83 protein-coding genes, 2 tRNA genes, 3 rRNA genes and 3 pseudogenes (1 of these 91 only partly in view) are annotated in these 115,343 nt (G+C 36.5%); 39 read left to right on the top strand and 52 right to left on the bottom strand.

All coding sequences use genetic code 11. From position 1 onward, the window contains the following. Positions 1-377 precede the first annotated feature (377 nt). The 16 genes and pseudogenes from ABTV69_RS17895 to ABTV69_RS17970 all read right to left on the bottom strand — a co-directional run bounded on the left by ABTV69_RS17895 (position 378) and on the right by ABTV69_RS17970 (position 15,669). Complete coding sequence (locus ABTV69_RS17895; RefSeq protein WP_433831188.1) at positions 378-1,460, bottom strand: hypothetical protein; 1,083 nt, start codon at positions 1,458-1,460, stop codon at positions 378-380. Positions 1,461-1,530: 70 nt separating this feature from the next. Then, positions 1,531-2,301, bottom strand: a complete 771-nt coding sequence (locus ABTV69_RS17900; protein ID WP_433831190.1) for a DUF2490 domain-containing protein — start codon at positions 2,299-2,301, stop codon at positions 1,531-1,533. Positions 2,302-2,310: 9 nt separating this feature from the next. Further along, on the bottom strand, positions 2,311-2,922 hold the full coding sequence (locus ABTV69_RS17905) for a carbonic anhydrase family protein (RefSeq protein ID WP_433831192.1): 612 nt from the start codon (positions 2,920-2,922) through the stop codon (positions 2,311-2,313). Positions 2,923-3,517: 595 nt separating this feature from the next. Continuing rightward, positions 3,518-3,627: ribosomal RNA gene (rrf, locus tag ABTV69_RS17910) — 5S ribosomal RNA — on the bottom strand. 152 nt (positions 3,628-3,779) lie between these two features. Then, positions 3,780-6,662 (bottom strand): 23S ribosomal RNA (locus ABTV69_RS17915). Positions 6,663-6,792: 130 nt separating this feature from the next. Beyond that, positions 6,793-6,866 (bottom strand) — tRNA-Ala (locus ABTV69_RS17920). A gap of 87 nt (positions 6,867-6,953) precedes the next feature. Beyond that, a tRNA-Ile gene (locus ABTV69_RS17925) sits at positions 6,954-7,027 on the bottom strand. Positions 7,028-7,153: 126 nt separating this feature from the next. Continuing rightward, positions 7,154-8,667: ribosomal RNA gene (locus ABTV69_RS17930) — 16S ribosomal RNA — on the bottom strand. The 16S, 23S and 5S rRNA genes sit together here with 2 tRNA genes alongside, the layout of an rRNA operon. A gap of 593 nt (positions 8,668-9,260) precedes the next feature. Next, positions 9,261-9,641 carry a putative quinol monooxygenase gene (locus ABTV69_RS17935; RefSeq protein WP_433831194.1) on the bottom strand — a complete coding sequence of 127 codons (381 nt, stop codon included), beginning with the start codon at positions 9,639-9,641 and terminating at the stop codon, positions 9,261-9,263. 43 nt (positions 9,642-9,684) lie between these two features. Then, positions 9,685-10,317 (bottom strand): nitroreductase family protein, encoded by a 633-nt coding sequence (locus ABTV69_RS17940; protein ID WP_433831196.1) that lies wholly within the window; start codon positions 10,315-10,317, stop codon positions 9,685-9,687. A 16-nt stretch (positions 10,318-10,333) separates the two neighbouring features. Beyond that, entirely contained in the window at positions 10,334-10,777 is a 444-nt protein-coding gene (locus ABTV69_RS17945) for a nuclear transport factor 2 family protein (protein ID WP_433831198.1), read from the bottom strand. 249 nt (positions 10,778-11,026) lie between these two features. Continuing rightward, positions 11,027-11,692, bottom strand: coding sequence for an ankyrin repeat domain-containing protein (locus tag ABTV69_RS17950; protein ID WP_433831200.1), 666 nt, complete (start codon positions 11,690-11,692; stop codon positions 11,027-11,029). 15 nt (positions 11,693-11,707) lie between these two features. Beyond that, positions 11,708-13,034 (bottom strand): annotated as a pseudogene (locus tag ABTV69_RS17955) (amidohydrolase). Between the two features lie 144 nt (positions 13,035-13,178). Further along, positions 13,179-13,976 (bottom strand): SDR family NAD(P)-dependent oxidoreductase, encoded by a 798-nt coding sequence (locus ABTV69_RS17960; RefSeq protein ID WP_433831202.1) that lies wholly within the window; start codon positions 13,974-13,976, stop codon positions 13,179-13,181. Between the two features lie 19 nt (positions 13,977-13,995). Beyond that, positions 13,996-14,802 carry an AraC family transcriptional regulator gene (locus tag ABTV69_RS17965; RefSeq protein ID WP_433831204.1) on the bottom strand — a complete coding sequence of 269 codons (807 nt, stop codon included), beginning with the start codon at positions 14,800-14,802 and terminating at the stop codon, positions 13,996-13,998. Positions 14,803-15,012: 210 nt separating this feature from the next. Next, positions 15,013-15,669 (bottom strand): outer membrane beta-barrel protein, encoded by a 657-nt coding sequence (locus ABTV69_RS17970; RefSeq protein ID WP_433831206.1) that lies wholly within the window; start codon positions 15,667-15,669, stop codon positions 15,013-15,015. 809 nt (positions 15,670-16,478) lie between these two features. On the opposite strand from ABTV69_RS17970, the gene ABTV69_RS17975 reads away from it, so the two are divergent. Continuing rightward, positions 16,479-17,765 (top strand): hypothetical protein, encoded by a 1,287-nt coding sequence (locus tag ABTV69_RS17975; protein WP_433831208.1) that lies wholly within the window; start codon positions 16,479-16,481, stop codon positions 17,763-17,765. 228 nt (positions 17,766-17,993) lie between these two features. Further along, positions 17,994-18,299, top strand: coding sequence for a hypothetical protein (locus tag ABTV69_RS17980; protein ID WP_433831210.1), 306 nt, complete (start codon positions 17,994-17,996; stop codon positions 18,297-18,299). 43 nt (positions 18,300-18,342) lie between these two features. Here the strand turns inward: ABTV69_RS17980 and ABTV69_RS17985 are convergent, their stop codons facing one another. Continuing rightward, the gene (locus ABTV69_RS17985) at positions 18,343-18,930 is read right to left on the bottom strand and encodes an MEDS domain-containing protein (protein ID WP_433831212.1); all 588 of its coding nucleotides are present in this window, start codon (positions 18,928-18,930) and stop codon (positions 18,343-18,345) included. A gap of 198 nt (positions 18,931-19,128) precedes the next feature. Further along, a complete protein-coding gene (locus ABTV69_RS17990; RefSeq protein ID WP_433831214.1) occupies positions 19,129-21,465 on the bottom strand; it encodes a TonB-dependent siderophore receptor in 2,337 nt (778 codons plus the stop codon). A gap of 421 nt (positions 21,466-21,886) precedes the next feature. On the opposite strand from ABTV69_RS17990, the gene ABTV69_RS17995 reads away from it, so the two are divergent. Further along, positions 21,887-26,272 carry a hybrid sensor histidine kinase/response regulator transcription factor gene (locus ABTV69_RS17995; protein WP_433831216.1) on the top strand — a complete coding sequence of 1,462 codons (4,386 nt, stop codon included), beginning with the start codon at positions 21,887-21,889 and terminating at the stop codon, positions 26,270-26,272. 246 nt (positions 26,273-26,518) lie between these two features. Here the strand turns inward: ABTV69_RS17995 and ABTV69_RS18000 are convergent, their stop codons facing one another. The 11 genes from ABTV69_RS18000 to ABTV69_RS18050 form a co-directional block, all read right to left on the bottom strand. After that, positions 26,519-28,156, bottom strand: coding sequence for a glycoside hydrolase family 43 protein (locus tag ABTV69_RS18000; protein WP_433831218.1), 1,638 nt, complete (start codon positions 28,154-28,156; stop codon positions 26,519-26,521). Positions 28,157-28,185: 29 nt separating this feature from the next. Next, complete coding sequence (locus ABTV69_RS18005) at positions 28,186-29,418, bottom strand: glycoside hydrolase family 88/105 protein (RefSeq protein ID WP_433831220.1); 1,233 nt, start codon at positions 29,416-29,418, stop codon at positions 28,186-28,188. A gap of 185 nt (positions 29,419-29,603) precedes the next feature. Beyond that, positions 29,604-32,069 (bottom strand): glycosyl hydrolase family 95 catalytic domain-containing protein, encoded by a 2,466-nt coding sequence (locus ABTV69_RS18010; RefSeq protein WP_433831222.1) that lies wholly within the window; start codon positions 32,067-32,069, stop codon positions 29,604-29,606. A gap of 117 nt (positions 32,070-32,186) precedes the next feature. Next, a complete protein-coding gene (locus ABTV69_RS18015) occupies positions 32,187-33,656 on the bottom strand; it encodes a pectate lyase (RefSeq protein WP_433831224.1) in 1,470 nt (489 codons plus the stop codon). A gap of 92 nt (positions 33,657-33,748) precedes the next feature. Next, entirely contained in the window at positions 33,749-35,338 is a 1,590-nt protein-coding gene (locus ABTV69_RS18020) for a hypothetical protein (RefSeq protein WP_433831226.1), read from the bottom strand. A 25-nt stretch (positions 35,339-35,363) separates the two neighbouring features. Beyond that, complete coding sequence (locus tag ABTV69_RS18025) at positions 35,364-37,385, bottom strand: RagB/SusD family nutrient uptake outer membrane protein (protein ID WP_433831228.1); 2,022 nt, start codon at positions 37,383-37,385, stop codon at positions 35,364-35,366. A gap of 12 nt (positions 37,386-37,397) precedes the next feature. Further along, positions 37,398-40,766: a SusC/RagA family TonB-linked outer membrane protein gene (locus tag ABTV69_RS18030; protein ID WP_433831230.1), complete on the bottom strand. Its 3,369-nt coding sequence runs from the start codon at positions 40,764-40,766 to the stop codon at positions 37,398-37,400. Between the two features lie 408 nt (positions 40,767-41,174). Next, positions 41,175-43,721, bottom strand: coding sequence for a glycoside hydrolase family 95 protein (locus ABTV69_RS18035; RefSeq protein ID WP_433831232.1), 2,547 nt, complete (start codon positions 43,719-43,721; stop codon positions 41,175-41,177). A gap of 6 nt (positions 43,722-43,727) precedes the next feature. After that, positions 43,728-44,777, bottom strand: coding sequence for a pectinesterase family protein (locus ABTV69_RS18040; protein ID WP_433831234.1), 1,050 nt, complete (start codon positions 44,775-44,777; stop codon positions 43,728-43,730). A 73-nt stretch (positions 44,778-44,850) separates the two neighbouring features. Continuing rightward, the gene (locus ABTV69_RS18045) at positions 44,851-45,771 is read right to left on the bottom strand and encodes an alpha/beta hydrolase (protein ID WP_433831236.1); all 921 of its coding nucleotides are present in this window, start codon (positions 45,769-45,771) and stop codon (positions 44,851-44,853) included. A 51-nt stretch (positions 45,772-45,822) separates the two neighbouring features. Then, positions 45,823-46,794 carry a pectinesterase family protein gene (locus ABTV69_RS18050; protein WP_433831238.1) on the bottom strand — a complete coding sequence of 324 codons (972 nt, stop codon included), beginning with the start codon at positions 46,792-46,794 and terminating at the stop codon, positions 45,823-45,825. Between the two features lie 295 nt (positions 46,795-47,089). Between ABTV69_RS18050 and ABTV69_RS18055 the strand changes: the two genes are divergently transcribed. Continuing rightward, positions 47,090-47,644 carry a TetR/AcrR family transcriptional regulator gene (locus tag ABTV69_RS18055; protein ID WP_433831240.1) on the top strand — a complete coding sequence of 185 codons (555 nt, stop codon included), beginning with the start codon at positions 47,090-47,092 and terminating at the stop codon, positions 47,642-47,644. A 6-nt stretch (positions 47,645-47,650) separates the two neighbouring features. Beyond that, a complete protein-coding gene (locus ABTV69_RS18060) occupies positions 47,651-48,052 on the top strand; it encodes an acyl-CoA thioesterase (RefSeq protein WP_433831242.1) in 402 nt (133 codons plus the stop codon). A gap of 93 nt (positions 48,053-48,145) precedes the next feature. Here ABTV69_RS18060 and ABTV69_RS18065 read toward each other — a convergent pair whose 3' ends face one another. From ABTV69_RS18065 to ABTV69_RS18075, 3 genes are all read right to left on the bottom strand, one after another. After that, positions 48,146-48,868 carry an SDR family NAD(P)-dependent oxidoreductase gene (locus tag ABTV69_RS18065; RefSeq protein WP_433831244.1) on the bottom strand — a complete coding sequence of 241 codons (723 nt, stop codon included), beginning with the start codon at positions 48,866-48,868 and terminating at the stop codon, positions 48,146-48,148. A gap of 40 nt (positions 48,869-48,908) precedes the next feature. Continuing rightward, positions 48,909-49,793: a helix-turn-helix domain-containing protein gene (locus ABTV69_RS18070; RefSeq protein WP_433831246.1), complete on the bottom strand. Its 885-nt coding sequence runs from the start codon at positions 49,791-49,793 to the stop codon at positions 48,909-48,911. 186 nt (positions 49,794-49,979) lie between these two features. Next, positions 49,980-50,726: a LytR/AlgR family response regulator transcription factor gene (locus tag ABTV69_RS18075; protein ID WP_433831248.1), complete on the bottom strand. Its 747-nt coding sequence runs from the start codon at positions 50,724-50,726 to the stop codon at positions 49,980-49,982. A gap of 1,036 nt (positions 50,727-51,762) precedes the next feature. Here ABTV69_RS18075 and ABTV69_RS18080 point away from each other — a divergent pair. From ABTV69_RS18080 to ABTV69_RS18150, 15 genes are all read left to right on the top strand, one after another. Then, positions 51,763-52,359 (top strand): hypothetical protein, encoded by a 597-nt coding sequence (locus ABTV69_RS18080; RefSeq protein ID WP_433831250.1) that lies wholly within the window; start codon positions 51,763-51,765, stop codon positions 52,357-52,359. Positions 52,360-52,386: 27 nt separating this feature from the next. After that, positions 52,387-53,091: a DUF2589 domain-containing protein gene (locus ABTV69_RS18085; RefSeq protein ID WP_433831252.1), complete on the top strand. Its 705-nt coding sequence runs from the start codon at positions 52,387-52,389 to the stop codon at positions 53,089-53,091. A 24-nt stretch (positions 53,092-53,115) separates the two neighbouring features. Beyond that, the gene (locus ABTV69_RS18090; protein WP_274250739.1) at positions 53,116-53,397 is read left to right on the top strand and encodes a hypothetical protein; all 282 of its coding nucleotides are present in this window, start codon (positions 53,116-53,118) and stop codon (positions 53,395-53,397) included. Positions 53,398-53,416: 19 nt separating this feature from the next. Then, the gene (locus ABTV69_RS18095) at positions 53,417-53,872 is read left to right on the top strand and encodes a DUF2589 domain-containing protein (RefSeq protein WP_433831254.1); all 456 of its coding nucleotides are present in this window, start codon (positions 53,417-53,419) and stop codon (positions 53,870-53,872) included. A gap of 236 nt (positions 53,873-54,108) precedes the next feature. Then, positions 54,109-54,321, top strand: coding sequence for a hypothetical protein (locus tag ABTV69_RS18100; protein ID WP_433831256.1), 213 nt, complete (start codon positions 54,109-54,111; stop codon positions 54,319-54,321). A 21-nt stretch (positions 54,322-54,342) separates the two neighbouring features. Continuing rightward, positions 54,343-55,584 carry a TolC family protein gene (locus tag ABTV69_RS18105; RefSeq protein ID WP_433831257.1) on the top strand — a complete coding sequence of 414 codons (1,242 nt, stop codon included), beginning with the start codon at positions 54,343-54,345 and terminating at the stop codon, positions 55,582-55,584. Between the two features lie 16 nt (positions 55,585-55,600). Continuing rightward, positions 55,601-56,419 carry a hypothetical protein gene (locus ABTV69_RS18110; protein WP_433831259.1) on the top strand — a complete coding sequence of 273 codons (819 nt, stop codon included), beginning with the start codon at positions 55,601-55,603 and terminating at the stop codon, positions 56,417-56,419. A 38-nt stretch (positions 56,420-56,457) separates the two neighbouring features. Then, positions 56,458-57,528: a hypothetical protein gene (locus tag ABTV69_RS18115; protein WP_433831261.1), complete on the top strand. Its 1,071-nt coding sequence runs from the start codon at positions 56,458-56,460 to the stop codon at positions 57,526-57,528. Positions 57,529-57,604: 76 nt separating this feature from the next. After that, positions 57,605-58,879 (top strand): glutamate decarboxylase, encoded by a 1,275-nt coding sequence (locus tag ABTV69_RS18120; RefSeq protein ID WP_433831263.1) that lies wholly within the window; start codon positions 57,605-57,607, stop codon positions 58,877-58,879. Between the two features lie 3 nt (positions 58,880-58,882). Beyond that, on the top strand, positions 58,883-59,908 hold the full coding sequence (locus ABTV69_RS18125) for a hypothetical protein (protein ID WP_433831265.1): 1,026 nt from the start codon (positions 58,883-58,885) through the stop codon (positions 59,906-59,908). Between the two features lie 450 nt (positions 59,909-60,358). After that, positions 60,359-62,347 carry an ATP-binding protein gene (locus ABTV69_RS18130; protein WP_433831267.1) on the top strand — a complete coding sequence of 663 codons (1,989 nt, stop codon included), beginning with the start codon at positions 60,359-60,361 and terminating at the stop codon, positions 62,345-62,347. 178 nt (positions 62,348-62,525) lie between these two features. Further along, positions 62,526-63,230, top strand: coding sequence for an SDR family oxidoreductase (locus ABTV69_RS18135; RefSeq protein ID WP_433831269.1), 705 nt, complete (start codon positions 62,526-62,528; stop codon positions 63,228-63,230). 277 nt (positions 63,231-63,507) lie between these two features. Continuing rightward, positions 63,508-63,705 (top strand): hypothetical protein, encoded by a 198-nt coding sequence (locus tag ABTV69_RS18140; RefSeq protein ID WP_433831271.1) that lies wholly within the window; start codon positions 63,508-63,510, stop codon positions 63,703-63,705. 281 nt (positions 63,706-63,986) lie between these two features. After that, complete coding sequence (locus tag ABTV69_RS18145) at positions 63,987-64,436, top strand: response regulator (protein ID WP_433831273.1); 450 nt, start codon at positions 63,987-63,989, stop codon at positions 64,434-64,436. An 18-nt stretch (positions 64,437-64,454) separates the two neighbouring features. Then, positions 64,455-65,951, top strand: coding sequence for an ATP-binding protein (locus ABTV69_RS18150; RefSeq protein ID WP_433831275.1), 1,497 nt, complete (start codon positions 64,455-64,457; stop codon positions 65,949-65,951). Positions 65,952-66,033: 82 nt separating this feature from the next. On the opposite strand, the gene ABTV69_RS18155 is transcribed toward ABTV69_RS18150, so the two are convergent. The 5 genes from ABTV69_RS18155 to ABTV69_RS18175 all read right to left on the bottom strand — a co-directional run bounded on the left by ABTV69_RS18155 (position 66,034) and on the right by ABTV69_RS18175 (position 72,407). Further along, positions 66,034-66,474: a response regulator gene (locus tag ABTV69_RS18155; RefSeq protein ID WP_433831276.1), complete on the bottom strand. Its 441-nt coding sequence runs from the start codon at positions 66,472-66,474 to the stop codon at positions 66,034-66,036. Positions 66,475-66,776: 302 nt separating this feature from the next. Beyond that, a complete protein-coding gene (locus tag ABTV69_RS18160) occupies positions 66,777-67,163 on the bottom strand; it encodes a response regulator (protein ID WP_433831278.1) in 387 nt (128 codons plus the stop codon). Between the two features lie 91 nt (positions 67,164-67,254). Then, positions 67,255-67,557 (bottom strand): hypothetical protein, encoded by a 303-nt coding sequence (locus ABTV69_RS18165; protein WP_433831280.1) that lies wholly within the window; start codon positions 67,555-67,557, stop codon positions 67,255-67,257. Positions 67,558-67,871: 314 nt separating this feature from the next. Beyond that, positions 67,872-68,063: a cold-shock protein gene (locus ABTV69_RS18170; RefSeq protein WP_433831282.1), complete on the bottom strand. Its 192-nt coding sequence runs from the start codon at positions 68,061-68,063 to the stop codon at positions 67,872-67,874. A 318-nt stretch (positions 68,064-68,381) separates the two neighbouring features. Beyond that, positions 68,382-72,407 carry a PAS domain S-box protein gene (locus ABTV69_RS18175; RefSeq protein ID WP_433831284.1) on the bottom strand — a complete coding sequence of 1,342 codons (4,026 nt, stop codon included), beginning with the start codon at positions 72,405-72,407 and terminating at the stop codon, positions 68,382-68,384. Between the two features lie 697 nt (positions 72,408-73,104). Between ABTV69_RS18175 and ABTV69_RS18180 the strand changes: the two genes are divergently transcribed. Continuing rightward, positions 73,105-73,860, top strand: a complete 756-nt coding sequence (locus ABTV69_RS18180; protein ID WP_433831286.1) for a T9SS sorting signal type C domain-containing protein — start codon at positions 73,105-73,107, stop codon at positions 73,858-73,860. Positions 73,861-74,141: 281 nt separating this feature from the next. Here ABTV69_RS18180 and ABTV69_RS18185 read toward each other — a convergent pair whose 3' ends face one another. Continuing rightward, positions 74,142-74,570, bottom strand: coding sequence for a DUF2141 domain-containing protein (locus ABTV69_RS18185; RefSeq protein ID WP_433831288.1), 429 nt, complete (start codon positions 74,568-74,570; stop codon positions 74,142-74,144). A 50-nt stretch (positions 74,571-74,620) separates the two neighbouring features. After that, entirely contained in the window at positions 74,621-75,649 is a 1,029-nt protein-coding gene (locus ABTV69_RS18190) for an NAD-dependent epimerase/dehydratase family protein (protein WP_433831290.1), read from the bottom strand. 198 nt (positions 75,650-75,847) lie between these two features. On the opposite strand from ABTV69_RS18190, the gene ABTV69_RS18195 reads away from it, so the two are divergent. From ABTV69_RS18195 to ABTV69_RS18220, 6 genes are all read left to right on the top strand, one after another. Further along, the gene (locus ABTV69_RS18195; protein WP_433831292.1) at positions 75,848-76,399 is read left to right on the top strand and encodes a TetR/AcrR family transcriptional regulator; all 552 of its coding nucleotides are present in this window, start codon (positions 75,848-75,850) and stop codon (positions 76,397-76,399) included. Positions 76,400-76,605: 206 nt separating this feature from the next. Then, positions 76,606-78,318 (top strand): FAD/NAD(P)-binding protein, encoded by a 1,713-nt coding sequence (locus ABTV69_RS18200; RefSeq protein ID WP_433831294.1) that lies wholly within the window; start codon positions 76,606-76,608, stop codon positions 78,316-78,318. Positions 78,319-78,802: 484 nt separating this feature from the next. Beyond that, entirely contained in the window at positions 78,803-80,197 is a 1,395-nt protein-coding gene (locus tag ABTV69_RS18205) for an IS3 family transposase (RefSeq protein WP_433831296.1), read from the top strand. Between the two features lie 40 nt (positions 80,198-80,237). After that, complete coding sequence (locus ABTV69_RS18210) at positions 80,238-80,837, top strand: IS3 family transposase (RefSeq protein WP_433831298.1); 600 nt, start codon at positions 80,238-80,240, stop codon at positions 80,835-80,837. A gap of 371 nt (positions 80,838-81,208) precedes the next feature. Next, a complete protein-coding gene (locus tag ABTV69_RS18215) occupies positions 81,209-82,399 on the top strand; it encodes an IS3 family transposase (protein ID WP_433831300.1) in 1,191 nt (396 codons plus the stop codon). Between the two features lie 41 nt (positions 82,400-82,440). Continuing rightward, positions 82,441-82,980, top strand: coding sequence for an IS3 family transposase (locus tag ABTV69_RS18220; protein ID WP_433831302.1), 540 nt, complete (start codon positions 82,441-82,443; stop codon positions 82,978-82,980). Positions 82,981-83,601: 621 nt separating this feature from the next. Here ABTV69_RS18220 and ABTV69_RS18225 read toward each other — a convergent pair. The 11 genes and pseudogenes from ABTV69_RS18225 to ABTV69_RS18275 form a co-directional block, all read right to left on the bottom strand. Further along, positions 83,602-83,763: a hypothetical protein gene (locus ABTV69_RS18225; protein ID WP_433831304.1), complete on the bottom strand. Its 162-nt coding sequence runs from the start codon at positions 83,761-83,763 to the stop codon at positions 83,602-83,604. A gap of 306 nt (positions 83,764-84,069) precedes the next feature. Continuing rightward, a complete protein-coding gene (locus tag ABTV69_RS18230; protein ID WP_433831306.1) occupies positions 84,070-85,092 on the bottom strand; it encodes a PDDEXK nuclease domain-containing protein in 1,023 nt (340 codons plus the stop codon). Positions 85,093-85,919: 827 nt separating this feature from the next. Next, positions 85,920-86,249 carry a helix-turn-helix domain-containing protein gene (locus ABTV69_RS18235; protein WP_433831308.1) on the bottom strand — a complete coding sequence of 110 codons (330 nt, stop codon included), beginning with the start codon at positions 86,247-86,249 and terminating at the stop codon, positions 85,920-85,922. 236 nt (positions 86,250-86,485) lie between these two features. Then, the gene (locus tag ABTV69_RS18240) at positions 86,486-86,782 is read right to left on the bottom strand and encodes a hypothetical protein (RefSeq protein ID WP_433831310.1); all 297 of its coding nucleotides are present in this window, start codon (positions 86,780-86,782) and stop codon (positions 86,486-86,488) included. A gap of 5 nt (positions 86,783-86,787) precedes the next feature. Continuing rightward, the gene (locus ABTV69_RS18245; protein ID WP_433831312.1) at positions 86,788-87,936 is read right to left on the bottom strand and encodes a hypothetical protein; all 1,149 of its coding nucleotides are present in this window, start codon (positions 87,934-87,936) and stop codon (positions 86,788-86,790) included. 15 nt (positions 87,937-87,951) lie between these two features. Further along, entirely contained in the window at positions 87,952-88,818 is an 867-nt protein-coding gene (traN, locus tag ABTV69_RS18250) for a conjugative transposon protein TraN (RefSeq protein ID WP_433831313.1), read from the bottom strand. 11 nt (positions 88,819-88,829) lie between these two features. After that, positions 88,830-90,119 (bottom strand): conjugative transposon protein TraM, encoded by a 1,290-nt coding sequence (gene traM, locus ABTV69_RS18255; protein ID WP_433831315.1) that lies wholly within the window; start codon positions 90,117-90,119, stop codon positions 88,830-88,832. A 262-nt stretch (positions 90,120-90,381) separates the two neighbouring features. After that, a complete protein-coding gene (traK, locus tag ABTV69_RS18260; protein WP_433831317.1) occupies positions 90,382-90,990 on the bottom strand; it encodes a conjugative transposon protein TraK in 609 nt (202 codons plus the stop codon). Between the two features lie 24 nt (positions 90,991-91,014). After that, positions 91,015-91,320 (bottom strand): annotated as a pseudogene (locus tag ABTV69_RS18265) (conjugative transposon protein TraJ); the annotation flags it as partial. Next, on the bottom strand, positions 91,311-92,249 hold the full coding sequence (locus tag ABTV69_RS18270) for a MauE/DoxX family redox-associated membrane protein (RefSeq protein ID WP_433831319.1): 939 nt from the start codon (positions 92,247-92,249) through the stop codon (positions 91,311-91,313). The pseudogene ABTV69_RS18265 and the gene ABTV69_RS18270, both read right to left, overlap by 10 nt. A 219-nt stretch (positions 92,250-92,468) precedes the next feature. Beyond that, complete coding sequence (locus ABTV69_RS18275) at positions 92,469-92,759, bottom strand: hypothetical protein (RefSeq protein ID WP_433831321.1); 291 nt, start codon at positions 92,757-92,759, stop codon at positions 92,469-92,471. Positions 92,760-93,159: 400 nt separating this feature from the next. Between ABTV69_RS18275 and ABTV69_RS18280 the strand changes: the two genes are divergently transcribed. From ABTV69_RS18280 to ABTV69_RS18325, 10 genes are all read left to right on the top strand, one after another. Then, on the top strand, positions 93,160-93,552 hold the full coding sequence (locus ABTV69_RS18280; RefSeq protein ID WP_433831323.1) for a plasmid mobilization protein: 393 nt from the start codon (positions 93,160-93,162) through the stop codon (positions 93,550-93,552). Continuing rightward, positions 93,537-94,781 carry a relaxase/mobilization nuclease domain-containing protein gene (locus tag ABTV69_RS18285; RefSeq protein ID WP_433831325.1) on the top strand — a complete coding sequence of 415 codons (1,245 nt, stop codon included), beginning with the start codon at positions 93,537-93,539 and terminating at the stop codon, positions 94,779-94,781. Before ABTV69_RS18280 ends, ABTV69_RS18285 begins: the two co-directional genes overlap by 16 nt. An 18-nt stretch (positions 94,782-94,799) precedes the next feature. After that, entirely contained in the window at positions 94,800-96,788 is a 1,989-nt protein-coding gene (mobC, locus tag ABTV69_RS18290; protein WP_433831327.1) for a conjugal transfer protein MobC, read from the top strand. 592 nt (positions 96,789-97,380) lie between these two features. Continuing rightward, positions 97,381-99,825, top strand: coding sequence for a hypothetical protein (locus ABTV69_RS18295; RefSeq protein WP_433831329.1), 2,445 nt, complete (start codon positions 97,381-97,383; stop codon positions 99,823-99,825). After that, positions 99,815-103,891: a hypothetical protein gene (locus ABTV69_RS18300; RefSeq protein ID WP_433831331.1), complete on the top strand. Its 4,077-nt coding sequence runs from the start codon at positions 99,815-99,817 to the stop codon at positions 103,889-103,891. The genes ABTV69_RS18295 and ABTV69_RS18300 overlap by 11 nt, the downstream gene beginning before the upstream one ends. Continuing rightward, the gene (locus ABTV69_RS18305) at positions 103,869-105,143 is read left to right on the top strand and encodes a hypothetical protein (protein ID WP_433831333.1); all 1,275 of its coding nucleotides are present in this window, start codon (positions 103,869-103,871) and stop codon (positions 105,141-105,143) included. Before ABTV69_RS18300 ends, ABTV69_RS18305 begins: the two co-directional genes overlap by 23 nt. Positions 105,144-105,213: 70 nt before the next feature. Then, on the top strand, positions 105,214-105,591 hold the full coding sequence (locus ABTV69_RS18310) for a hypothetical protein (protein WP_433831335.1): 378 nt from the start codon (positions 105,214-105,216) through the stop codon (positions 105,589-105,591). Positions 105,592-105,863: 272 nt separating this feature from the next. After that, positions 105,864-106,634 carry a hypothetical protein gene (locus tag ABTV69_RS18315; RefSeq protein WP_433831337.1) on the top strand — a complete coding sequence of 257 codons (771 nt, stop codon included), beginning with the start codon at positions 105,864-105,866 and terminating at the stop codon, positions 106,632-106,634. After that, on the top strand, positions 106,615-108,900 hold the full coding sequence (locus tag ABTV69_RS18320; protein WP_433831339.1) for a DEAD/DEAH box helicase: 2,286 nt from the start codon (positions 106,615-106,617) through the stop codon (positions 108,898-108,900). The genes ABTV69_RS18315 and ABTV69_RS18320 overlap by 20 nt, the downstream gene beginning before the upstream one ends. 721 nt (positions 108,901-109,621) lie before the next feature. After that, positions 109,622-109,852 (top strand): DUF6965 family protein, encoded by a 231-nt coding sequence (locus ABTV69_RS18325; RefSeq protein ID WP_433831341.1) that lies wholly within the window; start codon positions 109,622-109,624, stop codon positions 109,850-109,852. A gap of 39 nt (positions 109,853-109,891) precedes the next feature. On the opposite strand, the gene ABTV69_RS18330 is transcribed toward ABTV69_RS18325, so the two are convergent. Then, the gene (locus tag ABTV69_RS18330) at positions 109,892-110,032 is read right to left on the bottom strand and encodes a hypothetical protein (protein WP_433831343.1); all 141 of its coding nucleotides are present in this window, start codon (positions 110,030-110,032) and stop codon (positions 109,892-109,894) included. 299 nt (positions 110,033-110,331) lie between these two features. Further along, the gene (locus tag ABTV69_RS18335; RefSeq protein ID WP_433831345.1) at positions 110,332-110,778 is read right to left on the bottom strand and encodes a response regulator; all 447 of its coding nucleotides are present in this window, start codon (positions 110,776-110,778) and stop codon (positions 110,332-110,334) included. 441 nt (positions 110,779-111,219) lie between these two features. Between ABTV69_RS18335 and dinB the strand changes: the two genes are divergently transcribed. Both dinB and ABTV69_RS18345 read left to right on the top strand, forming a co-directional pair. Continuing rightward, complete coding sequence (gene dinB / locus ABTV69_RS18340) at positions 111,220-112,401, top strand: DNA polymerase IV (RefSeq protein WP_433831347.1); 1,182 nt, start codon at positions 111,220-111,222, stop codon at positions 112,399-112,401. Positions 112,402-112,404: 3 nt separating this feature from the next. Continuing rightward, positions 112,405-115,343: pseudogene (locus ABTV69_RS18345) on the top strand (DNA polymerase III subunit alpha); it runs 118 nt beyond the window's last position.

The raw sequence follows: 115,343 nt of genomic DNA on the forward strand, positions 1-115,343 counted from the left end.
TAAATTACAGCTTTAAAATTATCGAAAAAATAAAAAGGGGTTTAATTCAAAATAGGGTAAAAAAAACTTATTTTGAAAAAATAATACTATTAAAACAAAAACAAACAGCTAATTTTGTGTTATTTCAAGCTCGGAAAACAAAATTTTAACTTTAAAAGAAGCCGAATAAACAATCGGTTGCCTATTTTAATCTAATTTTCCTTTCCTTACTTTATTGCAACGCATTTTTAAAAAGAAGAATAATATCTTAGAAATATCTTTTTTTCCATTTTTAAAGATAATCACACCTTTACTATTAAAAAGAAATAGAGATTCCATAAAAAAGCCCGAGAATTTATACTCTCAGGCTCTATTTAGTGTTAAATAATAAAACTAACTTAATACCTTACTTTCAAAGCTATTTTTCCTAAATCATTTAATTCTTCCTGTCTGGTATAAATGACTCTTCCGCCTTGAGAGGTAACTTTCCAAGAGATAAAGCTAATAATATCTTTTTCTATATCAGGAAGATTTAAATCATCAGTAATAAGCAATTTCTCTTGATCTAATTTTACTGCAGGTTGAGAATAATCTTGATTTACAACCAAAAGCTCTCCCCTACCATTTATAGCCGCCTGGTAAATTTCCTGCAAATCAGTAATTACACCTCCTGCGCCTACAGCATCTTGAACCTCCGCTATAGCTTTAGTGCGATTTTCAAAAAGCAATTCTTTCACTTCTTTCCAAGCAGCCTCGCTTAATTGATGTGGTTTAGATTCGTTGTAATTCAAATCTACATGCGTTTTATAAATCTCCGGCAGATCAGCAACTTGCTTCAAAAGATCAAAATTACTACGTGTTGCTGCTACTACCACTTCTTGCTTATTTTGCTTTACAGCCTTGATAAGAGCTTTATCCACTTTATTAAAGTACTCTCTCAACATATTATCTCCTTGTTTTGCATCACTTGCTTTATCGGCATGTGTTATATAATGTGGTGTTTTAGCAAAAGGAAAATCTTCATTTCTAACTTCTCCTACGATATTTTCTGTCACTGCCTCATAAAGCTGCACTCCCCCAGCCGATAAGACAAGAATAAAATACTCTTCCATCCTATTTGACGCTTTAATTAGAGGACGAATCATAAAATGATCTCCTAGATACACTTCATTCTCTTGAACATTCCAAATACTTCTAATAACTTCCTCTGTATTTTCAGAAATAAAAATATGAAGACTTTCTAAATTAGCATTTATATCAATTTCATCTGTTATTCGAGAAAGCTTATCCAATAATTCAGCTCCAGGACGTTTACCATGCTTTTCAATCACTAATTCTTCAGCATCTTTAATAAATTTCTTAAGAAGAATTCGATCTTGTTCATTGTCCGGATGTGTACGATGCGTATTAAATGAAATTGTAATACATGGATTACCATTTTCCTCCCCAAGCTTTTTTAACTTTTGTGCAATATTCTCCATACTATTTAATCATTGATTATTAAAAATTATCGTTTTTTTATAATATTCTTACGTGAAATAAAAAAGAAAACTAAAGCCTCAAATACGCGGCTAATTGAATAATATTGTTGTTTACATTGACATTCCTGCCGTTTATATATTGATACATATAACCAACTTCTAAATCAAATTTTGGATTAAAACGCCATCCCAAAGAGGTATAGGCTCTATTCTGATCAAAAAATCCTCCATTGGTTAATGTTGGTGCGTTATCAAGATTTACAAAAAGTTCATCTTGCAGTGACACAAAAGCGCCATCGGTAAAATTTTCGGTTTGTTGTAATGGAAAGATGGTTCGCAGAAAATAACGTAAACGTAGAGAAAACTCAGAACCGTCATTTACCAATGATCCATTTTTCAAATAAGATTTACCAATAAATCGCTCTTCCAATCTAATACGATGCTGTAATGAAGTAAAATGACCACCTTTAAATCTTTGATTATAAATAAACTGCTCCCATATACGATGTTCAGGCACCATATCAGAAACCATTTCTACAACACGCCGATTTCCTACATAAGCATACCCTATGGTTAATACAATATTTTTAGAAGCATGATAATTTAATCCTGGGCGTATTATAAAGCTTTGCACGTGCTCCAATTCATCGGTACTCCTCAATTGTCCATCAAAATGAATACTAAACTTCTCATTCAGTTTATAAGAAGCAAAAACGGCTCCCCACCCCGTAAAAGTGTTGTCGGTCTGAGCAGAAACAAAAAAACTGCAGAAAAACAGGAACACTAGAAGCTTTCCTTTTCTTCCAAAATCAAATATAAAAACATCAAAAAAGTACCTCATATAAACTATTTACAAAAATTCAACTTGACCAGTATGAAGATCATAATATCCTCCGATTATTCTTATCTCTCCTTTATCCTGCATCTCTTTAAGTATCGAACTTTTAGCTTTGATAGTTTCGATAGTATGCAATACATTTTCCTTTGCTACTGCTTCTACATATGCTGCATCTTTTGAAGATTTTTCCCCTTTAAAGTCCTTTACTCGGGCAATAGCTGGCTTAATGTTAGCGAGCATAGGTGTAATATTCCCCAATTGAACATTGTCTATTGCCCCTTTAACAGCACCACACGACTCATGACCTAGTACAAGTATAACTTTTGCCCCCGAAACTTTACAGCCAAATTCAAGACTTCCCAAAATATCCGTATTAGAGAAATTTCCAGCCACTCTTGCAACAAATATATCTCCGATACCACGATCAAAGACATCCTCAACAGGAATACGACTATCAAGACATGACAGCACTACTGCTTTAGGAAACTGTCCTTCAATAGCATTTCGCACCATGGAAGAATGGTCGCGCAAGGTAAGATCGTTGTTAATAAAACGCTTATTGCCATCCTTAAGAGTAGTAATCACCAAATCTGGCGTAAGTGCATTCTGTTCAGCTGCACTCAAAACCTTTTCACGAAGCACAGGCTGATTTGCTAACGGCTTACTTACAGCACCATTTTCTAATTGTGCTGTGTCGGTTTTAGCAGTCTTCTCTTTGCAAGAAAATAAAGCAAGTCACAAAGCCAAGCACAGTAATTCATTTCTCATAGTAAGTGTTTTAGTATTAATATTTACTAATTTAGCAAATAAGAGGGCATCAAAAAACAACTTAAATATTAAATACCAATAACTTACAAAAATAAACTGTTTATTAAACTTTTGAAAAAAAACAAAAACCTTAATTGTCTATTTCTAATTTAGTTTAGACAATCTAAAGCAAGTTTAAATTGAATGTTTCAAATATTCTATACAAAAAAGAGCTAAAATGCCCTTACAAACATCTAGCTCTATCTTCTATCTTCTATCTTCTATCTTCTATCTTCTATCTTCTATCTTCTATCTTTTATCTTTTATCTTTTATCTTTTATCCAAGCTGGGTTTCCATCCGGAAAACAGAAAAGCCCATCCGATTTCCTATTTTTTTCAAATCCGGATTGGAAGTTTCCAAAACCGGCATAAAACAGAAAACCCCGTCCGATTCGGACAGGGTTTTTCAAAAGAAAGGCGACGACATACTCTCCCACATAACTGCAGTACCATCTGCGCAGGCGGGCTTAACTTCTCTGTTCGGGATGGGAAGAGGTGAGCCCCGCCGCAATAACCACCTTAAGAAGTTATAATTGCTTTGGGCAATCTTTTTAATTGTTAATTATAAATTATTAATTATCAATCAAACAATATTTTAACATACTGGGATAAAGAAACATAAAAGCTTTTTTTTAGAAAGTTCTCTCCTCCCGATTGCTCGGGAGGAAAAGGGTGTGCATAAGCTTACGGATTATTAGTACTACTCGACTATGACATTACTGCCTTTACATCTGTAGCCTATCAACGTGGTCATCTTCCACGATCCTTAAAAGAAATCTCATCTTGTGGTGGGTTTCGCGCTTATATGCTTTCAGCGCTTATCCCTTCCAAACGTAGCTACTCTGCGGTGCCCCTGGCGGGACAACAGATACACTAGAGGTTTGTCCAATTCGGTCCTCTCGTACTAGAATCAGATCCACTCAAATTTCTAACGCCCGCAGTAGATAGAGACCGAACTGTCTCACGACGTTCTGAACCCAGCTCGCGTGCCACTTTAATGGGCGAACAGCCCAACCCTTGGGACCTTCTCCAGCCCCAGGATGTGACGAGCCGACATCGAGGTGCCAAACCCCCCCGTCGATATGAGCTCTTGGGGGAGATCAGCCTGTTATCCCCGGCGTACCTTTTATCCTTTGAGCGATGGCCCTTCCATGCGGAACCACCGGATCACTATGCTCTACTTTCGTACCTGATCGACCTGTATGTCTCTCAGTCAAGCTCCCTTATGCCATTGCACTCTACGCACGGTTACCAAGCGTGCTGAGGGAACCTTTAGAAGCCTCCGTTACTCTTTTGGAGGCGACCACCCCAGTCAAACTACCCACCAAGCACTGTCCCCCACATCGCGGGGTTAGGCCTCAGATAAACAAAGGGTTGTATTTCAACAATGACTCCAAAGCGCCTGGCGACGCCCCTTCACAGTCTCCAACCTATCCTACACATCATTTATCCAAGGTCAATACTAAGCTATAGTAAAGGTGCACAGGGTCTTTTCGTCCCACTGCGGGTAAACGGCATCTTCACCGTTACTACAATTTCACCGAGCTCATGGCTGAGACAGTGTCCAGATCGTTACACCATTCGTGCAGGTCGGAACTTACCCGACAAGGAATTTCGCTACCTTAGGACCGTTATAGTTACGGCCGCCGTTTACTGGGGCTTCAATTCAATGCTTCTCCGAAGATAACATCTCCTCTTAACCTTCCAGCACCGGGCAGGTGTCAGGCCCTATACTTCATCTTGCGATTTTGCAGAGCCCTGTGTTTTTGATAAACAGTCGCCTGGACCTCTTCACTGCGGCCCCGATTGCTCGGGGCGACCTTTCTCCCGAAGTTACAGGTCTATTTTGCCTAATTCCTTAGCCATGAATCTCTCGAGCACCTTAGGATTCTCTCCTCAACTACCTGTGTCGGTTTACGGTACTGGTTCTTACTGCCTGAAGTTTAGAGGTTTTTCTTGGAAGCCCTTAGGCGCACTATCTCTTTGTCCGAAGACTCCGAGTACTATCGTATTTCCCCAAAAGATGTGGATTTGCCTGCATCTCTTATAGGTAGGTACTTCAACGAACTATTCCGTCAGTTCGCGGCGCTTTCATCACTCCGTCACCCCATCACAGCAATAAGAAGTACGGGAATATTAACCCGTTGGCCATCGACTGTCCCTTTCGGGTTCGCCTTAGGTCCAGACTAACCCACAGCTGATTAGCATAGCTGTGGAAACCTTAGTTTTTCGGTGTGCGGGTTTCTCGCCCGCATTATCGTTACTTATGCCTACATTTTCTTTTCTGACCGGTCCAGCATACCTTACGATACACCTTCTGCCCTGTCAGAATGCTCCCCTACCACTTTGCATCACTGCAAAATCCATAGCTTCGGTAATATGCTTATGCCCGATTATTATCCATGCTCGTCCGCTCGACTAGTGAGCTGTTACGCACTCTTTAAATGAATGGCTGCTTCCAAGCCAACATCCTAGCTGTCTGGGCAGACAAACCTCGTTCTTTCAACTTAGCATATATTTGGGGACCTTAGCTGATGGTCTGGGTTCTTTCCCTCTCGGACTTGGACCTTAGCACCCAAGCCCTCACTGCTGGGAAACATTATATAGCATTCGGAGTTTGTCAGGAATTGGTAGGCGGTGAAGCCCCCGCATCCAATCAGTAGCTCTACCTCTATATAACTATCCTCAGCGCTGCACCTAAATGCATTTCGGGGAGTACGAGCTATTTCCGAGTTTGATTGGCCTTTCACCCCTACCCACAGGTCATCCGAAGACTTTTCAACGTCAACCGGTTCGGTCCTCCACTGTGTGTTACCACAGCTTCAACCTGCCCATGGGTAGATCACACGGTTTCGCGTCTAACACTACTGACTAAAGCGCCCTATTCAGACTCGCTTTCGCTGCGGATCCATGGCTTAACCACTTATCCTTGCCAGCAGCGTTAACTCGTAGGCTCATTATGCAAAAGGCACGCCGTCACCCCACGAAAGGGCTCCGACCGCTTGTAAGCGCATGGTTTCAGGATCTATTTCACTCCGTTATTCACGGTTCTTTTCACCTTTCCCTCACGGTACTGGTTCACTATCGGTCTCTCAGGAGTATTTAGCCTTAGCGGATGGTCCCGCCGAATTCAGACAGGGTTTCACGTGCCCCGCCCTACTCAGGATACCGCTATCCATTACGCTCGTTGCCCATACGGGGCTGTCACCCTCTATGGCGCTCCTTTCCAGAAGCTTCCGGTTCCTTGCGCATGAAATATCGCGGTCCTACAACCCCAGCAAGGCCGTAACAATGCTGGTTTGGGCTAATCCGCGTTCGCTCGCCACTACTTACGGAATCACTTTTGTTTTCTTCTCCTCCGCCTACTTAGATGTTTCAGTTCAGCGGGTTTGCCCACCTATCGGTGTGCTATATCTTCAATATAGCGGGTTGCCCCATTCGGATACCTGCGGATCGATCGGTGTGTGCCCGTCCCCGCAGCTTTTCGCAGCTTATCACGTCCTTCATCGCCTCTGAGAGCCTAGGCATTCCCCATGCGCCCTTATTTTGCTTATTGCACCAAATCATAATTTAATATGATCCGTTTTGTTTTGTTTTCCTTATGCTTTCGCTTAAGAAAAACGCTTTCTACTTTCTTATTATTTTCTTATCCCAATATGTCAATGAACTTTAAAGCTTACGCTTCCGTGGAGAATAACGGAGTCGAACCGTTGACCTCCTGCGTGCAAGGCAGGCGCTCTAGCCAGCTGAGCTAATCCCCCATTTTTTTTAAAATTCCAAATTTTTAAATTCCAAATTCCAAAAAATAAGGATTATAACCTCTAGAATTTCCTGAATCAGGTTTTTAGTAGTCCCGGGCAGACTCGAACTGCCGACCCCTACATTATCAGTGTAGTACTCTAACCAGCTGAGCTACGAGACTCTGTCTTCTTGATTCCTTATCATTTTTTTTTAAATTAACAGCAAGAGCAATACAATTTCGGGATTCCGAACCTCTGTCGGCATCTTATTTCCCAAGCGTGCCCAACGGCTAACACTCGGGCTCTAGAAAGGAGGTGTTCCAGCCGCACCTTCCGGTACGGCTACCTTGTTACGACTTAGCCCTAGTTACCAGTTTTACCCTAGGCAGCTCCTTGCGGTCACCGACTTCAGGCACCCCCAGCTTCCATGGCTTGACGGGCGGTGTGTACAAGGCCCGGGAACGTATTCACCGGATCATGGCTGATATCCGATTACTAGCGATTCCAGCTTCACGGAGTCGAGTTGCAGACTCCGATCCGAACTGTGACCGGCTTTATAGATTCGCTCCCCCTCGCGGGGTGGCTGCTCTCTGTACCGGCCATTGTAGCACGTGTGTAGCCCAAGGCGTAAGGGCCGTGATGATTTGACGTCATCCCCACCTTCCTCACAGTTTGCACTGGCAGTCTTGTTAGAGTTCCCGACACTACTCGCTGGCAACTAACAACAGGGGTTGCGCTCGTTATAGGACTTAACCTGACACCTCACGGCACGAGCTGACGACAACCATGCAGCACCTTGTAAACTGTCTTGCGAAAGATCTGTTTCCAAATCGGTCAGTCTGCATTTAAGCCTTGGTAAGGTTCCTCGCGTATCATCGAATTAAACCACATGCTCCACCGCTTGTGCGGGCCCCCGTCAATTCCTTTGAGTTTCAAACTTGCGTTCGTACTCCCCAGGTGGGATACTTATCACTTTCGCTTAGCCACTGAACTTGCGCCCAACAGCTAGTATCCATCGTTTACGGCGTGGACTACCAGGGTATCTAATCCTGTTCGCTACCCACGCTTTCGTCCATCAGCGTCAATCCACCGGTAGCAACCTGCCTTCGCAATTGGTATTCCATGTAATCTCTAAGCATTTCACCGCTACACTACATATTCTAGTTGCTTCCCAGTAATTCAAGTCCTGCAGTATCAATGGCCGTTCCACCGTTGAGCGATGGGCTTTCACCACTGACTTACAAGACCGCCTACGGACCCTTTAAACCCAATGATTCCGGATAACGCTTGGATCCTCCGTATTACCGCGGCTGCTGGCACGGAGTTAGCCGATCCTTATTCTTACGGTACCGTCAAGCTCCCTCACGAGGGAGTGTTTCTTCCCGTACAAAAGCAGTTTACAATCCATAGGACCGTCATCCTGCACGCGGCATGGCTGGTTCAGGCTTGCGCCCATTGACCAATATTCCTCACTGCTGCCTCCCGTAGGAGTCTGGTCCGTGTCTCAGTACCAGTGTGGGGGATCTCCCTCTCAGGACCCCTACCCATCGTCGCCTTGGTAAGCCGTTACCTTACCAACTAGCTAATGGGACGCATGCTCATCTTTCACCGTTGTGACTTTAATTGGAAAAGGATGCCCTTACCCAATGCTATGAGGCATTAATCCAAATTTCTCTGGGCTATTCCTCTGTGAAAGGCAGATTGCATACGCGTTACGCACCCGTGCGCCGGTCTCAGGTTCCGAAGAACCCTACCCCTCGACTTGCATGTGTTAAGCCTGCCGCTAGCGTTCATCCTGAGCCAGGATCAAACTCTTCATCGTATATTTTAATATTATATATTCGACGCCTTCTATCGGTTCTTTTTCGAATCTCTCGATTCTACTGCTCTTATTTCTTTTGTCCCGCTGTTAAGCGGGACGGCTGTCAATTCAATATATCTACGAACGTGTCTTTTATTCCTTCATCGCTTGTTTCTCAAAGCGGGTGCAAAACTAAAAATTCTTTTTGTTTCCTGCAAGCAAAACCTGAAAAATTTTGAAACTTTTTTTTCGTCTCATTTCTTCCGTTTTTCTCTCAGTATTTTTAGGAACGTTTTTCGCTGTTGCGGGTGCAAAAGTAGAACCTTTATTTAGATTTTCAAGCTTCTTCAACGAGTTTTTTTCAATCTTTTTCCAATCTTTTTCATAACTCATTGATAACATTAAATTTAAATTTTAAAACTTTTACAAAAAAACAAAGACTTTTCTTACTTTAACATACTTTTTAGTAAAAATGTCCTATTATGAAACATTGAAAACATTCTTTCTTCCGCAAAAACTTAAAGTTAATTATCGCAATAACTCCATTTTTATTACAAGATAATGCTCAAAAAGGCAATCCCGTTGTTTTTCTCTTTCGAAAATCTATTCTCAGATTATGAAACTTTTCCTCTTGGGTCGTCAATATGCATTTTCAATATGTCATAACGCACTCCTTCTCTATCCAATATTCTCACTTCCCTCACCACTGTACTTAATGCAGTTAAAAATGTTTCCGAATTTTCGTGACGCTCATATGCTTCTTGATCTCTCCATCCTTCCAAAAGATGAAAAGTATTCCCATCTCTCAAATCCTGTGAGAAGGCATAATAAATACAACCTTCCAATTTATTCGCAGCAATCATTTCAGGAATAACTGCATCTATAAAAATCTGCCTATCCTCTGGATGAACTTTATAATAAGCACTCACAGTTATTTCCGTCGTTTGTGTTTTGTCGTGACTTGTAGAAGTTCCTACTTCAATATTATTTTTCATTTCGGTTCATTTTTAATTATTAAATCAATTTCGAAACATCATCTTATATATATGTGACAAAATCTTCAAAAGGTTTACGCACTTTTTCATTCTTAAGATTCCAATCGTTTTCTATATCTCGATACCCTACAGCTAAAAGCATGGAGCTCCTAAGGCCTTTAGAAGGTAAATCGAAGAACGCATCCAAACTGGCAGCATCAAAACCTTCCATTGGTGTTGTGTCAATTCCTTGCGACGCCGCAGCAATAATAGACATACCTAAAGCTATATGAGCCTGTTTTGCGGCGTGATGAAAATTCTCTTCAATACTTTTATTTCCGAAAAACTGTTTGGCAAAATTCCTCTGTCTCTCATAAGAAGTGGAGTCAGTATTTCGCTTAGCAATTAAATGATCAAAAACTTTATCGATTCTTTCCTCTGTATATTGATCCCAAACTGCGAAGATCAAAAGATGTGATGATTCAGTAACTGGAGCCTGATTCATTGCAATAGGCAAAATCTGCTTTTTAATTTCCGGATCAGTGACCACAATAATCTCATACGGCTGCAGTCCTATTCCCGAAGGAGCCAAATGAGACGCTTCTAAAATGATGTCAATTTGATTTTCTGGCACTTTCTCTCCTGTCATTCTTTTGGTTGCGTACCTCCAATTTAATAGCTCTATTATATCTTTCATTATTTCAATATTTAAATTAAAAAATTCCTAACTGACCTAAAAGCACTGTTCCTGCACTATAACAATGGAAAGACTTTATTTTTCCGTTTTCGATTTTAAAAACATCACAACATGGTACTTCTATTGTTTTTCCCGTCGGATCAATTGTTCCTGATGAAAACTGTAACGGTCCTTTATGTGTTCCGTTTAGCGATAACTCCACTATTACCGTATTTTGATCGTCCAATACATAAAGTTCATATAGTTCTCTATGCATATCTGGAAAAGCGGTTGCATAAACATCGACAGTCTTTCCTATATCTTCTCCATAATATTTGGTTCCCCCAGATACATCCCAAAAATAACCGTCATCTGCAAAAAGCTCTGTAAATGCTTTTGCATCTTGACTTTCTGCCACACTATAAAGTTTTCGGATTAATTTCTCGTTTTCTGAATTTAAATTTACAATTGAAGCTTTCATAATATTCTTTTTAATGGTTGTTTTGACTTGATTTTTAATTTTATAATGTTTGTTTCTTTTGAACATTACAAAGTTGCGTCTAATCCAAAACCTGTACATTGATTAGAAATAAGTAAAAACTTGATCTAGATCAAGAGCTTGAAGTGGAAATAAAAAAAGGAGCTTCAAGAGCTCCTTTATGTTTATGTTTATTTTTTAAATTATTTATTTGCAACTACAACTAAGTGATTTCAATACCATACTTAAATATTATGATCTAATAATCTTTGCAATTTCTTTAAATCCTAAATTTTCTGCGTGTTGCAAAGGTGTTATGCCATCGTGATCCGAAATATCCATTTTTGCACCTGCATCTTTTAATATCTGAATAATCTCTTGGTATTTTTTAGTTCCATCTCCTAACACAACGGCTTCCATCAATCCTGTCCATCCCAAACGATTAATATGATTTATAGGAAAACCTTTTGTGTTTGCCAGCAGTCGCACCGTTTCTACGTGCCCACGTTCGCAAGCTGGAATTAAAGCTGAACCATTATATCGATTAAAAACATCGAAACGGGCTCCATTAGCTAAAAATAATTTCAGCAATTCGGTTTGTCCGCTTGCTCCAGCATACAAAAACGGACTATCCAAGTTATCCGCTTGCTGATTAACATTTGCACCATGCTTTACTAAAAGTTTTGCCATTTCAACATTTTTGTTATTTGTAGCAATAAGCAATAAGGAACGTTTGCTTTTGTCTGTTGTATTGACACTCGCACCGTTCTGCAACTCTTTTGCAGCTGCATCAATATTGTTTTCCTGAACGGCTTTTAAAATATCTTTTTCATTCGTCATTTCTATTCTCAGATTTTCTACGGGTGAAGCCTGATAAGAGCTGAGCATCAAACCCAAGGCTAAAACAAGCAATTTCATTTTCTTCGATTTAAATTAATACACAATATTTCCTTTATAAATCAATGATTTTATCGGTGAAATTCTTGAAACTGCTTCTGCAGAGCAACTAGCATCAATTAAAACAATATTCGCCTCATCACCTATTTTGGGCCATTGCTGCATACCTTTGTCATCTAAAGGTTGGACCTGCAGTTGCTAACTTCAACATTCGAGACAAACCGAATTCAGAGCTTTGCCCATATATTTGTGCAGCCACATTTGCCTTTTGCAATACACTGCCCGTTCCAAATGTGTTCCAATAATCTACGATGCTGTCGTTTCCTGTCATTACCGTTACGCCATGTTTCAGAAGAGTAGGAATAGGCATTGATCCGCTAAGAGGAATGGTAGAAACAATACCAACTTTCGCATCCGCTAATTTTTCTGCGATAGCTTCCTGATTATTTTTATCTAATGAAGCCAAAGCAAAGGCATGACTCACAAAAGTTTTACCTTTTAAAACAGGGTTTTCGTTTACTTTTTTAATTAAATATTCGATGGTATCTTGACCAGATTTTCCAGATTCATGCAAATGAATGTCAATTCCTTTTTTATTGTCTAATGCTAGCTGAACAGTCGTATCCATTGTTTTTTCAATTGCACCATCAACATTGGTAGGATCGAGACCGCCAATGAAATCGATATTCATTTTCGCTGCCTCTTTCATGTATGGCAATGAATCGGTGTAATATAATCCGTGTTGTGGGAATGCAACTAATTCGGCGCCAAAACTATCTTTCTTATTCTCTAAAGCGACTTCCAGATTTTTTAGAGATTGTAATTTAGAAGTAGGTTCAATATTGACATGACTTCTTGCAAATCCAGAACCATTCGATTGCAATAACTCGATTAGCTTTTCGGCCTTATAAGTAGAATTTTTGAGCAACTCAGGCATTATTTTCTGCTCTAGCTCGATCATTCCTTTAATTCCTCCTGTACGGCGCACTGCACGCCATTTTTCAGCATAAAGCGTTTTATCTAAATGGATGTGCATATCACGAAATGACGGCAACATCAATAAACCTTTGGCGTCTATCGCTTGAGATTGTGGCTGATTTGGTTTTATTGCCTTTATTTTTCCATCGGCGATTTCTACCGTAAAAAGCTCTGTTTTTGTATCAATTACATTTTCTCCTTCGTATTCAAATCCTGTTTCTAAACGGACATTTTTTAAAGTATAGCTGTTTGCTTTTGTAGTCTTGCTTTGTTCATTTAATTCTCTCTCAGCTCCATGTAAAACTCCCGGTAAAAGAGACAGTCCTGCAAAGCCTAATGCAGAGTTTCTAAGAAAATCCTTGCGGGATATCTTTTTCTGGTCCATAATTTTCTTGATTTAATCTAGTTTCAAAGTTAATGATATAAACTTAGAGAATTAAACTAAAGTCAATTTCAAAGTTTAGATTGTACCATTTGATAGTTACAGCAAGAATAATTCATAAAAAATATTCAACGAGTGCAAATTGAATTAAAGACATTTAATTGTACCGCCATCTACTCTTAAAACTGCCCCACTAATGTAATCGGCATAAGTACTGCAAAGGTAGGCAACGGCAGCAGCGATTTCTTGCGGGTCTCCAAATCTTCCCGTGTCGTTAGGTATAAGTTCTTGAACGGCTTTATATTTGATTTCTTCCAAATCGGTTCCCCAATTAAACTTTGGTGCAGCATTAACCAACCAGTCTTCTACCATTGGGTTCATAATCGCACCCGGAGAAACTACATTTGAAGTGATTCCAGAATCTTTTAATGATCTTGCTAATGAAACCGACATATTATGTCTTGCAGCAAGAGTCGCGTTATAATGCGGTTGCTCCTTAATAGGCTGAACTGCCAATCCGCCTCCAACATGAACTATTCTACCCCAGCCCATTTTTTTCATTTGTGGCACAATGCGCTGCACCATTCTTACATAAGAAACAACATTATTATTATAAATCGTTCCCCAATCTTCTGCAGTGGCTTCTCCCCAAGTTTTATGAGAAGTTTCACCTGCATTGTTTACCAAAATATCGATTCTTCCATTGGCAAGAGCCTGCTGTGCGATTGCATCTGCACCTTCATCTGTAGCAAGATCTCCAATGGCAATCTCTGCCATTCCTCCGAAAGCGACAATCTCATCTTTGACTTTTCCTGCGCGTTTTTCACTGCGACCGTGTACAATTACATGTGCTCCTTCTGCTGCTAAAAATTTGGCAACTGCTTCGCCTAATCCTGAACTTGAACCCGTAACGAGTGCTCTTTTTCCTTTTAATTTTAAATCCATTATTTCTATTTTAATATGTTTATTGTTTTGATGGTGCTTTACCAAATGCTTTTTTATAGGCATGCGAGAAGTGCGAGAGATCTGCAAAACCGAGCTCCAGATAAATCTCTGAAGGGCGCTGTAATTGCTGTTCAATAAGAAAACGTGCTTCTTGGAGTCTTTTTTTCACTAGCCATCTGCCCGGTGTTGCATTAAACAGCACCGCAAAATCTCTCTTGAATGCCGATAGACTTCTTCCAGTTAGAAAAGCAAATCTTTCCAGTGAAATATTATAACGATAGTGACCGTTCATAAAAGCTTCCAAATCCAGCTTTCCAGGATTGCTAAACTCAAAGAGCATGTGTTTTAAATCAAAATCTAGATCTGCCAAAATCAGAACCAGCTCTTTTGTCTTTAGCTTGAGCATCTCCTCGTCCAGTTTCCCACTTTCATAATAGGGCATAATACCGCTTATGAAATTTTGCAACAATGCATTTTCTTTTACCAATTTCACAGCTTCTCCACCGTATCGATCCCTAGTTTTAATATGGGATTCCTTAGCAATCTCCTGTAATGTATGTTGATCAATATGGAAGGCTAAAGATTTAAATCCATCAGATTCAGTTCGCTTAATATATTTAGCCAACTGATTTCGTTTAAAAAATCGACAATCTCCAGCTTTGAACGTGAATTTCTGATCTCCAATCCATACTTCATGACTACCGCTTATGATATAGCTGAAAATATGATCGGATACCAATGCTTCTCCCTGCGAATCATTTCCTTGATAATGATTCCGCACAAACTTTGGAGCTATAAGCGTAGCTTGTTTTTCAGTTTCTCCCATGATTTCTATTACATTTTTAGTATAACATTAATTCTGAGGCAAAGTTCCCTATTAAAGTCATAACCGACTTGGCTGAAAAGTCCAATTTTGTTTGTTTAAAGGTCCAATACAAATAATCAATTAAAACTAGAAAAAGGAACATGACTTACTACCAATAAAAAAAGCCTGAGAAATCTCTCAGGCTTTTTTTAGAACATAATTTACCAATTGTTATTTACTGAAATCATAACTGATTGCTGCTCCTAGACCAAATTGAAATGTTGATGCATAATCAGTAACAGCTACAGGACCCCAGTAGTAATCCCAATAGTAATCATACCCAACAGCTGCTGACATAGATTGTAGATAAGCGTGAAGGTTAATTGATAATGGTGAATTAGTTTTTACTTTTACACCACCTTTAATTTCCCACGCAAAATAAGTTCCACTACCACTTTTTGGAGTTTCAAGAATTGCCACTCCTAAACCCGCACCAAGAAATGGAAGTGCTTTTTGAGAACTTGACCCAAAATAATAGGTATAATCTGCTAAGATGTAATTAATTGCTCCTTTATCATCTCCAGCATTAACTTGAGTTCCAGCAGGAATAGGATTACCATTGTTAGGCAAATTAACTTTTGTGTATAAAGGCATACTTGTATCAAGCCTGTTATACTTTAATTCTATTGAAGCATTATCCATTATAAAATATTCCAGACCTATACCATACTCAAAACCATCTTCCACTCGACCGTATGAAGAATCAAAATCTACTCTATCAGCAAAAGTGTAGCCTCCATATAAATTAAGCAAAAATGACTGCGCGCTTTGAGCTGACATCGTCAATGAAAAGAAAAAAACGGCAACTAATAAATGATACTTTTTCATGATTTTTAATTTTAGTTTATAATAAATGGTTTTATTTTTCCCTAGTCTATCAGCTTACCTGAAAATTAGAGTTGCATTACTAAATATTTATTTCAAAGTTATCTTACAAAGGCCATTTTTCACAAAAATGAGATGCCTATTGTGTTTCAAATTATAAAATGAAACCATGTTATGTCGATTATTCCATAAAATACATTTAATATGAGAGATTTTTCCTTTATAATTTTTTAGCGGTAAATAATAACGAAAGTGTTTTTCAGCAACAGAAATCATAATTATTGTATCAATCGAAAAATAACGGACGGCATTTAGTTTAAAGAATGAATATTTACCTTTTACTTAAAATTGTACTTGGCCGCACAATGCTTTTAAACAAAAAAACCATGAAATCAGGTATTGCCTACTGCCCTTCACAGTAATAAATTTGTTGCAAAAAAAGCATGCGCATCATTAGTAAGGGATAAAATGACCATTTCTTAGAAATAGAATACCCTGAACTATAGATTTTTATTTTAAAACAATAAAAGAACAGCTGCTTTTAATTTTAAATATGAGTATTAATGCGTAAAATTTGAATTATTTAAGTAGCGTTCAGTGAGAAAAAAAAGCATCAGTAACTTCAACAAATGTTAAATATTAAGTAAAGCCCCGTAAACACTAATCATTTTGCTTATTTTTGTAATAGGTACTTCCGAAAAACAATTTTAATTTTCTTGCAGTTGTAAAAACATTTTCTGCAACTGCTCTAAAAAACATGAAATTTTATTTTTAGAAGTATATAAACATGTAATAACAAATAGCCCCAGACTATGAAAAAAATTACTTTAATGATTTGTCTGCTTTTTGCAGCAAGCGTAAACGCTCAACAGGAAAAAGGAATCATCGGATACACGAACTGGCTAGACAACTGGACAGAGTTTAAACCGCAAAAAGCCGATTCTAAAGAAGCTAACCAAATACTAGCCGGAAATATCACCGAGAATACAAAACTGATGAAAAAGAACGTATACATTCTTAACGGAAATGTATATGTAACCAATAATGCTGTTCTTACTATTGATCCAGGTACGGTAATTATTGGAGATGCTGCAACCAAAGGAACACTTATTATTTCTAAGGGAGCTAAAATCATAGCTGAAGGCCAAGAAACAGATCCTATTGTATTTACTTCAAACGCTAGCATGAAAAAAGCAGGCGATTGGGGTGGTTTAGTAATTCTTGGCGATGCTCCTATCAACAAATTTGGAGGTGTTGGCTCTTACAATATGGATCTGGATCCTACATTAACTGTTTATGGTGGAGATAATGTAGCAAGCAGCTCAGGAATTTTAAAATTTGTGAGAATTGAATTTGCCGGTAGAAAAGTAAAAGGAGCTGATAGTTTTAACGGACTTACCGTTGCTGGAGCTGGAAATAAAACCGTTTTAGAAAACATCATGGTAAGCTACTCTGGAGGCGATTCTTTTGCTTTTTACGGTGGAGATGTAAATGCGTCACAATTGGTTTCTTATAAATCTATTAATGATGATTTTAAAATCACTCAAGGAGCGCAATGCCGTTTGTTTAATTCACTAGCAGTGAGATCTTCTTATCTTTCAAGTAATAAAGACGGTTCAAGATGCTTAGAGGTTAAAGCTTATGAAAAGAAAAGCGAAACGGACTTTACCAGAAAATCAACTTTTGTTTCTGCTTCCAATCTTACTATGCTAAATGACAGTGAAAATATTAACGCTGATATTCAAGCTGGTCTAGTAAAAGAAGCAGTTTATGTTGCTGAAAACACTGGTTTGGAACTTAAAAGAAGTGTTGTTTCCGGTTTTAATCCCGCAGTTTTGTTAGACAGCCAAACTGTTGTTAATGGTGATAACTTGAAAAAAATCAAATTTGAAGAAATGTTTTTCAATCAATGTACAGGCAATATCTTTACAGAAAACAGAACCGATAATTCTGATCTGGAAAATTGGTACGGCAATAGCATTTTCTCTAATGTGCATTCGCAGACAGACAACAAAGAAGCGTTTGTAGACATATATAATACTAGAAGACCGGATTATAGATTGCAGTTAGGAAAAATTACAGCTTCTAGCGGCAAATAATTTTTCACACACATAAAGACAATAAAAAAGGAAACACCTACTATGGCTGTTTCCTTTTTTATTATCTCTTATTTAGCAAGCTTTATTTTTTTCAACATTTGAAATTTCTAATTTAACGACTCTGCTAAATTATATAAACCTCTGACCAAATTCTATAATTAAAAAAGTTACTGAGCCTTCTATTTTTGAATATCGATTTTAAATAAAAATGCAGTAACTAATTAGTATATGAAACCAAAGACAACTTTAAGCCAAAATTTTAATTCCGCTGAACCTTTTACTATAGGCTCTGAATCTACTTTTATAAATGAAGAAATTTATGCTCAAAAATCTCATACAGCATCAGTAATGGACTTATACCAAAAACATAATGATGAACCAGATTTTGACTGTGAGTTTCTACAAGCTATTGGTCACAACTATTCTGAAAACATCATTGACATTGAAACTGAGGAAGAACAAACAGATGATTATAATGATACCCACTGGGACGCAGCTATCTACGATCCCTATTTAGAATCTAACTACTATTAGTAGCAATTAGCATTTCCTATCGTGCTATCACAAAATAACAATACTACAATTTGAGTGGGCTTGACGTGAAATTAGAAGGGTTTGCCAGAAATTCCAAAGGCTCTACATAATATTGATTCTTGCTAATCTTTCCGTTTTTGATAACATAAGGATGTGTAAGCAGTATATCTGTAAGCGTGCTTGGACTAAAACTGTTGATGTCGTACATGCAGATTAACGAAACATCATGTTTAGGAGTAAGGAGATTTAAGCTGGCCTCATATTCCAAAAGTTCATCCGTTCCTGGAAGATTCTTGAGAGCCCACACCATATCTCCGCATGCTCTCACGCTTTCATAACCAGCTCTAGAAGCAGATAATAAAGTTTGTTCAAGCATCTTATACATTCTTTCAGCAGCAAATTTTCCATCCTTTATATAAGTATTCTCAGAAGCTAGCACTTCCAATTGACCAGTTGACAGCTTTTCAGCAATCGAGACACCATTATTAGCAATACATCTGCAATGCTCTCCATGACGTTCTCCTTCAAGAATATTAACAACTTTATCATTTGCCTTTAAACCTTCCATTATGTAAGGAATGATTACTTCATACTGTTGTTCTTTCGAATCAAAAAATCCACAAATGTGCATTGGGGCCGGTAGTGATTCTCCACATACCGAAAAAGAAGTCTGTCTGTTCATGGATCAAATATACATAATTAATTATTCCAGAGTGCGTCAAAGTTAAATTCAATTTTTTTATCATTCAGACTGTAACAAAATAGTATAAAAACCAAAGCCCCTCGTTCATGAGAGGGGCTTTACTAAAATATATTTGACACTGTTTTTTTAAAATTTAAAAGCTAAATTGACTAAAAAATTAGCTGGAGGTTGTGGTGCACCCCATGAACTCCAGTATTTTTCGTTTGTGATATTGTTCAGTTTAAGACCTATTCTCCAGTTTGCCTGCTCATAGAAAACTGTTTGATTGAAAAGAGTATAAGATGGAATGTAAAAAGTATTTGCTGTAGTCATATAACTCTTATCTACATAATTGGCTCCTGCACCTATGCCAAAACCTTTCAGCATATTTTGAAATTTATACGAAGCCCAAAAGTTTATCACATTAGCTGGAGCATCTTGCGCTTTATTTCCTTCAATAGCTTTATTGGCATCACTTGTTTTAACAATACGATTGTCATTATAAGCATATCCAGCTGTAATATTAAGCCCTGCAATAGGATTAGCAATAAGTTCAAACTCCACTCCTTTACTCACTTGCTTCCCATCTTGCTGATAAACAAGATCTGCTTGTCTAATTACTGCATTATCATTGGTAATATTGTAATAGCTGAAAGTTGTACTTAATTTTTTATTGAAAAGCTCTGCTTTCACTCCTGCTTCATACTGATTGGCGTACAATGGATCTAAAATTAACTGACTGCCATCTGGCTGGTTAACCGGTGCCAAATTCTGAAATCCGTTCATATAATTTCCAAATACAGAAATTTGGTCTTTTAAAATCTGGTATACCAATCCAAGTTTTGGAGATAATGAATTTTGATTGTATCCAGGAACAGTGCCGCTATCTTTCCTTTCAAAGTTATCAAAACGAAGACTTGCCATTGCAAATAGACGATCAGAAACTCCAAGAACATAAGAACCATAAGCACTAAATGTAGATTCGTCTCTTCCTGCGCGAATTACTGGAGCTAGCAAAACAGCATCAATATCTTTTCTTCTCACTGGTGTGAAATTAGTACTTACGTCAATTGTTCTAAATGGAGTAGCAGGAGTTGGTGTAGAAGAAAATGTATCAGTGTAATATCTGTAATTGGCCCCAAACAAAATTTTATGCTTTAAAATGCCAGTCAAAAATTCACCGTTTATATTTTCCTGTATATTAGTATAATTGCTTGAAATAGGTCCAAAAAGAGTCGCGCGAATAGTAACTGTAGTTGGTGAGGTCCATGTTGGCAAAACTTGATAGCTGTACTCCACATCTTCATTTACATACGAAAATAAAGTTGTTGATTTCCATCTCTCCGATATCTGGTATTCTCCCTGCACAAATGCTTTTACAGAAGATGTTTTTGCGTCCGCATCATCGTGCACCAGCGATTTTTTGTAATCTAGCTTAATCTGGCTTGGATTAATGATTCCAGAAGCAATAGTTGCTGCTGGATACAGTGGCCTAGTATTATTAACATTAAACAATTCTGCATCGACAGTAAATATAAGTTTCTCAGTAGCCTTGAAAGAAATACTTGGTGTAAAAGATAAGGTATTATTAAATCCGTAATCTAAAAAACTTTTTTCCCTATCTACTGCCGCATTTAGTCTGAAAAGAACATTTTTATCTTTTGTTAGAGGAGTATTAACATCAACAGTAAGCCTGTTTGTATTAAAACTTCCACCTGTATACGACACTTCTGTTGCCGAACTTTCAAAAGGTTTTTTGGTCACCAAATTCACAACTCCTCCAAAAGAAGAAGCTGACGATCCAAATAAAGTTCCCGATGGCCCTTTAAGAACTTCTATTCTTTCTACATTGGCAATTCCGACTGTAGATCTTCCTGAAAGAGTTTCCATACCATTTCTTGAATTTATCCCTACAGAAAATCCTCTAAAAATTACTGCAAATCCACCCGATGGGTAATTTAAAGGGACAACTCCTGGAGCATTTCTAACAGCTCCAGCGGCATCAATCACAATTTGTTCCTGAATCAGCTCTTTATGAATAACGTTGTAAACCTGCGGATTTTCTATATTTTTAAGTGGCATTCTAGCTACATAAGATGTTTTCTTAGATATTAAACTTTTGCGGCTATTAATTACCACCTCCTCTAATTCTTTGTTTGATACAGCAAGCTGGACATTTACAGTCACAGTTTTTCCGTTTTCGACAGCAACTTTCTGTTCAGCGGTTTCGTATCCCGTTAAGGATACCTGCAGAATATAATTGTTTTCTCTTATTCTTCCCATTTCGAAATAGCCATCTTCATTTGTAAAGGTTCCATACTTTGAATCTTTAAGAACGATATTTACTTCTGAAGCGGGTTTCCCGTCTGAAGTTGTAATCCTTCCATTAATTTTTCCGTGTAGTTGACCATAGGATACTGCTGTTAAAAATAACAAGCCGAGAGTAATAACAAAATCAAAACCTTTTAAACTATAATATTTCATTGATTGTAAATTTGGTTAGTTATTATTTTTATTTATTCCAAATAAAAAGCATGCAAAAATAAAAATTAAAATTAATTTAACAAGCAAATACTTTACTTCTAAATAGCAAATTGGGAAATATAATGTCTTGCCTTAATTTCACTTGGAGAATACGGGCTAATAATGCTGAAAAAATAGCTGTAGAAAAAGAGATTATTGTTATATGCCCCCTCAAAATTTGCCAAATGACGTCTATTTATAATCTACAGAAAATATAAGTTTGTGCAGTTGACCATTACAATTTTGAAGAGAAATCTCTTTGTTGGTCAATAGGACCGAAATGATTTTTCTCCTTCTATTGAGACAATTTGTTCATCCTTATAATAAACAATTTTCTACTTTAGTAAAATATACCAAAAACCTTTACCTAGATTACATTTTGATGAAATTTAAAAGAAAATCCTTCTTCACTTTTATGCTTTTATTGCTGAGTGAATTATCTTGCTATTGCCAGCAGAGTTACAGCTTTAACCATTATTTGGTAGAAGATGGACTGCCTCATAATATTATCAATCACATTATTCAAGACAAAAAAGGATTTATGTGGTTTGCTACTACAAATGGATTGAGCAAATACAATGGATATCGATTTAAAAATTATAAGACCGACGCGATCGATAAAGTTTTGATGAAAAACAACCGAATTGACTGGATCGCTGAAGATGCCTATGGCAAAATTTGGATGCGCACATTGTCCAATAAAAATAAAGCCTATTGTTTTGATCCTGCTCTTAATGAATTTTGGGGAGCCGAACTTATACCAGAAGTCGTAAAAAACAATATTGAAATTACCCAAATCATTCCGCAAAAATCAGGTTTGGTCTGGCTTATCACAAAAAATAACGGATGTATTGCCATTACTAGCAATAGTTATTCCTATCAAATATTCAGCACAGAAAATGGAGAATTAAACAGTAACAAAATAAATGCTGTTTTTGAAGACCGTTCTAAAAACAGCTGGATTTTGACCGACCGTGGAATCGTTAAGATCAATGCTACAAAATTACATGCTGATAGAAAATCATCTTTACAGACCAATGAAAAAACAAAGGGCTTTTTCAGCGCATTGGAACTTGAAGACGAAATATGGTTTGGAGGAGCTGACAGCAACTTATTGCAATACACAAAAGGAACTCAAAACTACAGAACCCATCAACTAGGTTTAAAAGGCGAAATTATTATTCTAAAAAAAATAGACCGTGCTACTGTAGTGGCCATAACAGAACAAGCCGAGTTTTGTTTGATTAACATTTATACGGGCCAAACTACTAAATTTAAGACTTCTGACTTGCCAAGTCTGGTTCAAAAGAAAATCAATGTTATAAGTCTTACTCAAGATTTATTATGGTTTACCTGCAAAGAAGAAGCAGGTATTTATGCTATTAGTATCAAAACAAAAAAAATAACTTACTTCCCTGCGGGATCAGAAGAAACTGGAGCTACGCAGTTTTCGGTAAAAGCCACGGTGTTAACGAATGCAAAAGGAGAAATCTGGGTACAGCCCAATAATGGAAGCTTTTCAAAATACGACGCTGCAACCAATCGCTTAATTCCGTTTGAAACTACGGCTTATTTCCCTAAAGGAAATTTCAGTAATAAATTTCACGTTGCTTATTTTGACAGACAAGGCAATTTATGGTACAATACCCAAACATCTGGAATCATAAAAGTTACTTTTAGCCAAAATAATTTTAAAGCCTTAAAAATTGAGAATCTGCAAATAAAGTTAGGCATCAAAGACGTGCGCGCCGCATTTCAAGACAAAAATGAAAACATTTGGATTGCCAACAAGCAAAACCAAGTGATTCTTTTTGATAAAAACCTAAAAAAACTTGGCTATATATCTCCTAATGGTCAATTAACCTCTCAAGCCGTTTGGAAAAAGCCCATATATAGCATAATTCAAGATAAAGAAAATGCAATATGGATTGGAACTCGTGGAGATGGCTTATATAAATTTATAGGTGAAAGTAAATCGTACAGCTTTCAGGTACAGCAATTTAAAAACATAGAAAATGATCCTAAGAGCTTAAGCAGCGATAATATTTATTCTATTTTTGAAGATCAAGCTAAACGTTTATGGGTGGGTACGCTAAACGGGTTGAATCTAATTCGAAAACGCGGAAACACTTTGGAATTTATCAATCAGAATGGTCGATTAAAAAATACGCTGTTTGAAAAACACGCTCATATTCGATGCATAAAACAAGACCAAAAAGGAATATTGTATGTTGGTTCTACAACTGGATTATTGATATTAGACGGAAAAAAGAGATTTCCAGAGTTAATTTCGACCATTAAAGTTTACGAAAAAACGCAACAAGAAACAGCCGGTTTAAAGAGTAATGACATTATTGATTTCTGCATAACGAAAAGCGGTCAAACCTTTATAGCAACTGCCGATGGAGGTATTAGTAAAGTACTTACGAGAGACGCACAAGGTTTTCCAAAGGAATTTAAACATTACACACAAAAAGAAGGCCTACCGTCCAATAATATATTATCGCTATTAGAAGATGATGATCAGAATATCTGGATTACGACCGATTATATTTTAACGCGTTTTAATCCTCAAGCAGAACTGTTTGAAGTGTATTCAGAAGTTAAACCCATAATGGCTTTTAATAACTTTACAGAAGCTACGAGGATTAAGCTGCAAAGCGGAGAATTATTATTTGGCTATGCCGAAGGAGTACTTCATTTCTTTCCAAACCAAATAAAATCAAATAATACTATTCCAACATTAGCTTTAACTGATTTCCAGGTTTATAATCAAAATAGCAGCAATACTCCTTTTCATTTATCGTATTCGATAGACAGCAATCCTGCTATAGAGTTAAAGCACAATCAGAACTTTTTTAATATTGAATTTGCAGCTCTAGATTACATCAATCTAGAAAACATTAAATACGCCTACAAATTGGAAGGTTTTGATGAAAATTGGAATTATACAAACGATCAGCATGCTGCTTTTTATACCAACGTTCCAAAAGGAAATTATATTTTCAAGGTAAAATCGACCAATAGCCAGGGAAACTGGGTGGCTAATGAACGCCAAATAAATATCACAGTCCTTCCAGCTATTTGGAATACTTGGATTGCTTATATCTTTTACGGCATGCTGATTTTGGCAATTATTCTGGGAATCAACTATGTAGTTCTTACTATGTACAGACTTAAAACCAATACGCAAATGGAGAAAGATATGTTTGAGATGAAACATAAATTTTTTATTGATATATCGCATGAATTACGAACTCCTCTTACCTTGATTACTGGTCCTATTGATTACCTTATTAATGATTCTAGAACATCTGAGGTAGTAAAAAAACAATTGACTTATGTTTCCCAAAATACCAATAGACTGCAGCGTTTGGTAAATCAAATATTGGATTTTAGAAAAATACAAGATCAAAAACTACAGATTTCAGAGATCAATCTGGCTGTATTTGCCAATGATATATTTAACAACTTTCTGGAAATAGCGCAGGAACGAAATATCACGTATCTGTTTGAAGTCGAAGGAGACGATTTTCACCTATGGGCTGATAAGAGTGCTTTAGAAAAAATTATAATGAATTTGCTTTCTAATGCTTTTAAATATACTCCAGATCAAAAATCGATTACGTTAAAAATAGTTAGAACAACTACTAATTTACAATTACAAGTTATCGATTCGGGACTAGGAATACAAGAAGATTTTCAGAACCGTATTTTCAATCGGTTTTCATCTCATAATACTAATGCCAATAATCCGAGTACTGGGATCGGACTTTCTATGGTTAAGGAATTGGCAGAGCAGCATCATGCAGAAATCACTTTTAAAAGTAAGTCTAATGAAGGAAGCACTTTTACATTGTTTTTTAAATCTGGGCGTGATCACTTTAATGATGATGTAGAAATCCTAAATGAAGAACCAATAGAAGTAGATAACACTTCAGAAAATGAAAATGCTATACAGCAGTCAAATGAAAAAATAAAAGTGCTTATTGTTGAAGATGATTTGAATTTACGATCCTTCATAAAAAATGTCTTGGAAGAAGATTATGAAGTAATTGAAGCCGAAGATGGTGAAGATGGGTATCAAAAAATTGTAGAAAACACGCCCGACTTTGTAATCAGCGATATCATGATGCCTAAACTCAACGGAGTAGATTTATTGAAAAAAATCAGAAATAATATAGAAACAAGCCATGTGCCAGTTGTATTATTAACAGCGAAAACGACTATAGAAAGTCAATTGGAGGGAATCAATTATGGTGCTGACGATTACATTACCAAACCTTTCAGCGTAAGCTATTTAAGAGCTCGCATTGTAAATTTATTAGAGCAACGAAAGCGATTACAGAGCATTTTTGAAAATTATGATAAAAATACTTTTGAAAAAGAACCGCATCCTAAAGAAGATTATGATCCGAAACCGCATTTAGTGAGTGACAAGGATGAAGAAATAATGCGAAAAATTATGAGCTGCATTGAACAAAACATGGATAGCAATGAATTTTCTGTGGAAGTTTTGGGCGCTAATGTAGGCTTAAACCGAACAACTTTATATTATAAAATAAAAAGCTTAACAGGCTATTCTCCGGTTGAATTTATCCGAGATATTAGAATAAAACGAGCAGCACAATTGTTGTCTGACACTCAATTATTAATTAAAGAAATAGCAGATATGACTGGTTTCTCTGATATGAAATATTTTACCAAATCCTTTAAAAACAAATACGGACATACGCCAACAGAATACCGACAAAAGCATAAAAGTTAAAGATGCACTAAAATTGCAGCATCTAAAATAAAGCCATTAGAGTAGTAAATGTATTTTTTCTCTAATGGCTTTCTTAGTTCAAAATAAAAAGTAATTTCTTTGATAACGAATCTTACATCCATAAAAAAAGAAGTCCGAAGACTTCTTTTATACTAGTGTAAAATAATAGATTAACTACAATCAACCACAAAAACAGCTAACCACTTAAACAATAATCCACTAGGGTAAAAAACACTATAAAAAAACTTATTTTTCAATTTTAGAAACTCTGAACCAATCTACATCAGCATACCCCGCGTTATTTATTATTCCTTCTCTCAAAGCGACAAAACCAACTTTAGATCCGATCCAAGTTCCTTCAGAAGCTAAAAATTCAGAACCCGCTTTCAAATACTTTTTATCGTCTAAACTGTAGTAAAATTGGCACTTCCCTCCTTTTTGAACTGTAAGTCTGAAGTAAAAAGTAGTATTAGAAAGTGTCGCTATTTCTGTTGCTGTTTCCTCGGCACCTTTATCGGCTTTGTTGGCAGATAGCTGCATTAATTTTAGTTTGCCATTAATCTGTTTGACTGTCAAACTGCTGTAGCTTCTTCCCATTACGACCAATCCAAATTGTTCATTATCAAAATTTGGTGTAAAGGTTATTTTAGAGGTTGCCATAAATTCTTCAGCGGGAAATTTTTGCGCCAAAATATTCGGTACTTGCCATAAACTTTTGAAATCTGCAGGTTTTGGAATACAGTTAAAACGGAAATATCCCATACCCGCCGAAGGATAACCCCAAACCAATTGCTTATTGGCATGCCATTGCCATTGCAAACCTTGTATTGGCTCATTAAATTCGTCTGAATCTGGCGGTGTTGCCAAAGGATATTGCGCATTTACATTTGGCTTTTTATAAGTGGAAACTGGTTCTCCAATGCCATTTTTATCATTATCGACTCCCATAACTGGCCAATCATTTTTCCAACTCATCGGATTTAAATGCACCACGCGCCCATAAGCATTCTGATCCTGAAAATGTATAAACCAATCTTCACCAGTCACCGTATCTATCCATGCTCCCTGATGCGGGCCATTTATAGTTGTTTTTCCTTGTTCCAAAACAATCTTTTCTTCATAAGGACCGTAAATAGATTTTGATCTCAAGATTAGCTGCCATCCTGTTGCCACACCGCCTGCAGGAGCAAAAACATAATAGTAACCATTGCGTTTATAAAATTTAGGCCCTTCAACTGTAGTATGGTTTTTATGTCCGTCAAATAATAAAACCTCATCATCATTAGCCATACAATTCACAGGATCAATGGTACAAAGCATTAAAACACTTTTGGTTCCAGCTCGGCTTCCTGCCAAGGCATAACCGAGATAAGCCTTACCGTCTTCATCCCAAAAAGGAGCTGGATCTATAATTCCTTTTGCCGCTTTAATTAAAACAGGCTCTGACCATTTACCGTACGGATTTTTGGTTTTAGTCATATAAATTCCAAAATCAGGATCAGGGTAAAAAATATAATACTCTTCGTTATGAAAACGAATGCAAGGCGCCCAAACGCCATTTCCATGCTGTATTTTATCGTAGGTTTCTGTCGGAAGCTGTTTTGGCAATGCATAATTCACCAATTTCCAATTCACTAAATCATTCGAATGCAAAATTGGAAGTCCTGGAATACAATTAAAAGACGAAGCAGTCATAAAATAGTCTTTTCCCACGCGGCAAACATCGGGGTCAGAATAATCGGCGTAAAGAATCGGATTTTTATAATTTCCATTTCCTAAGTCAGAAACCCAAACCTTAGAAATCGTTTCGGCATTTTTTTGAGCGTAAACATTACCTATTTTTGTTATGGCCAAACAGGCAAGAGCCACATATTTTATTTTCATCTGAATATTATTTATTTTTCAATTAAAGATTAAAGAATTGTCCATTGCGGATGTTTTTCTAGTATTAAACACGCCATTATAAAAGGGCCAATTGCCTTACCATCATTAGATCTCACTGCTTCGTGAATGTAATAATCATACGTGCCGTTTCGAACCAGATTGTCTGCTGGACCTAAACCTGCACCTGCGCAGCAAGAGGTAATTTCTATCTGTTTATTGCCATCAATTTTTATAAACTCTTTTTGAAAACCTGAATAGGCTTTTTTCAAAGTTTTAAAATGTTTCTTGTCCAAAACTTTTAATTGCAACCCTTTAGCTAAGCCATAAACAAACATCGCTGAACCAGTAGCTTCACGATAATTTCCATCTCGTTTCGGGTAATTAAGCACTTGGAACCATACACCAGTAGCTGGATCCTGAACTTTTACAAGATCATCCGTCAAATTCTGAAACATTAATTCTATTGCCTTTCGGTCTTTATGATTGGCTGGCAAGTATTCCAGAACATCTATTAAAGCCATATACAGCCATCCTACGCCTCGTCCCCAGAAATTTTGAGATAATCCGGTTTTAGGATCTGCCCAATAAACTGTTTTACTGGCATCCCAACCGTGGTAATACAATCCTGTTTTAGGGTCTTTTAGATGTTTTTGTACGGTTAATAATTGAGAAGTAATATCGTCAAAAGCCTGAGCGTCTCCAAATGTAACAGCATATTGCGCATAAAATGGAAGCCCCATGTACAAACCGTCTAACCAAACCTGATTGGGATAAACTTTTTTATGCCAAAAAGCTCCTTCTGTAATTCTTGGCTGCTTTTTTAATTGTTCGTGCAGTTTTTCAATTGCAATCCTATATCGTTCGTCTTTTGTTTTTTCATATAAAGAAAATAATATCTTGCCCGAATTAATATCATCCAGTTTAAAAGTTTCTGGCTGATAGCCTTCAATTGTGCCTTTCTCATTAATCAATAAATCGACATAAGTATTTTTTACATAATCGAAATATTTGGGATCATTTTTCTCTTTGCTAACTTCTTGCAGCGAAAGACACACCAAGCCTTGCACATAACCCCATACAGGCTTTGGGTTGAAATCGGTCATCCAAGCTGCCGCATTATTATACATTACAGATTCGGCCAATTGAACTGAAAACACCTTTTTTTGATTTTGACTCAAAACAACTGCCGTTCCGAATAAAAAAGCTAAAATTGACTTTCCTAGCGTATGTGTTTTAAATCTTTCTTTTTTAAACTTCAACATAATAACCTTATTTAATGAGTAAATGATAATTCGACGTTTATAATGACAAAACTACTTGCTAGCACAGAACAAAAGGTGGTCAATATGCAAAATATAAGGGGGCATTTGACAAAAATTAAACTTTTTGGCAATGTCAGATAGAAAAAACGAGGCAATCTGTTTTAAAGATGCCTGTTTTTAAATTATCACTCAGCATAAAAAATATAGCTCTTATCTTTTTCTGTAGCGATGTCATACTGAAATATTTTCTGACTGTTTAAACCAATCAACTTCGCTTTCTCTGAAATGATTGGATTTTGAATTGACGGAATTTTGAAAAACGCATTAGAATTTTCGCCTTGAGCAGTTATCAAATCTCTCCCTTTAAGTTTGGAATAGCATCTTAAACGAAGGTTCCCTCCTAAATTTGACTTTATGGTTACGGAAATAATTTTTCCTTTGTCCCATTTCATTTCTTCAATTTCAAAACCGCCTCGAGCCTTTAAACCCGAAACATTACCATTTGTCCATTCATCTGGTAGTGCTGGCAATAAGTGAACCGCACCATCATAACTTTGCAACAGCATTTCAGATATCCCGGCAGTACAGCCAAAATTACCATCAATTTGAAATGGTGGATGCGCATCAAAAAGATTCGGATACGTTCCACCAGATTCTCCTTTGCTTTCCATGGGTGCTGGACGAAGCTGATCTTTTATTAATTTAAAAGCTTTATTGCCATCTAATAAACGAGCCCACCAATTTACTTTCCATCCCATTGACCATCCTGTCGAAACATCTCCTCGAGATATTAGCGTATTCTTCGCCGCTTCTATCAATTCGGGTGTTCTAAAAGGCGATAACTGCCCTGATGGAAACAATCCGTACAAATGAGAAATATGTCTGTGTTTATCATTTGGCTTGTCCCAATCGTACAGCCATTCTTGCAATTGAGAATATTGTCCTATCTGCATAGGCGGCAGTCTTTTTAAAGCGACATTTACTGAATCGGCAAATTTATTGTCGGTTTCTAATATTTTAGAAGCGCTTATAATATTTTTAAACACATCAAAAACCAATTGATTATCCATTGTGGTTCCTGCCGCAACTCCAACATTGCTTTGATAAGTATTCTCTGGAGAAATAGATGGAGAAACGACTAGCCATTTTTTGTTTGGTTCTTCCTGAAGTACATCCAGATAAAATTGCGCCGCTCCTTTCATAACAGGATAATACTCTTTTAAAAACGCAGTATCACCAGTATAGAGATAATGCTGCCACAAATGTTGTGTTAGCCATGCACCTCCCATTGGCCACATTCCATAAAATCCACCGTCTACTACGCCTGTTATACGCCACAAATCGGTATTATGATGCATGTTCCAACCTCTCGCATGGTATATTTCTTTGGCGCTTTCTTGTCCTGTTACTGCTAAATCTTTCAGCATACTAAAAAGCGGCTGATGCATTTCGCTGAGATTTGTCGTTTCAGCAGGCCAGTAATTCATTTCGGTATTAATATTTACGGTGTATTTGCTGTCCCACGGCGGGCTTAATTTATGATTCCAAATTCCTTGCAGATTCGCTGGCTGATTGCCTGGCTGAGAGCTCGAAATAAGCAAATATCTTCCGAACTGAAAATAAAGCGCTACTAACTGCGGATCGTAATTGTCATTAAATTCTTTTATCCTTACATCAGTAGTTTTTTTTGATTGCGGAGAATCTCCAAGATTTAGTTTTACTCGATTAAAATATTTCTGATAAGCCGACACATGATTTTGATATGCAGTCTGATAATTTTTCTGAGAAGCTTTTTCTAAAATAGCTTTTGACTTTTGAAAAGGATTTTCTGAAAGATCTTTATAATTTTTAAAATTAGTTGCTAATGAAATTCGGATGATAACCTCGTCTGCTTTTTCGATCGAAAGTTTAGCTGCTTTTGCGGTTAAAGTTCCGCCTTTTAAAATACAGTTGACTTGACCGACATATTTTACTTTTCCAATTTTATTATCAGTACTTCCAGAAGTTCCTTCAAAAATTAATTTGTTGTCTAAAGTTTTGACAGAATTAAGTATTTGCGGACTTGTTGAAGTGATTGAAAAATTGATGCTTTTTTTCTTGTCTGCTGTCAATTTTACGACAATAACATCATCCGAAAAAGAAGCAAAAAATTCTCTTTTATAAGCAATTCCATTTGCCGAATAACTAACCGAAGTGATTGCTTTCTCAATATCTAAATCTCTTTTATAATTGGAAACTTTTTCATGATTAGGAAAATCAAACCACAAACTCCCAGCAGTTTGATAAGGCATTCCGTAATTTAAATCTTTTGGCGCTTGTCTCGGAAAAGTTTGATTCGCCAGATCTTGTGCCTCTTTGTATTTCTTTTCGAAAATCAGTTTTCTAATAGCTTCAATGTTGGCATACGTATTTTTAGGAACATTATTTCCCGGTTCTCCTGCCCAAATAGCTTCTTCATTCAATTGCAATTCTTCTTTTCCTGGATTTCCAAAAATCATTGCTCCCAAACGACCGTTCCCAATAGGCAACGCTTCGTTCCAATTGGAAGCGGGTTTATCGTATTGAAGAATCAGTTTTTGAGCATTTAGCTGAATTACAGCTAACATGAAGAAAAAGTATACGGCTATTCTTTGATAATTCTCTATTTTCATTTTGTACTAAAGATAAAAACATTTCTGCCTTAGTTGGCTTACCTGCAAAAAACGAAACATTCCCTGCAGGCGGAGCTAACTAAAAAACAAAAACGAATTGAATAATTCTAAAAAGGATTATAATTTTAATTGCTGTTCGGTCTGTTTCGCTACTATACTGTTTATATAGACCTCAACATTATCATACGCTGTACTTAGCTTACGTTCGTTAGCATCATTTTTTGCAGGATCAAGTCCGTTATTTTTTTCCCATTCATCTGGCATTCCGTCATTATCAGTATCTTTTAAAGCAATGCCCGAAGCCAAATCTGGCCAGCCTCCCACAGCGATTTGAGTATCTATAATGCCATTTTTACTGCCATTGCCTCCATTAGTATTGGTTACTTTTCCGCTCTCCACATCATTAACAATACGAATATCAATTGCATCACGAACCAAAGACGCTCCTGCAAATTGCAATACCAAATCATATGCTTTTTGAGCTGTATGTGTGGTAACGGGCAAAGCGCTATGAGGTTTGGTTTGTCTAATTGCATTTTTATCAGCATCTGAAACCACTCCGTACCCAGGAGAAAACTGATTGAAAACGCCATACGTCCAATTGTCTTTTGTAGCTGCTGGAGATCCCTCGATTACATTTCCGTTGATGTAATATTTTCCCCAAATATTATATACAGGATTAGGTGAAATATTGGCTTTGGTATTTTTATCAATAGAAATAATTCTGTCTTTTTTTACTGTTGCGGGTCCTGGTTTGTAATAGCAGTTTACAATATTGACATTCATAGCTTCGCCTCCATAACAGCTATTGCCTCCCCAATTGTAAATTACATTATTGCGCAAATCAACTAAATCGGTAAGTGCAAATTCATGATTGGCATATTCTCCCAAACGTGGATTACGACTGTCGTTGCTAGCTACTAAATTGTGATGGAAACTTGCGTTTTTTCCGCCCCAAATTCCGCCATAGCCGTGAGATCCTTTATTGTGGAAAGAGTTTTTCAAAGCTTCTGAAATAATACACCATTGCAACGTAAAATTTTCATTTTGATAGAAAGAAACACATTCGTCAGTAGACCAGCTCACCGAACAGTGATCTATAATAATGTTCTTCTGAAAACGTCCACCAAGAGCATCGGCTTCAATTTTATTTACATCGCCCATTCTAAAACGAAGGTATCGCATGATCACATTACTAGCGTTGACGTTTACATCGTAATGTGCTACGCATATACCACCGCCAGGTGCGCTCTGACCTGCAATTGTTAAATCACCGTTTTTAATATGCAGAGCAGCTTTTAAATAAATCGTTCCACTGATATCAAAAACTACGATCCTTGGCCCTTTCTGGTTGATAGCATATCGCAAAGTGCCTGCTGTATCAGTATCTTCTAATGAAGTGACTTTTATTACTTTTCCGCCTCTGCCTCCAGTTGCTTTTGAGCCTCCGCCCTCTGCGCCCGGAAAAGCAAAAGCTTCTTCTACTATGGGCTTATTACTGTTATGCCCTTTTTCTTTTGGTATAAAGGATATTAAACCGTAAGTACAAAATATCCCTAACACAGTGCTTGCTAATTTTTTATGCATACTAAAAAAAATTTATACTGTAGCAGTAACAAAGGGAATATATTTTTCATAATTCCCTTTGTTTTAAGCTACTAAATATAATTATTTACCAATTAAAACCATCTTTTATCACCTGCTACGCCTGTACCCGCAAAGCCTGTTCCTTCTTTGATGTGGAAATCACCCATCGCAGGATTTACGAATAGTCCGTAAATATCTAATGGAACAGCCGTAATACCTGTAAAAGGTCTGGTATCAACAATTAGATCTTTAGTCATATAACTGCCGGTGTAAGAAATAGCAATACTTGCGTAAGTTCCGTTGGTACTATTAATTTTAGCGCCTCCGTTTGGACCTCCAATAATCATATTCTGAATCGTGAGCTGAACTGGTTTTGCATTATCAAACAACCATAAATGCCCCATTGCCGTTGTAATATTCACACAGGTAATGTTAGAGAAATTAATTTTTGTTGCCACACGTACATCTGCGAAACGAGTGCTGATTTCGGTTAAAGTACAATTTTGAGCTGTTATTGAATTAATAACTTGTCCTGCAGCCACATTGAAGACGCCGTAACCGCCTGTTCTTGAAATCTTACTATTGGTAACAATAACATCATTTACAATAGAAGCACCGCTTAAACGAACTATAGAGTTAATGTTATCTATTTCGCAGCCATCTATATTGATATTATGCACATTTTTTGTCCCTAAGTCAATAAAAAATGCTGCTGCAGAAGTGGTATTTAAGTATTGAATAATTAAATCATTAATCTGAGTCTGCACTCTAAATCGAGCATTTAACAATTTAGGCAGCTGACCATTAGCATCGGCAATACCTACAAAAGCAATATCATTAACTCCTGTTGGAATTGTAATATCTCCGCCAATATTATAAGTGGTGTTTTTATCAAAAACAACAGTAAAGTTTTTAGAACCCGCAGCTACCAAATCACTGATCGCTTTCGCAATTGTTGTGGCATTATCACCAGGAAGCACATTGTAAATAGTACTATCAAAAATACCTGTAGTTCGAACGCTTAAAGCCCCTCTTACATTTGTATCGTTAAGAATCTTCACTGTATAATTTGTTCCAATAGCCAAATTATCAATTACTAGAGTTCCTGTAGTTTTGTGCTGTTCTGTTAAAGGAATTTCTTTAATGCTCGATCCCGACTCATCATACAAAACCACCTTAGTAACTCTCGGAGAAATAGTCCACGAAACTGTTATACTATTTGCTGCTGGAGTGTAGCCTGTAAACAATTGTTCGGCTGGGGTTCTAAAAAAGATCTGGCTTAATTTAGATTCTAGTCCAGTTACCTCACTCACACTTTTCATTCGAACCGAATAACCTGAATCGCCATCCAAATCACCAAAAATTTCGCGGTACTCCACTTTGGTCTGATTAGTAGACGTTGCAAAAGGAACCAAATCAGCGCTTGACAATTCTACTGTTTTCACAATTTGACTAAACTGCAAACTATCTTTACTAAATTCAAAAACATATTTAGTCGCGTCTATAGATTTAGTGAATTTTAATTCTACCTGAGTAGATTCCACCTTAGATGCTTCAAAAATCAGAGATTTAAAAAGGCGTTCGTGCCCTTCTTCTACTTCCCAATCATTATAATCTTTTTCGCAACTTACAAACACTAAAGCAAGCAGAGAAAATAATCCAAATACAATATTTTTTTTCATTTTTTCCAATTTTACAGGTTTAGGTTTAGTATCCATAAGAGTTCGTTAAATTCCCTTTAGACTCAAATAAGTCTTCATAATAAATACAGAAATAATGTCTGTAATTACAGCTTTTATTTCCCATTGTGTATTGCACCAAATTGGATTGTATTTCTGTCCCATTAGTCATAGAACCTAAAAAACTAGAATAATCGTAAGATTTATTAATACCTGTTCCCGCCAATAAAATACGTGTTGGCCAGTCGATATAATTTTTATTCGTTCCGCTAGTTGGCTTTTGAGCGTTTTTAGTAAACCACGAAGCAGACAAATATTCTGGTCCAGGACTGGCACCTAAATTTTGGTAGTAATTAATTTTGCTTTTATCAATATACTCCGCATCTTTAAATTTATAATAAATAGTCTGCGGAAAATCTGAAGCCTGATAACTTTTGTCAAAAATGGTAACCGCTTCTTTATGATCAAGCATTAAGCATAATGTTTTTTTCATGGTCTCAATTTTATCAGATAAAAGTCCCCATCTAACCAAATCTTGTTTACGGATAGCTTCACAGCCAAATTCCCAAGCACGCTCATTAACAATAGCATTAAAGAAATTAGCATCGTATTGTTTTATTTTCGAAGAACTGCTTCCAAAAGCACGTGCTCTCACTGTTTCTAATGCCTGACGTGGAGACATTCTTGCTACCGAATTAAAATTATCCGGACTAGACAACTGGCTTTCAGCTTCTGCGAACATTAAATAAATATCAGAGTAACGCATTAAAATCCAGTTTACTCCTGTCGCAATACGCGAATTAGCTGTTTTATGCAAGGCTAAATAAGAAGGATTCATCCAGTAAATACGCCACTTTGCAAAGCTTACACTAAGCGCATCTGTTTTCATAATTTCTTTATTCTCGCTTCCGTAGCTTGTCCAGGAAAGTGTGACATCACGTCTTAAATCATCTGGATCGAAAGAGTAGAAATAATAAGCTTGAGAACTCACGTAGCTTCCTCCAAAACCTCTAGAACCATTTTTGGTATTCGAAGCCACTTCATAGCCCATCAGAGAACCAATATCTCCGTTATTACCCAAACCAAAAGCCACTTCAAATAAGTTTTCATTTGAAGCATTCTGGCCCAGATTACAAACTGTTTTCCAGATATTTTCATAATTAGGATCTAAAGTATGCTGGTGTTCTGAACTGCCTAAAAGTTCAGCTGTTTGCTGTGCTGCAATCTCATAATATTCACGCCAGTTTTTAACGCGTCCTACATAATATCCGTTTTCAGCCTGCATGGTTGGATGATGTTCTACATTTTCATCTGAAAAAAGATTGCCATCATGCAACGACCATCCGCCAGCAAAAAGAGCTACTCTTGCCAATAAGCCTTTGGCAAAACCTTTAGAAATACGTTCTGCAGTAGTATATTCTGGAGCCATTTTAAGATACGGAAGATAGCCAACCGCTTCTTTTAAATCTTTTACTAATTCTGCATAAACGACATCTCGATCGGTTTTTCCGATATAAACGTTAGACAGATCCGATTTTGAAGGCTCTCCTTTATACGGAATATCTCCCCAGAATCTTACCAGCTCAAAATAAGCTAAAGCTTTGAGTGTTAAAGCTTCACCCAAAAGCGGTTTCATTTCATTTGCTTTAGATTCGAAAACAGGAGATTTACGAATACCTTCTACGGCAGACGAAGCCAATTCGGCAAATTGAAATAAACTTTCCCATTTAGTAGTCGTGTTGTAAGGATCGTCATAAAAATTACCCGCTCCAGAATCAGAGCTTGTAGAGTTGTAGCCGGTCGTACTAAATCCCGAATTAGTTTCAATATCACTAACTCCTTGCCAGTTTACAGATAGTTTTTGCCCGTAAATGTAAGTGTCTGTCATTTTTCCGTAAACTCCCATAACGGCTGCTTTAGCCATTGATGTCGTATTAAAAACGGTTTGCGAACTTAATTTTGAAGGCGAAGTAGTTTCTAGAAAGTCATCATTGCAGGAAACTGTTCCTAATGCAAGGACCGCAAATGCAGTATAAATATATTTTTTCATGATAATAAGCGATTAAAAAGTTATGTTGGCACCAAATAATAAGGTTCTTGCTTTTGGATAAGCTGACCAGTCCAATCCAGGTGTTAACGGAGAATTATTGGTACTTACCTCTGGATCCTGTCCCGAATAGCGGGTCCAAACTTTTAGGTTATTACCCGACACATAACAACGCACTCTTTTGATAAATTTTCCTTTGGCGATGGTTTCAGGAAGTGTGTATCCGATAGTAAGATTTCCCAAACGTAAAAATGAACCGTCTTCAATAGCCCAATCTGTGATAATGGTAGAGTTAGACAAAGGATGCCAAATACTAGCACCTTGATTAACTTCCTGCAACAATTGCGGATTAGCATCGGCACCAAACATGATATTATTTCCCGTAACGGGATCGATCGTTGTAAAACGATTCTCTAAACTCATTAAGGCATTGGCATTATTATAACGTTTTGAACCGCTGAAAGTCGAGTTATCAATTTTATTGGCATTATATATATCATTGCCATAAGACCAGTTGAACATCGCTGAAAAATCTAAACCTTTAAAAGCACCGCTAAGGGCAAAACCTCCAGTATGTTTAGGCTGTGCGCGCCCAATAACTTTTCGATCGTCGTCAGGATTAATAACATTACCTGTACCTCCTAGTTTTTTCAGTTTCATGTGTCCTGGTCCAAAATAATTTCCTGAAGTCGTAATTACTTTTGAGGCATCAGCAACACCATCTTTTAAAATCCATTTTTTCTGTACATTATCAAAATTGAAATCATCAAAAGAATACATACCATCAGACACATAACCGTACATCAAACCAACTGGCTGTCCTACGCGTACTCTATAATCGTCACGTCCAACATTAGGTGCCCAATTAGATGCTGCAATCATTTCATTAGATCCGTCTAAGCTTTTTACAATATTTTTATTAAAAGCAATATTAAAGTTGGCTGATAATCTAAATTGAGAAGTTTCAACAATATTTCCGTTTAATGTAAATTCAAGACCTTTATTAGAAGTACTTCCTATATTCTGATATTGCGAAACATATCCTGAGTTTGAAGGTAAAGCTACCGCTAAGATCAAGTCATTGGTGTCAATTTTATAAGCGTCAACACTTAAGGTTAATCTCTGGTTAAAAAATCCGAGATCTAAACCTAAATTCGTAGAAACCGTCGTTTCCCAAGTAAGGTTTTCATTCTTTAAAGTATTGGAAGGTTTTAAAGAACTCTGTCCAACTTCGTTCACATAAATAAGACGATTTGCGGTAGTTTCAAAAGTATAATCCTGACGCCAGTACGAACCTACACGTGCGTTTCCAACTTCTCCGTAGCTTAAACGAAATTTAGCATCAGAAAGCCAACCTTTCGTCTTTGCCATGAATTTCTCATCAGACAAACGCCAAGCAAATGCCGCTCCTGGAAAATATCCCCAACGATTATCCGGAGAAAAAACATTTTTACCATCAAAACGAGAAGTAAAACTGAAGATGTATTTATTAAGAAACGTATAATTAATACGTCCAAAATAAGAAGACGTTCTAGTTGGCTCACCAATTGTTGTATACGTTGGCAAAGGCGTACCGTAATTCCACATTGCTAAAACATCCTGTGCTCCAAAATCGGCTGGAAAGAATTTAGATTGAACCAAAGTTTCATCAACCTGAGAATTTCTAGCTTCCTGTCCGAGCAAGAAGTTGAACTTGTGCGCCGATTTATTAAATGATATATCATAACTTATGGTATTTTGAATAGACCAATCTGCTCCTTTCACATCTTGACGCTTCGCCACGGGCTGACCTCCATTAGCACTTGCTTCTCCTGTATTTCGCAACCAAATATTATCAGTATAATTTCTGTTTATTCCGTAACTACCTTGTGAAACTATAGAAAGCCCTTTTAGAGGTTTCCAAGTTAAACCTCCGTTCATTGTCAGGTTTAGATTGTTTTGCTCTTTGTATTCGTTTTTAATATTATAAATAGGATCATTTAAACTGCTCAAAGCTTCTGCAGAAGTTATATTATCTGTACCTCCTAACGATAATGCAGGATCCAGATACGTTAAACTTCTAACTGGCGCATATTTAATACCATCTTTTAGTTTTCCTCCATTCGAAACACTCGGTCCATTTATTATGGTATTAGAAAAACGCGAATTGAAATCAAAACGAAACTTAGAACTCAATTCTTTATTCAATTTAAAACTTACATAATCTCTTTTGTACGCTGAATTAACCATGATAAAGTCTTCTTGATCATGTGTATAATTCAACTTGTACTGTAATTTATCATCTCCGCCAGTCAAGCCAAAATCGGTATGTGTTTGCACGCCAGTATTTCCGTACAGCTGATCCTGCCAGTCCATTCCTTTCTTAGATTTGTAGATATCACGATCTTCCCATAAACCATAGGCAGAATAAAAACTAGTACCCGTCACGCTCGATCCTGGGTCCAATTCTTTTTGAAAATATACATATTCGTACGGAGATAAAACATTAGTAAGATTGTACGTCTTTTTTAAACCCGTATAAGCATTTACCGTAATTTCGGTCTTTCCTTTTTTACCAGATTTAGTCGTAACAAGGACAACTCCATTTGCTCCTTGCGAACCATAAATGGCCGTTGATGAAGCATCTTTTAATACATCAATAGTCTCAATGTCACCAGGCGGAATATCATTAATACTATTGACCTGAAACCCATCGACAATATAAAGCGGTGAATTATCCTGCGTAATAGAACTTCCTCCACGCACTCGGACATTAATTTGCGCATCTGGAGAACCTTCAGTGATGGTAACATTTACCCCTGCCAAACGTCCTGCGATAGCTTGCAATGCCGAAGTTGCCGGAATATCTTTCAGATCTTTCATACTTACAGAAGCGACAGAACCTGTTAAATCTTTACGTTTTGTAGTTCCGTATCCAATTACTACCACCTCATCAAGATTGGTAGAAGCATCTTTCATGACCACCTTTAAATTGCTTCTTCCATCAAGGTCAATATGCTGGGTTTCCATACCGATAAAAGAGAAAGTCAATGTACCATTTGAAGGTACTTTTTCGATAATAAAACTTCCGTCAATATCAGACATTGCCGCCTTTTTTGTACCTTTTAATAAAATAGTCACACCAGGTATGCCAAGTCCTTTTTCGTCTACAACTTTACCGCTTACAGTTATTTCATTTTGAAAAGAATCAAATAAGTTAAAGGGAAAATTGTTATAGTTCTTACTGTTTCGCGAAAAGTCGAAACGAGTCAATGTTTTTGAATTTGAGTTCGTAGTGGCATTGGCAGAAAAATCGAAGAGCAAAACTACTGCTGATAGCAAAGCGGCTTTTTTCTTGACATTTCTCACCATGCCAAAATGATTCTTTGGCAAATTCTTTTTCATAAGATAAATGGTTTAAATTGGTTAGTTGGTATAGTTAATAATGAATATTTATTCTAAAAAAGGACCGCTCAATGGTGTGGTTAAGCCAAAAACATGTCCGCATTTAATTATGTTTAAATAATCAGCCTCAAAAAAACACATACCAAAAAAAAAGCATCTGTTTTAATGATTTATTCTAAAAACAAAACTAGATTTTAATCCTAATTTGAAGGTGGTCTAAAAACAATATGATAGGGGGCATTTCACAGAAGCCCTTTATTTACAACACAATAAAGCGTCTTGTATAAAAAAACGCTATTTTTAAAAATCATAATCCTACAAAAAATAAAATCCGAATTGCCATAAAAAAAGTGCTGTGACTTTATCATTATCACAGCACCTTTTTATGTTTAGAAAACAATTAAAAATTTATTTAGCAGACTGAAAAGTATAGCTTTTTCCTTTTTCGGTTTTAACGTCAAACTCGAATGTTCTGGCTACTGCAGTTCCTGTAAATACTGCGCTAGAAGAAACCAATGGTTTTTCGACTGGTTGATACTTATAAAAAGTATTTGAATTAGTACCTTTTGCGACAGTTAACCCTGAGCCTTTTAATTGCGTATAGCTTCTCAAACGGAGATTTCCTCCTAGATTAGATTTAATTGTTACCGAAGCCAACTTGCCATTTTTCCATTCCATGTTTTCTATTTCAAAACCACCTCGTGCTTTTAATCCTTTAATTGTTCCATTTTGCCAAACATCGGGTAAAGCAGGCAGCAAACTAACTGCTCCATCGTGGCTCTGAATCAGCATTTCGGCAATACCAGCTGTACAGCCAAAATTTCCATCAATTTGAAATGGCGGATGTGCATCAAACATATTCGTATAAGTACCGCCATCTGGATCTTTAATTGTTGCTGTTGCTGGTTTCAGATTAAGCTGATTTGTAATGAGTTTATAAGCATGATTTCCGTCTAAGTATCTAGCCCATAAACATACCTTCCATCCCATTGACCAACCACGGCTGGCATCTCCTTTACCCATAAGAGAGTTTCTAGAAGCTTCAAAAAGTTCAGGAGTTTTAAAAGGAGAAATTTCTCTTCCCGGAAAAACACCCCATAAATGAGATAAATGGCGGTGCGAATCATTTTTACGATCCCAATCTTCAAGCCATTCCTGCAATTGCGTATATTTTCCGATATGCATTGGCGGTAATTGCTCGCGAATTTTTTTCAACTCTAATGCAAATTGCTGATCTACATTCAAAATTTCTGCCGCATCAATCGTATTCGAAAGCAAATCAAACACCATTTGATTGTCCATCGTAACACCAGCAAAAACATTGCAACGTTCTTTGCCTATAGTCCCATCTGGTTTTACATATTCATACGATTGCAAACCGGGAGTATGTTCTGGAGAAATCGAAGGAGAAACAACCAAATAACCTGTTTTCTTGTCTTTAAGTAAGAAATCCTGATAAAACTCTGAAGCGCTTTTTAATATCGGATACACTTCTTTCAGATAAGATTGATCTCCTGTAAACAGAAATCTTTCCCATAAATGTGCAGCAAACCATGCGTTACAAGTAGGCCATATTCCCGCCGTCGCATCTACTGCACCCGTAGAACGCCATAAATCTGTATTATGGTGCAAAGTCCAACCTCTAGCTCCATACATTTCAGAAGCCGATTGTTTACCTGTTTCGCTAACTTCTTTAATTAATTGTATAAAGGGCTCATGACATTCTGAAAGATTGGTTACTTCTGCAGGCCAATAATTCATTTCGACATTAATATTAGTGGTGTATTTGCTATCCCAAGCTGGATATTGACCAGCATTCGGATTCCAAATTCCTTGTAAATTGGCGGGCTGAGTTCCGGGCTGAGAAGACGCAATAAGCAAATAACGCCCAAACTGAAAATAAGTAGAAACTAAATCAGGATCAGCTGTTTTTGAAAATTCGGCAATACGCTGATCTGTCGGTTTGTTTATTTGCGGCGAACTGCCTAAATCTAATTGTACTCTATTAAATTGTTTTTGATAAAAAGCAATATGATCTTCTTTGGCTTTTTGATACGATTTAGAAAAAGACTGCAGATACTCTTTTGCCCTTTTCTCGGCATCTGCACTTATATCTTTATAATTCTTAAAGTTTGTCGCTACAGAAAGGTAAATAAAAGCTTCGTCGGCATTTTTTACACTAATAGATTCTCCATCTTTGGATTGGATTCCTCCTTTTGCTTCTACTTTTATCTGTGTATTAAAATGCAATAAATTGGTTATATTTTCTTCTTTTTCACGAGCACATTTTCCAGTAACAACAAGCATTTGGTTCTGGTTATCAGGCACAGAAGCTACAACTTTTACCATATTAGTTTTGAGAGGTCCAGCAAAAGAAGCATTAAAATTAATCGTTGCTTTTTTATCCGCCGAAAGGCGAATAATAATGAGCTGGTCTGTAAAAGAAGTAAAAACTTCACGCTGAAAGTTAACTCCATCTACTGTATATTTAGTAGTTGCAATTGCCGTTTTTAAATCCAGATCTCTGTAAAAATTAGTATATTTTTTGTGATTAGGAACTGTTAAAACCAAATTCCCGATCGACTGGTATACCTGTCCATGCGAAGTTGTTTTTCGATCTGCAATAATATTGGATAAAGCTAGTTTTTGAGCTTCAATAAAATTTTCGTTTTGAAGATAATTCTGAATCTGCTTCAAACTTTTTTTAGCATTTGGATTGACATTCTGATAAGGACTTCCTGACCAAAAAGTATCTTCGTTAATCTGAATGGTATCAGATTGAGGCACTCCATAGACCATTGCACCTAACCTTCCATTTCCTAAAGGAACAGCATCTGTCCATGCTTTTGAAGGTTTATCATACCATAAAACCAATTTCTTCTGCCCGAAAGAATGATCCAGAAAAGAAAAAAAGATAAAAAACGATAAAAATGATTTTTTTAGAAGAGTATTCATAGACTACTATTTAGCTGTAGGCATCCACTTGTCAGATCCATTTAAGACATTTTCCATCGAATAGAATTTGGCTTCAGCAGCAGAAAGCGCTTTTAAACCTTCCCACTTAGCTCTGCCCGTCATATTAGCACCTTCTCCTTTGTTATTGTATTCGTACAAATGCAAATCGGCACTGGTTGAAGCATAATCCATACGCCAAGTAGTTGGCCACCCCAACGGATTTAATTCTTTTGCCATTTCACAATTCAACCAAGCTACTTTAGGATAATTATGCCAAGGACGACCAAGACTGAAAGGTTGTGTATCATCTTTAACGCGAGGGCTATTGCCAACAAAAGTCAGTTTGCATTTATTAAACACAAATCCATATTTTTGATCTTTAGGCGTACTTGGAGCTGTAATCCAGCCTCCGCCAAAACTTCTAATTTCGCAACTGTCAAAATAACCAATTCCTCCTCCATAAATGTAGTCTGTTCTGCCTAAAACCATACAGTTTTTAAAATAGCTGCGTGTGCCATCTTTTCCGAGAAGCATCGTATCTTGATATCCTAAAAAATCACAATTTATAAAAGTATTTTTATCTGATGTAATAAAGACCGCTAAAGCTTGTCCAACAGGACCTGCCGTATTTTGAAAAGTGATATTTTCAGCTCTAAACTCATCCCCTTGAATCGTTACAGATGCCGAAGTTCTAATATTCTGTCCTTCCCATTTGGCTGCATCTTCAGCTGGACATTTATTGTTTAAACCACCAGTACAATCAAAAATATGATAACTTAGAATCGTTTTTTCGCGACTTTCACCTTTAAATGTAATTCGCTTTTTATCAGAAGGAACGATAATTTTTTCCGTGTTATACAATCCGTCTTTTATAAAAATTATAGTGCGCCCTACTTTATCTGCTGGAACGGCATTAACGGCATCTTGAATTTTAGTATAATCGCCGCTGCCATCTATAGCTACTGTAATTTTGTCTTTAGTCTGCGCTAGATGGCAATTTGGCAATAGTATCATAAAGGCTACAAAAATGGCCCATTTGTAAAAGTTTTTTTTCATGATTTAAGTCTTCGAAAGTTATTAATTTGGTTTTGCACGCTAATTGCTTGCTAATAGTTAGTTCAATTCAAAATTATTTTTGCGCTTTGGTTAGAAAACCCATTTCTGTCAGCCAAGCTTCACATAGCACTGGCCATAATTGTGTAGAACCTGGATTATTGCGAAGTGCAATTGCATGATCTCCTTGTGGAAAAATATGTAACGCAGCTTTCACTTTGGCTTTTAAGAGCGCTTGATAATACTGTATGCTATTTAACGGATTTACGACATGATCGTCTGCCGCACAAATAACAAATGCAGGAGGCGTAACAGCCGTAACGTTTAATTCACCCGAAAAAAGCTGTTCGTTTTTCGAATCTGGATTTTTTCCTAACAAAGCTTCATAACTTCCTTTATGAGCATTTTGTGTCATACTGATAGCTCCAGAAATTACAATTTGAAAATTGGGTTGTATGCTTACAGCGTCCAAATCATCTTTTATTTGAGCATAATCTGTTGTAATTGTAGCAAGATTAACGGTTAATCCTCCTCCTGCAGAAGCGCCCATTACACCAATTTTAGCTGCATCAATTTCCCATTGAGAAGCATTTTTTCGAATAATTTTAATAGCTCTCTGTCCATCCATAATTGGTCCAAAGGCAGGATTTACAAGATCTGGTGAAGTTGGGAGCCTATACATTACAACAAAAGCATTGACTCCAAACGTATTGAACCATTTTGCCAATTGAAATCCAGCAATATTATAAGTCAGCTTTTGATATCCGCCAGGCGGAAAAATTAAAACTGCTGCTCCTGTATTTTCTTCTTTAGAAGTAAAAAAAGCATACATCGAAGGAGCATCAACCTGCGTTATGCGTTCTCGATCTTCTATCTTTTTTAATTTCATTCCTTTAGAATTGGGCATTTTACCCTTTTCCCAAAGTGGAATGATTTCTTGGCCGAAAGCGGCATTCACAGCAACTATTAAGAAGAAAAGAAGAGCAAGATTTTTCATTTTATTTGTCTTTTTTTTTATAAAAGGAGTTTTTAATAGAATATCTTATTTTTATGGTGTTGTAGTGTTGAGCATCCATTGATTTTCAACTTTAAAAATGACATCAAAAGTGAGTTTGCTGTTTTGTTCTGAAGAAAGAAAATGGGACCATTTTACACGCTTATCGGTTAAAGCTCCCGGACCATAATTTTTAAATTCTGCAAAATAAGCTGTTTTCTCACTTGCTGGTTTTCCCCAATTGTGCCAGCCTTCTGGCTGAATGTGCGAATCCATAAAACAATTAGAAAAAATTACATTGGCATACTCTCGCCACGGACGCCCTAGATATACTTTACGAATATTAGGTGCAGATAAAAGTTTGCAATTCAAAAAAACAAAACCATATTTACTATTTGTGGTGGTATTTGCTGCAGTGATATAAGAATTGGCTTTACTGTACAAAATGCAATTATCAAAAATCGCAGTAGCCGAACCAAAAATATAATCGGTAGTGCCTTCTATATAACAATCAGTAAAATATTGCCGGCTATTTTCTCCCGAGGCATATAAAGTATCCTGATTTCCCACAATTTTACAATGGGAAGCTTTAAAATAATCTCCCTCAACATGCAAAGCCACAGCCTGCCCTACAGGACCTGCAGTATTTTGAATCGTCAAATTCTGAATGCTGATGTTGTCGGCAAGAACTTTTACAGTAAAACTGGTAAAAGTGCCAATGTTCGGCTGACCATTATAATTATCAAATGAAATGATGGTCTTGTCCTTGTTTGCTCCGATAAGCGAGATATTACTATTAAAAGAATCAATTAAGATTTTTTCCTTGTAAATACCTTCTTTAATAAAAATCGTCTTAGGATTGGATGGAAAAGCTCCGCAAGCTGTAATCGCCTCTTGGATTGAAATAAAATCAGAAGAACCATCTAATGAAACCGTGATCGTATCCTGAATAGTTATGCTCCAAGCTTTTGGAAAGGGATAACAAAAAAGAAAAAAGCAGCATAATAAAGTGATATATTTTTTCATAATACGATTAAAATACGGTAACGCGTTGGTATTTGGCGATTGGAGTATCAGCATTAAATTTCATCAGACTATTGCCATAGCTAAAATTCTAACTGTCAACAGATGCAAACATAGAATGTTTCGCATTAAACAACATGGGACATTTTACAATTACTCTAGGGTGAAATCACAAAAAGGATGGGAAAAACTGCTAGAACATGAAAACTTCAAACTATTCAGAAAAATGTAACCGCAATAAAAAAGTCCCATTTCAGAATTTTTTAATTACATTTGCCTATCTATAAATAGGTAGAAAATGAAAAATCGAATTATTGAAGTAGCTGATCAGCTTTTAATGGAGAGAGGATACAATGCATTTAGCTATAAAACAATAACGGAAACAATTGATATTAAAACATCATCGATTCACTATCATTTCCCTGTAAAAAGTGATTTAGGGATTGCTATCATTCAATCGCATCAAGATGCTTTTGAACAAACTATGTTGCGAACAAAAGACAAAACACCGCTAGAAAAAATCTTAAAGCTTTTTCTTTATTACAAAAGGCTCGCAGCAGCACAAAAAGTCTGTATTGTTGGAGCACTAACTTCTGACATCAATACATTGGATGAGAAATTGAGAGAAAAAGTGCTCACATTTGCAGATTCAATTGTAGAATGGACCGCTTCGATCTTAGACGAAGGACAAAATCAAAACATTTTCAAACCAATTGCTTCTCCACGCTTAAAAGCAAAAATTCTTGTTTCGACACTTATGGCTTTAACGCAGCTCGCTAGGATTGAAAACAGCAATCATACATTTGAACAAACTTTAGAAGTCCTTTTGGACGAAATAATTTTAAAAAAATAATATATAATGGCAAACAAAATTTTCACTTATGAACTAACTATCAAAGAATTTCATCTTGACACCTTTGGTCATGTAAACAATGCAACCTATTTGCAAATCTATGAAGAAGCGCGTTGGGAATTTATAACCGAAAATGGCTATGGTTTGGATAAAATTAAAGAAACAGGTTTAGGTCCTGTTATATTGGATATTCACCTTAGATTTATTAAAGAACTGAAGTTAAGGCAAAAAATAACCATTCATACACAAACTGGCGAATACGAAGGAAAGATCGGAACAATAAAACAATGGATCACCGACAATGAGAACAATCTCTGCTCTGATATAGAAATGAAAATAGGATTGTTTGACACCACACAGCGAAAATTGGTCAAACCAACAGAAGAATGGTTAAAAGCAATAAAATAACAAATCTTTTTTAACTATTAAATTTTCTAATTCAGGTTGTACAAAAGTCAACTTGAATGAGAAAATTTAATAGTTTATATATAATTCTATTGCCTACCACGGAAGTTCTCCGTGCTCTCCAAAAAACTTACCCGTTGGTCCATTTTGATCAAGCATGGCATACTTTGCAAGATTAATGCAGTTCTCTGCGGCAGATTTTCCTCCACTGTTTCCATTAAAATCTGTAGAAGTCCATCCTGGTGTAACACAGTTTATTTTGAATCCAAGATCTTTATATTCATAGGCAAGTGCTACTGTATAAGCATTCAATGCGGTCTTTGATGGTCCATAACTTATAGATTTTGCTTTATACAATAGCCATTCGGGATCCTGATGCATGGTTAATGAAGAGAGATCGCTGGTGATATTTTCTATTACAGGCAGCGATGATTTTTTCAAATAAGGCATAAATGCCTCTGTCACCGCAATGGTCCCAAAGAAATTAGTTTCAAAAACTTCACGAACATCTTTAAGCGTAAGCGGATTCTCTTTACTAGGTCTTGGTCCAAGAATTCCAGCATTATTTATCAGAATATCCAGAACCTCATTATGTTTTCCGAACTCTTTTGCGGCTTCATCAATCGATCCCTCATTTGATATATCAATTTCTAGCAGTGTACAGTTTTCCAATCCTATTTTTTCAAGTTCAAGAATTGCTTTCTTTCCAGAATCTATATTTCGACATCCAAGAAAGACAAAATATTCTTTTTGCAGCAGATATTTGGCAAGCTCAAAGCCCAGCCCCTTATTGGCGCCTGTAATTAACACTTTTCTCATTGTATTACTTTGTTTAATTTATACTAATGTTTTCTATAATTTAGTGAAGTCCTTTCGCGGATGAAGCATTAAAACCATAGCGCTTTTTAAACGCAGTAGAAAAATGCGAAAGGTTCTCAAAGCCAACCTGTAAGTAAACGGCTGTGGGAGGCTGTTTCTCTTGAAAAATGAGTCTTTTAGCTTCTGCAAGACGCATTTCCATTAGCCACTTGTGAGGAGAGGTATTGTGGATTTTTTTAAAATCCCTTTTGAATGCCGCAAGACTTCGACCTGAAAGGTAGGCGAATCGGTCTAAAGTGACATTATAACTATAATTTTTCTTCATAAACTCGTCAAGCTCAAGTTTAATAGGTTCTGAAAAATCCAAGAGGCTATTTTTAATGCCCGGCCAGTGCATTTCAAGCAAAAGAAGAATTTCCTTTGCTTTTATCGCGCTCAATTGGCCTGGAGTATTCTTTTCTGCGATAATGTACGGTTTCAACGATTCAAAAAAAGCAGACATGAGTTCGTTATTGGCTACCAGAAAGTTTTCTGGATATTTTTCTAAAAGCTCGGAATGAGCAAGAATTGCAGGATCTTCCAAAACCAAGCTTTTCAAAAATTCGCGTGTAAGCAGTATTTTAACCATTTCAAATTTTTCTCCACCTTCACTGTCCATAAGTGATGCCTTTACCAATTGGTTTCTACGCAACAAAATGGTCTGCCCTGCTTCTGCACGATACGTTTTGCCATTTTCAAAAAAGAGTATGTAACCATTTTTGATATGCCATATTTTATGATCGGCCATAAATGATTCTATAGAAGTATTATTGTAATCAGTACAATAAAAAAATATCTGTGCAATTTCGCTATTCGTCATTTTTAAATGATTTACTTCAGCAAAATTAAGAGGAATTGCGTTGTCTTGGTTTTCTATTTGGCTCAAATTAACTTTTCTATTTGGCTCATATTATACGACAAAAGAAAAATTGTCCTTTATAAAAGCCAACCTGTCACCACAACCTTTTTAGATTGGTCTTCAGAAACCTATTCAGTTATTTAGAGTCGAATATTCTTAAGAAAGGTGACCGGAAGGCAGTTTTGGGGATTTGTTTTTTTTAATGCTTTTTATTTATTTCAGAATCGAGTAATTGGTTCCAATTTTTTCTTTAAACCTTCGGCTCATTGATACCGTTTTACCAGACAATAATTCAATGTGGTTATCAGAAATATGAATTCTTTTAATAACATTCAAATTTACCATATGATTGCGATGAATTTGTATAAACTGCTTATCAGGTAATTTTTGCTGGATTTGCTTCAGGGATATTTCTGTCAAAAACGATTCGTCTTTGGTAATAATTGAAGTATATTTTCCTTCGACATAAATGCATTCTATACAATTGAAAGCTACTTTTACCAATGTATCTTTTCTTTTTATCAGAAAAAAACCGTCCATCACAATGGCTCCAGATTGACTAGCGGAAAAAATACCTTGCATCCCCATAAACTTTTCAATTGCAAGCTCAATGGCAAACTCTAATTCGAGAACATTAATTGGTTTGATTAAATAACAATATGGATTTGTATTTCTGGCCAATTCAAAAGTTCTTCTATCTATAGAACTTGTTAAAAAAGCAAAAGGCTTTAATGTAAATTGGTTCTCGTTTATTCGCTGAGCAAATACAATTCCGTCTGGTTTACCGTTTAGATATACGTCTACAATTACGATATCTGGTTTTTGTGCATAGTAATATCCCAATGCATCTTTTAAATTATTGGCTACAGCTGTAACTTCATATCCTCTTTCTTCAAGAGATTCTTTTAAAGACTGGGCCTGAAAAGCTTGATCTTCTATAATTAGTATTCTTATTTTCATAATTTTCGTCTTTGAAAGTTATAAATATGCATATAGCATACTTTTTAAATGCATCAATGCCTCGACCGCACCAATTCTGGACATAAGACTTTAGAACCATTTTTAAAATCATTTAAAATCGGCATGCAGCATCCTTCACCAAACTATTGATGGGCTTAAAAAATAAATGATACAAAGAGGGAAAGCCTGAAGAAGAATCTCAAATAGAAATGAAATTAAGCCTTAAAAAATGGAAAATATCAGTAGCAATCTCCTAAAAAAATTATAGCATCATTCTTTCACGAAATTAGTATAGATATAGGATTGAAATAATGACAAACATTATCACGGTTATTTTGTATGGAGTAAAAAATGGTGTTTCAGATTTCAATAGCTTAACTATTGAAAATTAAACAGCTGATTTCAATTTCAGTATTCATTAAACAATGAAATATCGAGTCCAAAAGTTTCCTCTTTTGCATGTTCGTATCTAATCACAAACTATAAAAATTAAGAATTGCTCTTTTTATTCTAAGCAAATCCTAAAGTTGATGAGTAATAGTTTCTTTCTAGGCTCTAAAATCAATCTATTAATAAAATGGCCGTGGCAAACCAATACAATTCGCGATAATGGTAGGTATTTGTTTTGTACTGTATCTTTTTGAGTGCCGACAATTGCTGTTTTCAATTGCTGCAAACTCGCCGTTTCTATAATACTGATCTGATTGTGATTCTGTATTAAAAAAAACAGTCTGGCTCAAAACCTTCTTTTTTTGTAAAGACGTCTGAACCCTTTTTTCAACACTAATTTTCTTAATAGTCATAATTATGATTTGTTTTTGGGGTTATACAATAAATCAAAAATAAGAAATAAAATCCTACATAATTGTTTTTAAAGCATTAATAACTAAAATAAATCCTACATAATAAATTTTAAACCGTTCATAACTAAAACTTTACCGTTCGTGCCATAAAAACGAAAAAGCCTATTAGGCTAGAGTAATATTGCCTTATAAACAATTGATAATCAACTTATCAAATAAAAAAAATAAGGAATATGAAACCATCTATTAATGAAATCCAAAACGTTTACGCAAAAAAAGGATATACTTTTTTTGACACAAACAAACCTTATAATCTAAACATTATAGGTATTCGAAGCAAAAATGTAATCGCCAATTCTTTTGATGATACATTATGTTTAATCTTTAGCGATGACAGTCTTACACCGCAAGTATTCTATTTTGCTGCTACCACAGATCCAGGGTTGTTCTGGCTAAAAAATCCATTAAACGTAAGCGGTACTGCTATTCTCGTTCCAGGTCAGTACAAAGGCTCACATCAAGTCGGACTGCATAAAGGCCAATATGAAGCATTGGTGCAAAAAGCTCCTGTAAAAGTATGGCGAGACAGCAATAAAGACAGCAAACTAGACTTTTCTGGGCCTCAGCATGAAGGCATTTTCGGTATTAATATTCACCGTAGCAATCCCGATACCGAATCTCAAACGGTCGAAAAATGGTCTGCTGGCTGTACGGTTTTCAAAAAAGTTGCTGACTTCAAATTTTTTATGGGTATCTGCAACAGATCTAAAAGTCTATACGGCAATTCTTTCACCTATACATTATTGGAAGAATCGGACTTTACTATTTAATTATTAACACTTTAAAAATAATTTATTATGAACATTGGAGATCAATTTAAGGGCCTTCCTATGGAAGACCTAATCGGTGGACCGTTGTCTGCTGCTGTAAAATCGAACACCGATTTGGCGAAGGCTACAGCCGCATTTATTAACGACATCGGTTTTGAAAAAGTAAAAGACGATAAAGGAGAAATTGTTCCTGGTCCTGCACGAATGGTAGATTTTGTTTTTGAACGCCCAGGGCTTGATAAAGACGGAAATGCTACAGTTGAAGAGGTTAAGATGAAACTTCCAATGCTAGCCATTGTACCAATTCCAAACCTGCAAGTAGATTTGGTAGACATCACTTTTGACATGGAGGTTAAAAGTTCTACGAAATCTGTTGAATCATCTGCTTCTAAAGGTGAATTTAGCGCCTCAATGAGTGCAAAAATTGGTTTTTTCTCTATCAATGCAAGCGTTTCGGGTTCTATTTCGTCAAGCAAAGAAAACACGCGTTCTACAGATCATTCTGCCAAATATCATGTAGAAGTAAAAGCAACCAATCATGGTATGCCCGAAGGATTAGCAAGAGTGCTTGATATCATGAATGATGCTGCAAAACCACGTCAGGTTATGGCTTACAAACCAAATGCTGTTGGTGAAATTGAAAGAGGTGAAGATGGAAAGCCAAAAGAACCAGGTAGGCTAGTGAGTGCAGACGGTTCTGAGACAGGCTCTTCTTCAGAAAAAACAGAGTAATTAATTAACCTAACACCAACTGATATGCTGCCAGATAATTCACAAAAGATCACTATCGCAGATATACGATATATAAAGAAAATAACCATTGGTTCTATTAATCCGAGTGCACCTTTTACCGATGAAATGCGAGAAGATCAGTTGGTGTTGCTTAATAAATGTCTCTCACAGCACCCCAAGGGAATTATAATAGGGAAAGATATCTCTATTGGAAGTTTTAAACTAGGCGAACACGAACTTAATATGCAAAGCACAACCTATCATATTGGTTTTGCAAGAAAGCCATACTGGCTGGACGAAAAATAACATTTAAAAATTTGAAACCATGTCACAACAAAGATTTGACCATTTATTACAGGCTATCCACAGCGCGGTATTAAAAGCTCAGGAATTAACAGAGGAGCAGCATATCATGCAAATCGCAAAATATTTTGACGAAGACGGAAAACCAATTGTACAAGAACTTTATGTACCAACTCTTGATCCTGATGATGATCCTGCTGCAATGACAACGTTGACTGTGCCACTGTTGAGCCTATTGCCGCCGTCTGCCATTAAAATTAAAGAACTCAAACTTAAATTTAAAGTGGGTTTGGGCAAAATTAAGGTGGAACAAACTGATAGCAAAAATGGACCAAGTCTGGACATTGATATGGGCGGTGGCGGTGGAATTTTTGGAAAAAGACAAGCCACTGCAAACGTAGAAATCACTTTTGAAGCTGGAGATCCGTCAGAATCTTTTTTAAGAATTAATGACTATCTGGTAAAAAGTGTAGTGTAACAACAATTAACTCATGGCAAATTTGATCTTCTTTTCATAGAAAAATCTTGACCAAAAAATTCCATTTTTTCTTTGTTCAAAATCCAGATGGAAATAAAAATGGGTGCGCTATACGCTGTGAAAGAATCTACTTGCTGCATCATCAAAATTTAAAAACTCTTTCAAAGAGTTCCTCAAAAAAACATCCGGATGTAAAAAGAGGTTAAAAGAAATCTATTCACTAAAACTATAATAATATGGGAAGTATAATTATTGTGAAGGGAAACAAACAAGAAATACAGTATAAAACCTGTATTAATAAGCTGTCGCTTGATGATGAATTGTGCATTTATGCCATAGCCGATTTTGCTCATAAAAATGGAGTTCCCTACCCGAGCTGCGAAATCAGACAAAAAGTAGACATCAGCGGGTTAAATCTTATAAACCTGGATGAGTTAGCCAAAAACTAGTTTTCATTTAAATCATTTATCATGAAAAAACGTATTGCATTAATTTGCATGGTCTTCTTATGCCTTGCTCCAAAATTAATGGCTCAAAAAATATGGACCCTTAAAGATTGTATTGCTTATGGCAGAAAACGAAGTTTTAAGGCAGAAGAAAATACAATATTAAATGGTGTGTACGGTGAGGATAAAAAGAATATTGAAGCACTTTATCTTCCTCAATTTAATGCCGTATTAAATCCCTACTATTCTAGAAATCAGGGAGGCGAATTATGGTATTCCAGTTTTGGATTAGAAAGTACTACTATCCTATCTGCTGGATTCAGAAAAAAGTATGAGCTTGAAAAAGCAAATATGATAGCTGTAAAAAGTGAATACAATATTGCTAGTGCACAAAATGATATTGAAATACAAATTTTATATGCTTATACAGATGCACTATCTAAAAGAGAACAGTTTCTGGTTGGTGTTAGATTCTATCAAAAGACGCTAGAATTGCGTTATAAATTATCTCGCAAAAACTTAATTATCAATACAGATCAGACTTTTTTTGCAGCAATGCTGCAACAAGACCAACAAGAAATGGAATCTTTAAGCATGCAGTATAAACTGTCATTATTAAAAATCTGTCAGCTTATTAATTTGGACAATACATCTGGTTTTGATATTGAAGAAATTCCTCCTTTCGTCCCAGCATACAAAGAGCTCGCAGAGGCTTTTCCTAAAGCAGTCCTAGCAGATCCAGGAATAAGCGGTAATGAATTGGAAACTGCTATTGCTGCCAAAAATATTGCTATTGCAAAAAGTTTTCGCGCTCCTGTTTTAAGTTTTCAGGCCAATTCATTTTATGCCTACAACAATGGAATTACACCATTTGGAATTCAATGTTATTTGGGGCTAAATCTTACTGTGCCTGTATTTAATTTAAAAGGTCAGAATGCCAATATAGAACGTGCTGTTATCAATTTCAATTATCAAAAAACGCAGCTCGCGAATCAAAAAAAGACCTTATTGTACGCTGTGGATTTTATTATCAATGAATTGGAAAATAAAGAGACCGCCTATCAAAATGCACTTATTACTCTGGACAAAACAACGCTTTTATTAAACGAAAACACAAAGAATTTGGAAGATGGAAATTCTACTTGCGAAGCTTATTTAGTACTGCGAAACTGGAACAGACAGAATGCACTACAGGCTGTTGTATTAAAGTACGAAGCTATTACTCAGGCAAAGCTTCTTGACTTTTACACAGGAACAACTTTATAATTTAAAAAAGAAGATTATGAATGCAATATTTGATAAAATAAAAAAACGTTCTGTACCTACTTCAGAAACCTTTGAATCAGCAATAGAGCCATCTACAGAAGAAATCATAATCGAAAAAACTATCGAAGAAGATGCTTTTATTGAGGTTCAATCCAAGCCTTTACCTGTAACATCCAATACCAAAACCGCATTTGAAACTCTTATCGAAAAAGAGATAGAAACAATGCTTCACTTCACAGTGACAAAAGGCAATAAATTATCATCTGAAATTGGTCCACTAATCGAAACAAAAAAGCTATCACATCAAATAGTGCTGTACGAAATGCTAAAGGAAGCCATACATCCTGCAACGCCAAAAAGCATACATTACGTCAACCAATATAGAGATCAATTACATGCTAGAGTTGCTTTATTAAAAATAAAATTAGCGCGTCAGTTTACGCTAATTTCCATAATTAGTATTCTTTTTTCTGGTTTTGGATATGCTATAATTGAATCTGACATTTTTATCGATAAATACATCTTTACAGACGATGCTTCATTTGTTTTAAATCAACTTTATGTCATAGCCACTGCTTCTCTTGGTGCCATGTTGTATTTCTTTCCGAAGCTAATTAAACAAGTCAATAATAGCACTTTAACCGCTAATAAAATTCCGTTTTACTGGCTTGCCATTTTTCTTGGCAGTCTAAGCGCAACACTATTGATTAATACAAAAGTATTTGCCCCTTATCTCATAGACGATACATTCCTGCACAACCTTTTTATAGCGGTATTCTGTGCCTTCGTGGCTGATATATTGTATGGCAACATTCAGGCAATTGCACAACTATAGCTTTCAAAATCAAATTTTTAATCATAAAAACTATAATCATGAAAAAACTATTTTTATGGTACTCAGGAACGGGTACCGAAGCTGAAAACATGCGTGATTTTTTTAATATCGCAGAAACAGACACCATTAAAGTCGAATACATAAATGGACTGGGAACAAAAGGAAATCTCTCCGCAACCAAAACATTGCTAGACAAGAAACCCTCTTATTTAGATGGAATCTTTGATTTATGGAACCAAACAAAAACTTTAGCTTTTGGAAGTGAAGAGCACGATCAATTAGCTCAAATTGAGCATTTTTTTAATATTATAAACAAAATAGATTCTAATGATAAAGAGGTCGAGCTTATCATTGGAGGCCATAGTCGAGGAGCTGCTGTTGGCATTTTAGGTTTTATTGCATCATTGCGCGAAACTTGTAAAAGGGATTCATTCGAAAATAGCCCGATTAAAAAAATTACATTCATCGCTGTAGATCCTGTTCCAGGTTCTTCAAAAGTAAGAAACTTAGAGTTTTTAGGTTCAAAAAATGATTTGCTGGGTTTTGAAACAATAGAAGGCGAAAACAAAATTAAAAGCGCACTAGACTTTATTGCAGCCAAGAGCAAAAAACCAAACCTATTTAAAGTCATTTATTTTCCAGCACGATTTGATGCCAGAAATGAATTTAAAGCAGATCAATACTGGCTTGACTTTTACGAAAGTCAACGCAATAGTTTAAGTGTGGCAAATCCTAAAAATAACGAGCCTGTAATTGAAACTAAGTTTTATATAGCTGGATTTAGACATTCTGCAATGGTAGATAAAAATGATGAAATTAGTGAATTATATGATGCGGTAAATTGTCCTACCAATTTGTTGAAAGAAATCGTAAAACACGAATTAGAAATTTCAAATAGCGATTTGAATGCTATTCAAAAAGGTATTATAAAAATCGAAACTAATGCGTTGTTGAATTTGGCTTCTAATGTCAAAAATCTAAAATTGACGGAGCGAACAACAAAAAACTCATACAATTCAATTCCGTATGAAGGAGAATCTCTAGAAAACATTATTAAAAACAATTCTCTTACGTCTACTATTAGAACAAACAACAGATATCTATATTGATAGATTATATTCGAAATATCCCTATTCTACCTTTTTAGGGATATTTCTTTTTGTAAGATTCAAACCTCGTATCCTCATGAAAAAGAATAGCAAAAACGCACTTAATGTCTTCCCAAAAATAGGAAAAAAGGCAGCAAAAGTCTATAAAACAATTTGCTCAGAACTTGCTATGGATGGAAACGCGCATCTCGATCTTGGCAGTTTCAGCACCACAAAGATGAATCCTTATGCTGATAAACTGATTACAGAACAATTAGGAAAAAATTTTATTAATTATGGCGAATACAGCCAAACCAAAAAAATTCAAGATAGAATTGCAGCTATACTTTCAAAATTACTAAATGCGCCGAATCACAAATCTACAAGCGGAACATCAACTTTAGGATCTTCTGAAGCAATACATCTTGCTTTACTGGCTCACAAATGGAGTTGGAAAAAAAGACGCGAATCTTTAAATCAAGATACTGCAAAACCCAATATTGTTTATTGCAGTAATGCTCATGTCTGCTGGGATACATTTGCTTTGTATTTTGATGTGGAACCAAGAAAAGTTTTGGTCTACTCTTTAAACACATATCCTTTAGAAGAAATCTTAAGAAATATAGATGAGAACACCATCTGCGTAGGTGCCGTCGCAGGAAATACCTATACAGGAAGCATAGATCCTATCGAAGAACTTAATAACCAAATAGCAGCAATCAATTTAAAAAACAATTGGGACATTGGTATACATGTAGATGCGGCTATTAGCGGATTTGTACTTCCTTTCTTAACATTAAAAGAATTAAAATGGGATTTTTCCCTGTCATTAGTTCGAAGTATCAACCTTTCTGGACATAAATTTGGATTGGTATATCCTGGAATGGGGTGGCTCATTTTTAGAGATGCCTTTTTCCTGCCAAAAGATTTAATTTTTTCTTCGCATTATCTCGAAAAACCAATAGAAACCTTTACTCTAAATTATTCTAAAGGAGCTTCGATGATTTTAGCGCAATATTTTTCGATACTTCAACATGGGGTTTCCGGTTACAAAAAAATAATTAAAAGATGCTGTAAAACAGCCGAAGACCTTAGAAAAATACTGAAACAATCTGATTTCTTTGAGGTCGTCGATGAAGGTATTTTACCTATTGTGGTTTTTAAATTTAAATCAAGTGATTCGATTAACATCAATGAATTTCAATTGCATCTAAAAGCAAAAAACTGGATGCTTCCCGTTTATGATTTTCCTGGAAACTTCGAAGCAGAAAAACTTATGCGAATTGTTGTAAAAGAAAATCTTAGTCCCGAAATGGCTTCACAATTATGCGATGATCTTATTAGCACCTATCAAAAACTTAAACAATTGTAGCTTATGAAACAGTTTTACTACCTCTTACTATTTTTATTATCAGCATATTCTGCAGAGGCTAAATTGCATAAAAAAAAACTAGAGCCTACAAGTCCACTTGTGGTTAGTGTATCGATTCATCTTAATAAAATTTATGATATCAACTCGGTAAACAAAACCTATATGATAGATGCTTATTTAGTTCTTTTATGGCAGGATGCTTCTGCTTCTGTTCCTGATTGGACTAATGGTAAAAATAAAATCAAGATTATATATGAAAATGAAAAATTTCCTGAAACCATTTTAGTTCCTTCATTCGAGTTTATCAATATTTTGGGCAATCGCGAAATCATTAATAGGCAATTAATAATTAATCCCGATAAAACCCTAGTTTACAACGAACGCTTTCATGGAAGATTTACATCCAATATGGATTTTCACACCTATCCAAACGATAAACAATGCTTTACAATACAGCTAGAATCTTTTTCGATGGAAAAAAAAGATCTTATTTTTGTCCATCCACAACTTTTTCCAAAAGTATTGGATCCGTCCTATATTGAAGAGTGGAAAATTTTAGGCAAAAAAGATTATGTCAATCAAACGGTTTATAATCACCTTAGTGCAAATAAGAAAGGAGAAGTATTTTCACGTTGTAATTTTGAAATTTTTGTACAACGAAAAATAGAATATTATTTATGGAAAGTAATGTTACCCATAGGAATTCTAGTTGTTGCGTCGTGGCTGGTTTTTTGGGTTAAGGATTTTGCCAACCAATTAAACATCTCTTTTACGTTGATGCTTACCATGGTAACGTTCAATTTTTATACTTCGTCTTTATTGCCAACATTGCCTTACAATACTTTTATTGAACTCATAATTATATCTGGCTATATATCGATATTTCTAACATTGATAACTATAATTTTTACATATGCCTACTCTAAAAATCGCAAGACAACGGCTAGAATCAATACCTTTTTTAAACTGTTCTTTCCGTTGCTTTACATTCTTTATATTGCAATTTGCATCTTTGTCATCTTTTTTTAGAGGCAGTCATCAAAAGATTTGTTGGATGCCAAAGATTTTTTTTAAGTAAAACCAAGATCTTACCTAACTGCAAAGTAGGATTGATTTGTTAATTTTCATTATACATTCAAAATCATACATTATTTAAAAGATGGAAACAGCCGTTTAGGACAATCAATTTAATAAAAAAAAGTGCAGAACTCTAGGTGTGGCGGTCCGCTCCTATCACCGCTAGAAAAGCAATCCTATTAAAGAAACAGAATCAGAAAAATGCTGATCTAAAAAGAAGTGAAAGCCTTGCTTCACCAACCTTTCCACAGCAAAAAAAACGATATTAACACAAAAAAGGCATCTAAAAGATTTTTTCTGTCCCTCCTTGCACTCTCCTGTAAATTATGTAAACTGCACCCGCAGAAAACATAACACACTTACGACCAGTGTTTTGTAACTTTGATATTAATTTTTTACGCCATGAATACTGCCCCTACGCTCGTTCCCCATAATGAAGCCCAGCGCCTTGATGCCCTCAAACGTTACAATATCTTGGACACGCTTCCCGATAACGCCTTTGATGATGCCACAGCTCTGGTCTCCTATATCTGCGGCGTGCCAATTGCTTATATATCCTTTATCGATGAGAGCCGACAGTGGTTCAAGTCAGAAATCGGACTCAGCGTTTCGGAAGTTCCCCGAGAAATCACCTTCTGCCGCTACACCATCATGGACTCCAAATTAGTGGAGATTCCAGATACGCTTCTTAGCGAACGTTTCAGAAACGATCCCAATGTGACAGGTGGCTTTAAGATACGCTTCTACGCCGGAGTTCCCCTGACTACGCCAGACGGTTACCAAATCGGGGTTCTTTGTGCGGCAGACCATGTGCCCAGAGAACTCAACGACAGCCAGCGCAGCGCTCTCAAAATCGTAGCACGCCATGTCATCAACACGCTGGAGCTCGGAACGAAAAACATTGAGCTTGGGCGCCAAAAAAAGATAGCGGACCGTGCCGTTGCGGCCAAAGAAAACTTTCTGGCCAATATGAGCCATGAAATCCGAACCCCTCTCAATGCCGTTATCGGATTCACCGAACTGCTGGCCGGCACTAAACTTGACCAGCAGCAACGCATCTATGTCCAAGATGTCCAGACCGCCGGCGAAAACCTGCTTTTAATTGTGAACGATATTCTGGATCTCTCCAAAATCGAATCGGGAGGCCTTGCCCTTGATCTGCAGCCATTCGATCTCAAAAAAGCCCTTCGACACGTATATGATCTTTTAAAGGTCAAAGCTGCACCTGAGGTGGAATTCAATCTCTATTTGGATGCGGAGCTTCCTGATACAGTCTGCGGCGATCAGGGCAGACTTAATCAAATATTAGTAAATTTGGCTGGCAATGCCCTAAAGTTCACTACTGAGGGAGAAGTGACCATTTCGGTTAAAAAGATTAGTGAAACCCAAGACGCCTGCCAACTCCGTTTTTCTGTAAAAGATACCGGCATCGGCATCCCACAGGAATATCTGGACACGGTTTTCGAGCGCTTCACCCAAGCCGAAGAAAGCACAACCAGAAAATTTGGAGGCACTGGACTCGGACTCAATATCGTTAAGCAGCTTGTAGAACTTCATGATTCGCAGATCCAAGTAAAAAGTCGTGAAGGCTACGGATCGGAATTCTACTATACGGCTTCCTACAAAAAGGCTCCCGTTGAGGAAGAGCAGAAAGAAAGCAGACCTGTTAACGATTTGGGCAGACTTCGCATCCTACTATGCGAAGACAACCGCCTGAACCAGAAGTTAGCTCAGAACGTTATTGAGGCATTTGGATTTGAAATCGATATTGCAGAAAATGGATTAGAGGGAGTCGAACTTCTTTCCCACAAACAATATGACCTAGTTCTCATGGATCTACAGATGCCCGTGCAGGACGGCTACCAAACCACAGACTATATTCGCAGAAAGATGGACAATTCCATTCCTATCATTGCCATGACTGCACATTCCCTTGCCGGCGAGCAGGACCGCTGCTTCAAAGCCGGAATGGACGGGTACGTGCCAAAACCATTCAAACAGGACCAGCTACTTCAGGCTATAAAAGCTGCATTGAAAAAAGAGCGTCCCAATGCACACCGCCCCAAAGCCGATCTTTCGCAGATTGAAGCCACCGACCGCCAAAAACCCGGATGGAAAAAGGAAGTAACGGGACAATTTATCGAAAAGGCGCCAATAGAGCTGAAAGAGCTTCAGGGTGCGGTGAAAAGAAATGACTTCACAGCAGTGCTCCACACGGCCGAACAGCTCCAGATCTGGCTGCACCTCTTCCTTTTGGAAGGGCTAAGCGCAGATCTGCGAGCAGTGGAAGGAGAAGCCATAGCGGAAAAATTCACCGCCGAAACTGCAGACCATATAGACATACTTCATTGCAGCATTCTTGAAATCATAAAAGATCTTAAAGAGCATTGATTATAGAAAAAGCCACAGTAGCAGAATTAATCTTAACTATTTCTTATAGCAGACCAAAATAAAAAAAGCACGCAATTGCCCAAATTTATTGTACATTTATAGACTGCCCTTTAAAAAGCAACACATGCAGAGCACCATAATTAAAGGGAAAATATAAAACTTGAAAAAATCGTACAAAATGCAGCAAATAGAAAATAAAGTGGCCTATATAACGGGAGCGGCCAAAGGAATCGGTTTCGGAATCGCAGAAGCGCTAGTAAAAAACGGAGTAAAAGTAGCCCTTTCAGGAAGGGATGTTCAAGCGCTCGAAAAAGCACAAGAGACATTGGGAAACGCCAACGTTCTCATCATACCTTCCGACGTAAGAAACTTTGATGACCAACTAAAAGCCGTGGAGCAGATTATAGCAAAATTTGGAAAACTTGACATCGCGATTGCCAATGCGGGAATAGGGAAATTTGCTCCCATAGATGAAATGTCTCTAGAAGATTGGAACGCAATGATGGACACCAATCTCACGGGCGCATTCCACACGCTGAAAGCAGCGGCACCACAGCTTAAGGCAAATAATGGCTATTATATCTCAATCGCATCGCTTGCGGGAACCAATTTCTTTGCCAATGGTGCCGCCTACAATGCGTCAAAATTCGGACTGGTGGGCTTTACACAGGCGGCAATGCTTGATCTGCGCGATTATGGTGTAAAATGTACCACAATTATGCCCGGTTCAGTAACATCCAACTTCAATGGCCATACCCCTAGTGAAGAGGACAGCTGGAAAATCCAACCTTCCGATATTGGGCAGATGGTTGTAGATCTACTGAGAATGAACCATAATGTGTTGCCAAGCAAAATAGAAGTGCGTCCGACAAAAACTAAATAATAAGATTTAAATTCAATTGCTATGGGGCTGCCAGCTTGATTTATAACCATTTCTCCTCTTTAAGCTTTTAGCACAATTTCAATTCTAAAAATTTTGTTTGACATCGATTATAAACAGTCACGCTTCAAATTTTAATCTATTCTTTCCTATCCAGCAGTTGTTGTGAAAATGAAAATAGAACAAATTCTTGATAAAATTATGTAAGAGCAGGAGTGTTGAAATTCTTAATTTCAACACTCTCTTATAAGCAATTTCTAAACAAACTAAACTATTGAAAATGGCAACACGAAATCAGAATACCGGACATCATCAATTTCAAAACGAATCAATATCATTTGAAGAGCAACTTCTGCTAAACTATGACGATTATCTCCAAAACAGCACTTTCTTTTCATTGAAAAATGAAAACCATTACGATATTGAATTGGAAGATTTGGATAACGAATATGATGAAAACGATTGGGAAGAAGAATGACTCTCCTTTTCGCAAAGGAAAATTTATCCTATAAGCAACCTTTTAGACTTAAGTTCAAATAGACTTAATTCCGTTTTTATTACTGTTTTAAACTAACCAAATCCCATAGAAAAATAAGCATAATCATACTGCTGATATGTCCTGCTCCCAGCTTGAATCTTTATAAAATATAAAAATATAAAAATATAAAGCAGTGCAGATCAGATTGGCTTTCATAATCTTTGATAATCGATTATTATAGTTGTACCTTTGGAATAACTGCCTAAATGCAGTACTTTATTATGATTCAAAAATTATTCAAGCACGTCCTACTGGCCGATGACGATATAGACGACTGCGAATTTTTTACTGAAATTTTTTCTCAGCACTTTCCCGATTTAAAACTCTCCATTTCATATGACGGCTCAAAACTTATCAGCCTGCTTAATGGGCCTCTTGAGCCCTCCGCAGATGTGATTTTCCTTGATCTTAACATGCCTATACTCTCAGGGCCTGAATGTCTGAAATTAATACGGGAATCAAGCAAGCTTAAACATCACAGCATTATTATTTTCACTACCAGCAGCAATGCTTCCGACATTGAGAGAATGTATGCGCTTGGAGCCAATTATTTTATTACGAAACCTGCTGATTACAACAAACTGGTTAAACTGATTGGTAAAGCCATGACATTGGCATCTGAGAATCGCAATAGCCAACCTGTATTTGAAAACTTTTACATCACCCTTTAATTCTTATTTTTTGCAGACATGATGAATCTTCCAGAATCAGTAAGGGAAAACGTCTTACGCGATGTTATCGATACGGCGCCTTTTCCAATAGGGGTATACACTGGCTACGAAATGAAGATTGTTCTGGCCAATCAGTGCATGATCAAAACCTACGGCAAAGGGCCTGATGTTATTGGGCTCAACTATACCGAAATTCTTCCAGAGCTTGAAAACCAGCAGATATTCGAACAGCTGCGTGAGGTACTGCACAGCGGAAAACCTTACGAAGCAAAAAATGCACGTGTAGATATTGTTGTGGAAGGCGAACTCAGACCGCATTATTTCAATTACAACTTCACTCCTATTTTCGGGCCTGAAGGAAAAGTGTATGGGGTCATGAATACGGCCGCAGAAGTAACCGAACTCAATGTTGCCAGACAACAGACACTTGAGATTGAAAAAAAATTAAGATTGGCCGTAGAATCTGCGCAACTGGGCACTTTTGAAATGGATATGCAAAAGCGCATCATTTCAGGCTCAAAACGTTTTCTAAAGTTTTTTGAAATGGAAAATGGAGAACTCTCATTCGCAACTTTAAGCTCTCTCATTCATACAGAAGATAGGGAAAAATGGGTAAATTCTCTAAATACCCTTTCAAATACAGGAGACTTGCATTGCGAACTAAGACTTATCATCCGCAATGCTATTTACTGGCTACGGTTCTCGGGATCACTTTCCGAGAGTGATAACAAAGAAAATATTATTGTGGGAATTGCCCAAGACATCACGCAGCAGAAAAAAAACGCTCAAGAGCTTCTGCAACTGGTTGAACAGCGTACTATTGAACTCCAACGCTCCAATGATGATCTCAAACAGTTTGGACATGTCATCAGCCATGATTTAAAGGAACCGGTACGCAAAATTTTATTATTTTCCAATATTTTAAAGCAGGATGCGGCTGACGGGCAGGCCCCACGAATCAGCCAATATGCCCATAAATTGAACAAAAGCGCCGAACGTCTTACTGAGATGATCGATTCCATACTGGACTATTCCTCGGCCGGGAGTCCGGACTTATGCGAAGCAGTAGATCTTAATGAAACTATAAAAAGCATTAAGGAGGATCTTGAAATAAAAATACTTGAAAAATCAGCCGAAATTGAACATTCCAAAATGCCGAAAGTGAAAGGGTCTAAAATTTTGTTTCATCAGCTTTTTTACAATCTTATAGCCAATTCTTTGAAATTCTCTCGCGATAACTGTGACTCTCGCATTAAAATACAATGCAGTACCGATGAAGGCAATTTAAGAATTACCGTGTCGGATAACGGTATCGGAATTGCTCCTGAAAATTCGTTAAAAATCTTTAACGCCTTTGAGAGGCTTCATTCAAAAGACCAGTATGAAGGAACGGGACTAGGACTGTCACTCTGCAAAAAAATTGTCGAAAGGCATAATGGACAGCTTAAAAATATCAATTCCGAAAGTTCCGGCGCTGTCTTTGAAATGATCTTTCCTGCAGCTATTTTATATTAATATTTAATACAGGCAGAAACATAATTCATCGTTAGATACTGATCTTGAATTTAAGCAAAAAAAATCTGATAGCTGCTGATTGCTAGATAAGACGAAACTTCCGCCTGTTTTCTAAATTCCAGTCCATATTTATAACTTCTTTGAGGAAAAGCTTCATAACATCAAACGAACTCGGTTTTACCGCATAAAAAGAAGCGCCAAACACCTCAGCTGTTTCTATATCTTCGGGATCACTGCTGGTGGAAAGCATAATGATTTTTACTCTCTTTAAATCCCCGTCCTGCATCTTGATTTCTTTCAGGCACTGCAGTCCGTCTTTTCCGGGCATGTTGATATCCAGGAAAATAATATCCGGAATTTCTGGATTATCAAGAAGGCTGCTCATGAGACTTATTCCATCTTCCAGTTCAAATATTTCAATGTAGGGGTCGATTTCCAAAAGGGCATCAGCTAGAAAACCTCTATCATCCTGATCGTCATCAACTATTAGTATTTTGTGGGTACTATTTTTTTTGCCAGCCATAAATTCCATATTGCAGTTAAAAACATAAGACAAGAATTTAAAAATCAGCAAATCTCCATTGAATTGAGCTTTTGAAAATCGATAAAAGACCGAATTATATCAGTAAAACCGGTTAATAATTTCAAAGATAGGCAATTAATATGAAAGCGAAACTAATCCGGATAAATAAGCATATGGAAAGACCCTGCAGAACTTTAAAAACAGCACCACTTATTCTATCGTTTTATGAAAACTTAAAGTTGTGACCACATCAATAATAAAAATGATGAACAAATAGAAGCAGGCTGTTAAAAAAAATGAATCTAGAGCAGATCTTTAAGTATTTCCTGAAGCTCTTCCATATGCACAGGCTTAGAGATGTACTTCACCCTGATATTGTTACGGTCTAGCCATGGAGTCATTACTTCTTCAGGAGGAGTTGAAAGCACAATTACCTCGATATGTCTGAGACGCTCTATCTGTAGCATACGTTTCAGAAACTCCAAACCATTTACCGCCGGCATATTATAATCTAAAAAAATGATGTCAGGCAGCTGCTCCGCTATTACTAAATCTTCAAGAGCTTTTGAAGGATTCATTGCAGTGCGGCATAAAGTCTCTTTATTTATTTTCTGCAACGCTTCCAAAAAAAACTGCGTGTCGTCGATATCATCGTCAATCAATAATATATTTTTATAAGACATATCCATTTCTTTTTTTTAGTACAGCTACCGCTGCTTGATTACTTAGGATTTCCAGTGTGCGAAACCAGCCATATTAAGATTCTATTGAGGCTGTCTTTTAAAGATAAACCATAATATCATTGCCATTTGTTTTGATTTGGGCACTGCCGCCTTCCAACAAGGATGCAAGAAGATTTTTAAGTTCAGATTCTTGCATGCGGTAGTCCATCGGGTCTTCTGTTTCAATGTGAAACTCCAGCAGCGAAACTTCTTCAGGGTTACCATTCTGAGTGTGGATGCCCTCTCCAATATAATCTAGTTCAAGCTGTCCGGCATGCAGCAGATCAATAATTAAATGCAGTTCCGTTTTTTCGGGAAGTATAAGCTGTCCGGTCTTAAATATAATAGTATGCTTAGCCATGATTAAAATATTTTATGTGTCAGAAGGCAAATTTAAATATAAGGTAAATGAGCACGCTTACATGATTGAAATAAAGATTTATATTATTCCTTTTTTACATGTCTTTTAAATTATAAAAAGTAACAGCTTGCCAACTCCTGTCTAAGATTTTATCGCATTCGATTTACAAACCCTTTTTAACAAATAAAATGATTAGAAAGACTTCATCGAAGGTTATGTCGAGAATAAATGAATTTAAATAGTACAGAGTAAAAAAGGCATAAAAAAAACACCTGCTTCAGACAGGTGCATTAAATTTATTTCATTTTTTTAGTTTAAGCCAAAATCACATTCACGGCATTAGGACCTTTTTTCCCTTCCTTAATCTCATAACGAACTTGGTCCTTTTCACGAACACTTTCTGAGAGACCTGAAACATGGACAAAAATTTCGTTTCCGCCATTGCTTGGTGTAATAAAACCAAAACCTTTTTCTTCATTGAAGAATTTTACTGTACCTTCTTGCATTTATATATATATATTTATTGATTTATTGAATTGCTAAATTTTTCAGGGCTTTCACTTCCATAATTTCCTCTTTCTAGTCGCACAGCACAAATATAAGATGTGCCTGCGCAAGACATTCTCACAATTTCCGTTAATCTTTATACAATTCCCACCTTGACCATCAATTTTTTTCTTTTACAGCAAAGCAGAATTATTTTCTCTAACCATTACAATTTCTTTGTTTAAAACAAATTACTCCCCTTTTTATTCGGTATGCAATGCTTATTTTCTGCTACATATGCAATCATAGGTAATTCATGCAATAATGCTTTTTTCAAATTAATTCTCAATCGGAAAAAAAACATGAAAGCAGGTACCTTTACCAAGCTCAGACTCTGCAAATAGAATTCCCTGATGATTCATAACAATTCTTCTGCATAGTGCTAGACCAATGCCCGAACCTGGATATATATTCTGCGGATGAAGACGTTTGAAAATTTCAAATATCTGGTTTTCATAATTTCTCTCAAAACCAATACCGTTATCTTTAAAAATGATGTGATGAAAATTAAACGGCTGAATCGGACTGTTTGTAAAATTTGAGACAAAATCTGGAGCAACAACCGATGCACTGATTGTAATTTCTGGACAGACTTCAGGATTTGTAAACTTCAAAGCGTTACTCATCAGATTGTAGAACAGCTGATTCATCTGAAGACCAGAGGCCTTTATAAAAGGTAATTTTGTAATTTTAATTGACGCATTTTTCTCTTTGATCATGAGTTCAAAGTCTATCGATATATTTTCTAGAACAGCATTTAAGTCAACCTGCTGATGTATTTTTTCCGGCTGGATCAGACGGGAAAAAGCAAGCAGATCTCCAATAAGCTGCCTCATTCGTTCTGCAGAAGTTCCTATTTTTTTAATTATTTCTGCTGCACTAAGGGATGAGCTTCCATTTTCCAGCATATCCGCAAAAAATCTTATTTTACGTAAAGGTTCCTGCAGGTCATGACTCGCTACGTAGGCAAATTGCGCAAGCTCTTCATTGGAATGCTTCAGCGCATAATTTGACTGCTCCAATTCCTTATTTGTTTCCTTTAATTCATCAAGCACGCTAGCCAATTCACTGGTTCTTACTTTCACTTCATTTTCTAAGGCTAGCTGCATTTCTTTTTGCAGCGTAATATCTTTAGCTGTTCCGCTAATTACAAGCGGGATTCCATCTTCGCTGAAATAGGTCTGGCCCACGGAATGTATAATACGTTCCTGACCAGTTATGCCGTTAATGATTTTATATTCTGATTCGTATTTTCCACCAGTACTTTTGTTTTGCGCGGCATCAAAGGCTGCGGTAACTCTTTTATGATCTGACTTTTTTATCACCGATCTTGCCTGATCTATATGCATGGTAGTATTTCTAAATCCGAAAATTTCAGCATGGCGGGCTGAAACAGTCGTAATACCCGTAGCAACATCAGTAGACCATGTCCCCATTTCGGCAACTTCTACTGCTGCCCGCAAGGCTTCTTCTGCCTGCTCTATTTTTTTAATGGAAGTAATTTCTTTAGTAACATCAGAGCTTACATAAAGCACGGCATAGACTTGACTGGAATCGTCTAATAATGGCGTAAGACTTAAATTATGGTAAGTAGGCTGGTGATCTTGAAAATGGATTCCCAAGATTCCATCTCTGCTAAAACTCTTCCCTGTCTGATATACCATTTCTACATCCCTAATCAAATCCTCTGAATGTGTGTTTGCCAATACATCCCTAATTGAGGAACCCTGAATGCTACTTCCTTTATTGACATTTGCAATAAAAGGATGATTAGGATTTTCAATTCGCAGTTCCTCACCTACAAATACGCAGATTGAGACAGGAGCTGCCTCTATAACTGTCAATAATTTTGATTCGCTTTCTCTAAGCGCTATTTCTGTTTGTTTGCTTTGGGTAATATCCGTTGCATGGACTATAAGTCCAATCACCTCTCCCTGCACATTTTTATGAGGAGTATACACTATGCTAAGCCATCTGCCTATTCCCATTCTTGAGGGAGCAAACATTTCATATCTTTCCTGTTCACCTCCATATGCTATATCCAAATGCGGAAGAACCTTTGCATAAGCTGCCTCGCCGATAAATTCACGTACCGTCTTGCCAATGGCTTCCTGATTGTCCACACCAAACCAATCCATAAAAACTGAATTATAAGAACAGTAACGCATTTCTTTATCCAGATAAAAAATCATGGCTGGAACTGTATCTCGCAACAATTCAAGATGCGCCTCACTTTCCTCCTTCTCCTGCTGCGCTTTTACCTGAGCCGTGACATCAATCGCTATATCCAGTATAGCATAAATTTCACCTTCTTTATTATAAATTGGCGTATACGATATATTATAGTAATTATCATTTAAAACGCCGTTTTGTTTTATTTTCACTAATGACGCCGGAGAAATAAAAGGGATGCCGGTAGTAAATATATCATCTAAAATTTTTAAGTAGGCTTGCCCTTCCGTAATCAATTCGGGCATTGCCTCTCTAAGCGGAAGCCCTTCAATATTTGGACCTTTACCCACTATGTCTATAAAAGTCTGGTTAGGGTTTTCAATTATCAGATCGCGGCCGACAAACAGCCCTATACCCGCAGGAGCCGCAGCAATAATACTGAGCATCTTGGCTTCACTCTCTTCCACTTCCCGGCGGCTTAAGACCTGGTTTGTTACATCTGTGGCAATTACCAAAACAATATTTGGCATTCCCTCCAGATTGTGGTGCAACTGATAGGTTAAGTCTACATAGATGTATTCGAGCTTGCCCTTTCGCAGAAGTTCGACCTCTACCTCCTTGGCAACATAAGCTTTTCCCGAATTTATTACTTCTCTTAAAAGCCCATCAAAACCTTGCCCTTTTATCTCAGGAAGAGCGTCAAGAAGCGGTTTTCCAATTATCTCTTTTTTTTCGCGGCCGACAAGTTCACAATAAAAAGCGTTTGCGCTTTGAAAAACAAGATCATCTGTGACGGATAAAGTAGCAATCCCGACGGGAGACTTTTCAAATATAGACGCTAGCTGATTATGGCTTTCAGCTATCTGATTTTGCGCCTTAACGCTGATAGTGACATCTGAACACAAATGAAGAACTGCATAGACTGTATTATTTTCATCAAATAGCGGTGTGAGAGAATAATCGAAATAACTGCTTTTTCCTGTCTTTTTATTTACAATTAGAGATCCGGAAGCTTTAAAAACAGAACCTGAAGTATATACCTCTAGCAAACGTTCGAAAAACTCATGATTGGCAATATCAGAAAGAGCGTCGGTTATTTTCTTTCCAATTATCTCATCCTTTTTCTTCCAATAGCCAAGCATAACATCATTCGCAAGATCCACATAAAACTCCCTGCCGCGAAATAAAGCGGTTCCAACAGGTACTTTGGTTACAAGACTCTTAAAACGATTTTCACTGATAGCCAGCTTTTTTTCCCTTTTCTCCTGTTCCGTAACATCAATAGCAATCGCTGTTATGTATTTTTTGCTATCAGAATCGACTACTAGAGAAACACTATTGTTTACCCAAATTTCCTTTCCGTTTTTACATATATACCTTTTTTTCATAAGGAAATCATTTCCGTTGACAATACAATCCTCAAGTAGAATCTTGTTTTGTTCCAGGTCATCGGGATGAGTAAGCTCTCCTAAATTCATTTTCAGAATTTCTTCGCGACTATAGCCGAGCATTTGGCAGTAACGCTCATTAACCTCGACAATGCGGCCTTCTATATTGGCTTGTGCAATGCCGGCATTAGACTGCATCAATACGCTATTTAGCTGAGATCTTGCACTAGTGGAATTTATGAGTGATGGTATTGCCGCAGAATTTTCGATACAGGTTACAAAAAATCCTCGGGTTATTCCTTTTTTATCAAATATAGCCCTGTAACTAAGAGTTAAATACACATCCTTTACAATTGCATTTTGAATGAGAGATGTCGCAATGTTATCTTCGGATTTTGTGATCTGCTTGACAGCCATTTGCTTTACTGCCGAAGCGACTGTTTTCCAATCCCCATGAAGAACTTCATTTATAGGATTTCCTAAAACGTCAGAATCAGCCCTATTCTTTTTTAAAAACGGACGAAAAGAATCGTTGTAAAAAAAATAATGCTCATCGCCCCATACTAAAAATGAAGGGACAGAAGAGCCTAGGAGAATGCTTAAGGAGGAACAAAGGTTTTCGCTCCAAAATTCAATTGCACCCAAAGCCGTACCATGCCAGTTGAAATCATTAATAAGCCTGCCTAAATCACCACCCGTCTTCAAAAATGTATACTTATAATCTGTAATCTCTAATGGCTCCACCGTGCATCTATTTAATTAATTCAAGGGAAAGGTAGTGTTTATTTAACCAGCAGCCTAATCGTTAAAAATTAAAACATCATCTTCATTGCAATTAACAGTTGAAACAATTAAATCTGTTGGAAAAAATTGGCAGCAGATAATTTGCACTCGCTGCTTCAACACGAATCTGCAGCGGCAAAAAAATACCATTCTAGCAGCCGAAACAAACTATAAAATACTAAAAAAAGCACGAAATTCAAAAAAATTAACGCCAGAAGCGACAAATATTGAAAAGCTAAATTTAATATGTTAAAAACACATTTCACACTTCCTATTTTATAGTAAAATTCATAACTTGATATTCTATTTGATCGTTGAAAAGCAAAAAACATCGATGTAATGCTTAAAAAAGCCCTTAAGCTTAAGCTTTTGTATAGACTGCAGCTAACAAGCATCTATTTTTTATTGTTGAAAACAATCGGAGAAATCTAAAATTTTAAATAGCGCATATAGGAATAAAACTACTTAAAAAAATTTGTTGGTTTAATTACATCCGGACACTCTATAGTGCCCCTATAACTTGTATGCTGTTATTTAAAATTTTAGAAAGGTTACGGCGAATGCCTTTTTAAAAAATTTAAATTATCAAATCATGAAAAAATTTTTCTTATCAGCCTTACTCTTTATAATAGTTGCGCAATATGCAACATCGTTAAATTTGAATCCATTCATATACCGTACCGCTCTTGGAAATGGCACTCTTGTAAACCTTAAAGCCAAAAGTCCTTTGGAAATCGAAAAGCACAGAGTATGGCTTAATTTAACCAATACGGAAGGTCTTTTCAAACAGGTTCTTATCGGATATATCACGGGAGCCACCAACGGATGGGATTATAATTATGACGCTTTATCTCTGGATGCCAATAAATATGCAGATTTTTATAGTATTAATGAAAGCAAGAAACTAGTAATTCAGGGTCGTGCATTGCCTTTTGATCCCTCAGACACTATACCGCTGGGATACAGGTCAGCGATAACTGGTAATCTTTCCATCTCCGTTGACCATGCTGACGGCGATCTTGCCAAAAAAGATATTTATCTTCAGGATAAGGAGACGGGAACTATGCACAATCTTACAAATGGATCGTACACCTTCTACACTAATAAAGGCATTTTCAATGACCGCTTTGTACTCCGCTATGATTCGCAAGCCCAACTTGGAGTTGATGATTTTACAAGCAATCAGCCGCAATTTTATATCTCAGTGAAAAACAGAGTAATTGCTATCAATTCCGAAAAAGCTCCTTTAAGGGAAGCGTCGGTTTTTGATATTAACGGAAAACTGCTTTTCAGCAGCCAGAATCGAGGCGAATCATATATGGAAATCACTGGAATTCAGGCCAATTCTCAGATTCTGCTTGTCAAAGCAATTTTAGACGATGGCCGCATTATAGCACGAAAAGTGCTCTTTTAGCCTTTATTCATTAGCCTATTACACCGTGCGGAAACCCGATAGGATTCCGCGCGGTTTCCATAAAATTAAAATTTTTGAAACCACTTCTTATATAAAAAATTTAAAAGCAATTTGAATATACGCCGTGAAAAGTTCTTTTCGCAATAGCTGCCAAGTCACTAAAAGAAGATAGGGACAATCAAGGATGTTTTAATGACGTATTTAAAAAGGCTGATTATTTACTAAGCCATCTGAAATCGGAGAACTGAAAATACTACCAAGATAATTGTTGAATCCTGGAATTACTTCTGGATCAAAGCAATGGTGGTTTTAACGGACTGACTAACTGCAATTTTGACCTCATCAAATTTAGGAGCTGAAAATTTTGGCCTGTAATTTTTAGAAAAACCAAAACCTTCGGTTGGAAAGCCAATCATATTACAGTCACATTTTCCGTTGCCGTTCTCATCCTGATATACCGCAACAGCATATTCGCCATCAGGCAGGCATTTAAATGTGTAAGCAATACTGTCCCCAGTAACTTTTACTTTCACATTGGCAATTTCGAATCCATCATCAAGAAAACCAATATTTCTGTTGTATAATCCCAATATGACATTTCCTTTATCTGGCACTAAGCCGGTCACTGCAACACTTAAATTATTTTGTGCAGAAAGATTCGTACCGGCTATTAGCAAGAGTATAACGATTATTATTAAATTAGATTTCATAAGTTTCTTTTTCTTTAAATTTACAAATAAAGACTTGTTTGCTTCGTATTCTAACTCGTTAAAAAAAAACGGTTCAGTTCTCGTACATTTCCTTTTTTATGCGCGCGGTAGGGTTCAGATTTTGAAAGAAGCCATTTTTTAATAATGCTTCGGAAAAGAAAAGTTGTTTTTCTCTGAAGAGGATGGATTTGCTGGCTTGCCATTTCAAAATAATCCTCTAAATTTTGTTTTCGAAAATGAATAATAGCCTCTAAAACGTCACCATCTTTGAAGATTCCGCAGTGAAAGTTTTTCTCAGCAAAAGATTTTCTAGGAAAATTGACTTTGCCTAAACCAAATTTATCAAACATTTTGTCCAAAAAGGCCCCGTAAAGAATAACGCAGTTTTCTCCTCCTCCCAAATTGAAAACCTGATTTTCAAGCTTTTTCAAATGCCCTAGTGCATTGGCAAAAGCTCTGCCTGTATCTCGTGGCGTGCAAATTTCCATAGGTGTGTTCAGAGGCATATGAAACATCAATCTGGATATTTTATGATTTCCCATAATTGCAGCCAGACGGAAAATAGTCCACGATAATTTCGAATTTTGAATCAGCGTTTCACACATCACTTTCATTTCCCCATATTGATCACCAGGACTAGGTTTTAATACATCCGATACTTTGATTTCAGGATTATAAATTCGATCGCCATACACTGATACGCTTGAACTAAATACCAGATGGCAGTTAGGCGAACCTTTTTCTAATCCGCGAATAAGATTTTCGGTTCCTTGAACATTGACGCGATAAGCAAGCTCCGGATTTATATCGGCAAGCGGCGGAATGATGGCGGCGAGATGAATGACCGCATCTTTACTTTTGGTAACTTCATTTACTTCTTCTTCATTGCCAATATCACCATAAACAATTTCCACATGAGATTGAAACGGTGCCAATTTTTTAATAGAATTTCGGGTTTTAACATCAAAGACTGTTATTTCATAGTCGGAAATCTGTACCAGATGCTGCAAGGTTTCAATGCCGACAGTTCCCGATGCACCAGTAAGCAATATTCTCTTTTTTACTATTTTATCTTCCATAACTTTTTTTTTACACGTTAACATTTTTTTACAAAAAAGCTTATTGTGCTATACAATATGTTCCTTATTTAACTTTTCGTACCTTTAGATGTCATTGTAAAGCTATAAAAGAGTAGAGAAATCAATGTTTCAAAAAGGAGAAATTCTGTCCGTTAGCGAACAAAAAGCAGCCATTTTGTAGCATAAAAAATGTAATTTATGACAGAATTAAGAAAAGACAGGAGAGTCCAATACACTAAAAAACTTTTACGGGAGGCATTATTCAATTTACTGCAGGAACATGGACTGAGCGAAATTACCATTACTGAATTATGTAAAACGGCAGATGTCAACCGAAATTCATTTTATCGTCATTATACTATACCGCTGGATATTTTGCTCGAACTGGAAGAAGATATTTTTGAAAGACTTTCGATCGTTTTACGCAAAAGCACCAATATGGATGAAGTGATACTCCTAAGCTGCAAACTGCTAGAGAACGACAAGGAGATGAGTAAAATTGTATTTACAAAAGCAGATGGAAGCGGAATTCTGGCTCGGATCCTGACAAGCGTAAGAAATAATTTTCCAGTAGAAAATCAAATTGAGCTTAGTCCACAAACACAGCCTTTTATGGAAATGGCATATCAATTTGGCGAAAAAGGAAGCATCGCAGTAATAAAAAACTGGATTGAAAACGACTTCTCGATTCCTGCCGATGATGTTGCTAAAATGATCAGTTATCTCGTTAATAGACTCAATAAAATATAATTTTTCTTTTATCTCTGACGAAAAAAAATCATTAGCTAGAATATTTCACAAAATCATCTTCAGTCGCACGAGGGCCGATCGATATTTTAGACCTATCTAAAGAAAGAATCATTTATGGATCCCATAGTAAAATTATAAATCGAAACTGCAAAATTTTGTAAGAGATATTGCAACGATAGGAATTACTTTTCCCATAAAAATTAGAGATGGCCCAAGATAAAAAAAAGATAGCAATTTTAGGAGGCGGTCCAAGCGGACTCTTTCTTTACAAAAGACTTGTTGAATATGGCAGTACCGAACTCGATGTTATCATCTATGAAAAAAAGGACATGCTCGGTGCCGGAATGCCTTACAGCGGGGAAGGCGCCAATAGTGAACATGTAACAAATGTCTCTGACAATGAAATACCGGACATTGTGAGCTCCATAGAAGAATGGATAAAAACTGCTCCTGCTGAATTGCTAGAAAAATTTAACATCAATTCGGGCAATTTCAATGAATACAAAGTATTGCCTCGAATTTTATTTGGCCACTACCTTTCTTCTCAGTTCGATCTTCTGCAGCAGATTGCAGCAATAAAAGGAATCAAGACAAATATTCTTTATAACACAAATGTTATCGATGTTATTTACAATAAAAAAGAACAGAAAGTAGGTGTTATAACAGAGAATGAAAAAACAGAATTTGATTATGCCGTAATTTGTACGGGACATAATTGGCCTAAAAAATATGAAGGAAAGGTAAAAGGCTATTTTGATTCTCCGTATCCTCCTTCAAAACTGGCATTAAAGCTAAATCATGCCATCGCTATACGAGGATCTTCGCTTACAGCAATTGATGCAATAAGAACTCTAGCCCGTAATAACGGTAAATTTAGTAAAGAAGAAGATGGAAAGCTCCGTTTTGAAAGGACAGCAGACTGTCCAGATTTTAGAATGGTTATACATTCCAGAAGCGGTATGCTTCCTGCTGTTCGCTTCCATTTGGAAGATTCTCATTTATCTCACGATTCTTTGCTAACCAGAGAAGAGATAGACGAGCATCGTAAAGAAAATGATGGATTCCTTTCACTTGATTTTGTTTTTAAAAGAAATTTCACAGAAATCTTCCGCACAAAAGATCCTGATTTTTACAGCCGCATCAAAAATCTTTCTATTGAGGAATTTGTGGAAGAAATGATGGACCTGAGAGAGCGTTTAGATCCTTTCCAACTTTTAAAGGCAGAATATATTCAGGCAGAAAAATCTATTAAACGACAGGAATCCATTTATTGGAAAGAAATGCTGGCGGTCTTGAGTTTTGCAATGAATCATCCTGCAAAATACCTTTCGGCAGAAGATATGCAGCGACTGCAAAAAGTACTAATGCCACTTATTTCCATTGTGATTGCTTTTGTGCCACAAAAATCCTGCAGCGAACTTCTTGCCCTGCATCATGCCGGTGTTTTGGATATTACAGCCGTAAATCAGGATAGTTTTGTTGAGCCCCAGCATGGCGGTGGAATCGTTTATAAATATCTTGATGAAAATCAAAACCAAAAAGCGGAGTATTATGATACTTTCATAGATTGTGTTGGACAGCCGCATTTATCTTTTGAAGATTTTCCCTTTAAGACACTGCTTTCCCAAAAGGAAGTAAGTCCCGCCACATTAAAATTTAAATCAAATGAGGCGGCAGAAACAATTTTAGAAGACGGAAGCGCTCTGGTAGAAAAAAATGCGGATGGAAGTTATTCTCTCCAAGTTTCCGGAATTGCAATTAATGACAATTTTCAAATCATTGACCAATACGGATCTTATAATGAAAATATTTACATCATGGCTGTTCCTTACATCGGAGGATTTAATCCCGATTATTCTGGTCTTGATTTTTGCGAAGCGGCTTCTCTGAAAATTGTCGAAGATATTTTTAAGGATTAAGCTTTTAAAGTGTAACTATAAAAGAAGGCCATTGAAATAGGATGCAATTTTCAATGGAAACGTAAAATAAAATTATCAGCCATAAAAAATTCAGCACCATAAATAATAAATGCCTTACAATTATTTGCCGATGCAGAAATTAACAATCCTTATTTCATAAGGGTTGAGCTATATCGAGGTACAAATAAGGTACAAATTTTACAATTTAAAATCTTACAAAAAACAATATTGGTTATTTTGATAATATTTAGTCAAATAACAGCCTTTTCGCAGAACATTTAACGTAGTAGTTAGTGCAAATATAAAAGAAATAATCTTACAACTTTGAACAGTCATAAATAATTAAACATGAATTGTAATATACTCTAAATTATCATTGGGATTTTATTTAATTTAGCACAACATAATTAACATGCTGTTTTACAAATAATTACATTAAAACTATATATATTAAATGTTTTATTTTAATATAAATCAAATCTATATGGGAGCATCACATCGTTATTTTGATCCCGAGTTTAAAGAAAAAGCAGTACTGTTAAGTTATAACCGAAGCAATAACAGCAAAACTGAAAGAGAACTCAATATACCGCAAGGTCTATTACATAAATGGCGCAGGGAGTACGAACTATTGGGTAACTATTGTTTCCCCGGTAAAGGCAAACCTAAAGTGAAAATGGAGAGTTTTATTGTTACTGATCAATCAAAAAAAAGCAGAAAATCAAAGAACCTTTTCTTTAGTCCTGAATTTAAGGAGAAAGTGGTGCAGCAAAGTTATGGGAGTACTAATATTTCAAAACTGGAAAGAGAACTCAATATACCGGGTGGACGTCTTCATTGCTGGCGCAAAACCTATGAAAAATTTGGCCCGGGATGTTTCTGCGGAAATGGCAGAAGCCGAATAGATCCCCCGCGCCAAAAAATAATTGAACTGGAAAAAAAATGTCTCGATTCAGAGCTTAATTGTGAAATCTTAAAGAACTGCGTTCCCTACTTTCGTAAAGGTCGACTTGCCGTATTTGAGTTCGTAAAAGAAAATGAAAGAAAATATACCCTTCATGGAATGTGTCGGGTATTGCAAATATCTGAAAGCAGCTATCGTATCTGGAAAGCCCAGCCACTTTCAAATACTAAGAAGCGTATAATTTTACTAAAAGAAAAGATAACAGAGACATTTAAAAATTCCCATGGATTTTATGGCTGCACTAAAATTGCTCAAGAACTCACCAATAATGGCACAAAAATATCTTACACCCAAGTAGGGTTATACATGAAAGAGATGCGACTGCGACCAAAAGCAAAAAGGAAATTCAAAATCACAACTGATTCCAAACACAATAACTACACATCACCCAATCTTCTCTACCGAAAGTTTAATGTTACGTCTGAGTCAATGGTCTGGGTTTCGGACATTACTTATATACAAACCGATAAAAGGTTTTTATATCTTACGGTCATCATGGATTTGTACGACCGGAAAATAATTGGATGGAGTCTTAGCACTACTATGTCTGCCCTGAAAACCACAATTGCTGCCTGGGACATGGCCGTTGTGAATCGCTCAGTTTCAGAAGGGTTAATATTTCACTCTGATCGTGGCGTACAGTACGCCTGCAGAGCTTTTACCAACAGACTGGAATCATATAAAGGTATCATCCGTAGTATGAGTCGCAGAAAAAACTCACTGGATAATGCCCATGCTGAGAGTTTCTTCAATACACTTAAAAGAGAATTGATATATCAAAACAAATTATTGCCTAAGAAGGATATTAAAATATTGATTATTGATTACATAGAAAATTGGTACAACAAAATAAGAATACATTCCTCCCTCAATTATCTGACTATTGAAGAATTTAATGCTTCCCATAAACCATAAAACTTATTAATTTCCATATTGCACAAAAATTTTATTCTATATGAAAAAGAGTCAAAGAATTTATGATCGTGATTTCAAAGAAATGGCTGTAATGTTGAGTCATAAGGGAAGTACAATTGAAAAAGTTGAGCAAGAACTCGGTATCACAAAAACACTCCCGAATCGATGGCGGCAGGATTTTAATAAATATGGCAAAGGAAGCTTTCCCGGTTGTGGAAATCCTAGACTAAATCCAGAAGACAATAAAATTTATCTGCTCAAAAAAAGAATTGAGAAAGCGGAACTTCATTCTTCAATTATATCAAATGCAGTTCCTTATCTTTCTATGGGACGAATTGCCATATATCACTTCATTGAGAGATTTGAAAAAAAGTGTTCTGCAAAACAAATTTGCAAAATTCTTGGCGTAGACCAGCGTTCCTATAGCAGATGGAAAAACCACTATTATACGCACGAAAGAAAAAAAAGAAAAATAGAATTACAGCAGAACATAACGGCTCTTTTTAATGAAAGTAAAAAAAGATACGGTTATATGAGAATAGCCGCTGAACTTCAAAAAAGAGGTTACAAGATCTCAAGCTCAACCACAGCAAGGTACATGTGTGAATTAGGTCTTTGTGTTTCAATTAAAAAGCCTTAAATCTACAGATCTTTATTATAATATTATATCAGCACTAAGGATACTACCACTAATTATTAGTCCAGATTCATAATTTCAAACTCGACACTAAAACTTTTTAAGCAAAAACCAAATGTATAATTAGTTTTAACAAGTCACCATATACTGAAAATACAGAAGTTGTTTGACGAGAAACCGAAGGGCTCTCATTTTAAAAACTTTTTATCAAGCTGCTGACCACTCATAGGGAATGATCCAAAAGGAATGACATAGGAATGCCTGTCACTATCTTACCTTTTAGAGGAATAAGCATATTACTTTATAACTCTTCCTGTTATAATAGAATATTTTTTTTTAAATTTCTTCTATTAATAATATTAAAAAAGAGTATTATGTTAGAAAAAAGAAGAGTATTTAGCCCTGATTTCAAAAGAAATGCCGTTAAGCTAAGCTATCAGAAGAACAGCACTAAAGAATCTGCCGATGAATTGGGAATAGAAATGCATTTTATCCAGAGATGGCGTAGGGAGCATAGACAATTCGGCGATGGAAGCTTTTGCGGAAAAGGCCAAATAAAGGTGCATCCTGAACAAAAGACCATATATGAACTTGAACAAAAATTAAAAAAAGCCGAACTGAGATACGAAATATTGCAAAATGCCACTCCGCATCTCTACAACGGGAATGAAGAAATCTACCAGTTCATAAAAAACAACCATAAAAAATATGACCTGGTACAGATGTGTCAGGTACTGGATGTAGGTAAAAAAAGATACAATATATGGAAAAAGAACGGCCTCTCCGAGAAGAAGAGCCATATCATTGCTTTAAAAAAAAATATCATTAAAATATTCCTTAACTCAAACAAACGCTACGGGAGCAAACAAATCACATCCGAACTAAATCAGCTTGGATACAATCTGAAACAATCCAAGGTAGATTTCTACATGCGCCAGCTGAAGCTGAAAAGGATTCCAAAAAGAAAATTTGTGGCAACCACCGATTCTTTCCATAACCATTACATCGCCCCCAATGTCTTAAATAGAAATTTTACTGTAGAAGCTCCCTCAAAAGTATGGGTTTCAGACATAACATATATCAAAACAAAAAAACGCTTTATGTATCTTACTGTCATAATGGATCTATATGACAGAAAAATAATAGGCTGGAATCTAAGCGTCAGCATATCTGCAGAAAATACCATTCTGCCATCATGGGAGATGGCAATAAAAAACCGTAAAGTTTTGCGGGACATGATATTCCACTCGGACAGAGGAGTGCAGTATGCCTGCAAAGCCTTAAGTGGCATTCTTGATTCATTCGGCTGCATCCGAAGCATGAGTCGAAAATGGAATTCCAATGATAATGCGGTATGCGAGAGTTTTTTCAGCACCTTAAAAAATGAATTGATTCATCAGAAGATCAAACTGATAAACCAAAGGCAGATGAGGAAAGAAATTTACGATTTTATAGAAACATGGTATAACAGAAAAAGAATCCATTCCTATCTCAACTATAAGACCATTGAGCAGTTCACAGCAGATAACCAAACCATTTATAATTCGCATTTAGAAATACAATGAGACGAAAATACGATCCTAATTTTAAAGAAAAGCTTGTCATCATGAGTTACGGAAACAAAAGCATCATAAAGCTGGAGAAAGAATTCTGCCTATATAGAGGCCTGCTGACCGATTGGCGCCAAAAGCATGAGAAATGGGGAAACGACAATTTTAAGGCAGAATATTTTTCGAGGCTCCGTCTCGAAAAGGGGAAAATTCAAGAACTAGAAAAAAAAATAAAGCACATGGATGAAAAATTCCTGATTCTAAAAGCCGCTGGCCGATACTTAAATAAAGAAGCGGCCGTACTTTTGAACTTTATCCTAAAAAACGAAAAAGAGTACAGCATTAGGCTAATGTGCAACGTATTAAATATTAACAGATCTTTCTACCACAAATGGAAAAGAAATATACCCAACAAGACGCAGAAGCTAAAAGCACTAAGACAGCAGAAGATAAAGGAGGCTTTTTTTAACTCGCAGCAGCGATACGGCGCCCTTAGAATTGCTGCGATGCTTCAAAATGAAGGCTTTGTAATTTCTCTCACAACCGTAAAGAGATATATGAAGGAGCTTGGATTGCAATGCAATTTAAAAAAATAATATTCTCCTTTTTCACAGACTTTATTCATATTCTATCTGCGATCCAATTTAGTTAAACCGACTTTCAACCTTAGTATAACAGCAAGGAGTAAGTCTAGATTTATAATGCTCCATTGGGAAAAAAATGAACAGAAAAAAATATAGCTTGTAAAAAATAAAAATATAAGTCTAAAGGCTACATAACTTTAACCTGATCTTGTAAATCCTATTAATCATCTGCAAATAAGTAACTATAAAAAATATCTGCCAATAAAATCAACCACACTCATCTTAGGACTTGACAATCACTAGCCAAAATAAAGCTAGAAAGACTAAAAAAAAAGAAACCATATCACAAAGAAGTCTCTAAAAGAAAACCTAACTGGCTAACTAACTAACTAACTAGCTAACTAACTAACTAACTAACTAACTAACTAACTAACTAACTAACTAACTAACTAACTAACTAACTAACTAACTAACTAACTAACTAACTAACTAACTAACTAAACTAACTAACTAACTAACTAACTAACTAACTAACTAACTAACTAACTAACTAACTAACTAAACTAACTAACTAACTAGGAATAAAAAAAGCCCTCATTTCTGAGAGCTTTCAAGTTTCATTGGAATACTGTTTTATAAAGAGCTTGCTTTAATTCTTACGATTTTACCATCCTTCATAACCACTAGATCGCTGTTATTCTTCTTTTTAAACTCAATTAATTTTTCAGAAACTTGATCCATAGCCTCTATAATCTTCTTCTGGGTCGGTGTCGTTGTTGTTTTGTGTTCTCTCATGATTGATTTTTTTTGAGTTTATCGAACTTGATTTCATTTATAACTTCAATATAATTGCTTAATGTTTTTTGTGGTATCAATTTAGCTTTTACATCTTGCCTTTTCGCATCATGCTTATAATAATGCTTAATAGATTTGTGCAAGAGGCGCTTGCACAAATTAAAAATCGAGATAAACTTCTGAAAATGCCAGTAGGATCCAGATTAGCCAAGACATATGATAAATCGATTGATAACGGACCTTTATGAAAAATTATACTTGTTCTTCAAATTGTGTATACACTTTGCAGATGATCGCACTTAAAATTTATTCTGACAGATATTTTCTTTCTATTTTTTCTTTTGCTTCAGCAAGTATGGAATGTATTTTTTCCTCAAACTGTTTTTTAGGCGGCAGATCGGTCCAGTATTCCGCAACTATTATCCCGTCTTTATGCATTTCCAGCAACTCAATCTGTTCCCTGCTGCTTTCCGCACAGAGTATTAGGCCTATCGGTGTATTTTCCCCATCCTGTTTTTCGTATCTATCCAGCCAGCGCAAATACAGTTCCATCTGCCCCTTATGTTTAGCCTGAAACTTGCCCAACTTTAATTCAATGGCTACTAACCGCTTTAACTTTCTGTGGTAAAACAACAGATCCAAATTAAAATCTTCACCGTCTATAATCATTCTTTTCTGGCGCTCCACAAATGAGAATCCTTTTCCCAATTCCAGAATAAATTTTTCCAGTTCATCCAGTATTGCCTGTTCCAGATCCTTTTCCAGATAGGCATTTCCTAAATTTAGAAAATCCAACAAATAAGGATCTTTAAATGAATACTGTAGATTATCTTCAGATGAAGCTGTCTGGATGTTAGCTATTGAAGTTCGTTCGAAAGCCTTTGTCGCTATCTGCCTGCGCAAATCTCTGACACTCATCAACTGGTCGCTTACCTGACTGGCATAAAACAGTTTTGCTTCTGCATTTTTGATCGGCAGGATAACTAAAAAATGAGACCAGCTTAATTGTCGTGACAGTGTCACGACAATTTCCCTGTCTCTAAACTGATCGGCAAACTGCATCATTCTTCGAAGATTTTTCTCTTCGAAATTTCTTCCGTACTTATTCTTCAATTCTGCAGACAGCGCAGGTACAATCTGTTTTCCATATTCCGCGCGTTTGTTATGAAGCATCGTTTCATTAATTCTAAAACCAATCTCCCAGAAAAGCAATGTTAGAGCACTATTGTTCTGAACTATAACCTGCTGCTGGGTCTGTTCCACAAGCTGGGATAATTCACTGAATAAATCAGTTTCTACAATAGCTGCATTATTTATATTTTTCGCCATATTATATCATTACTATTAAACTAAATTAAATTTTTCTAATTTTTAGCTTAATTAATCATCATTTTAATAAATGTATCTGTTAGCAACAAAAATACTAAAAAGCAGCTTTCAACAGTTTAAAAACAAATTTAATTGAATCCTTTAAGCATAGAAAGATCAAAACCCACCCATATCACCTTCGAATATGTATAATATCTCGCTCTGCTTTTTACTCCCAATTAAACTCCTGCTTCCCTATGACACATTCACAAAGAAATCTATAAATAAAAATAATGAACCTCTCCAACCAACCTCCCCATCGCCGGCTAAAACAAAAATCAAAAACAATCACAAGAAACAAAAGAAAACTAACTAACTAACTAACTAACTAACTAACTAACTAACTAACTAACTAACTTTTAATAGTTCATCCATTTAAATAAACTTACTGCCTGATTAACCATACGATCTGACCAAAATATTACTAAAAATAAAAAGATGATTGCTAGATTACGCAAGAACTTATAATACTGCAATAAATAAAATTAGCCCCCTTTCCATGAAACAGTTACAAATTAATTGACTCGCAGCCACATTTATTGCTGCTCTGCAGAGCCTTTAAAATTGATTTATCACTCTTTGGTCAAAGACATTTTATAAACCAGCATAGACAGGACTTCAGCGATAAAGTTCGAGTCCTGCTCTCTCATCTTAAATAATATTTTCTTCTTTATCAATGTGAAATCAGTTCCAGAAATTCACTTTCATGCATTTATAAGGGATGCATTGACAAGAGGTACAAATGGGGTACAAATGAAAAAACTGCAAAAAATATGCAGTTCTTAATTTTAATATCTATTATCCAGCCTGTTTAATTCTTTTTGGATTTCTGCTATCGTCTTAATTCGCCCTGACTTAATCCAGTCAAGCAATTCAGTCTTTTGAAAATAAAGCCGCTTGCCCTTTTTACTAACCGGCAGTTCATTCCTGCATACTTTCGAATATATAGTGGCAACAGAAAGCTTCAAGAGTTTTGAAGCATCCTGGATAGTAAGCAAATTATCATCAATCTCTTTATCCTCTTTCGCAATATTTTTTAGAATCCTTTCAATGTTTTCTATTCTCAAAGAAAGTGTTCCTAAAATATCCGGCAGATCTTCAAATTTATATGGTTTCATAATATGCATAAGTTTTATAGATGCACAAAGGTTTGCATCACTATTAATTTTGCTGGTTTCAAGCTATCTGAGAGTAAAGAAATTTCAGCTGCTTCCTATAATTGTAACATTCATCCCCTCCGAGTTTAACATTTGCATAGCTTTCTCTGGAGTAATTTTCTCTCTATTTTTTTCTGCTTCATCTTCCCTCATTATTGGACTAAATAATAAAAGCCCTAATGAGGGCTTTTATCTAGTTATAATTCCTTTTCAATCGTAAAGTAAATTTTACTTCCCTGTGTCTTTTTAAATGAAGGTTCATATACAAGATATCCATAATCATGTAACTGCTGGACACATTTATGATAAGTATATGGAGAAGAGATTTTCGCAATTGGCGTTATATCGTGACTATAAACTTGAATATATTTTTCATAGCCATTTTTAACTCTATATTGAAGTAAAGACATATAAATAGCAATATGAGAAGGACCTATTCTAAAGTCATTTTCAATGGCTTTAAAAAAATCAAATAAAGGCTTTAGATTTTCCATCCTATCTACATTGATTGAGCCCTACGTTTCTTTACTTTATTCTCTTTACCTACATTACTTTCTTCAGATTCAATGGACTGCTTATTATCTTTAGAAATCGACTCTTTTTGAGATTCAGCCTTCTTTTCTTCCTTGCTCTCTCGATGGTTGATTCGCTGGAGATTTGTATCGTAAACATTGACAGTCTTAAACTGTGGATTTGCCTCCACATACATTTTGCTTTCAATGCCCCCGATAACAAAAGTCGCTGACTGAAGGTTTCCTTTTTTAAGAGAATTCAAAAGATCCTCTTTATACTGCGGAGTATTGAGCTCCTTGATTGAATGTTTTGCCAGACTTGCTTCCAGATCATAGCCGTAGTTCTGATGGTATTGGTTCAGCTTAAAATTACCATTATCGGATTGTTTAAAGTCAATTTTCAGCCAGCAATTATAGCTCTCCCCTTCCTTATTTTTAAGATCTTTATTGACAGATCTGCCCTCCATCAAGTTATAAGCCTCTTTCATGGTAATGCTGGCGCTGTCTTTGTTGATATAAAAGGTCTGTTCCAGACCAGGTTTGTTTTCTTCTTTCTGAAGATTAACGTGATAGGAATTAAAAAAGTACATATCTGTCTGCTCAGACCTTTTGAAATTTAATTCTACAGTTAAGGTATCCTTATTTGGGACACCATTATTGATAATGCCGGTGTGCATAATCTTAAAATCCTTATCTCCCTTCATTATGTTCTCTCGAAGTTCAGCATCGAACGTTTCTCCAAATCCAGTATATTTTAACTGGTCTTTCAGGTATTCTAAATTTTTCTCATTCATTTCATTTTCATTTAAATTATTTTCTAAAATTTCTCTCGTATCTATTTCCCTTTTGGCAAATCCAGTAAGTTCTATTGCTTCATTTACGGAAGTATCTGCCCCGCTATTCAAAACTGCCCGCAAGTCGTCGATAACTGATTCAATCAGAAGGCTCTGAAAATAATTCGCATCATTGGTCATAACCAGACAGTACTCCTTCGCATCCAATTGGTTTCTAAAAAACTCGATGCTGTAGGTATCAGTTACCTCATCTGTATTAAAGGCAGCAAACCGATACCCGTTATAAGCCATTTCCTCAGCAAACGACAGCATCATTTCAGTATCAGCGAGATTGATTATCATAATCTATAATATAGCTTAAAAAGTGTCAATATTGAATTCCGTAATCGGAAACACCTTATCAGTCAGATTATTATTTATATCCACTTCCAGATGTCTTCCGCCGTTTTTTTCAATCATCTGAAGCGTCAGATACTTATTCTCCGGGATGGTAAATTTCTCCAGCGCATAAACTTTTATTATTTCAGACTTATAAGGAATTACAGAAGAAGATGAAGTCGTGTACAAGGGCTGCAGTTCTATTTCCTGCGATGCGGTGCGTTTTGACTTCTTCTGGTCTCTGATAAAAAAACGAAACTGATCAATATCGTAGTTAATCTTTGATTTGTTTTCAAAAACAACACGCAGATATAAAACGTCCTGATGTATAAAGATACCGTTTACCTCCAGTCTGATCTGATATTTGGATTTTCTTAATCCGCTGGTCTTTTTCTTTTTGGATAACGCGAGTAAAGCACACTTTTCAGTTTTTTTCTTATTGTCGTTCTCTAAAGAAAACAGCACATCCATGCTTGCCGCCACTGCATTTTCAGCATTAATGTTTAGATCCGGGCACTCATCATTATAGTTTAGCACAAACACGTACAATCGGCCGTCAGAAGTGACGGCTGTCAGATTGGTTTGGATAAAATACTGCTTTGCCGCTTTTACAAGCAATATATTCTCTACACCTTTTGCTTTCTGAACCAGCACATCTGCGCTCCCTTTATCAATGCTCTTTATTGCATAAGGAAAAACGATGCTTGTGGTTTTGGAAAAGCCAATCTGCAGATTCGAATATTGGTCTTCGTAAAAGATATTTCCTTTTTTTGGGTTTGACTGAGAATAAACTGAAATACAAATCAGCATCCAGCTTATTAAAAACAAATATTCCGCTCTTTTCATTTTTCACTTTTTTAAGGTTTTAAATTCTTGTGTTTTTCATCATACAGCAGCACACGATAACCGGCTTTAACCACTACTTTTATAAGCTTAACCTTTTTGCTCATAAGACTTTTGGCCGCTTCGATGCCCATACCTGCTGCCTGCGCTCCCCATGAATCAGATATACCGCTAAGACCTAGAGTCTGAATGGATCGGTCAGCCGAAGATTTGGCAATATCCCTGCTGATCGTTCCGGGAATATAGATGCCGTCAATGCCGTCCATATCATAGACAGCCAACTCGACAGGAAATATTGAATTAGTGTATTGGATGTTTGTGATCTTTACCTCCAGCCTCTCTCCTTTTAAAGCCGCCATCCCATACAGAAAAGTATTCTTGGGTATAATTGTTCCCTGCAGGAAAATATCATTCATAAGCCTTAATTTAACCACTGAGCCATTGACAATGGTCTGGGTCTGATGCACAACCGCTTCAATAGAGTTTTGCATTTCTTCAGCAGGCGGCGCTTCATCCAGAGAATAAAATGCATTTGTTTTCAATAAGGACTGCGAATCGGCATTGCGCTGGAGTGAGCTTATGTTATTCTCTGCTGCTTTTTTCTGCACTGAATATACTTTCCCTTTTTTGCTGTCAGATGTCTGCTTAAGCCTTTCCTGCACGCGCTGCGGATGCTGTATATCCAAAATATTTTCAAGCATGCCGCCTAACTGCTGAAGTTCAGGATCAGCTTCCTGCGGTGCGTTCATCGCTGACATAAGCCCTTCCAGCTTCCTGATTTCTTCTGATTCACCCTTAGAAGTGCCGTAATTCTCAAATTCCCTCATGTCCTGACCGTAAGCCGGAACAGAAGGCTGGCTGATTGCTTTTTCAAGAGCCCTGAGCTTCTCATAAACCTTCTGTTCATTGCGGTCCTGAAAAGACTGCGAATTAAAAGCCGATCTGTTTTTTGGAAGCATGCGGGATTCAAAATCGCCTGTAGAAAAAGAATCTGCTTTTTCTTCCGAGGCTTTATTATCAAAATAGTTGGGATCTTTTTTTATCAGCTCCTGCAGTTTTATCGAATCAGCTGCCGCCTGGTCGTAATAGCTCATCTTATCCAGTGCCGAGTCTTCTTTAAATTTAGGCAGAGGCAGGTTAAAATTAAATCCTTTCTTTTCACCACTATCTGCTGTTTTAGCTTCAATCCGTCCTCCGCCTAAGGTATAGAATAGGAATGTCAGAAACGGAAAAGTTATAAGAGGCAGCATTAAAAGCATCTTTCTCTTCTTAGATTCCTTTGGAGATATTATTTTCTCTTGCATAATTTTAATTCTTTAAGTTGAATGTCTTAATTTTTGAAACTGCTGGAACCCCGGATTCTTTATAAAAGGTCCTGTACAGGTTATAAATTAAATAACCCGATGCCAGAACCGTAAAGAACATAAGTCCCCAAGTCAATTTTCTTTTAGAGAGTCCAGCTGTGGCTCTCTGCATTTTTTCTGCCCATCTTTTCTGCAGCAGCAGATAATACTTGTGATACGTAAAAGGCTCAGTCCGTTTTTTAAATAAGGATTTCATACATTTTTATTTTCTGGTTTCAGCCGAGATATCCTTATTTTCAATAGTATTGAAGCGCTCGATAAGAAAACCGTGCGGATTATTGTCGCTTCTTGATACGTTGCGGAGCGCTCCTTCAGTAAGCAGGCTTCTTTTCATAATGCTGGTTGCGCGGATAATGCTCTGCTGGGCATAACACCTAAAGCGGTAAGGATAATCACGGATATTAATACTCACGCTGTCGATCTGGATGGTCTGGCTTACATTTCCCGATATGATGCCGGAATAAAAATTGTTTTCCTTCAGGTCATCATAAATGCGTTTCGCACTGTCATCGGCCAGATAAAGGGCTTTTGTGATATTGGTTTTAATGACCTTATCATCAGGATCAAGGGTAAAGAAAAACTTGTGAAAGGTCTTAACATGATCCCTGGCTTCCACAGGAATATTATCTTTTCTTTCCGAAGCGTAAGCCTCCAGCGCTTTTCCGTTTGCCAGAATGTATACTTTATCCTGCATCAGGCTTACTGCCTGAAAACTTTTGTAGACAGAATAGCTGCTTATTATGGTGCAGCCGAAAATTACCAGCATTGTGAAACCTCTTACATACCTGAAAGCGGTGTCTATGTTCTTCATTTTTGTAAACATGAGATGCTGGTTTTAAGTCTGTTTGGGATTTCCTTTAAGCCTGTCATTCATATAATTTCCCTTATTTTGAAAATATGGGCTGCTTCCCGCTGTCGCAGCCATGCTGCTGGTCATTCTCCGATCCGCATCTCCCATTGCATCGGCGGCCATTCCAACGGCATTTGAAGAAGTCCTCACAACAGAATTAGCTGAATTGCCAAACATGCTTGTCACCTTATGCCCCAGAGCTCCTCCTCCGCCTGCGTGAACAATGTAATTGGCCACAGAAGGCACAGTAAAATAGCCTATGATTCCAATTATCATAAAAATTAAATATGCCTATTGGATCGAAGCACTATTCTGCTGCTGTCCATAGGCAGCGCCTGATCAAAATAAGGCAGTCCATTGAATTTTTTGTTTATGGTCCAGTCTTTTGAGCTTCCTCTGAAAACAACTGGGACCGTTCCGTCAGTTAAATAGAAATAATGATTCTGAACTCTTACAGTTGGTCTGTGGAATAATATTTTCCCCCCATTGAAAATAATTCTGTCAACCTTCTGGTTTCCTAAATTTTTATCTACGGAAAAAAGCTGAAGAGGTGCTGTAGAATTGCCCAGATAAATTCTGCCGCTGGAAGTGCCTGCAAAATAATAAGAATTATATTTTAAGTCCATCTCATTGCGAAACATTGCTGCATGGCGGGGATATCTCCTAATAAAAGGATTTTCATAATGCATTATCCGTTCCGAACAGATAAATAAAAAGATAACCGCAGCAGTACCGCTGAAAGCAATACCGAAAATCCAAATCAAGCTTTTCCTGTAACTTGTGCTGATATTTTGTCTATCAAAATTTGCACTAAGCAGTATAGCAGCTATCGCCAAGAAAATAAAAACAACATTAAAAGCAAGATGGGCATTCCAGCTCATTTTTTCCAAAACACCTCCGCAGGAACAAGGTACGAAAGAGGTGTAGTGCAGGATTATAAAAATATAGGCCGTAAACATAACCATTAGCCCATACGCTGCAAAAAGTCCCACAAGCTTAAATCTGGGGATTAAAAGAAGCACGCAGATAATAATTTCCAATACAGGTACAAATACGGAAAACTGATCGGCAAATGCACTCAGAAGTGGTGACTGTCCAAGCTCTATTTTAAAATGCTGGAAATCCATTAATTTGCTTGCCGAAGCGTAAATGAACAGCAAGACAAAGAGCAGACATATAGTGTCTCTGATAAAATATTTGGTGCGGATGCTTATCATCATGATCTAATATTTTTAAAGTGTATTATAAATTTCTTTCATACTTAAACTGTAAGTTGTTGTCAATACAAATTTAAATGGGATAATTCTTATACATACTTTAAAAATCAAGCTAAAAACTTTGAAAATCAGGCTGTTTTATATTTTTACTGTCATCAAAAAAAATGCCCGCACTTTGTAAGAATAGTGCAGGCATTAAATCTTACTGGATCTTTTGTGGAATCAGCCTTTTATGGAGGCGCTGATTTCTGCAAGTTTTTCATGCAGTTCTATAAGCCCTGCCTTCTGAAGGCACTCTTGGGATAGGCTCTCCAATTCTGTTTTTCCCTGCTCGCTTACGCTTTCCAGAAGAACCGAAGATCCTTCCCTTATCTTTAGCCCGTCCTGTATCAGATGGCTTAAAAGCAGCACATTTTTTCGTGAAATTTTCAGATCCATTTTCACCGTCTCATTCATGCCAGGGATACTTAGCACCGTATCAAAAACTTTGGCTGCATCATTTGCTGTAATCATACTTCATCATTTTAAATTAATATTCCACTTGCCGTAAAATTATAAAGTATCTACCCTATCTACCCTACTCAAAATTTGGGGAGGATTGCAGGGCTTGCAGGCCTTTTCTAATTTAGCGCTCAGGCTAATCCCTACTATCTGTGCAATGGGTACTTTTAGAATTTTAAAGCAGATTCTGAAATGGATTTCCTTAAAATTTTAAGGGAGCTAACAGCTTCTTCATAGCTTATTGCTAAAGCTGAAAAAATCCTTTTAGAAGCTTTCGGACTGCGGTTTTCTGCAGTCAGCAAGATGTCTGGTTGTATCACAACCAAAAATCTTGCTGCCCCATCTGCTCGGAACTCGCTGGCAGTGAAACCTTAAGATTGAATGAAACTGGAACAATGAAAAAGAAAAGATCATGGAAGAAAAAAACAGTGGCAGAAATAGGTGGCTACACATCCGGCTCACCAAAGAAGAATTTGAGCTGATAGACAGAAATTTTAGAGCCTCAGTCTGCCGTAAACGAAGTGATTTCGTGCGCAGAAATCTGATGAAAAAACCTATTGCTCTGAGGTACAGAAATGAGTCGCTCGATAAGCTGCTTCAGGAGCTTATCCAACTCAGATCCCAGCTGAATTTCATGGGAAACAATTTCAATCAGAGCGTTAAAAAACTCCATAGCCTTTTTGAAATTTCCGATTTTAAAGTATGGATTCTGGAGTACGATTCAGACAGAAATAAATATTTTTTTCTAGTCTCTGAAATTAAAAAACACATTGAAAATCTTGCCAAAAAATGGTTGCAGTCATAAATACAGGACACTCGATAAGAGGCATTTTCATGTACAATGAGAACAAAGTTTCGCAAGGCTGTGCTTTGTGCATCGGTGAGGGAAATTATCCGATCGATCTTGAAAAAATGTCAGAAAATTTTAAGCTCGGCGTATTTTTAAAACAGCTCCAGCTCAATGAAAATGTAAAGCGCTCCGCAGTGCACATCTCACTGAATTTTGACCGCTCCGACAAGGATTTATCCAAAGAAAAACTCATGCAGATTGCTTCTTCCTATATGGACAGGATCGGGTTCGGCTCGCAGCCTTATCTGGTTTATCAGCACCACGATGCAGGACATCCGCATATTCATATCGCTTCGATAAATGTGAGGGCAGACGGATCGAGGATCAACATGCACAACATTGGAAGAAAGCAGTCTGAAACGGCCCGCAAAGAATTGGAGATTGCTTTTAATCTAGTACGGGCAGATTCGAGAAAAAAACAGAATCCGATACTGATTAATGCCATTGATGCAGAAAAAATAAAATATGGGGCGATGGATTCTAAAAGGGCCATCAGCTCTGTATTAAATGCGGTCATCCCAAATTACAAATACACCACGCTGGGCGAGCTCAACGCAGTATTGAACCTTTATAATGTCAGAGCAGAAAGGGGAAAGGAAAATTCAAAAATGTTTCAGAATAAAGGGCTGGTCTACCAGATTCTGGACGGAAATAAAAAGACTGTCGGGGTTCCGATAAAAGCCAGCAGTTTTTATTCCAAGCCTACCCTTTCCCTGCTTGAAATTAATTTTGCTGCGTCCAAAGCTTCCCGTGTGGTAAACATGAAAAGAACGCGAAATGCCGTGGACCTGCTGCTTTTGAAATATCCTTCCATTACGCTTTCCCAGCTTGAAACCCGCCTGGCTAATCAGGGCATCAGCGCTGTAGCCAGAAAAAACGAGAACGGTTTAATCTATGGCATGACCTATATAGATCATAACACCAGATGCGTATTCAATGGAAGCAGCCTCGGACCAGCTTATGCAGCGAAAGGACTCCTAGAGCGTATTGGCGGATCTTCTGAATTTGGAAAACAATCGGCTGTTTTGGAAAGACCGGTTAGCCAGCAGAATTCTTTTATTTCCGCAGCGGAGGTGCAGCGGATAATTGATGATGTGCTGTATACCGGAACACCTTCAGATTATGTTCCCAAACAGCGTAAAAAAAGAAAAAGAAAAAGAAAAGGACCGTCCGATAACAATTAACAAGCAGAAATCATGAGCATGCAGACAGGAGAAAATGAACAGGCGCTTAGAAAGATTTTAGACATGACAAGACTGATGGGCATCGCAGTGCTGCTCATCCATTTTTATTTTTACTGCTTCGATTCGTTCAGGCAGTGGAATCTTGCGCCGCATTTTGCTCGCAGGATACTGGAGAATATCCATCGAACCGGTCTTCTGGACAGCTTCCATAGATCAAAGCTTTTTGCCCTTGGACTGCTGGTTATTTCCCTTATGGGCGCCAGAGGAAGAAAAGATGAAAAACTGCATTTTAAAACCGCGTTTTATTATATCGGCCTTGGATTGATTTTTTACTTTGGATCTTATTTAGGTCTTGTAATCCTTTTGGATAGTGAGCTGTGTACCGTGCTATATATGTCCCTGTGTTCTTTGGGTTATCTGCTGACGCTTTCCGGCGGCACCCTCCTCTCTCGCATTATCCGCAGAAAGCTCTCCTCTGGAGATATTTTCAATAAGGAAAATGAAACTTTTCCGCAAGAGGAAAGGCTTATTGAAAATGAGTATTCCGTCAACCTTCCTGCCCGCTATCATCTCAAAGACAAAGTGCGTGACAGCTGGATTAACATCATAAATCCTTTCCGCGGCATTCTGGTTCCCGGAACTCCGGGATCTGGAAAATCATACTTCGTAATCCGCCATGTAATCACCCAGCACATACGCAAAGGATTTGCCATGTTCATCTACGACTTTAAGTTCGACGACCTAACCATTATTGCCTATAATTCCTGGCTGGAATTCCGCCATCTTTATGCCTTGGAGCCAAAATTTTACATCATAAATTTTGATGACCTCTCCCGTACGCACAGATGCAATCCCCTTGATCCTGCAGCAATGTCAGACATTACCGATGCAGCTGAATCCGCACGCACAATTCTTATGGGGCTGAACAGGGAATGGATCAAAAAACAAGGAGATTTCTTTGTGGAATCGCCCATAAATTTCCTCACCGCCGTAATCTGGTATCTCAGAAAATACAGCGACGGCGAATACTGCACCCTGCCACATGTCATTGAAATGATACAGACAGATTACGAGAGCCTTTTCACTATTCTGAGAACCGAAAAAGAAATCGAAGTCCTCATCAATCCCTTTGTCAGCGCGTTCCTGAACGAGGCAGTCGACCAGCTGGAGGGCCAGATCGCTTCAGCTAAAATCTCGCTGGCGAAGCTCTCCTCTCCGCAGCTTTATTATGTGCTCTCGGGTAGTGATTTTAAGCTTGACATCAATAATCCTTCCGATCCGAAAATCGTTTCAATGGGAAATAATCCGCAGAAAATACAGACTTACGGAGCGGTACTTTCCCTTTTTGTCAGCCGCCTTATCAAACAGGTAAACCAGAAGGGAAAACTTAAAAGCAGCCTTGTTTTTGACGAGTTCCCAACTATCTATCTCAACAATATTGACAGTCTCATTGCAACGGCAAGAAGCAACAGAGTGAGCACCTGTCTTGGAATTCAGGACTTCAGCCAGCTCCGTAAGGACTACGGCCGTGAGCAGGCTGATGTGATTGTCAACATCGTTGGAAATATTGTCTGCGGACAAGTCAACGGGGATACCGCCAAACAACTCTCCGAACGTTTCGGAAAAATAATGCAGGACCGCGAAAGCCTTTCCATCAACAGCAGCGATACCTCGATCAGTCGTTCAAGACAGCTCGAATCAGCAGTGCCGCCCTCGAAGATTTCTACGCTGAGTTCGGGTGAATTTGTCGGCATGACAGCCGATAACCCAGACTGCCGCATTGAGCTTAAAACCTTTCACTGCGAGATTATAAACGACCATGAAAAAATAAAAAAAGAAACAGCTGCTTACAAGGAAATCCCTATCATTCGAGCCATTGATAATGTCATCGTCCAGAAAAATTATCTACAGATTAAAATTGATATTCAGGAAATAATCCACAGCGAAATGGAAAGGATAATTAAAAATCCAGCGCTTTCCGTGCTGGTTCTTAAAAAAGAAAAGTGACCTTAAGATTCCTGATAAAGCAAGAAATCAAACTCTTAAGACAGAATGACGTCAATACAATTATAATTACTTAAAAACTAGCAATAAGAGCTTTTTTTAAGGAAGTTTCAAAAACATGAATTACAAGAAAAATATCAATTTTAAATTTCCAAATTTCAGTAAATTAAAAGTTAATATTTGTTTTATAAGTCGTACTAAACCTATCTTTATACAAAGCAATTCGTTAAAATTTCGAGATGTACTTTTTTCTCTGCATGCTCTTAAATAATGTATAAACCCTCGTATTTATAGGATCTTAATAAATCTTCCCGAAACGTTTTAATAATTGTTAATCTTTGTCTCGTGCTTTCTTTAAACCAGCATCATAACGATTAGATGACAACCTCTATTTAATAACTAAAACAAAAAGTTAATTAGTATTCCATAAAAAATAGACTACGTATAATTACCTGTTTTAAGCTTCAAAAAAAAAATTGCATCCCCTTTTGTAAAAGCGATTTATATTTTAACTAAAATTGTTTGTAAATCAAACCGTACTTTTTTTGACAATTTACAAATAACAAGGGCTTAATTAACAAACAATAATTGCTTTATGAATTTAGATATATATTCTCAATACAATTCAGCTGAAAAGATAATTAATGTTAAAATACAGAATGCGATTAATGCAAATTTTATACACCATTTTGTTAATGATTTTAAATTATTACTCCTTGAAAAAGAAAAAATAGGAAATGGGTACATTGAGGAAATACGCTTTTTGAAACTTTCAATAGAAAGAATTGACTATCAAATTGATGAAGATTTTGATTTATTGTTTATCTCGTATTTGACTTTGCTTAAATTAGATTTTCCTAATGTTGAAATTGAATTTCACTTTAATAATTTTTTAGATAGTGTAAATGCAAATAGCTACTTATTTAAAATTGCCCATCACAGAACACACTTATACATTAATTCAAAAAAAATATTTTTTCGGATATTTAAGGATAATATGGAGTTTATGTTTAGCAAAGTTTCTCAGTCCGTATCTTATATGCCTCCCTTAATCATTAACCGAGAAACTCTCTCAAAACTATTCTTAAGGAAAACTAACTCCAATAATTACAAATCAAATCTTATATATGAAATAAGGCAGTTAAAAAATGATAATATTATTTTAAGTCAGCAGAAAGAGCCGGTATTGAATAGAATACAGGAGCTGTTTGTTGAAGACAAGGGAAAACTTGAGAACTGGCAGCATAACGACTTAAGTACATTATATCTACTAAAAGCTCTTTCTGAGCTATATATACTTCGATATTTTATAAATAATACTAATGGCGTAAAAAGCACATATCAAATAGGATTGTCAATAATTGAATCTAAAGATGATAGGCAAAATGAAAAGAAATTTAGGGAAAGGGTGATGGAAGTTCTTGAATCTAATGACGTATTTTTATTCAGTGATGTCGAGGTCTACATTTTTTCACTTATTATTCAAAACAGTGATCTTTTTAAAATACCTACCAGTTTAAGAAAAATGTACAATAAAATCGAATTTTTGGTTGATGAAATTGACAAGAAAAAATTACAGAATTATGAAACAAGTAAAAATTCGGAAAGATTCTTAAAATCAAAATTTATTGATATTTATGTTATCAACCTTCAAAGAATTATAGATTACACCAAGGATGTTTCATACGGACTACAGGAACTTGCAAAAAATACTGTGGAACATACGAAGGAAAAACAAAATGAAGGATACGGAATAATTTCCGCAAGAATTTATGCGCTAAATAAACTGAAAGAACTTAAAAACATCTCGTCTGAATGGTTAAAAGACTATAACAACAGCCATAAATTCATGGATATTAACGTGATTGACTCTGGCTCTAATAGTGTTATAAAAAACTATATACAGACACTTGAAAACGAACTACCATTAATTGATGAATTAAAAGATCTTACTTTAAAACTTGAACTTAAAGATGAATATGAGAAAGATATAAAGCAGTTAAGAAATTACCTGCTCAATAATCTTTTTAATTTCGATTCCTTACAGCTGATGCACCAAATAAACAGAACTAAATCTCGGTTGGGATTGTTGATTTTTTCGCAGACAATACTTTATGATAAAAAGGCCTTTGTAAGTCTAGCTTCAAATAATATAGATGAATTTGATAACATTGGTTATTTTTTATATAATCGCAATAATACTTTAATTAATGAAAGTAATCCAGATTATTTAAGTGTTGGCACTAACTATAATTTTACTATTCCGGTCAGCGAAAATTTCGAATATAGCATAAAAAAGATAAACTATGAAGGAAACCAATCCAGTTCAGCTTCGTCTGTTTTTCAAGAATTACATTCATATGGATTAAGCGACAATCACAGTTCCATTACTATTAATGATTTTAAAGCGGTTCGAAATTACAATCAATTTAATAAATATACTAAATTAGATAGTTTAAGATCAGAGATTGGCACAGCTGATAATTCGAAAATCTTACTTTTAGATGCGGCTAACCTTTCAAAAATTTTGGAGAATTCGAGCGACTGGGTTCGTTTCCTTGCTGGTCTTCAATTTACTGAAAGCCATTTTAGAGATATCATAATTATCAACTTTGATCTAGAATTATATCAAGAATTTATTAACGTCTTGAAAATTTTCAATAATCTTGACACAAACTCTCAAGGTTTCTGGAAAAAAGATAGATATGTATTATTTTTCCTACCTGTAAAAAATGACAATGAAAACGTTTTTTGGTTTAATAGTTTGCTGTGTTCAAATGATTATGAAAAATTTTTAAAAATAAATGAGGATATTAATTTATACCATCAAAATTTATCTTCACTTCTGGACAAATCTACCGATAGCTCAAATTCTTTGTATTTTAATTACAGTGATATTGATAGCCTGCTCTTTTCTTCTACAAAAAGGTTATTGAATTTTGAACTATTGATAAAAAACGAAAATGGCTTAACATTATTTGAAGAAACCTTAAAATCATTGACAAATATTGAAATTGATAATACTGTAAATGAAAATTAACAAAGATATTTATTTTAAAAACTTAACTGGTTATAAAATTTCTAATTCACATTTTGAATTAGGATCAAACCTGCATATAAGCGATTATTTTTACACGAAAAGATTGTTTTACAACAGTTATTATACAAACCGATTTGCTTTTTTAATAACACGTTATATTCTTCATCAATTTAAAGAACTAATAGAAAAAACTCTGGAAATAAATGAGCATACAAGTAATGAAAAAGAAAAGGCAATCACATTAATTGGCTATGAAAACTATACCGAGCTACTTGTCAGTAATGTTCGAAAAATGCTAAATGACTACTTGAAGAATTCACATCCTGCTGTAACCCAAGACCTATTCAATCATGATATATTTACGAAAGACCAAGTTTTCTTAAAAAATCCTGATAAGATTTCAAAAAATATAATTTCTATATTTCCAATCAGTACTACATTTTCCACTTCAGTAAGAATTCAAACTGAAATTAGAGAATTACTGGACGACGATATTTATCAAAACAAAGATATAATTTTCCACAACCCTATTATAAACTGCTTAGTAATCTCAAATGGAAGTCTTAAAAACGATACAGTATTTGATGAGAGCTCAATAGAATACGAATTTGGTTGGAAGAATTTTTCACTTCAGAAAATGACTATTGACATGGTCAGTTTAGACGATCCAAAAAAAGAATTGAGCCAGTATTTTTTTATTAATCTTCCTTCTAAATGGGAAAAGATTAATGAATGTAAGTCCTGCTATCCAGATGAAGCCTTTCTAGAAAAGTGCCTCATTGAAACAAAAATTAATCAGGTGACTCCAAATTTAATTTTTAGCTATCCTAAATCTGTAATCTTCCAAGATGAAAAAAATCCTTTCTCGCTTTTTAATATCTGCGGTAATGAAGAGCCTATAGTTTATCGTAAACACTTCAAAAAACTGAACAATAATTTTATTTACTATATACGAGCGGGTATTTTCTTAAAGCAGAATCTGAATGAGATAAAAAATTGGCTAATTGCTCTCAGTACAGATCTGGCATATTTAAAAGACAATAAAATTGTCATCATAACACCTACAATTGCATCAAATTCTGGTTTTACAAATTTAGTAAATGACGTTCTTTTTTCAGATACTGCAACAATTATACAATATAATCCAAGCGACGACTATTTGTATAATTTCAAAACTTTTTACTCCAAGACCTTAGAGGTCGCAGACTTCATAATCTTTGTTGATGATATACTTTTTACGACAAATACTTTTACAGAAATTAACTATTACGTTAAAAATATAAAAAGAAAGGAAAAGAACAACGGAATAGATTTATGTCTAACTCTAATTAATAGAAGTGGTTACTATAATTTCACCAAACTACAAGAGGAATTTGACTTGCAAGGAGAAGATTTGTTAAGTTACAACTCAAAAATAATAAGTTTTTCGGAGATTAACGTGGCTCCCATACTGCATCGAAAAACATTTCCTTTTGATAAGTTAACCGCAAAATTTGAAGATTTATCTTCTAAATCTGTCTTAGATCAGATGAGAGTTCATTTTAAAAAGAAAGAACATTACTTTAAACCTCTTGACCTGTCTACTGAATTTGAAAAACTGAAATCTTATGGGACGAGCAAGGAATTATTCCAATTCTTAATACTTAATGAATTTAATAAAATTTTCAGGTATGATACTCTTACAAATAAATATATTGATGACATCTTAATTTCATCAGTTTTTGAAAGCGGTGAAGCAGATTCGTATAAGGAACTAGAAGAAAAGCTTCGCAATAGTCCTTCAATTATTGATTTCCTAAAAGCTAAACCCGAATTCGATACAGAGATAAAAAAAGCAATATTTAAAATATGTAGTTCTGAGCCATTTATACAATTTAAAAGTATTAGAGAAAGTGTTTTTAAATGGGTTAGCAGTGAACTGATCTTCATGATCAATAAAATTAAAATAACGGAAGAAATTGACATCGAGTTCTTTCAGGCTAAACTGAACGATCAACCGACAAAATATACCCAGTATCAAGACCTGAAGTTTTTATTGAAGAGAGGAACTAAACTTAAGATTAATTTTATATATTCAGTTGAGACACTTCGGGCAATTGAAAAAGTTTTACGAGGAATTAAGAAATATAAAAAATTGCAGTATTATAAAATTGCTGAAAGTCAAATAAAAGCAAAAAACTTAGAACTGCAGCTTTTTGAAGGGAAAGCCACCGTAGAAAAAAATTCCACATTAAGCATCATTGAGGATAATGAAGCTTCTAAACTGGTATATACCAATGGATTCATAACCTATTATGTCGGTCTCTTGCAGGAACTTATTGTAGATCACGAGTCAAAAGCCCTTCAAACAGTAATTAATGTCAAAGAAATCATTGATTCTCAAATTGATATTTTTAGCAAAAATTTAAAAAACACCTACAATGATGACTTCATGAATCTGCTGAGAATGCTAGTGCTAGAAAACACCTTTATTTTTCATTCTTCTTCTGAAAAATTTTTAAAGAGGACAAAAAACCGCGTTTCACTAAAAAATCTGAATGACAGTATAAGTTTAGATCAATTCAAGGCAGATCTCTATAACTACACTCAAACATATTCATTTGGCTACACCTCTAAAATGCTTTCTAGAATAGTTTTAAATGGTAAGAAAAATGAATTTCATGATGATTTACCAATGCTTGCTTCATTTGAAAATATGATTCTTTTAAAAGCCGCAATTGTGACCGATAAAAGCGATCAAGGTTCGAGTGATTTTACTGTAAAAGAAAAAATTGAGACAATTTTAAACTACTGTTGTAAAATACTAGATATTAAAAACGGGGGTGGTTTTTTTGCTGTTAAGTATAAAAACAAAGATATTGAGCTTACTAATGAAGATGACTTTGCCATTGTTGGAGAATGCGGAGGTAATTTAATGAAAACCTCAGGAATAAATTCAGAAAGTATACTTTACAACTGCTTTAATGGTATTAGGGAAGAAGAAAGCAATCAGTCTTTATCATGCTTTGAAATATCTTATGGAAATGATGAAGAATTTCATTTTATAAAGAACGATAAAATTAACGATCAGAACGTTAGCTTTTTCTGTGAGCTAGAAAACAATAAGTTTCGAAATTTATTCTACTTACGAATTTCACAGATTCAATCAACAAAGGACCAAAAATTTCAAGCATTGCCAATTGCCGTCCTATGTTTTTATGATAATATAGAAATTATTGACGATTATAATTTTGTACGATTCGATCCTAAAAGAGTCAGACAATTATTACTTCTAAGAAACAGTCTAAATGATTTTATAAATAAGCAATTAGATAATGATAGTCTTCGTGCTTACATCGAAGAACAGAACCAAATTATTATCAATAAAGCAATAACTCACAGTTTTGATACTTATGTGACACAATATACTGATACTTTAATTGAAATCGATAATGACAATGTCCGCCAGAAATTTGAAATATTAGGTACTCTGATTTTAAATAAGCACCTGCTACTAAAATTTATTGCTGAATATTTAAAATGTGGTTCTGCCTCTGATACAATAAAAAGATTGAGTATTTCCAAAATATCTATGACTCCTACTTCTTTAACAGAGCTCCTCACAAAGTTCCAAGATGTAATATTTAATATGGATCTTTCCGAAATAGATCCGATTAAAACTGATCAGATTTCAATGCAGGTTAATTTGGATCCAAATAAAAATATCTTATGGTACGATTTCTTCTATAAGGAATTACTATTCGAATTATTCTATAATATCAGAAAACTTTACAGTGATTTTATTGATACTGATGACAATTTTATGATTGATGTGCGAATATCTACACTAGAGGAACAAAACTACTTGGTATTTACCAACAACCTCTACAACTATCTTCCTGAGTTCAAGCCCTCAATTGTTACTATTGAACGAGTAATGTACAATAGAAGAGAAAAAAAAGGCTTAAGCCTTATTAATACTATATCTCAAATTATATATAGAAAAAAATGTTTAATAAGACAATTTGACGATAAATTTCAAATACTAATTCCAATAGAAATTGATGAAAAAAATATTAATTATTGAAGATAATGCGCGAGATTATATCAAAATTTCCAACTACTTGAAAGAGGAATTTTCTGAGATAGAAATCTACCCAAGAAACGAAGCGGAAAATAGCGAATTAAAAAAGAATATAAAGGCCCTGTTTTCACCTCAGACTTCTAAAAAGGAGGCCGCCGAACGTTATATTGCAAAATTGGCCCTCAATACATATGATGGGATAATTTTGGATTATTTATTGGATACTAATCTAAAATACCTTAATGGAATAACGGTCTACAAGCTTCTCAATCTGTCAATAAATGCTCTTGTATTGACAAAATACACAGCTGCCGAATTTACCGATATTGAAAATGAAATAAAGGAAAATTACTTGAGTAATAATATTAAAGCTATTCAAAAAGGAACTGGTCAACTTACTGATAGGCAGAAAAAAGAATATACAAAAAATATAAACATTCATCTTTTCAAAGAACCTACCGAAAACGAGCTTCCTTTAATAGTAATATTAACTGCATTAAATGTGGAATTTCAAGCCGTGAGATCACATTTAAAAAACGTAAAAACATTTCAAAAAAATGGAGTTTATTACGATGAAGGAATCTTTGTTCATGATGGACTTAATATCGCTCGAATTATTACGAGAGAATGTGGCAATAAGACCTCGGCTACAGCACAGGAAACAGAAAAAGCTATAAACAATTTTGATCCTGAATGCATGTTTTATGTTGGAATTGCAGGATCTAGAAAACCCAATGACTTTACAATTGGAGATGTAATCATCGCTGAAAAAATTTACTCCTACGAGGGTGGTAAAGCAACAAAAGGAGCTCTAAAATCAAGACCGGATGCGGAAACTTTAAGTACCTCAATACTTGAAATTGCAAAACAAGAACGACGAGGCATGGAGTGGCGAAAGCTAATTGTAGGAGATTTTTCCGAGGAGCCAAAAGCTGACATAGGAATTATTGCGACAGGAAATCAATTAATTGAAGACGTAGGTTCTGAAGTTGGAAAAACGATAGAAAACCACTATAACGATACTTCGGCAGTTGAAATGGAAGGTTTTTCATTTGCAATGACAGCAAAAAGACAGCCTGGAAAGAATATAGAAATTGCAGTAATTCGTGGCATCTCAGATATATTAAAGCAAGGAAATGAAAATGAAAATGAAAATGAAAATGACCGTAGACCAACTCATGCAAAAGTACTAGCTTCAAGTACTGCTGCTGCATTTACATTTTGGATAATTTTTAAAAAAAATTTTAAAAATTAACTACTTAAGCTATAAATAATTTAGAAACCATTATCTGTACCTATATTTCAATAAAATCTTAATTCCAATTATGAATTATCTTAAGACCAAACATTCAACTTTAGGCATATTAGCAAATCTTGATTTAAATTACATTGAGGAACTACATGGTGTAAGAGATACATTTTTAACAATAGATCAAATTGTAAAAAAACAAAACTTATCATACGACCAAGTTAAAATAATTATGTCCTCTTTATTAGCAAATGAAGAGATTAGATACTACAACTCTGGAAATAATTTTGATGCTTCTGGTTATTCAATTACGAATAAAGGAATATTTGCCTATGAAGATAAAAAATATTTAAGAATAGCAACAGAACGCGTAAGGACAAACTGGAGTTTTTATATTTCTTTAGTGTCTTTTTGTGGTTCTATAATCGCAATAATTATATCGCTTCAAAAGTGACATTCAGTTCAGTAAAACATTATTTGTAGGCTACAAAATAAATTTAATTAAACAAGAAAAAGACTAGCTCCTAATTAATAATTGACTAAAAAACACTTAAGAAAAAAAGCTTTTAGGATTAAATTTGAATATACTGAAATATAAGAAACTCAAATTATCTTTAGTCTTAGATTGAAAATATATTAAGACTATTATCCCATATATCTTATTTCTATAGTATTCTTTAAAATGACTTTTTATCCATCATACCACTAAATCGAGTTAAAGAAAATATGACAAACTTATCTTATGGAACAGTTTTTAAGGAGGAAACTTGGGGAGCAACCTTTAGCGAAATTAAAAGTATCACTCAGAAAGAAAACATTTTTATATGTCACGTTGAAATAGCAGATCTGGAAAAAATTGCTCTAGAACTCTCAACAACTATAATGAATAATGCATGGATTTTTGATCTGGATTTAAGATCACGTAGGGCATATCAAACTACAGCTGAAAAGACTGCTGAGGCTCTAATCAAAGTATTCGAGACAACAACAACTGAAGACGATAAAGTTGCAAGTGAATTTGGAGAACTAATGGTTTCAATGGGATCATCAAAAGCACTGCAAGTTGTATTTGGTCATCGATGTCTTCCTATTGCTGAACTTTGGAAGCCAAAACTCGCGCAAAATGAAGGATTTGATTTTCATACCGTTTGTACAAATGAAATAATAAATTTTGGCGAAGCTAAATTTTCAGGATCTTCCTCACCTTATGGCGGAAATACAGGTGAAAGTTCAGGAGCTGGAGGTCAGGCAGATGGCTTTATTCATGCAAAGAAACATTTGATGGATGGCGTTCATCTAGGATCATTGGCTGGAGAAAAGGCAGCAGAAAACCTTGATAAAGATTTATTTGGAGTTATTCTGGCATTTTCAATTAATGCTGTTAATCCAATGCTGGTCTTTCAAAATGTATTATCTAACTCGAACGCATACGAAAATTTGAAACTGGCAGAAAATATTTATATTGTAGGTGTAAGCTATGACTCTAAAGCAAATTAAGAATTCAGAAAATCCAGAAAGGGACTTATCCCTTCTACTAGATATAATTCATCGAGATGGCCCAAAAGACTCTACCATACTCGAAAATTTAAGTTATTTTAAAGAGTTTCATTTTTCAGTATTTAAAACTTTTGAAGAAAAAATACTTTCGGCACTTGGTCTTTTTTACAAAATCAACAAACCTGAAAATCTCTATTCATTTTTGATGCAAGGATTTGGTAAAGAGCATCAGCAAGAACATGGCGCATTACTTACTCCAGTGCAGGCAAGTATACGTCGTGCTATTGACTCTAACCAATACATTTCAATTTCAGCTCCTACCAGTGCAGGAAAATCTTATTCAATTAGAGATTTTCTGGCTGAGGAGTCGGGAGATGCTGTAATAGTAGTGCCATCAAGAGCCTTGATAGCAGAATATATGAACTCAATGCGTCGCAAATTTGAAGGCAATAAGGATGTAATGATTTCGTCATTTGTTGACTTAGTATTTAAGGATAGAAAATTACGTCGCATATTTGTACTCACACCAGAGCGGTCAAAAGATTTACATAAATACAAGGATCAACTTGATATAAAATCCTTTTTTTTCGATGAGGCACAAATTGCGGAAGAAAATGAGCGTGGAGTCATGTTTGATATCTCTGTCAGACGAGTGCAAAAGCATTTTCCAAATGCTAAAATAATTTTTGCACATCCTTTTATCGAAAATCCAGAAGCCCAATTTTTGAAACATAAACTAGTTGACAATGACAGTTACGGGCGCTTGTATCTCCATGGATCAGTCGGAAAATTATCTATTGTAAAACGAGATGACAACTATTATTACTTCTCGCCATATACTGAAGGTGGATATAAAAAAAATAACTACGAATTATTTGACGGAGATTTTCGAAGTTTTGCACTGCAAAAACAGCATTCTATTCTAGTATATGTTTCTAAGAATTCCATTTATCGTGGTACTTTTAAAGAAGGATTTGAAGATTTCATTTCAAATCTTCCTGAAATAAATAATCAGAAAGCTCTAAATATTATTGAAAACATCCGACATATGATTGGTGCGGATAAATCCGGACATAAATCTTCATTAGTAGATTTACTAAAGAAAGGAGTTGTAATCCATCATGGATCAATACCGTTAGAGGTAAGATTTTTAATAGAAGATTTCATTAGAAGTAAATATTCAAGACTCTGTTTTGCTACAAGTACTCTTGCTCAGGGCATCAATATGCCATTCGATATAGTATGGCTGGAAAACAACCGGTTCGACGGCAATGAACATGAACGTGCTCTTGCATTTAAAAATTTAATAGGACGAGCAGGACGCCTTACAGCTGAGAAGGTATTTGATTATGGATATGTATTTACAAATAATGCAAAACTTTTTTCAGATCGAATAAAAACTCCATTTAAGCTAAGCGAACAATCTCAAATCGAAAAACCTCATCTGGAAGGAGCTGAAAATGACACAAGGGAATTAATCACTTCAATCAAAAATGACACCTTTGATGATAAAAAGAACATTCCACAATCAAAAGTTCAACGATTATCATCATTAGCGGTGTTATTATACATTCAAGAATTTTTAGCATACTTTTACAATTATCCAGATGATCTGCGAAAAAGCATAGGAGGATCTAAAAATCGCGATATTCGTAACTTTCTAAAATTCAATTTGAAACGAATTTATGAAATTTCACTTGGTAGAGTTCTATTTGACGGCGAAAAAAACGTCTTTAATCAAGCAATAGATATTTTTTTTCATAGTGCTCAAGGTCGTTCATTTAGTGAAATTGTGGGAATGAGATACAGTTTAATAACAAACAGAGACCAGCCGAAAAATGCTTTTGCAGCTTTCTCACAACCCGCTAAAAAACTACCAGACAGCAGTTTAAAAAATAGTTTTAGTTTATTTAAAACACAAACTCTAAAAGAAAATGTCAGCTATGATTCAATAATCTATGATACGTATGATTATATGGATCAAGTTATTTCTTTCTCATTATCAGATACTTTTATAGCAGCATTTGAGATTTATTATGAAAAGACTCATGATAATCGAGCAAAAAAAATCATTGAATTATTTACATATAATACTAATAACACAAAACATATCCTTTTGCTTCGCTATGGATTTTCCCCAGAAATTATAAAGGAAATTGCACCGTTTGTAGAATCAATTGATGAACGAAAAATTACTTTTCTACCAGCTATAAATAACGCTTCAGAGTATGTAAAAAATATAGTATCATGGTTTCTTCCAGAATAAAGTTTTCTTATACATCATCTATTCAATTGAAAATTCAATCGTCTTATCTAAAATTGAAGACACATTTTTATGCCGCTATTTTCAAATTTTGCTAAACTGAAATTTATGTAAAAAGATTTCAAACAAATACTTTCAAAACAACTTTTAATACCCAAAAAACACTCTCATCAATGTATTAAAACAAATTTTAAAATGTTTATTAATATAACTACATCAATTTTAGATTGCCATAATTCTGAAAATCTAAGATCACTATTTGCATTTTCTATGTTTTTAACTTCGTATTTGTCAAAAGAAATTGATTAAAATTGAGGTAGGCTTTTTTTCTCTGCTCTTAGATAGAGCCTAGTATCTACTAGGGTTTTAATAATTCACGGAGGAACCTTTTTTCCGCAACAAATTTACCATAAATCATCTAAAATCTATTTTGAAAATAGACGCTTTAAGTTTTGTGGCAAAATCGGGGCACAATGAATTTTTAAGATAAAGAAATCCAGTTAAATCAAGGCTTTCCGGGTTTAGGTTCGAATCTGTATACCGAAACAAACAATAAGTAGGAACCAATGGTAAAAGATTTAAAAAGCAGCCTTTGCAAAACAGATTGACAATTCTTTGATGCTCAGTCTGGTGCATAAAATTGAAACTGAAAGAGCTAAGATATTACGGTCCTGCCAAGGCTTCAGGTCTTGACAGACTTCTGCTTTTTGGCTAATTTTGCCTTATGAATCCCGAAGAAATTAAACGATATTTTGACAATACGCCTCCTCCTATGGAGGTGGATTGGAAGCCATGGGCAAAGATTACCGATTCCCAGCTTTTTTTAAAAAGCTGCTATACAGGGATCAGGACTTTCAACGGCCCTTTGGAAATGTGCCCTGCCTGGTGGCATCTTAAAGATTTTTATCTGCTGATCAAGCGAACCGCTCCTGAAGAACAGAAGACAGAGCCTTAAATATATTTTTTCAGTTCTGTAAGCGGCAGGGAAATGCTTTTAGGCAATTTGGGTAATCAGCAGGACTGCTATAAAAGAAAGTATTGAAAAAACCATTGCATTGATGATCATGCTTTTTCTTTTTACTGAATCCTGCGCTTTTTCTATTTCACTCGTTCTTTTCTTTTCATGCGTTTTCATGATATGATATTTAAATTATTTGAATAAGCGCAAAATTATTACGCAAGGCAGAGAAACATTTACAGCTTTACCTTTCCATTTATCATAATTCGAATTTTATCGAAGGATGCCATAATGAATTTTCTGAGTGCAGAAATTTTTAAGGATACGAGGAATTCTCCATTTTTCTTTATTTGCTTTAGCGAATCAAAAAAGAGGCCGGAAATAGGTTAAACTTTGGATGCAATGGATTCTCAGATTGATCTGTGATTTTCCGAACGATAAAGTTTTGTTTTCTAGGCATAATGCGGATATATTGCTTAGGCTAGTAGGAATCTGTTGCTGTTTTTTTGGATGCTGCTCCAATCCATTTCAAATACTTTCTGGAGCAGGTCTTTCAGTCCCTGAAAAGTGCTTGGCTTCACGGCATAGAAATCAGCGCCGAGCTTATGGCAGAGCTCGATATTATCATGGCTTTTACTGGTGGAGAGCATAATGATCTTTACTTCTTTCAGGGCATCTTCCCTGCTTCGGATTTCCGCAAGGCAGTCAAATCCGTTCTTGATGGGCATATTGATGTCCAGAAAAATCATATCAGGCAGGCGGTCCTTGTTCTTGTCAAGCGTATGGAGCAGTTCCTGCCCGTCGCGCGCGCCCTGGACGACAGCCGGAAGGCTTAAATCTTCGAGGGCATCTAAAAACAGCAGCCTGTCATCCTCATCGTCATCTGCGTGATAAATAATTTTATGGGTATTCTGATGTGCCATCGCTTTCACATTTAGGGCAGTCCAAGGCAAGGGGGCCTTGGTAATCTGCAAGAGTTATACTTAAAGAATCAATAAGGCTCTGCAAATAGGCAAACGATAGAATTATGTCTTAAGATGTATGGTGAAAAGCAAATATACGGCTAATTTTTAGAAAAAGCGCTGCAAATCCTCCAGATACCTCCAAAATAATCAAAACATAACGCAGTCCGACACCTGCCTTAACATAAATTTCCGCCCGGCATTCTTCCCCGATGCCCCGCCAGACTAAAACTGCCCTCCCTTTGCGTAAATTCTGAATAAAGCGGAAAAACGCAAAAAAAGCACGATTTCAGAGATCCTGAAAAATAAGGATTTTTAAATTTTGTTATTATTTAGAACATTTAATTTTTAAAAATTGTTATTACCTGTACTAATTTTGGCTTATATAAAATGATCAAGATTATGAACCGGGCAATTGTACACATCGACATGAACACGTTTTTTGTCTCCTGCGAAAGGCTTGCCAATTCTGAGCTTAATGGCATTCCGCTGATTATCGGCGGGGGTGAGCGCGGCGTTGTGGCTTCCTGCTCGTATGAGGCACGCCGTTTCGGGGTGCGCTCGGCCATGCCGATCCAGATGGCGCTCAGGCTCTGTCCGCAGGCCAAAGTCATGAAAGGCGATATGGAACTCTATTCAAGGCTCTCCCATGATGTGACCGAAATCATTCAGGAGAAAGCCCCTGTGGTGGAGAAAGCCTCCATTGATGAGTTTTATCTGGACATCACCGGAATGGATAAATTCTACGGAAGCTACAAATGGACCGATGAGCTCGCACAGCGCATCACAAAGGAAACCGGGCTTCCCCTCACCTTTGCCCTTTCAGTCAATAAAACGGTATCGAAGATCGGAACCGGTGAAGGAAAACAGAAGCAGAACCTGGAGATCCCGGGGCACTTGGTGCAGTCTTTTCTAAACCCGCTCTCAGTTCGTAAAATACCGATGGTAGGCGACAAGACCTTCCAGCTGCTCTCCCGCATCGGGATACGCACCATCAAGACCCTTTCTGAAATGCCTGCCGAAGCGCTGCAGCGCATGATCGGACAGAACGGCATCGAACTCTGGAAAAAAGCAAATGGCATTGACAACAATCCCGTGGAGCCCTATACGGAAAGAAAGTCGATCTCCACCGAACATACTTTTTCCCAGGATACCATTGATATCGATAAACTGGAAAGGGTTATCCTTGGGATGGTCGAGAAGCTTTCCTATCAGCTCCGCTCCGAACAGTGGCTCACTTCGACCGTAACGGTCAAGATCAGGTATGCCAATTTTGATACCGAAACCAAGCAGTGCAGGGTCCAGTATACTTCGGCTGACCATATCCTGACCCAGACCGCAATGGATCTTTTTGACAGGCTCTATCAGCGCCGCATGCGGCTGCGCCTGATCGGGGTGCGTTTCAGCGGACTGGTTCGGGGGACCTACCAGATTGACCTCTTCAATGATACCGAAGAAATGCTGGCGCTCTATCAGGCCATGGACCGGATGAAAAACCGCTACGGCTTTGATGCGGTGATGCGCTGCGCAGGAGCCTCCTTCAAACCCAATACCAAAAATGAAATTCTAAAACGCAAAAAATAAATCATGTATCTCAACTGCCATTCCTTCCACTCCCTTCGTTATGGCACCATACCGCTGGAAGACCTGATATCCAAGGCTGCGGCCTTGGGTGTCAAGGCTATGGCACTCACTGACATTAATACCGTGACAGGAATCTATGACTTTATCAAGGGATGCCAGGCTGCAGGCATCAAGCCTGTTGTGGGGATCGAATTCCGCTCAGAACATGAGCTGCGCTATATCGGGCTGGCGAAAAATGCGGCAGGACTTGCCGAGATGAACCGCTTTCTCACCCGCCATAATTTTGAGAATACCCCGCTTCCTTTGTCTGCTCCAAACTTTGAAAATGTTTTTATAATATATCCCTTGGAGAATGTGCCAGCTGTTCTAAAGGAACATGAATTCATCGGTCTGCGCCCCGAACAGCGACAGGCGCTGGTACTGAGCGGCTGGAAGGACAAAACAGACAAAATGGTCGTGCTGCAGCCTGTTACCTTCCGCACTAAAACGGAATACAAGCTGCATAAGATACTGCGGGCCGTTGACCTGAATGTAATTCTTTCACGCCTTTCTGAGTCGGATTACTGCAGGCAGACAGAAGTTATGGTGGATCTGGACAGGATCCTAAAATGTTATGAAGACTATCCGCAGATCATTTCCAATACGGAAATGATTATTGGGCAATGCAATTTTGAGTTTGATTTCAAAACGCCGAAAAATAAGAAATACTATACCAACAATAAAAAAGACGACTTGCAGCTGCTTACAACCCTTGCCCAGCAGGGGCTGGAATGGCGCTATGGGAAAAATAACGCGGAGGCAAAATCAAGGATGTTCCGGGAGCTAAAGGTAATTGACCACCTGGAATTCAGCGGCTATTTCCTCATTACTTGGGATATCATCCGTTTCAGCAACTCACAGGGGTTTCTGCATATAGGGAGAGGAAGCGGCGCCAACAGCATCATCGCCTACTGTCTTGGCATCACCGATATCTGTCCTCTGGAACTCGACCTGTACTTTGAGCGTTTTCTGAACCTGAACCGCAAGAGCCCTCCGGATTTTGATATCGACTGGAGCTGGAAGGAGCGCGACGTGATCCTGGAATATATCTTTTCCCGCTACGGCTGTGAGCATGTGGCTTTCTGCGGCACCAATGTAGAGTTCAAATACCGCTCTATTTTCCGTGAGGTCGGCAAGGTTTTCGGGCTTCCAAAGGAAGAGCTTGATGCCTTGGCCAAAAACCCGATGACCCTGCATCCGACAAATGAAGTGGTCCGAGAGGTCCAGCGCTATGGAATGATGCTGGAGTAATACCCCAACCAGAGAAGCATGCATTCCTGCGGGATCCTGATTTCTGAAGAGCCCATCACCAATTATTCCGTGCTGGAGATGCCTCCCAAGGGCTTTCCCATAGTGCTTTTTGATATGCATACGGCCGAAGATATCGGCCTTGAGAAGTTTGATATCCTGAGCCAGCGCGGCATCGGACATATTGATGACAGCGTTAAGCTGATTGAGAAAAACCAAGGAATACGGCTCAATATTCGTGACACCACCATTTCAAAGGATGAGAAAAGCTGCAACAGCTACCTTTCGATGGGAAAGACCATAGGCTGTTTTTATATCGAAAGCCCTGCCATGCGGGGTCTGCTGCGCCGCCTGAAATGCGACAACTATAAAACCCTTGTGGCTGCCTCCTCCATTATACGTCCCGGGGTGGCACAGTCGGGAATGATGAAGGAATACATCTTCAGGCACAATCATCCAGACAGGTTTGAATATTTCCATCCGGTGTTCGAGCAGCAGCTTGGGGAAACCTACGGCATTATGGTCTATCAGGAAGATGTGATCAAAATTGCCCTGTATTACGGCGGGCTTCCGGCCGCCGACGGGGATATCCTGCGCCGTGCCATGTCGGGAAAAGGGCGTTCAAAGGCGGCACTGCAGAAGGTAAAGGACAACTTCTTTGCATCCTGCGCCGCGCAGGGGCATCCCATGGCGCTGAGCCAGGAAATATACCGTCAGATCGAGTCCTTTGCCGGCTATTCCTTCTGCAAGGCGCACTCAGCCTCCTATGCCGTGGAAAGCTATCAGAGCCTATATCTGAAAGTGCATTATCCCATCGAGTTTATGGTGGCGGTGATCAACAATCAGGGTGGTTTCTACCGCACGGAGGTGTATGTGCATGAGGCGAAGATGTCGGGGGCCGCAGTGCACAATCCCTGCGTGAACAGAAGCGAATTTGAAACTACGCTGTACGGGTCTGATGTATATCTGGGTTTCATGCACCTGCAGAGCCTTGAATCCAAAACAGCCCTTCTGATCCAGCAGGAACGCGAAAGAAACGGGCTTTACAGATCGCTGGAGGATTTCATCAACCGCATACCCATCGGCATTGAGGCCATACAGATTCTGATTTTCATCGGCGCATTCCGCTTCACAGGAAAAACAAAAAACCAGCTGTTGGTCATTGCCCGTCTGATCCTGGTGAACTTTAGACCTGAGAACCGCACCCCGATGCTGCTTCAGGAGCCTGTTAAGGAATTTGTATTGCCAGAGCTGGAACGCTCCGCTTTTGAAGATGCCTTTGATGAGATCGAGCTTCTGGGCTTTCCGGTCTCCTGCTCCCCTTTTGACCTGCTGCAGACCCCTTTTAGGGGCAATGTGATGGCAAAGGACCTTTTGGACCATCATAAAAAACAGGTGCGCATGCTGGCCTATCTGATCTCTCGCAAGCATGTGCCAACAAAGATGGGCGCCATGTATTTCGGGACCTGGATAGATGCTGAAGGGCAGCTTTTTGATACGGCGCATTTTACCGACAGCCTGGCGTCGTATCCTTTTCAGGGAGGCGGATGCTACCTGCTCTTGGGCAGTGTCGAGGTGGATTACCATTTTCCGACCATAACGGTCACCAAGATGGCCAAGATGCCCTTTATCCCGGATCCGCGCTACGAGCATGA

It is taken from the genome of Flavobacterium anhuiense, assembly GCF_050990855.1.
Classification (GTDB): Bacteria; Bacteroidota; Bacteroidia; order Flavobacteriales; family Flavobacteriaceae; genus Flavobacterium; species Flavobacterium anhuiense_C.

Bases quoted from the DNA above. Each gene is read 5' to 3' on its own strand.
- ABTV69_RS17895 (WP_433831188.1), bottom strand. From the start codon at position 1,460: ATGGAGAATATTGCACAAAAGTTAAAAAAGCTTGGGGAGGAAAATGGT.
- ABTV69_RS17900 (WP_433831190.1), bottom strand. From the start codon at position 2,301: ATGAGGTACTTTTTTGATGTTTTTATATTTGATTTTGGAAGAAAAGGA.
- ABTV69_RS17935 (WP_433831194.1), bottom strand. From the start codon at position 9,641: ATGAAAAATAATATTGAAGTAGGAACTTCTACAAGTCACGACAAAACA.
- ABTV69_RS17940 (WP_433831196.1), bottom strand. From the start codon at position 10,317: ATGAAAGATATAATAGAGCTATTAAATTGGAGGTACGCAACCAAAAGA.
- ABTV69_RS17945 (WP_433831198.1), bottom strand. From the start codon at position 10,777: ATGAAAGCTTCAATTGTAAATTTAAATTCAGAAAACGAGAAATTAATC.
- ABTV69_RS17950 (WP_433831200.1), bottom strand. From the start codon at position 11,692: ATGAAATTGCTTGTTTTAGCCTTGGGTTTGATGCTCAGCTCTTATCAG.
- ABTV69_RS17960 (WP_433831202.1), bottom strand. From the start codon at position 13,976: ATGGATTTAAAATTAAAAGGAAAAAGAGCACTCGTTACGGGTTCAAGT.
- ABTV69_RS17965 (WP_433831204.1), bottom strand. From the start codon at position 14,802: ATGGGAGAAACTGAAAAACAAGCTACGCTTATAGCTCCAAAGTTTGTG.
- ABTV69_RS17970 (WP_433831206.1), bottom strand. From the start codon at position 15,669: ATGAAAAAGTATCATTTATTAGTTGCCGTTTTTTTCTTTTCATTGACG.
- ABTV69_RS17975 (WP_433831208.1), top strand. From the start codon at position 16,479: ATGAAAAAAATTACTTTAATGATTTGTCTGCTTTTTGCAGCAAGCGTA.
- ABTV69_RS17980 (WP_433831210.1), top strand. From the start codon at position 17,994: ATGAAACCAAAGACAACTTTAAGCCAAAATTTTAATTCCGCTGAACCT.
- ABTV69_RS17985 (WP_433831212.1), bottom strand. From the start codon at position 18,930: ATGCACATTTGTGGATTTTTTGATTCGAAAGAACAACAGTATGAAGTA.
- ABTV69_RS17990 (WP_433831214.1), bottom strand. From the start codon at position 21,465: ATGAAATATTATAGTTTAAAAGGTTTTGATTTTGTTATTACTCTCGGC.
- ABTV69_RS17995 (WP_433831216.1), top strand. From the start codon at position 21,887: ATGAAATTTAAAAGAAAATCCTTCTTCACTTTTATGCTTTTATTGCTG.
- ABTV69_RS18000 (WP_433831218.1), bottom strand. From the start codon at position 28,156: ATGAAAATAAAATATGTGGCTCTTGCCTGTTTGGCCATAACAAAAATA.
- ABTV69_RS18005 (WP_433831220.1), bottom strand. From the start codon at position 29,418: ATGTTGAAGTTTAAAAAAGAAAGATTTAAAACACATACGCTAGGAAAG.
- ABTV69_RS18010 (WP_433831222.1), bottom strand. From the start codon at position 32,069: ATGAAAATAGAGAATTATCAAAGAATAGCCGTATACTTTTTCTTCATG.
- ABTV69_RS18015 (WP_433831224.1), bottom strand. From the start codon at position 33,656: ATGCATAAAAAATTAGCAAGCACTGTGTTAGGGATATTTTGTACTTAC.
- ABTV69_RS18020 (WP_433831226.1), bottom strand. From the start codon at position 35,338: ATGAAAAAAAATATTGTATTTGGATTATTTTCTCTGCTTGCTTTAGTG.
- ABTV69_RS18025 (WP_433831228.1), bottom strand. From the start codon at position 37,385: ATGAAAAAATATATTTATACTGCATTTGCGGTCCTTGCATTAGGAACA.
- ABTV69_RS18030 (WP_433831230.1), bottom strand. From the start codon at position 40,766: ATGAAAAAGAATTTGCCAAAGAATCATTTTGGCATGGTGAGAAATGTC.
- ABTV69_RS18035 (WP_433831232.1), bottom strand. From the start codon at position 43,721: ATGAATACTCTTCTAAAAAAATCATTTTTATCGTTTTTTATCTTTTTT.
- ABTV69_RS18040 (WP_433831234.1), bottom strand. From the start codon at position 44,777: ATGAAAAAAAACTTTTACAAATGGGCCATTTTTGTAGCCTTTATGATA.
- ABTV69_RS18045 (WP_433831236.1), bottom strand. From the start codon at position 45,771: ATGAAAAATCTTGCTCTTCTTTTCTTCTTAATAGTTGCTGTGAATGCC.
- ABTV69_RS18050 (WP_433831238.1), bottom strand. From the start codon at position 46,794: ATGAAAAAATATATCACTTTATTATGCTGCTTTTTTCTTTTTTGTTAT.
- ABTV69_RS18055 (WP_433831240.1), top strand. From the start codon at position 47,090: ATGAAAAATCGAATTATTGAAGTAGCTGATCAGCTTTTAATGGAGAGA.
- ABTV69_RS18060 (WP_433831242.1), top strand. From the start codon at position 47,651: ATGGCAAACAAAATTTTCACTTATGAACTAACTATCAAAGAATTTCAT.
- ABTV69_RS18065 (WP_433831244.1), bottom strand. From the start codon at position 48,868: ATGAGAAAAGTGTTAATTACAGGCGCCAATAAGGGGCTGGGCTTTGAG.
- ABTV69_RS18075 (WP_433831248.1), bottom strand. From the start codon at position 50,726: ATGAAAATAAGAATACTAATTATAGAAGATCAAGCTTTTCAGGCCCAG.
- ABTV69_RS18080 (WP_433831250.1), top strand. From the start codon at position 51,763: ATGAAACCATCTATTAATGAAATCCAAAACGTTTACGCAAAAAAAGGA.
- ABTV69_RS18085 (WP_433831252.1), top strand. From the start codon at position 52,387: ATGAACATTGGAGATCAATTTAAGGGCCTTCCTATGGAAGACCTAATC.
- ABTV69_RS18090 (WP_274250739.1), top strand. From the start codon at position 53,116: ATGCTGCCAGATAATTCACAAAAGATCACTATCGCAGATATACGATAT.
- ABTV69_RS18095 (WP_433831254.1), top strand. From the start codon at position 53,417: ATGTCACAACAAAGATTTGACCATTTATTACAGGCTATCCACAGCGCG.
- ABTV69_RS18100 (WP_433831256.1), top strand. From the start codon at position 54,109: ATGGGAAGTATAATTATTGTGAAGGGAAACAAACAAGAAATACAGTAT.
- ABTV69_RS18105 (WP_433831257.1), top strand. From the start codon at position 54,343: ATGAAAAAACGTATTGCATTAATTTGCATGGTCTTCTTATGCCTTGCT.
- ABTV69_RS18110 (WP_433831259.1), top strand. From the start codon at position 55,601: ATGAATGCAATATTTGATAAAATAAAAAAACGTTCTGTACCTACTTCA.
- ABTV69_RS18115 (WP_433831261.1), top strand. From the start codon at position 56,458: ATGAAAAAACTATTTTTATGGTACTCAGGAACGGGTACCGAAGCTGAA.
- ABTV69_RS18120 (WP_433831263.1), top strand. From the start codon at position 57,605: ATGAAAAAGAATAGCAAAAACGCACTTAATGTCTTCCCAAAAATAGGA.
- ABTV69_RS18125 (WP_433831265.1), top strand. From the start codon at position 58,883: ATGAAACAGTTTTACTACCTCTTACTATTTTTATTATCAGCATATTCT.
- ABTV69_RS18130 (WP_433831267.1), top strand. From the start codon at position 60,359: ATGAATACTGCCCCTACGCTCGTTCCCCATAATGAAGCCCAGCGCCTT.
- ABTV69_RS18135 (WP_433831269.1), top strand. From the start codon at position 62,526: ATGCAGCAAATAGAAAATAAAGTGGCCTATATAACGGGAGCGGCCAAA.
- ABTV69_RS18140 (WP_433831271.1), top strand. From the start codon at position 63,508: ATGGCAACACGAAATCAGAATACCGGACATCATCAATTTCAAAACGAA.
- ABTV69_RS18145 (WP_433831273.1), top strand. From the start codon at position 63,987: ATGATTCAAAAATTATTCAAGCACGTCCTACTGGCCGATGACGATATA.
- ABTV69_RS18150 (WP_433831275.1), top strand. From the start codon at position 64,455: ATGATGAATCTTCCAGAATCAGTAAGGGAAAACGTCTTACGCGATGTT.
- ABTV69_RS18155 (WP_433831276.1), bottom strand. From the start codon at position 66,474: ATGGCTGGCAAAAAAAATAGTACCCACAAAATACTAATAGTTGATGAC.
- ABTV69_RS18160 (WP_433831278.1), bottom strand. From the start codon at position 67,163: ATGGATATGTCTTATAAAAATATATTATTGATTGACGATGATATCGAC.
- ABTV69_RS18165 (WP_433831280.1), bottom strand. From the start codon at position 67,557: ATGGCTAAGCATACTATTATATTTAAGACCGGACAGCTTATACTTCCC.
- ABTV69_RS18170 (WP_433831282.1), bottom strand. From the start codon at position 68,063: ATGCAAGAAGGTACAGTAAAATTCTTCAATGAAGAAAAAGGTTTTGGT.
- ABTV69_RS18185 (WP_433831288.1), bottom strand. From the start codon at position 74,570: ATGAAATCTAATTTAATAATAATCGTTATACTCTTGCTAATAGCCGGT.
- ABTV69_RS18190 (WP_433831290.1), bottom strand. From the start codon at position 75,649: ATGGAAGATAAAATAGTAAAAAAGAGAATATTGCTTACTGGTGCATCG.
- ABTV69_RS18195 (WP_433831292.1), top strand. From the start codon at position 75,848: ATGACAGAATTAAGAAAAGACAGGAGAGTCCAATACACTAAAAAACTT.
- ABTV69_RS18200 (WP_433831294.1), top strand. From the start codon at position 76,606: ATGGCCCAAGATAAAAAAAAGATAGCAATTTTAGGAGGCGGTCCAAGC.
- ABTV69_RS18205 (WP_433831296.1), top strand. From the start codon at position 78,803: ATGGGAGCATCACATCGTTATTTTGATCCCGAGTTTAAAGAAAAAGCA.
- ABTV69_RS18210 (WP_433831298.1), top strand. From the start codon at position 80,238: ATGAAAAAGAGTCAAAGAATTTATGATCGTGATTTCAAAGAAATGGCT.
- ABTV69_RS18215 (WP_433831300.1), top strand. From the start codon at position 81,209: ATGTTAGAAAAAAGAAGAGTATTTAGCCCTGATTTCAAAAGAAATGCC.
- ABTV69_RS18220 (WP_433831302.1), top strand. From the start codon at position 82,441: ATGAGTTACGGAAACAAAAGCATCATAAAGCTGGAGAAAGAATTCTGC.
- ABTV69_RS18225 (WP_433831304.1), bottom strand. From the start codon at position 83,763: ATGAGAGAACACAAAACAACAACGACACCGACCCAGAAGAAGATTATA.
- ABTV69_RS18230 (WP_433831306.1), bottom strand. From the start codon at position 85,092: ATGGCGAAAAATATAAATAATGCAGCTATTGTAGAAACTGATTTATTC.
- ABTV69_RS18235 (WP_433831308.1), bottom strand. From the start codon at position 86,249: ATGAAACCATATAAATTTGAAGATCTGCCGGATATTTTAGGAACACTT.
- ABTV69_RS18240 (WP_433831310.1), bottom strand. From the start codon at position 86,782: ATGGAAAATCTAAAGCCTTTATTTGATTTTTTTAAAGCCATTGAAAAT.
- ABTV69_RS18245 (WP_433831312.1), bottom strand. From the start codon at position 87,936: ATGATAATCAATCTCGCTGATACTGAAATGATGCTGTCGTTTGCTGAG.
- traN (WP_433831313.1), bottom strand. From the start codon at position 88,818: ATGAAAAGAGCGGAATATTTGTTTTTAATAAGCTGGATGCTGATTTGT.
- traM (WP_433831315.1), bottom strand. From the start codon at position 90,119: ATGCAAGAGAAAATAATATCTCCAAAGGAATCTAAGAAGAGAAAGATG.
- traK (WP_433831317.1), bottom strand. From the start codon at position 90,990: ATGAAGAACATAGACACCGCTTTCAGGTATGTAAGAGGTTTCACAATG.
- ABTV69_RS18270 (WP_433831319.1), bottom strand. From the start codon at position 92,249: ATGATGATAAGCATCCGCACCAAATATTTTATCAGAGACACTATATGT.
- ABTV69_RS18275 (WP_433831321.1), bottom strand. From the start codon at position 92,759: ATGATTACAGCAAATGATGCAGCCAAAGTTTTTGATACGGTGCTAAGT.
- ABTV69_RS18280 (WP_433831323.1), top strand. From the start codon at position 93,160: ATGGAAGAAAAAAACAGTGGCAGAAATAGGTGGCTACACATCCGGCTC.
- ABTV69_RS18285 (WP_433831325.1), top strand. From the start codon at position 93,537: ATGGTTGCAGTCATAAATACAGGACACTCGATAAGAGGCATTTTCATG.
- mobC (WP_433831327.1), top strand. From the start codon at position 94,800: ATGCAGACAGGAGAAAATGAACAGGCGCTTAGAAAGATTTTAGACATG.
- ABTV69_RS18295 (WP_433831329.1), top strand. From the start codon at position 97,381: ATGAATTTAGATATATATTCTCAATACAATTCAGCTGAAAAGATAATT.
- ABTV69_RS18300 (WP_433831331.1), top strand. From the start codon at position 99,815: ATGAAAATTAACAAAGATATTTATTTTAAAAACTTAACTGGTTATAAA.
- ABTV69_RS18305 (WP_433831333.1), top strand. From the start codon at position 103,869: ATGAAAAAAATATTAATTATTGAAGATAATGCGCGAGATTATATCAAA.
- ABTV69_RS18310 (WP_433831335.1), top strand. From the start codon at position 105,214: ATGAATTATCTTAAGACCAAACATTCAACTTTAGGCATATTAGCAAAT.
- ABTV69_RS18315 (WP_433831337.1), top strand. From the start codon at position 105,864: ATGACAAACTTATCTTATGGAACAGTTTTTAAGGAGGAAACTTGGGGA.
- ABTV69_RS18320 (WP_433831339.1), top strand. From the start codon at position 106,615: ATGACTCTAAAGCAAATTAAGAATTCAGAAAATCCAGAAAGGGACTTA.
- ABTV69_RS18325 (WP_433831341.1), top strand. From the start codon at position 109,622: ATGAATCCCGAAGAAATTAAACGATATTTTGACAATACGCCTCCTCCT.
- ABTV69_RS18330 (WP_433831343.1), bottom strand. From the start codon at position 110,032: ATGAAAACGCATGAAAAGAAAAGAACGAGTGAAATAGAAAAAGCGCAG.
- ABTV69_RS18335 (WP_433831345.1), bottom strand. From the start codon at position 110,778: ATGGCACATCAGAATACCCATAAAATTATTTATCACGCAGATGACGAT.
- dinB (WP_433831347.1), top strand. From the start codon at position 111,220: ATGAACCGGGCAATTGTACACATCGACATGAACACGTTTTTTGTCTCC.